Origin of the sequence: Aquimarina discodermiae (assembly GCF_040786235.1) — a bacterium.
Taxonomy (GTDB): Bacteria; Bacteroidota; Bacteroidia; order Flavobacteriales; family Flavobacteriaceae; genus Aquimarina.
The window spans coordinates 1-115343 of record NZ_JBFMKP010000002.1 but is presented as its reverse complement, the minus strand read 5'-3'; the positions used below and the strand labels follow the sequence as shown (position 1 = coordinate 115343).

General features: G+C 33.7%; 92 protein-coding genes, 1 tRNA gene and 2 riboswitches (1 of these 95 running past the window's edge). Of the genes, 77 read left to right on the top strand and 16 right to left on the bottom strand.

The window, feature by feature from the left end:
* Positions 1–6932, top strand: the 3' portion of a protein-coding gene (locus ABW636_RS01390) for a T9SS type B sorting domain-containing protein (RefSeq protein ID WP_367588159.1). The gene continues 3145 nt to the left of window position 1, outside the view; only the last 6932 of its 10077 coding nucleotides appear in the window; its start codon lies off the left edge, out of view; the stop codon is at positions 6930–6932.
* 2 nt (positions 6933–6934) lie between these two features.
* Positions 6935–7909 (top strand): PorP/SprF family type IX secretion system membrane protein, encoded by a 975-nt coding sequence (locus ABW636_RS01385; RefSeq protein WP_367588158.1) that lies wholly within the window; start codon positions 6935–6937, stop codon positions 7907–7909.
* A 76-nt stretch (positions 7910–7985) separates the two neighbouring features.
* Here ABW636_RS01385 and ABW636_RS01380 read toward each other — a convergent pair whose 3' ends face one another.
* A complete protein-coding gene (locus ABW636_RS01380) occupies positions 7986–8666 on the bottom strand; it encodes a response regulator transcription factor (protein ID WP_367588157.1) in 681 nt (226 codons plus the stop codon).
* On the bottom strand, positions 8659–10164 hold the full coding sequence (locus ABW636_RS01375) for a sensor histidine kinase (protein ID WP_367588156.1): 1506 nt from the start codon (positions 10162–10164) through the stop codon (positions 8659–8661). Before ABW636_RS01375 ends, ABW636_RS01380 begins: the two co-directional genes overlap by 8 nt.
* Positions 10165–10311: 147 nt before the next feature.
* Between ABW636_RS01375 and ABW636_RS01370 the strand changes: the two genes are divergently transcribed.
* The 5 genes from ABW636_RS01370 (at position 10312) to ABW636_RS01350 (ending at position 16329) form a co-directional block, all read left to right on the top strand.
* Positions 10312–11127, top strand: a complete 816-nt coding sequence (locus ABW636_RS01370; RefSeq protein ID WP_367588155.1) for a GLPGLI family protein — start codon at positions 10312–10314, stop codon at positions 11125–11127.
* Positions 11128–11147: 20 nt separating this feature from the next.
* The gene (locus ABW636_RS01365) at positions 11148–13892 is read left to right on the top strand and encodes a carboxypeptidase regulatory-like domain-containing protein (RefSeq protein ID WP_367588154.1); all 2745 of its coding nucleotides are present in this window, start codon (positions 11148–11150) and stop codon (positions 13890–13892) included.
* 104 nt (positions 13893–13996) lie between these two features.
* Positions 13997–14410, top strand: coding sequence for a DUF302 domain-containing protein (locus tag ABW636_RS01360; RefSeq protein ID WP_367588153.1), 414 nt, complete (start codon positions 13997–13999; stop codon positions 14408–14410).
* A 221-nt stretch (positions 14411–14631) separates the two neighbouring features.
* Positions 14632–15819: a heparan-alpha-glucosaminide N-acetyltransferase domain-containing protein gene (locus tag ABW636_RS01355; protein ID WP_367588152.1), complete on the top strand. Its 1188-nt coding sequence runs from the start codon at positions 14632–14634 to the stop codon at positions 15817–15819.
* Between the two features lie 87 nt (positions 15820–15906).
* The gene (locus ABW636_RS01350) at positions 15907–16329 is read left to right on the top strand and encodes a DoxX family protein (RefSeq protein ID WP_367588151.1); all 423 of its coding nucleotides are present in this window, start codon (positions 15907–15909) and stop codon (positions 16327–16329) included.
* 93 nt (positions 16330–16422) lie between these two features.
* On the opposite strand, the gene ABW636_RS01345 is transcribed toward ABW636_RS01350, so the two are convergent.
* The 3 genes from ABW636_RS01345 to metK form a co-directional block, all read right to left on the bottom strand.
* Positions 16423–16785: a hypothetical protein gene (locus ABW636_RS01345; protein ID WP_367588150.1), complete on the bottom strand. Its 363-nt coding sequence runs from the start codon at positions 16783–16785 to the stop codon at positions 16423–16425.
* 502 nt (positions 16786–17287) lie between these two features.
* Positions 17288–17644, bottom strand: coding sequence for a hypothetical protein (locus tag ABW636_RS01340; protein WP_367588149.1), 357 nt, complete (start codon positions 17642–17644; stop codon positions 17288–17290).
* 218 nt (positions 17645–17862) lie between these two features.
* Positions 17863–19119, bottom strand: coding sequence for a methionine adenosyltransferase (gene metK / locus ABW636_RS01335; protein WP_367588148.1), 1257 nt, complete (start codon positions 19117–19119; stop codon positions 17863–17865).
* 321 nt (positions 19120–19440) lie between these two features.
* Positions 19441–19549, top strand: a riboswitch (SAM riboswitch).
* Positions 19550–19721: 172 nt separating this feature from the next.
* Here metK and ABW636_RS01330 point away from each other — a divergent pair.
* From ABW636_RS01330 to ABW636_RS01270, 13 genes are all read left to right on the top strand, one after another.
* Positions 19722–20999: an O-acetylhomoserine aminocarboxypropyltransferase/cysteine synthase family protein gene (locus ABW636_RS01330; RefSeq protein WP_367588147.1), complete on the top strand. Its 1278-nt coding sequence runs from the start codon at positions 19722–19724 to the stop codon at positions 20997–20999.
* A gap of 18 nt (positions 21000–21017) precedes the next feature.
* Positions 21018–21980, top strand: a complete 963-nt coding sequence (locus ABW636_RS01325) for an alpha/beta fold hydrolase (RefSeq protein WP_367588146.1) — start codon at positions 21018–21020, stop codon at positions 21978–21980.
* 59 nt (positions 21981–22039) lie between these two features.
* Positions 22040–24454, top strand: a complete 2415-nt coding sequence (thrA, locus tag ABW636_RS01320; protein WP_367588145.1) for a bifunctional aspartate kinase/homoserine dehydrogenase I — start codon at positions 22040–22042, stop codon at positions 24452–24454.
* Between the two features lie 45 nt (positions 24455–24499).
* Positions 24500–24925, top strand: coding sequence for an OsmC family protein (locus ABW636_RS01315; protein ID WP_367588144.1), 426 nt, complete (start codon positions 24500–24502; stop codon positions 24923–24925).
* Entirely contained in the window at positions 24922–26103 is a 1182-nt protein-coding gene (locus ABW636_RS01310) for a trans-sulfuration enzyme family protein (protein ID WP_367588143.1), read from the top strand. Before ABW636_RS01315 ends, ABW636_RS01310 begins: the two co-directional genes overlap by 4 nt.
* Before the next feature lie 317 nt (positions 26104–26420).
* Positions 26421–26672 (top strand): DUF2061 domain-containing protein, encoded by a 252-nt coding sequence (locus ABW636_RS01305; RefSeq protein WP_367588142.1) that lies wholly within the window; start codon positions 26421–26423, stop codon positions 26670–26672.
* 48 nt (positions 26673–26720) lie between these two features.
* The gene (locus tag ABW636_RS01300) at positions 26721–27347 is read left to right on the top strand and encodes a phosphoadenosine phosphosulfate reductase domain-containing protein (RefSeq protein ID WP_367588141.1); all 627 of its coding nucleotides are present in this window, start codon (positions 26721–26723) and stop codon (positions 27345–27347) included.
* 23 nt (positions 27348–27370) lie between these two features.
* A complete protein-coding gene (cysD, locus tag ABW636_RS01295; protein ID WP_367588140.1) occupies positions 27371–28300 on the top strand; it encodes a sulfate adenylyltransferase subunit CysD in 930 nt (309 codons plus the stop codon).
* A 140-nt stretch (positions 28301–28440) separates the two neighbouring features.
* Positions 28441–29688, top strand: a complete 1248-nt coding sequence (locus ABW636_RS01290; protein WP_367588285.1) for a sulfate adenylyltransferase subunit 1 — start codon at positions 28441–28443, stop codon at positions 29686–29688.
* A 109-nt stretch (positions 29689–29797) separates the two neighbouring features.
* On the top strand, positions 29798–31888 hold the full coding sequence (locus ABW636_RS01285; protein ID WP_367588139.1) for a ferredoxin-like domain-containing protein: 2091 nt from the start codon (positions 29798–29800) through the stop codon (positions 31886–31888).
* Between the two features lie 208 nt (positions 31889–32096).
* Positions 32097–32699: a precorrin-2 dehydrogenase/sirohydrochlorin ferrochelatase family protein gene (locus ABW636_RS01280; protein ID WP_367588138.1), complete on the top strand. Its 603-nt coding sequence runs from the start codon at positions 32097–32099 to the stop codon at positions 32697–32699.
* Positions 32686–33741 carry an NAD(P)/FAD-dependent oxidoreductase gene (locus ABW636_RS01275; protein WP_367588137.1) on the top strand — a complete coding sequence of 352 codons (1056 nt, stop codon included), beginning with the start codon at positions 32686–32688 and terminating at the stop codon, positions 33739–33741. Before ABW636_RS01280 ends, ABW636_RS01275 begins: the two co-directional genes overlap by 14 nt.
* 95 nt (positions 33742–33836) lie before the next feature.
* Positions 33837–34157, top strand: a complete 321-nt coding sequence (locus ABW636_RS01270; RefSeq protein WP_367588136.1) for a 2Fe-2S iron-sulfur cluster-binding protein — start codon at positions 33837–33839, stop codon at positions 34155–34157.
* A 100-nt stretch (positions 34158–34257) separates the two neighbouring features.
* Here ABW636_RS01270 and ABW636_RS01265 read toward each other — a convergent pair whose 3' ends face one another.
* Entirely contained in the window at positions 34258–34821 is a 564-nt protein-coding gene (locus tag ABW636_RS01265; protein WP_367588135.1) for a hypothetical protein, read from the bottom strand.
* Positions 34822–35407: 586 nt separating this feature from the next.
* Entirely contained in the window at positions 35408–37330 is a 1923-nt protein-coding gene (locus ABW636_RS01260; protein ID WP_367588134.1) for a T9SS type A sorting domain-containing protein, read from the bottom strand.
* Between the two features lie 444 nt (positions 37331–37774).
* A riboswitch (SAM riboswitch) is annotated at positions 37775–37879 on the top strand.
* A gap of 133 nt (positions 37880–38012) precedes the next feature.
* Between ABW636_RS01260 and ABW636_RS01255 the strand changes: the two genes are divergently transcribed.
* The 12 genes from ABW636_RS01255 to ABW636_RS01200 all read left to right on the top strand — a co-directional run bounded on the left by ABW636_RS01255 (position 38013) and on the right by ABW636_RS01200 (position 51364).
* Entirely contained in the window at positions 38013–39014 is a 1002-nt protein-coding gene (locus ABW636_RS01255; RefSeq protein WP_367588133.1) for a homocysteine S-methyltransferase family protein, read from the top strand.
* A 20-nt stretch (positions 39015–39034) separates the two neighbouring features.
* The gene (locus tag ABW636_RS01250; protein WP_367588132.1) at positions 39035–39388 is read left to right on the top strand and encodes a four helix bundle protein; all 354 of its coding nucleotides are present in this window, start codon (positions 39035–39037) and stop codon (positions 39386–39388) included.
* 3 nt (positions 39389–39391) lie between these two features.
* Positions 39392–42118 carry a methionine synthase gene (metH, locus tag ABW636_RS01245; protein ID WP_367588131.1) on the top strand — a complete coding sequence of 909 codons (2727 nt, stop codon included), beginning with the start codon at positions 39392–39394 and terminating at the stop codon, positions 42116–42118.
* 280 nt (positions 42119–42398) lie between these two features.
* Positions 42399–42878 carry a DinB family protein gene (locus ABW636_RS01240; RefSeq protein ID WP_367588130.1) on the top strand — a complete coding sequence of 160 codons (480 nt, stop codon included), beginning with the start codon at positions 42399–42401 and terminating at the stop codon, positions 42876–42878.
* Between the two features lie 179 nt (positions 42879–43057).
* Positions 43058–44011, top strand: a complete 954-nt coding sequence (metF, locus tag ABW636_RS01235) for a methylenetetrahydrofolate reductase [NAD(P)H] (protein ID WP_367588129.1) — start codon at positions 43058–43060, stop codon at positions 44009–44011.
* Between the two features lie 54 nt (positions 44012–44065).
* Positions 44066–45163, top strand: coding sequence for an acyloxyacyl hydrolase (locus ABW636_RS01230; protein ID WP_367588128.1), 1098 nt, complete (start codon positions 44066–44068; stop codon positions 45161–45163).
* 15 nt (positions 45164–45178) lie between these two features.
* On the top strand, positions 45179–45952 hold the full coding sequence (locus tag ABW636_RS01225) for a head GIN domain-containing protein (RefSeq protein ID WP_367588127.1): 774 nt from the start codon (positions 45179–45181) through the stop codon (positions 45950–45952).
* 280 nt (positions 45953–46232) lie between these two features.
* The gene (locus ABW636_RS01220; RefSeq protein ID WP_367588126.1) at positions 46233–48167 is read left to right on the top strand and encodes a PAS domain-containing sensor histidine kinase; all 1935 of its coding nucleotides are present in this window, start codon (positions 46233–46235) and stop codon (positions 48165–48167) included.
* The gene (locus ABW636_RS01215; RefSeq protein ID WP_367588125.1) at positions 48154–48342 is read left to right on the top strand and encodes a hypothetical protein; all 189 of its coding nucleotides are present in this window, start codon (positions 48154–48156) and stop codon (positions 48340–48342) included. The genes ABW636_RS01220 and ABW636_RS01215 overlap by 14 nt, the downstream gene beginning before the upstream one ends.
* Position 48343: 1 nt before the next feature.
* Complete coding sequence (locus ABW636_RS01210) at positions 48344–48550, top strand: response regulator (protein ID WP_367588124.1); 207 nt, start codon at positions 48344–48346, stop codon at positions 48548–48550.
* A gap of 494 nt (positions 48551–49044) precedes the next feature.
* A complete protein-coding gene (locus ABW636_RS01205; protein ID WP_367588123.1) occupies positions 49045–50970 on the top strand; it encodes a PAS domain-containing protein in 1926 nt (641 codons plus the stop codon).
* Entirely contained in the window at positions 50957–51364 is a 408-nt protein-coding gene (locus ABW636_RS01200) for a response regulator (protein ID WP_367588122.1), read from the top strand. Before ABW636_RS01205 ends, ABW636_RS01200 begins: the two co-directional genes overlap by 14 nt.
* Positions 51365–51403: 39 nt before the next feature.
* Here ABW636_RS01200 and gldA read toward each other — a convergent pair whose 3' ends face one another.
* Positions 51404–52306 carry a gliding motility-associated ABC transporter ATP-binding subunit GldA gene (gldA, locus tag ABW636_RS01195; RefSeq protein ID WP_367588121.1) on the bottom strand — a complete coding sequence of 301 codons (903 nt, stop codon included), beginning with the start codon at positions 52304–52306 and terminating at the stop codon, positions 51404–51406.
* 304 nt (positions 52307–52610) lie between these two features.
* Between gldA and ABW636_RS01190 the strand changes: the two genes are divergently transcribed.
* Positions 52611–53930, top strand: coding sequence for a glycoside hydrolase family 1 protein (locus tag ABW636_RS01190; RefSeq protein WP_367588120.1), 1320 nt, complete (start codon positions 52611–52613; stop codon positions 53928–53930).
* A gap of 7 nt (positions 53931–53937) precedes the next feature.
* On the opposite strand, the gene ABW636_RS01185 is transcribed toward ABW636_RS01190, so the two are convergent.
* Positions 53938–54399 (bottom strand): Lrp/AsnC family transcriptional regulator, encoded by a 462-nt coding sequence (locus tag ABW636_RS01185; RefSeq protein ID WP_367588119.1) that lies wholly within the window; start codon positions 54397–54399, stop codon positions 53938–53940.
* A gap of 169 nt (positions 54400–54568) precedes the next feature.
* Here ABW636_RS01185 and ABW636_RS01180 point away from each other — a divergent pair, with 169 nt between their 5' ends.
* The 6 genes from ABW636_RS01180 (at position 54569) to ABW636_RS01155 (ending at position 61281) form a co-directional block, all read left to right on the top strand.
* Positions 54569–55549: an NAD-dependent epimerase/dehydratase family protein gene (locus ABW636_RS01180; protein ID WP_367588118.1), complete on the top strand. Its 981-nt coding sequence runs from the start codon at positions 54569–54571 to the stop codon at positions 55547–55549.
* Between the two features lie 46 nt (positions 55550–55595).
* Positions 55596–56783, top strand: coding sequence for a glycine C-acetyltransferase (gene kbl / locus ABW636_RS01175; protein WP_367588117.1), 1188 nt, complete (start codon positions 55596–55598; stop codon positions 56781–56783).
* A gap of 459 nt (positions 56784–57242) precedes the next feature.
* On the top strand, positions 57243–58091 hold the full coding sequence (locus ABW636_RS01170; RefSeq protein ID WP_367588116.1) for a prephenate dehydratase: 849 nt from the start codon (positions 57243–57245) through the stop codon (positions 58089–58091).
* A gap of 2 nt (positions 58092–58093) precedes the next feature.
* Positions 58094–59287: a pyridoxal phosphate-dependent aminotransferase gene (locus ABW636_RS01165; protein ID WP_367588115.1), complete on the top strand. Its 1194-nt coding sequence runs from the start codon at positions 58094–58096 to the stop codon at positions 59285–59287.
* Positions 59288–60136, top strand: a complete 849-nt coding sequence (locus ABW636_RS01160; RefSeq protein ID WP_367588114.1) for a prephenate dehydrogenase — start codon at positions 59288–59290, stop codon at positions 60134–60136.
* 62 nt (positions 60137–60198) lie between these two features.
* Positions 60199–61281 (top strand): chorismate mutase, encoded by a 1083-nt coding sequence (locus ABW636_RS01155; RefSeq protein ID WP_367588113.1) that lies wholly within the window; start codon positions 60199–60201, stop codon positions 61279–61281.
* Positions 61282–61342: 61 nt separating this feature from the next.
* Here the strand turns inward: ABW636_RS01155 and ABW636_RS01150 are convergent, their stop codons facing one another.
* Positions 61343–61804, bottom strand: coding sequence for a hypothetical protein (locus ABW636_RS01150; RefSeq protein ID WP_367588112.1), 462 nt, complete (start codon positions 61802–61804; stop codon positions 61343–61345).
* Between the two features lie 155 nt (positions 61805–61959).
* Between ABW636_RS01150 and rsgA the strand changes: the two genes are divergently transcribed.
* From rsgA to ABW636_RS01080, 14 genes are all read left to right on the top strand, one after another.
* The gene (gene rsgA / locus ABW636_RS01145; RefSeq protein WP_367588284.1) at positions 61960–62910 is read left to right on the top strand and encodes a ribosome small subunit-dependent GTPase A; all 951 of its coding nucleotides are present in this window, start codon (positions 61960–61962) and stop codon (positions 62908–62910) included.
* Positions 62911–63073: 163 nt separating this feature from the next.
* Positions 63074–63526 (top strand): D-aminoacyl-tRNA deacylase, encoded by a 453-nt coding sequence (gene dtd / locus ABW636_RS01140; RefSeq protein WP_367588111.1) that lies wholly within the window; start codon positions 63074–63076, stop codon positions 63524–63526.
* A 63-nt stretch (positions 63527–63589) separates the two neighbouring features.
* The gene (locus ABW636_RS01135) at positions 63590–65491 is read left to right on the top strand and encodes a DUF3858 domain-containing protein (protein WP_367588110.1); all 1902 of its coding nucleotides are present in this window, start codon (positions 63590–63592) and stop codon (positions 65489–65491) included.
* Positions 65492–65501: 10 nt separating this feature from the next.
* A complete protein-coding gene (locus tag ABW636_RS01130; protein ID WP_367588109.1) occupies positions 65502–67517 on the top strand; it encodes a DUF3858 domain-containing protein in 2016 nt (671 codons plus the stop codon).
* 2 nt (positions 67518–67519) lie between these two features.
* Positions 67520–67846, top strand: coding sequence for a nucleotide pyrophosphohydrolase (locus ABW636_RS01125; RefSeq protein ID WP_367588108.1), 327 nt, complete (start codon positions 67520–67522; stop codon positions 67844–67846).
* Complete coding sequence (locus ABW636_RS01120) at positions 67843–68100, top strand: hypothetical protein (protein WP_367588107.1); 258 nt, start codon at positions 67843–67845, stop codon at positions 68098–68100. The genes ABW636_RS01125 and ABW636_RS01120 overlap by 4 nt, the downstream gene beginning before the upstream one ends.
* 2 nt (positions 68101–68102) lie before the next feature.
* On the top strand, positions 68103–69335 hold the full coding sequence (aroA, locus tag ABW636_RS01115; protein ID WP_367588106.1) for a 3-phosphoshikimate 1-carboxyvinyltransferase: 1233 nt from the start codon (positions 68103–68105) through the stop codon (positions 69333–69335).
* Positions 69336–69509: 174 nt separating this feature from the next.
* Positions 69510–70559, top strand: coding sequence for a tRNA preQ1(34) S-adenosylmethionine ribosyltransferase-isomerase QueA (gene queA / locus ABW636_RS01110; protein WP_367588105.1), 1050 nt, complete (start codon positions 69510–69512; stop codon positions 70557–70559).
* A 425-nt stretch (positions 70560–70984) separates the two neighbouring features.
* Positions 70985–71914, top strand: coding sequence for a chalcone isomerase family protein (locus ABW636_RS01105; RefSeq protein WP_367588104.1), 930 nt, complete (start codon positions 70985–70987; stop codon positions 71912–71914).
* A gap of 166 nt (positions 71915–72080) precedes the next feature.
* Entirely contained in the window at positions 72081–73121 is a 1041-nt protein-coding gene (gene rlmN / locus ABW636_RS01100; RefSeq protein ID WP_367588103.1) for a dual-specificity RNA methyltransferase RlmN, read from the top strand.
* Positions 73122–73268: 147 nt separating this feature from the next.
* Entirely contained in the window at positions 73269–74246 is a 978-nt protein-coding gene (locus ABW636_RS01095) for a polyprenyl synthetase family protein (RefSeq protein ID WP_367588102.1), read from the top strand.
* A 146-nt stretch (positions 74247–74392) separates the two neighbouring features.
* The gene (locus ABW636_RS01090) at positions 74393–74962 is read left to right on the top strand and encodes an RNA polymerase sigma factor (RefSeq protein WP_367588101.1); all 570 of its coding nucleotides are present in this window, start codon (positions 74393–74395) and stop codon (positions 74960–74962) included.
* Positions 74943–75755: a hypothetical protein gene (locus ABW636_RS01085; RefSeq protein WP_367588100.1), complete on the top strand. Its 813-nt coding sequence runs from the start codon at positions 74943–74945 to the stop codon at positions 75753–75755. The genes ABW636_RS01090 and ABW636_RS01085 overlap by 20 nt, the downstream gene beginning before the upstream one ends.
* A 198-nt stretch (positions 75756–75953) precedes the next feature.
* Positions 75954–76991, top strand: a complete 1038-nt coding sequence (locus ABW636_RS01080; RefSeq protein WP_367588099.1) for a hypothetical protein — start codon at positions 75954–75956, stop codon at positions 76989–76991.
* A gap of 73 nt (positions 76992–77064) precedes the next feature.
* Here the strand turns inward: ABW636_RS01080 and ABW636_RS01075 are convergent, their stop codons facing one another.
* Entirely contained in the window at positions 77065–80538 is a 3474-nt protein-coding gene (locus ABW636_RS01075) for a carbohydrate-binding protein (protein ID WP_367588098.1), read from the bottom strand.
* A 388-nt stretch (positions 80539–80926) separates the two neighbouring features.
* Between ABW636_RS01075 and ABW636_RS01070 the strand changes: the two genes are divergently transcribed.
* Positions 80927–83914, top strand: a complete 2988-nt coding sequence (locus ABW636_RS01070) for a T9SS type A sorting domain-containing protein (protein WP_367588097.1) — start codon at positions 80927–80929, stop codon at positions 83912–83914.
* Between the two features lie 381 nt (positions 83915–84295).
* Positions 84296–86266: a DNA primase gene (dnaG, locus tag ABW636_RS01065; RefSeq protein WP_367588096.1), complete on the top strand. Its 1971-nt coding sequence runs from the start codon at positions 84296–84298 to the stop codon at positions 86264–86266.
* A 194-nt stretch (positions 86267–86460) separates the two neighbouring features.
* Here dnaG and ABW636_RS01060 read toward each other — a convergent pair whose 3' ends face one another.
* Together ABW636_RS01060 and nadE are read right to left on the bottom strand one after the other, a co-directional pair.
* Positions 86461–87093: a response regulator gene (locus tag ABW636_RS01060; RefSeq protein WP_367588095.1), complete on the bottom strand. Its 633-nt coding sequence runs from the start codon at positions 87091–87093 to the stop codon at positions 86461–86463.
* Positions 87094–87238: 145 nt separating this feature from the next.
* Complete coding sequence (gene nadE / locus ABW636_RS01055) at positions 87239–88027, bottom strand: NAD(+) synthase (protein ID WP_367588094.1); 789 nt, start codon at positions 88025–88027, stop codon at positions 87239–87241.
* Positions 88028–88250: 223 nt separating this feature from the next.
* Between nadE and gldB the strand changes: the two genes are divergently transcribed.
* From gldB to ABW636_RS01040, 3 genes are all read left to right on the top strand, one after another.
* A complete protein-coding gene (gene gldB / locus ABW636_RS01050; RefSeq protein WP_445012674.1) occupies positions 88251–89219 on the top strand; it encodes a gliding motility lipoprotein GldB in 969 nt (322 codons plus the stop codon).
* Entirely contained in the window at positions 89219–89557 is a 339-nt protein-coding gene (gene gldC, locus ABW636_RS01045; RefSeq protein WP_367588092.1) for a gliding motility protein GldC, read from the top strand. The genes gldB and gldC overlap by 1 nt, the downstream gene beginning before the upstream one ends.
* 262 nt (positions 89558–89819) lie before the next feature.
* Positions 89820–90185: a GTPase gene (locus ABW636_RS01040; protein ID WP_367588091.1), complete on the top strand. Its 366-nt coding sequence runs from the start codon at positions 89820–89822 to the stop codon at positions 90183–90185.
* Here the strand turns inward: ABW636_RS01040 and yihA are convergent.
* Together yihA and ABW636_RS01030 are read right to left on the bottom strand one after the other, a co-directional pair.
* A complete protein-coding gene (yihA, locus tag ABW636_RS01035; RefSeq protein ID WP_367588090.1) occupies positions 90178–90786 on the bottom strand; it encodes a ribosome biogenesis GTP-binding protein YihA/YsxC in 609 nt (202 codons plus the stop codon). The two genes, ABW636_RS01040 and yihA, sit on opposite strands and share 8 nt — an antisense overlap.
* A gap of 17 nt (positions 90787–90803) precedes the next feature.
* Positions 90804–91574 carry an alpha/beta fold hydrolase gene (locus ABW636_RS01030; RefSeq protein WP_367588089.1) on the bottom strand — a complete coding sequence of 257 codons (771 nt, stop codon included), beginning with the start codon at positions 91572–91574 and terminating at the stop codon, positions 90804–90806.
* A gap of 301 nt (positions 91575–91875) precedes the next feature.
* Here ABW636_RS01030 and mraZ point away from each other — a divergent pair, with 301 nt between their 5' ends.
* The 16 genes from mraZ to ABW636_RS00950 all read left to right on the top strand — a co-directional run bounded on the left by mraZ (position 91876) and on the right by ABW636_RS00950 (position 108729).
* Complete coding sequence (gene mraZ, locus ABW636_RS01025; protein ID WP_367588088.1) at positions 91876–92346, top strand: division/cell wall cluster transcriptional repressor MraZ; 471 nt, start codon at positions 91876–91878, stop codon at positions 92344–92346.
* Between the two features lie 54 nt (positions 92347–92400).
* A complete protein-coding gene (rsmH, locus tag ABW636_RS01020; protein WP_367588087.1) occupies positions 92401–93333 on the top strand; it encodes a 16S rRNA (cytosine(1402)-N(4))-methyltransferase RsmH in 933 nt (310 codons plus the stop codon).
* A gap of 5 nt (positions 93334–93338) precedes the next feature.
* The gene (locus ABW636_RS01015; RefSeq protein WP_367588086.1) at positions 93339–93650 is read left to right on the top strand and encodes an FtsL-like putative cell division protein; all 312 of its coding nucleotides are present in this window, start codon (positions 93339–93341) and stop codon (positions 93648–93650) included.
* Between the two features lie 6 nt (positions 93651–93656).
* Complete coding sequence (locus ABW636_RS01010; protein WP_367588085.1) at positions 93657–95648, top strand: PASTA domain-containing penicillin-binding protein; 1992 nt, start codon at positions 93657–93659, stop codon at positions 95646–95648.
* Entirely contained in the window at positions 95645–97108 is a 1464-nt protein-coding gene (locus ABW636_RS01005; RefSeq protein ID WP_367588084.1) for a UDP-N-acetylmuramoyl-L-alanyl-D-glutamate--2,6-diaminopimelate ligase, read from the top strand. The genes ABW636_RS01010 and ABW636_RS01005 overlap by 4 nt, the downstream gene beginning before the upstream one ends.
* A gap of 43 nt (positions 97109–97151) precedes the next feature.
* Entirely contained in the window at positions 97152–98381 is a 1230-nt protein-coding gene (mraY, locus tag ABW636_RS01000; RefSeq protein ID WP_367588083.1) for a phospho-N-acetylmuramoyl-pentapeptide-transferase, read from the top strand.
* A 26-nt stretch (positions 98382–98407) separates the two neighbouring features.
* Positions 98408–98761: a four helix bundle protein gene (locus ABW636_RS00995; RefSeq protein ID WP_367588082.1), complete on the top strand. Its 354-nt coding sequence runs from the start codon at positions 98408–98410 to the stop codon at positions 98759–98761.
* A gap of 14 nt (positions 98762–98775) precedes the next feature.
* Positions 98776–100116 (top strand): UDP-N-acetylmuramoyl-L-alanine--D-glutamate ligase, encoded by a 1341-nt coding sequence (murD, locus tag ABW636_RS00990; RefSeq protein WP_367588081.1) that lies wholly within the window; start codon positions 98776–98778, stop codon positions 100114–100116.
* A gap of 85 nt (positions 100117–100201) precedes the next feature.
* Entirely contained in the window at positions 100202–101425 is a 1224-nt protein-coding gene (locus tag ABW636_RS00985; RefSeq protein ID WP_367588080.1) for an FtsW/RodA/SpoVE family cell cycle protein, read from the top strand.
* Positions 101426–102538, top strand: a complete 1113-nt coding sequence (murG, locus tag ABW636_RS00980; RefSeq protein WP_367588079.1) for an undecaprenyldiphospho-muramoylpentapeptide beta-N-acetylglucosaminyltransferase — start codon at positions 101426–101428, stop codon at positions 102536–102538. It abuts the gene before it with no gap.
* Positions 102538–103881, top strand: a complete 1344-nt coding sequence (murC, locus tag ABW636_RS00975; RefSeq protein WP_367588078.1) for a UDP-N-acetylmuramate--L-alanine ligase — start codon at positions 102538–102540, stop codon at positions 103879–103881. The genes murG and murC overlap by 1 nt, the downstream gene beginning before the upstream one ends.
* Positions 103878–104597, top strand: coding sequence for a cell division protein FtsQ/DivIB (locus tag ABW636_RS00970; protein ID WP_367588077.1), 720 nt, complete (start codon positions 103878–103880; stop codon positions 104595–104597). The genes murC and ABW636_RS00970 overlap by 4 nt, the downstream gene beginning before the upstream one ends.
* A gap of 7 nt (positions 104598–104604) precedes the next feature.
* Positions 104605–105960 carry a cell division protein FtsA gene (gene ftsA / locus ABW636_RS00965; RefSeq protein WP_367588076.1) on the top strand — a complete coding sequence of 452 codons (1356 nt, stop codon included), beginning with the start codon at positions 104605–104607 and terminating at the stop codon, positions 105958–105960.
* A 122-nt stretch (positions 105961–106082) separates the two neighbouring features.
* The gene (gene ftsZ, locus ABW636_RS00960; protein WP_367588075.1) at positions 106083–108074 is read left to right on the top strand and encodes a cell division protein FtsZ; all 1992 of its coding nucleotides are present in this window, start codon (positions 106083–106085) and stop codon (positions 108072–108074) included.
* Positions 108075–108171: 97 nt separating this feature from the next.
* Positions 108172–108621: a GatB/YqeY domain-containing protein gene (locus ABW636_RS00955; RefSeq protein ID WP_367588074.1), complete on the top strand. Its 450-nt coding sequence runs from the start codon at positions 108172–108174 to the stop codon at positions 108619–108621.
* Positions 108622–108655: 34 nt separating this feature from the next.
* Positions 108656–108729 (top strand) — tRNA-Arg (locus tag ABW636_RS00950).
* A 214-nt stretch (positions 108730–108943) separates the two neighbouring features.
* On the opposite strand, the gene ABW636_RS00945 is transcribed toward ABW636_RS00950, so the two are convergent.
* Entirely contained in the window at positions 108944–110107 is a 1164-nt protein-coding gene (locus tag ABW636_RS00945) for an IS4 family transposase (protein WP_367588073.1), read from the bottom strand.
* A gap of 383 nt (positions 110108–110490) precedes the next feature.
* Between ABW636_RS00945 and ABW636_RS00940 the strand changes: the two genes are divergently transcribed.
* The 3 genes from ABW636_RS00940 to ABW636_RS00930 all read left to right on the top strand — a co-directional run bounded on the left by ABW636_RS00940 (position 110491) and on the right by ABW636_RS00930 (position 114923).
* Positions 110491–112365 (top strand): helix-turn-helix domain-containing protein, encoded by a 1875-nt coding sequence (locus tag ABW636_RS00940; RefSeq protein WP_367588072.1) that lies wholly within the window; start codon positions 110491–110493, stop codon positions 112363–112365.
* A gap of 106 nt (positions 112366–112471) precedes the next feature.
* Complete coding sequence (locus ABW636_RS00935; protein ID WP_367588071.1) at positions 112472–112633, top strand: class I lanthipeptide; 162 nt, start codon at positions 112472–112474, stop codon at positions 112631–112633.
* A gap of 202 nt (positions 112634–112835) precedes the next feature.
* Positions 112836–114923 (top strand): prolyl oligopeptidase family serine peptidase, encoded by a 2088-nt coding sequence (locus ABW636_RS00930; protein ID WP_367588070.1) that lies wholly within the window; start codon positions 112836–112838, stop codon positions 114921–114923.
* The last annotated feature ends 420 nt before the right edge of the window (positions 114924–115343 follow it).

Genomic DNA, 115343 nt, shown 5'->3' with positions numbered 1-115343 from the left:
TCACAGCCGATATTGATATTACACAAGAATATACGTGTGGAACTTTAGCTACCATAAGCGTTACTAATCCTCAGTTTGGTAATGGTTCTTATGAGTATAGTATAGATGGTAGTGATTTTACCAATACTACGGGAGTCTTTACAGGATTAACCGATGGAGTGTACACCGTCTATATTAGAGATACCGATACCGATATTTGTCCGGTAAATTTAGGACAGTTAACGGTAGTACCACTCAAAAAGGTAATAGACTTAGATTTTAGTCTGTCTCAACCTCAATGTCCATCATTAGAATCTGATGTGACCATTACTCCTACAATTAGTAATGCTCCAGCAACCATAGAATATCAGATTACAGCGCCTGCCGGAAAAGAGAGACCCTGGCAAGTATCGAATATATTTAATGGTTTGTCTGTTGGACATACATATACTATTGAAGCCAGAACCACAGAGGACGATTGTGTATATACCGAAAACCTAATTATAGATGATGCTGATCAAATTTCTATGGTGCCTTCGGCAATAGTGCAACCGACCTGTAAGTCTGATACAGATGGTTCTTTTACCATAAATATATCAGGTATTGATCTTACGTCAACAAACTATAGTTATGAAATCACAGGAGGAACCATTACCGGAACACAAACAGGAGGCCCCTTGACGACCAAATCCTTTACTATAAATGGACTTGGTGCAGGCACTTATACTATAGATGTAGAGGATAATACAACAAATTGCGAAGTAAGTGATACCGTGGTTATCAATGAATCAGATTTGCTTACCATTACAAATGTTGCTGTTACCCCGTTAACTTGTATTCAGAATGGCATTATTAATATTACTAGTATGGGAGGTAATGGAGGAACGATGTACGAATTGTTTAACAGCGCAAATGTTTCTGTTGCAGGACCTCAGTCTAGTAATGTATTTACAACGAGTAGTGCAGATACCTATACAGTTGTTGTAACCGATAAAAAAGGTTGTACTACAAATGATACTGCAACTATAGTCAATCCACCTACAGTGGCAGCAACAATAGATATAGCTGGATCTGATTTATGTTTTGATAGAGTAAATAGAGCTAGATTAGATATAAACATTACCAGCGGAACTGCTCCCTATACATACACCCTAAATAACGGTGCTATTACTAATATTACGGGAACATCGGTATCGATAGGTAGTTTGATTCCTGATACCTACGATATTGTAATTCGTGATGCTAATGGATGTGAAATAACATTAAACCAAGAGATTGCTGCTCAGATTACTGCCAGTGCAAGTCTTACCAAAGAGTTAGACTGTTCTGCCAGTCCAAATGCAATTATTACGATTGATAGTAACGGAGGTACAACACCTATAAACTATGAGGTGAGTACTGATGGAGGAGCTATCTATACTACGATTGCTACTTCTTCATATACTACGGGAACAGCAGGAACCTATATTTTTAAGGCTATCGATACAAATGGTTGTGAGACGATTACAAATAGTGTGGTTGTAGCACCATCATTACCGCCAACAGCAAATGCTACAGGAAAAAGCCCTTCTTGCATTGGAGCATCTGATGGAAGTATTACAATTACTGTAGATCCTACTATAGGAATACCACCGTATGAGATTAATTTTAATAGTTTAGGATATAGTAACCAAACAGTATATGGAGGGTTAACGGCAGGTACTTACACGTATACTGTTAGAGATGCTAATAGTTGTGAAATTGTAGTCCCATTATCCTATAGCCTTTCAGATCCAAACCCGATAACATTAGGAGGGTCTACGGTGACCAATATAACATGTGATATCGTTACCGGTACTACAAACGGATCTATTGAGGTAACAGGCGTAGCCGGAGGTACAGGTACATATACCTATACTTTGATAAGACCAGATAATTCGGTTGTGGCAATTCCAGGAAACCCTATTGTAAAAACAACAGCAGATACTGCATTATTCAATGATTTAGAATACGGAGATTATATCCTGAAGATACTTGATACTAATGGATGTCTATTTACCTTTGATTTTAATATCATAACTGCACCAATATTTACAGTTACAGAATCTGCTCCTACTACGACCTGTACAGGAGGTGTAACAGTCGAGATTCAGGTATTTGATGGTGTTGGACCTTTCGAAATCAGAGAATACCCTAATGGTGTCTATGGTGCCTTAAATGCACAGCCAGCATCTTCGGGAACTGCTGAAGAAAGAAATCATCAGTTTACCAATTTAGCTTTTGATACACCATTTACGTATCAAATAATTGATACTAATTCGGGATGTACAGATATTAGAACCATAACTCCACAACCTAGCCCTTCTTCTATTGCTATAGGAATAACCGAAACTCATGTAAGTTGTAATGGTTTAGGTGATGCAAGTATTTCTTATGAAATCACGGGGTACACCGGTAATGAGTTAACTTATGAATTATATAGTATTACAGACTTAAACAATAATATTGCAGGTGCCTATACTTTTAATAATGGAAATGCTCAAACCGGGCTTTCTGGTGCTGCTGCTACGGGTACTATAAGTAGTTTTTCTCCAGGAGAGTACCTGATCAGAGTTCGTGAAACAGATCTTGCTGTAGTTGCGCCTTGTAATGCTGCTGTGCAGTTTACAATCACAGAGCCAGAAATCCTGGAGCTTAAAGAAGATAGTCAAAAAACAGGTTTTTGTTCAAAACTACCAGAATTGGTTATGATTGCGACAGGAGGAGTTGCTCCTTATACCTTTACTGCAAATGACGGTAGTTCTGATGTAGCTTCGAACTCTGATGGGATTTTTAATACATTACCTGCCGGATCATATACGATAAGAGTATCTGATGCTAATGGATGTAACGGAAGTACTACAGTTCCTGTTGTTTTAACATCAACTCCTGATCCTGTGTTAAGTGCGATCACACCTTATACCAATTGTGATTTTGGGACGGGTTATACTTTTACAGTTAATGCTACAGGTACAGGACAGTTATCTTACAGTATAGATGGTAACAGTTTTGTGAATGACGGAGCAAGTCATAGTTTTTCGGTTACTGCCCCTGGTCTGTATACCGTTACAGTTCGTGACCCTAGAGGATGTACAGACACAGAAATGATAAATATTTATGAAGATTTACAGGTAACTGCAGATTTTGATACAGAACCAACCTGTACAAATACAGAAACTATTACCGTTACCGTGACTGGTGGATCTGACTATTCTGTAAATCCTGCTAATTTTACCTTTACGCTTTCGGGTACCGATATAGATAGTAATGCTGTAAATATTTCCCAAAATGGTAATCATATTTTTAATGGAGTGCCTGCTGGAGATTATACAGTTACAGTAACAGACATCGGTGTTAATGCAATTGGATGTAGCAGTAGTGCGACAGTAGCCAGAGTATATACAGACCCTGTGTTAGTATTTGTTGACAAAGGAAATGTATCCTGTAACTCTGGAAATGATGGTTTTATTTTGGTAGAGTTACAATCAAATTCTGATCTTGATGGACCTTTTATATATCAATTATGGAATATAGCAACTAATACTCAGGTAGGAGTTGATCAAATAGATAATCCTCTTTTCGAAAACTTAGGCAAAAACGATTATAGAGTAGTGGTAACTTCTATGCATGGATGTCAGGATGTTTTACAACCGGTTGTTATTTCTGAACCAGATGCTTTAACTGCGACTGCAATCTCTACTGCCTATAGTTGTAATGCAGGAAACGATGAGGTACTGCCTACAATAGAAGTAGATATACTCGACGGAACCCCACCATATACCATATCTTATACCGGAGCTGCATCTAATTCGAATCTGGCAGTTACAGGAAACAATTATATAATTACCGCTACCAATTCTGGGGATTATAATATTACCGTTTCAGATGCAAATAATTGTACGTTTGCAATACTTCCGAAAATTACAATACCCAATGTAGAGGAGTTAAAAAATCCAGTGGTTAATCCTGTTTCGTCTATTGATTGTAATACAAATACAGAAACGATTACCGTTACCATTACAGGAGGAGTAGGACCATTTGATATTAGCGAAATTAATAATGCTGTTCTAGCTCAAAATAATATTGCTTCTACAGGAGCAAATACAACAAGTGGAGCATTTTTATTACCAGGTATTGGAAATTATATTTTTACTATCTACGATCAGGGTACAGGTTGCTCTATCAACACAGATAGTTATGAAGTAGCGGTTTATGATACTATTGCTGTTTCTGTTGATACTGCTAGTGCTAAAAGCTGTTTTAATACCGTTCCGGCAGATGGATCTGTAACCATATCGGTAACAGGACATACAGGAGCTTATAATTATACTCTGAATAACCTTACCACAGGTACAATGACAAATGGTATAGGAGATACTTCCGTACAAAACCCATTAGTGATCTCTAATCAAGATTCAGGTAATATACAAATAACAGTAACAGATCCATTGTCTGGTTGTACTGCAGATTCAAACATATATACTGTTGTTCCGCCACCGGTTTTAGAGTTGTCTGTAAGTACCATAGTAGCTGGATATTGTTCTGGTAATAATGATGGAGTTATAGAAGCTACATCTATAGGAGGTACAGGAATAAAACTATATCGATTAGAAGATACCAGCGGGACGCCAATTGCACCATACGCTACTTTTAGTAGTACGTCAATTTTCGAAAATTTAACGCACTCTGCAGGAGGAACTACGTATCAGGTCCGTGTTCAGGATGAAAATGGTTGTGAAGTTACTGAAACCATAACAATAACATCTCCACAGCCAATTACTATTACATCAGCTCCAGATAGCGTTTTAGATTGTGTAAATAGTGCCGATGGTGAGATAGAAGTGGTAGCAGCAGGAGGACAAGGTTTAGGAACCTATTTCTTTACGCTTACCTATCCAGATGGATCTTTAAGTACGCCGTTTAGCAGTACTTCAGATAGATATACTTTTACTAATTTGTCTGAGGGAGAGTATACGGTTACGGTTTCAGACCATCTAAACTGTGAGGTTTCTCAAACTGTTCGAATTACTACATTGCCAGAGGTAACAGTTGTGACCAATGTAATAAGAACTCCTTCTTGTGCAAATCCAACCTCTGATATCGAAGTAACCGCTTCGGGAGGAACTCCTCCTTACGAATATAGTAAAGATGGAACTAATTTTGTTTCTGGAGCCAATCCACATTTATTTGCCAATCTTTCTGTAGGAGATTATTCATTTTATACAAAAGATAGTAATGGGTGTATTTCAAAAGTTTCAAATACAGTATCAGTAAATCCAATTGAAAACTTAGATGTTACATTAGATTTAAACAATACAGACCTTATTTGTTTTGGAGAGAATTTGGCTTCTGTGGATGCCTTCGTAACCGGTGGTTTAGGAGATTATATGTATTCTTTAACAGGAACCGATTACTTAGGAAGAAATGTGGTTATACCTGCCCAAAGTACTAGTTTCTTTGGTGATTTATATGCAGGAGATTATACATATACTGTTACCAGCCAGGATTGTGGACCAGAAAACATTTCGTTTACGATAAAGCAACCGATTGAATTTGTAGCAACCACAGCCCAAACAGATATTAGTTGTTTTGGAAATATTGATGGGACCATCACAATTAATGCTAGTGGAGGAACCCCAGATTATCAATACTCTTTATATGATAAAGATGGTAATGCTCTTTATCAATTTATAGAAGATGACAGTGATGGTACTTTGGGTACACATACTTTTAATGAGTTGGATGCAGGAGAGTATATTGTAGAAATTGTAGATGATAGAAGATGTTCGTTAGTCTTTACTAATATTGTGATTACCCCAGCTTCAGAAATTATACCTGTTGTGGTAGCTACTACTCCAGAGATGTGTGCCAATAGTGCTGATGGAACTGCTACTGTATCAATTACAGGTGGAGATGTGGGACCAGATCCTTTAAATCCAATCTACTATTGGAGTATTACCGGAGAGGAAACTAGCTTTCAATTAGTGACTGATCCAGCCAATCTGGTGATTCAAAGCCTTCCCGGTGGAGTAACAAGTTTGTTTATTAGAGATTCTAAAAACACCAGAAACTGTGAAGTGGCTGTTAATTTGAATATTACTCCTGGTGTTGCGATTGATGCGTCTTTAACTACACAATTAGATTGCCCTGTTTTTGATGTAGAGACCAATCAAATGATTAAAGATCCAGTATATCATATTGATTTTGTAATGAATGATGGTATTACTCCTAGTGATATTATGTACGAGCTAGAAGGGATTAATGGTACACCTACACCAGCGTCCAATTTTAATATGACCGGTTCTTTTGTAGTAACTCCTGGCGAATATCAAGGATCTATTACAAGTAGCAGCGGGTGTGAAACCATCATAGGTACAATCGTGGTAGAAGAGTATGCCTTACTTACTGCACCTATAGTTCGAATAACAGGAAATGCCAGTAATGTAAATGAACATGAAATTGTTTTCTCTGGAGTACCTGAAAATATAACAAGTACTTATAAATATTTCATTACCTATTTAGAAAATGGTGGTGACGAGAGAGAATTAGAATCTAATAAGTTCGTGATTAGCAGTACAGGCGATTATAAAATTAGAGTAGTAGATAATAACGGTTGTGAGATATCTTATACCCGTAGACTTACTTTTATAAATCTGATCATCCCTAATTATTATGATTCGAGCAGTGGATCTACATGGTATCCCGATCAAATATCAGAAAACATAAATGACCCATTCTATTTTCAGAATATCGAGGTAAAAGTATTTGATCGTTACGGAAGATTACTGGCTTCGTACAAAGGTGATCGTAGAAATGATGGATGGAAAGGTTTTCATAAAGGAAAAAGATTACCATCGGGAGATTATTGGTACTTCATTAGCCTAAATGATGAAGAAAACAAAACATATACTGGACACTTTACTTTACACAGATAGACATGAGAAATTATACTAGATTTATCGTATGGTTTACTATAGTTTTTTGTGCTGTAATTAGCAATATAGGCTATGGTCAAGAGTTTTTTGCACCGATCCAAAATCAATATTTGGCAGATAATCCTTATTTGTTATCTAATGCATATGCAGGGATTGGAAATTGTTGGCAAATCAGAGCTTCTGGTTTTGAGCAATGGGTAAATATTCCCGAATCTCCAGGCACACAATCCATCTCTATAGATGGTAGAATATCAGATCGCTCAGGAATAGGAGCTGTCCTTTTTAATGATAAAAATGGAGAGACTTCTCAAAAAGGTGCTCAAGTGTCTTTTGCACATCATTTAACGCTAAGCGGAGAAAAACAATACTTGTCCTTTGGGCTTAGTTATCGATATACCCAATTTACGATTAACTCATCGGGGTTTAATAATGGTAATATGGCAAACCCAATTAATCCAGGTCTGGAAAATATTAAAATTACCAATTCTAATTTTGATATTGGTGTACTATATAGGCTTAGAGGTTTTTTTCTGAATGTAAATGCAGTGAATTTGTTAGAAAAGAATCTTGATGAAGCCAATATTTCTGAACCAACCTCTATACAGAACTATTATGTGTATTCTGGCTATACATTTTACAGTAGAAATAGTTCTATAGAAATAGAACCTTCTACACTTTACCAGAATTTTGTAAGCGACGGGAGAAGTACTGCAGATTTTAATTTAAAAATTAGAAAAACAAAGAGAGAAGATTACTATTGGGCAGGGGTTAGTGTACGAACGTTGATTGATCAAGATTTTAAACCCTTATCAATTTCTCCTATGATAGGAGTTAAGAAACATAATTTTTATGTAGCTTATGGATATCAGGCAAACATTAATGAAATATATGAAGCAACTACCCTGGCAGGGTCACATCTAATTACATTAGGATTAGATTTTGGATGTAGAAAAAGTAAGTGTGGGTGTACCTATTAATAATAAAATGATACGAAGAATCTAAAAAAATAGGCTGAGGTTTGTTAGGCTATTGTAAGCAACTACTTATAATGGCTTAGCAAACCAATTTGTATCCATACCCTCTTACATTTATGATTTGTATAGAATCGTCTTGTTTTAATTTTTTTCTAAGCTTAGTAATAAAAACATCCATACTTCTACCACTAAAAAAATCATCGTCTCCCCACAGTTTTTTCAAAATCATAGAGCGATCAAGAACCTGGTTTTTGTTTTTTACCAGATGAAAAAGGAGGTGGGCTTCTCGATGTGTAAGTTGCTGTTGCTCTTCTTTGTAAATGAGAATTTGTTTAGGAAAATCAAAAGTATATTCACTAATGGTAATGATCTCTGCCTTTTTTTGAATTCGGGTATGATGTAACAAATTGTTAATACGTACAATTAACTCTTCCATGCTAAAAGGCTTCTTAAGGTAATCATTTCCTCCTAAGGTAAACCCTTCGACTACATCTTGTGTTTGTGATTTTGCAGTTAAAAAAATAATAGGGATAGTTTCATTTTCTTCTCTAATTTCTTTAGCTAGTGTAAATCCGTCTTTTTGGGGCATCATAACATCCAAAACTAGTAGTTGTGGTTCTTTTTTTTTGTAAAGTGTATAGGCTTCGCTACCATTAGTTGCAAGATGAACTATAAAGTTTCTTGTTTCTAAGCTTTCTTTAATAATTTGCCCTAATGAAGGTTCGTCTTCTGCAAGTAGTATTTCTATATTTTTAACCATTAGGTAGTACGATTTTGAAATTAGTAACCCCTTGATCTAGTAGTAACTGTATAGTTCCATTGTGTTTTTCGATAATAGTTTTGGCATAAAATAACCCAATGCCAAAACCTTTTATGTCATGTGTATTCCCTTTGGGGACACGATAAAACTTCTCGAATATTTTTTCTCTATGTATTTTGCTTAAAGAGGTTCCTGTGTCTTTAATCTCGATGGTTATATTGGAATCTGTATTGTTTATAGTAATACTTATTGTTTCTCCACCGTATTTAATGGCATTATCAACAATGTTATTAATGGCATTTTCCAGATGAAACACATCTGCTTTTTTCCAGATGTTTTCATGAGAACTGAGGTTTGTAATGTTCTTTTCAGGAGAATTTGCCATATGTTTTTTTGCAATCATATCTACCAATTCTACCAGATTTACTTCTTCAAAATTTAGCTGTAGTTTATCATTATCCAGAGTAGCTGTTTCTAATATTTTCTCTACCATAGTATTTAATTTTCCTAATTGATCAGAAGAGATAGCAGCATATTTTTTTGTTTTCTCCTGATTATTTTCCTGATTAAAGCTTTGTATACCTTCTATAGCAGCGCTAATAGTCGCTATAGGAGTTTTAAACTCATGAGTAATATTACTTATCAGGTCATTTTTTAACTCGGCTAATTGTTTTTGGTGATTAATTATTTTAAGAAGATATAACAAACACCCTATTACAGAGATTACTAATAAGAAAGATAGTAAGATTCCAAAGAGGTTTTTCTTTAAAATGGTAAGTGTAGTATTACTAAAGTAAAGCTCTATAAAACTATTCGGAGGTAAATAAATAGATTTTGATTTGGTAAACAGTCGCTTTTGGTGTTTTGCAAGTTTGGGCGATTCTTTTTTAATTGTATCCAATGGAGCACCTTCCTCTTTGTAAGACAATTCATAATCAACGGTGATGTTTTTTCTTGATAATTCGATCTTTAGTAAACTATCAATTTTACTTTCTTCTAATTTATCCTGACCAATTGAAATTACAATTTTGGAGGTTAAGGATTCTATAGGAGTTATATCTTCAATAATAATATCGCTACACTCCATTATATTGATAAAACTTTTCGCAGAATCATTAGAGTTTATGGTATTTAAAAATTGTTCAAGAGAATCAACAATTTTTCTTCTAATAAAAGTTGCTTGATGTGTTTTGTTTGAGTCGTTGTGTATTGCTTTTTCGAAGTAAGATTTTATCGAATCTAAGATATGATTAAAATTTTTGGAGCCTGATGTGTGTTTAAAATAACTTCCTTCTGATATAAAATTAACGGTTTCGTCCTTGGCTAATTCTTCATAGTATTGATTCACAGCATTATCAAGACTGATCTGTACCTCATTAATGAGTTGTTGTTTTGAAGATTGATAATTTTTAAAGTTCCAATATACCTGTATAGCAAGTGTAACCAGGATTACCATGGTTATAAAGTATAATAGTGTTCTATAGCTTTTCTGTTGCATGTATCAAAGGTACTATACTTAATTGATAACAAACGAGTCGGTTAACACTCGTTAACACTGGTTAACGCTTTGCTTAGCATTAGGTTTTCATATTTGCAACATCAATATATCAAAATTGTATAAGTATAACTTAAAAAAATAATGACCATGATACGAATTATGATACTAGTATTGCTATTTATGTATAATGCCATGATAGCTCAGGATTTTCAAGGAGTTGCAACCTATCAAACTAAGCGTATGGTTGATTTTAGTATGGAAGATTCTAAGGTGGATTCTGAAATGCAAAAACAAATCAAAGAGATGTTAGCAAAAAAATTTCAGAAAGAATATACACTTCAATTTAATTCGATTTCATCCATCTATAAAGAAGAAATAAACCTTGATGCTCCACAAACATCGATACCCGGAGTCGAATTGGTGATTGTAGGAGCATCATCCTCAGATATTCTTTACAAGAATACAAAAGAAAAAAGATATACTAATCAACGCGATATGTTTGGTAAAACTTTTTTGGTAAAGAGTTTATTGAAAGATCGAAAGTGGAAACTAGCACAGGAAACCAAAAAAATAGGGAATTATACATGCTATAAAGCTACTGCCACCCGTGCGGTAAACAAATACAATAATACCGTAAGCCATGATAATACAAATAGAGAGCCAAAAGAGGTAGTGCAAACGTTAACCGTTTGGTATACTCCAGAGATTCCGGTTTCGAATGGCCCAAGTAGGTATTGGGGGCTGCCTGGCTTGATATTAGAAGCTAATGATGGAGAAGAGACTATTCTATGTACAAAAATTGTTTTAAACCCAAAGAAAGCAATCGATATTAAGGAACCAAAAAAAGGAAAAATCGTTACCGAAGAAAAATTTAATGCCATTCTAGTGAAAAAACAAAAAGAAATGGAAGATACAATGCCACATGGTGATGGAAATAGTATAGAGTTTAAGATAGGTGGATAGGTAAGACATAAAAATTAAGCATGAAGAAGGAAATAGTTGTTTTGGTGCTACTTTTCGTAGTGTCCTGGGGGAGTATTGCCCAAAAAGTACAGATTATTGGTTTTGTAAAGGATTCTATAGGGAACCCATTAGGGATGGCCAATGTGATTGCATACAAAAAAAAAGATAACGCAATGGTATCTTACGGCATAACGAATGATTTAGGGAAATATAAGGTTTCAGTACCTGCTAATGAAACTTACCTTTTAAAAGTGAGTTTTATTGGCCTCGTAACAGAGGATAGGATAGTAGAAATTACTGATCAAGATGTAGAGGCCGATTTCGAGATGGTTGAGGATCAGAATAAGCTAGATGAAGTAGAGATAGTTTATGAGATGCCGGTAGTAGTAAAAGGTGATACATTAGTTTATAATACAGATTCGTTTACAGATGGGTCTGAAAAAAAACTAGGGGATGTTCTCAAAAAATTACCAGGCGTAGAAGTTAATGAAGCCGGAGAAATAGAAGTTGATGGAAAAGCAGTTTCTAAAGTTATGGTCGAAGGGAAAGACTTTTTTGATGGGAATTCTAAATTGGCGACAAAAAATATTCCTGCAGATGCTTTGGACAAGGTAGAGGTATTAAAAAATCATGAAGAAGTAAGTCAACTGAGAGGGCTTAGTAATTCTCAGGATCAGATAGCAATCAATGTTAAACTTAAAGAAGGTAAAAAGAATTTTTGGTTTGGTGATGTAACAGCAGGTGCTGGAGTAGCTACAACAGAACGTTATCTGATAAAACCAAAGTTGTTTTATTACAGTCCAAAGTACAGCTTAAATCTATTAACCGATTTTAATGATATTGGAGAACTACCGTTTACCTTTATGGATTATTTTAAGTTTACCGGAGGCTTTCGAAATTTAAAAGCAGGAGGAAATTCATTATCTCTATCTTCTGATGATTTAGGGTTCGCTTTATTGCCAAATAACAGAGCAAATGAAATTAATACCAAATTTGGAGCTACAAATTTTAATTATTCACCCAGTAAGAATTTGGATATAAGCGGATATGGGATTTTTAGCGGTACCAAAACCAATATGATGACGACAACTCGTAATGTTTATATCGATACTACAGATGATCCTAATGATAATACTGTAGAAGAAACTTCTGATATCAACGAACAACAGAATAATTTAGGGTTGCTAAAATTAAGTGCGATTTATAAACCTAATGGTAATTTTAGGTTAGATTATGATATTTTAGGTAAACTAGCCAAGCAAGAAGAAGAGAGCATTTTTTCATCTTCCAGAGGAGAGGTTTCCGAAAACATTTCTGAAATGCTTAATAATACACAAGGTTCTATTCAACAAAGTATAAATGGTTATTATACACTAGGTAGTAAAAATGTGTTCTCATTAAATGCACAACATTTTTTTCAAAATAGAGATCCATTTTATAATGCTATTCGGGATCAAATACCTTTTAGAGGCATTTTTACGCAAATTAATAACCCTCTGGATCCTAATGAAGATGATTTTGAACCATTACAGGAGTCAGGTACATACAATATAAATCAAGATAGGAGAATACGAACCAATTCGTTAGATGCAACACTAGATTATTACCGAATACTTAACAAAAAAAGTAATCTTAGGTTTACTTTTGGATCCAGCTATAGTAATAAGAATTTTGATTCAAGTATTTTTCAGATCTTGAATAGTGGAAATAAAAACAGTTTTGACCAGGATAAGTTTAAGAACAAGGTCAAGTATAAATTTGTGGACACTTATGGCGCGGTTCACTACAAATTCATCAAAGGTATTTTTACCATCAATCCTGGTGTTAGTTTACATAATTATAGGCTTAAAGATCAACAATTAGGAACTATGGTTCAACAAAATGAATGGAGAGTTCTACCAGACATCTTGGTGATTGCACAATTTAAAAAAAATGAAAGCTTACGATTTGATTATTTGATGACTGCCAATTATGCTGGTATAAGTAATTTGGCAAAAGGGTATGTGTTTAGTAATTATAATTTCTTATTTCAGGGAAATCGCAACTTAGAAAGCTCCTTATACGATAATTATTCATTGAACTATACAAGTTTCAACATGTTTAATTATACAAACGTTTATGCTGGTGTTAGGTACTCTATTAGTCGTAACCCCATAAAAAGTACGAGTAATATAACTGGTATTAATCAAGTAAGTACACCTGTTAATTCTGGATTAACCGATCGTGTTTTTAGAGCAGATGGTAGTTTCGAACGTAGTTTTGGAAAGATAAAAGGACGTGTTTCTTCAGATTTTAGCTGGTCTAAGTATCATAATATTGTTAATGAACTACCTAGTGAGAGTATAAGCTTAACTCAAAACTATGAAACGAGATGGTCAACAAACTTTAAAAAAGGACCTAATTTTGTTTTGGGTTATGGTCTTAGAATTAATGAGTATGATAATAACGAATCGCGAACTACTTTTTATACCAATAGTCCTTTTGCTAGGTTAAATTGGTCGTTTGCCAAGGGGTTTTTGTTAAAGTCTTCTTTTACTCATAATGATTATAGAAATGAAGGGCAGGTAATCAATACATATAGTTTTTGGAATGCATCGATATTTTATCAAAAACCTGATAGCAAATGGGCATATAAACTTTCTGGCACCAACCTTTTACAGACAAATAGTATAAACCGGGATAGTTTTAATGAGTTATTTACGAGTACTTCCAGTTATATGGTACAACCAAGGTATTGGGTGCTTAGCATTACTTATAATTTGTAATAAACCAGCAGAAAAGACTATGTGTCATAATTGTAATTTAATAATTGTAATCATTGATTATTGCTTTCGTCTAAGATTAGTATATAAACTGCAAAATACATAAAATGACAGCAATAAAAGAGCAAGATATTATTACGAAAACAAGCTCTAAAAACTTTGAGGAGTCTTATAATACACTGGTAGATATCATTACTAATAACCCAAATTTGAAAATAGTTGCTCAATTAGATCACCAGGCAAATGCATCCTCTGTAGGCTTGCAATTAAATCCAACACGTCTAATTCTTTTTGGTAACCCTCAATTAGGAACACCGTTAATGCAAAAAACTCAATTGATAGGTTTAGATCTGCCACAAAAAATATTGATTTGGGAAGATGATCACGGAGAAGTCAAAGTCTCATATAATAATCCCGAGTTTTTGAAGTCTCGTCATAATATTAGTAATCAAGAAGATATTTTTACAACTATCAATAACGCTTTGGGAGCTATTTCAAATAAGGTTATTGCAGGAAATTAAATTACTCTTTTTATAACTATTTTTCTCCTTTAGGAGTAAAAAAATGAAAGATTTGCATATGTAAGAGTTTTTGTACTAGAGATTTATTAATAAAGATTAAAAGTAGTATAAATATCTAAAAATCAGTATAAAACCAAAATGAATTGCTTAGTTTTGCGTTTACTGTCAATATGGAATACAATTTTATAATATTGATAGTTAGACTAACCAAAGCTAATTAAATGACTAAACCTAAAGATCGCTTGCATTTTCTCGATGCAATACGAGCATTTGCTATTATAATGATGTTACAAGGTCATTTTGTACATGCATTACTGGCTGATGTGTATCGAGATAATAGCAATGTGATATATGTGATATGGGAGTATTTTAGAGGAATTACGGCGCCTACTTTTTTTACTATCACAGGATTTGTTTTTAGTTACTTATTACTCAAAAGTAAAGAGGAGGGGGTAGAGAACCCAAGAGTTCTTAAAGGTATAAAAAGAGCTGTTAAAGTTATTTTATGGGGATACTTTTTACGTTTAAGTCTCTTTGCTATTTTTGAGGGCACTGTAAATCCTTCTTTTTTTTATGTAGATGTTTTACATTGTATTGGCACTTCTTTGTTACTGTTGATATCGATTTACCTAATTGTATATCAAATTAATAAAACTTATTTTCTAACAACGCTTTTGTGCTTGGGGCTGGTTATTTTTTTACTAGAACCGGTCTATAGTATCTGGAATTTAGAGTTTTTACCCAAAACAGTAGCAAATTATTTTACCTCTAAAAATGGTTCTGTTTTTACATTGTTTCCCTGGTTTGGCTACGTTTGTTTTGGTGGTTTTATGGCAGGTCTGTTTTTGAAACATAAAAATGATCCTAAATTTTATAAGCATGCGATACTCTCTCTAAGTATTGTTGGAGTATTGTTGATGTTTTGCTCTTCGCCAGTATTAATGCTATTACATAATGTTACAGGTGTGGTTGTTTTTAAGTCGGTGGCATATAATAACTTTCTATTTATAAGGCTTGGAAATGTTTTAATTCTTTTTTCTGTTTTTGTTTTATTGAAAGATTTTCTTACTAGCAAAATACTAACTAATATAGGAAAGCGAACATTGTCTATATATATACTTCACTTTTTTGTGTTGTATGGTAGTTGGTTCGGTCTCGGGCTCAATCGTTTTTTTTACCATCAACTTAATGTTGTCGAGATTTTTATAGGTGCATTGTTTTTTATTATAAGTATTAGTGGGATTGTACTTTATTATTATAAGCATGAAAAAGACCTAAAAAGCTATTCATATACTGTTGTAAAGGGTATTCGTTTAAAAATCAATGATTTGATTTCAGGGCTTGCTGCCTTGCTTAAGACAAATGTTATTATACGTAAGTATAAGGCGATTCGACAAACCAAAGAGTAAACTAGGCGGTTTTATAAGTACTTGTTTTTTTTTGTTATAATGTTAAAAATCAGTATATTATATAGATGTAATCAATATTCTTTAGTTATGCCAACAATAAAATCATTAAATAAATGGGCAAATGCTCATACGTATTACCCTTTGGATCTATTAAGAGTTTCATTGGGAGTTTTTCTATTCATAAAAGGGATTGATTTTATGAGTAATAGCCAAATTTTGGTGGATTTAATAAAACCCGTTCAGAATTTGGCTGGATCGATGATTATCATTCATTATGTAGCTCCTGCACACTTAATCGGTGGTATTCTAATTGCATTTGGGTTGTTAACGAGATGGTCGGTTATAGTACAGCTTCCTTTGATTATTGGAGCCGTTCTTATCAATTTTATTGGGACGATGAATGCAGCTAACCTTGTTATTGCAAGTGTAATTCTTTTATTATGCGTGTTTTTCGTATTTTATGGTTCGGGAAAACATTCTGTAGATTATTACTTGAAAATGCAACAGTAGTAAGAAAGTATAGATTAGATTATCAAACAGAAAAGAGAATAATTGAACAATTATTCTCTTTTCTGTTTATTTGTATTGATTAGTTTAGGGATACTAGAGATCGGATAAACGAGAATTATTACAGCGTAAAGGTACATCAAGATAAATAGTGTCTAATGTCTTAGAAACATAGATGTCATAGGATATTTTTTTTCTGTTTTTTTTCATTTGTTCTTTTAGCTTTGCCCATTCTTTATCATCATAAGTGTTGCTTTTTTTATAGTATTCAGCATCTCTCTGTTTTTTCGCAAGTATTGCCAAAGGAGCAATTAACCGGTATTGATGAACTTTTGGATTGTTTTGTTCTATTTGAGTGACAGATGATACTACTTTACTTAATTCGTCATTTGTAACATGGTTTTGTCCTATTGATAAAAGACATACCAACAGCATTACTGCAGTCATTGTTATTTTCATTTTTTTGGGATTTTGGGGCGTTAATATTCATAATGTAATGTCAACAAACGGGTATGTAGGTTTTGTGTATTTGATTATTAAACACAATAATTTTTATGAAATTTCATATAAGTGGTTAATATTCAATAGCTAAGATAGGTATAATGATTAAAAGTAGGTTACGGAAAAACCGCAAATTTATATGGGGATTTCTCCCCTAAAAGTGCTTCAAGGTATTGTCATTACTGGTGTTCAGGGAACTTTAAGACCAGTTTTTGAATTTTTGAAGAAAAATGTATAAAATCTGCCATCAGACTAGTGGTAGTAACGTCTGAGAGTATTTTTAAAAAATAGGATAAAACGTCATTTTTTTCTGTAAACAACACAAATCCTATCATTTTAAGTGTTTTTTTGAGGGAAATCAATTAAAAAAGTGTCATTTTTTTCCTTCAAAAAAACTAATTGATACCATACAGTCTTTTTTATTGTATGTTTAGGAATATTACAATGTTTGATTAATCATTTACCAGGATGATATACTGGTGTTTTTGTCAAGAGGAATATTTACATGTATTGTATCCAACGTTTTAGAGGTATGGATATTATTTTTGAAGCTAAAAGCTTTCTTTTTGTTTTTTCTCAATTCTCTTTTTATTCTTCGCCACTCTTTTTTACTGTAAAAATCTTTGTCTTTGGTAAGAATAGAAGATTCTACAATTAATCTGTTAACAACTACATCCTCCTGATTTGTACTGTATTGTTCTTCTTGAATTTGATCATCAATAGATCTTACAGAAGAATAGTCTGTCTGAAAGTCTTGTCCAAAGGACATGCTACAAACAAATAAAAATGTGAAGTAGATTACAAGATTTAATTTCATTTCCCAGAATTTTAATACGTTATTACGATCTTAATCATTTTAACATTAAAAAACATATCAAAATTATTCCCCTCAAAATAATAAATATGCTACACAAGTGTTACAACAAGTTAACGCTGTAAAAATAATAATATTACTTCGTTTTATGCTACGGTAAGACCGCATTTTTTATGGGGATTATTGTAAAATCGATATAAGGACTGTTTTTTACGATAAAGTTATAGGTTGAACGCTTTTTTAACAGCATCTACATAGTCTAATTTTTCCCAAGTAAAGAGTTCTACTTCTTTTGTGATCTTTCCAGAATAGGGACTTTCAAAAACTTTTGTAATGGTTTTAGGCTCTTTTCCCATATGTCCATAGGCAGCAGTTTCTAAATAAATGGGATTACGTAGTTTGAGTCGTTTTTCTATAGCAGCAGGACGCATGTCAAAAATAGTTGCTACCTTTTCTGCAATTTCTCCATCAGTAAGTCCTAAGGTACTGGTACCATAGGTATCAATGAAAATAGAAGTTGGCTCTACTACACCAATAGCATAAGACACTTGAACCAAAACTTCGTTGGCAATACCTGCAGCTACCAAATTTTTTGCGATATGACGAGAAGCATATGCAGCTGATCGGTCAACTTTACTAGGGTCTTTTCCAGAAAAAGCACCTCCTCCATGAGCTCCTTTTCCTCCATAAGTATCTACGATAATTTTTCTTCCAGTTAATCCTGTATCTCCATGAGGTCCCCCAATAACAAATTTTCCTGTTGGGTTTATATGATAGGTAATAGCATCATTAAATAAACCTTGAACATATTCTGGAAGCTGTGCAATAACTCTTGGGATTAAAATAGAAACAATGTCACTTTTTATTTTAGTAAGCATAGCATCATCATTACTATCAAAATCATCATGCTGCGTAGATACCACTATTGCAACAATACGTTGTGGGATGTTATCATCATTATATTCGATAGTTACTTGACTTTTAGAATCAGGGCGCAAATAGGGTATTTCTTTTCCTTCTCTTCTTAACTTTGCTAATTCTAATAGTATTTTATGAGAGATATCAAGTGCTAACGGCATATAGTTAGCCGTTTCTTTAGTTGCGTACCCAAACATCATTCCTTGGTCACCAGCTCCTTGTTCTTCTTTGGTTTCACGATCAACCCCTTGATTAATGTCTTGTGATTGTTCATGAATCAAAGAGATAACACCGCAAGAATCCCCATTAAATTGGTATTCTCCTTTAGTATAACCAATGTTATTAATAACATCTCTGGCAATGTGTTGTACATCAAGATAAGTTTTTGATTTTACCTCTCCTGCTAGAACCACTTGGCCAGTAGTAACCAATGTTTCACATGCAACTTTAGAATCTGCATCAAAAGCAAGAAAATTATCTAATAGAGCGTCACTAATTTGATCTGCTATTTTATCCGGGTGTCCTTCAGATACACTTTCTGAAGTAAATAAATATGCCATTTGTTATTGTTTTGTCAAGAGAACTTTGACTGGATTTACATGCGAAGCTTCGATATAACTTGTAAAATCGAACTGCTTTAGCATTTTAAATCTGTATAGCTAAAACTATACATGATATAGGGTTGCAATCAGTCAAATCTTTCCCTTAGTACTATTTTGCGGCCAAAGGTAAAAAAAAAGATATGAATTAAAGGTATTTAACACATCATTAATTATTACTCAATTAGGATAAAATTTATAGTGAAATTATTTTTAAATAATTGTGAGGTGATTTAAAAATAATTAGTAGCTTTGCCTCGAAGTTTCTTATACATGTTAATTAAGTTATTAAGAAAGGTGGAGGGAATAGACCCGATGAAACCTTAGCAACCCTTTATTTATAAAGAAGGTGCTAAATTCTATCCTAAGAATGCTTAGGAAAAGATAACCACGACACAATTGCTTTTCTGTAATTGTTGCTTCCTTTCTTTTTTAATTTAAAACATAAACATCTTTAGATGTTTTTTTGTATTGGTAATGAAACCATATTTTGAGAAGTAATCTCAGATGTTTTTAGTAACTGTTATTTTGGTGTATCCAAAACAACTAAAAAGAAAAGAATTATGAGTTCACAAAAATTTGCAACAGAAGCACTACACGCTGGTCATGATGTATCTGCCAATGCAGGCACTAGAGCGGTACCTATTTATCAAACAACATCTTATGTTTTTAATGATGCAGATCATGCAGCCAACCTATTTAATCTATCAGAGCCTGGATTTATTTATACAAGATTAAATAATCCAACAAATGATATTTTGGAGCAGCGTCTTGCTGCTTTGGAAGGAGGAATCGCTGCAGTGGTTACAGCCTCTGGCACGGCGGCTATAAGTACAACGTTACTTACGTTACTTAAAGCAGGGGATCATATAGTGGCTTCTAGTAGTTTGTATGGTGGTACCTATAACCTTTTGAGTGTTACCTTACCAAGATTAGGGATTACTACTACATTTGTAGACCCTTCAAATCCCCAGAATTTTGAGGAAGCTATACAAGAAAACACAAAAGTATTTTTTGCCGAATCTCTTGGGAACCCCAAATTGGATGTATTAGATCTAAAGGCGATTTCTTCTGTGGCAAAAGCTAGTAAGTTGCCGTTTATTGTAGATAATACCGTTGCAACGCCAGCATTGCTAAATCCGATTGAGTATGGGGCTAATATTGTTATTCACTCGCTTACCAAGTACATTAGTGGTAATGGAACTTCTTTAGGAGGAGTTATTATAGATGCCGGTACTTTTGATTGGTCTAGTGGTAAGTTTCCAGAATTTACAGAGCCATCTCCAGGTTATCATGGGCTAATTTATCATGATGTGTTGGGAGCAGCTGCGTTTATAGCTAAGATTCGAATAGAGGGATTAAGAGATTATGGTGCTGCCTTAAGTCCGTTTAATTCATTTCAGATTTTGCAAGGCTTAGAAACATTGGATATCAGAATTCAAAAACACAGTCAAAATGCATTACAACTTGCACAATGGCTAGAAAAACAAGATAAGGTGACTTGGGTAAAATATCCTGGACTAGAAAATGATTCCTATTATAACTTGGCTAAAGAGTACTTGCCAAAAGGACAAAGCGGGATTATTACATTTGGAGTTAAAGGTGGGTTTGATTCTGCTAAAACCGTGGCCAATGAAACAGCTATATTTTCTTTGTTAGCTAATATAGGAGACTCAAAATCATTGATTATACACCCAGCAAGTACAACTCATCAACAACTGAATGAGCAACAACAGGAATCTACAGGAGTAACTCAGGATCTAATAAGGTTATCAGTTGGTTTAGAGGATCTAGAGGATTTAAAAGAAGACCTAAGCACCGCATTTGCAAAAATAGGCTAATCTATATTATAATTATTTATGCTTCAAAAAATAGACATTTCAAACTTTACAACGGTAAAGGGTAAGTATATTGATCAGATATCTTTAACATTTGAAACCTTTGGAAAACCATTGCACACCGCGCCTATAGTTTTGGTGAATCATGCACTTACCGGTAACTCTACTGTTTGTGGAGAAAATGGATGGTGGAACGGTTTGATAGGAAAAAGAAAAAGTATCGATACTGATCAGTATACTATAGTGTCTTTTAATATCCCAGGTAATGGATATGATGGAGTAAAAGAAAACCTTTTTGAAGAATATAAGATTTTTACAGCAAGAGATATTGCAGCAATATTTGTAGAAGGATTGCAAAAACTGAATGTGCAAAAACTATACGCTGTTATAGGAGGTTCGGTAGGAGGAGGAATTGCTTGGGAATTAGCTGTGTTACAGCCAAAAATGATCAAACATTTGATTCCGATAGCAGCCGATTGGAAATCTACAGACTGGTTAAAAGCAAATTGCTTGGTACAAGAGCAGATTCTTTTAAATTCTAGTAACCCGGTATATGATGCGCGACTACATGCAATGATCATGTATAGATCACCGCAGTCGTTTAAACAGAAGTTTGACGGAAGTTATAATGACGAAAAAGATATGTTTAATGTCGAAAGTTGGCTGATTCATCATGGTAAAAGGCTAGAAAAAAGATTTTCATTACTGGCGTATAAATCATTAAATCATGTATTGGCTCATATAGATATAACTGCAGAAAGAGGGAGTTTTGAAGAAGTAGTCGAAAATATCGAATCAAATATTCATATTATAAGTGTAGATTCTGATATGTTTTTTACAGAAGCCGAAGATAAAGCTACCTTTGCAGCGTTAAAAAAAATAAAAAGTAATGTAACGCATGGAAGTATTTGTTCGGCACATGGTCATGATGCATTTCTGATAGAGTTCGAACAATTAAGTGAATTGTTAAAAGATGTTTTTTAAAAGGAATAAATTGATAAACAATAAGATTTATTTTTTAAACAATACTAAAATTTAAACGAGTGAAAGTTTTAAAATTTGGCGGAAAGTCATTAGCTAATGGTAAAGGAATAGAAACCGTTGTTAATATTATAGAGGATAAAGTTAAAAAAGGACAACAGATTACTGTAGTATTATCTGCCAGAGGAAACTCTACAGATGAGTTAGAGGCAGTTCTTGAAAAAGCTGCAAAGAATGAAGATTATTCAACTTTATTGAACGCTTTTAAAGAATATCAATTAGCAGGTTTTGAAGGAGTAGATGTTAAGGAAGAGTTTGAAACTTTGGATAAGCTTTTTGGCGGAGTTTCTTTATTGGGAGATTATAGTAAAAGGATAAAAGATCAAATACTCTCTCAGGGAGAGGTGATTTCTGCTAAGTTGCTTACGCATATACTAAAAAGTAAAGGGATTCAGGCTAATTTTACAGATAGTAGAACATTAATAGTTACCGATGATCAATTTGGAGACGCACAACCTCTGGATAAATTGTCTAAAGAAAATGTAATTAACCATTTTAAAAAGTACAATGGTCCTACAGTAAATGTGGTAACAGGTTTTATTGCTTCTAATACTAAAAATGAAACGACTACATTAGGTAGAAATGGAAGTAATTATACAGCATCTTTATTGGCCAATTATTTGGACGCAGAAGAGTTGCAGAATTTTACACACGTAAACGGAATTTATACAGCCAATCCGGATTTGGTGCCAGATGCTAGAAAAATTGAAAAACTTTCATTTACAGAAGCTAATGAATTGGCGTATTTTGGCGCAAATATTTTGCATGCAAAAACTATTATTCCTTTAATAGAAAAGAATATTCCACTTCGTATTTTAAATACATTTGATCACGAAAATGAAGGAACTCTTATTACTGCAGAAGCAAGTGAGAAAGGAATAAAATCACTTTCTGTGTTAGAAAATGTATCGCTGATAAATCTCGAAGGACGTGGTCTTTTAGGAAAAGTAGGAGTAGATGCAAGAATTTTTAAAGCTCTGGCCTATAAAAATATAAGTGTTAGTATTATATCGCAAGGATCCTCAGAAAGAGGAATAGGACTGGTGGTAGATGCAGAAAAGGCAAAAGAAGCAAAAATGGTTCTGGAAGAAGAGTTTGAATCTGATTTTTACAAGAGAGATGTAAGTAGAATTACAGTAGAGAAAGATGTTTCTGTAATCTCTATTATAGGTCAGGATTTAAGTACTTTTCATAAGCCGTACAATGCACTGATAAGAAACCAGGTAATACCGTTGTTGTTTAATAATACGGTAACTGGTAAGAATGTAAGTTTAGTTGTTAAAAAAGCTCAACTGCACAGAGCATTAAATGTTATTCATGGAGAGATTTTTGATATCGCTAAAAAGATCAATATTGTAATATTTGGTCATGGATTGGTAGGAGGTACTTTAATCGACCAGATTTTACAATCTGCAAAAGGAATAGAAAAGAGAAAAAATATTGACCTAACTGTTTTTGCAGTTGCCAATTCTAGAAAAGTGATACTTCGTAAAAAAGGAGTTGATAAAAACTGGAAAGAGCAATTAGAGAAAGAAGGGGGTTCTTACGAAGTAAAAGATATCATTAAATTCGCAGATGAAAACCATCTAGAAAACCTGATTGCAGTTGATAATACTGCTAGCGAATCTTTTACCAAACATTATATTACACTGGTAGAACATGGTTTTGATCTGGTTTCGTCTAATAAAGTAGCAAATACTTTGAGTTTTGATTTTTATAAAGAATTACGAGAGAAGCTCGAGAAAAATCAAAAACAATATTTGTATGAAACCAATGTTGGAGCCGGGCTTCCGTTGATTGATACTATTAAGTTGTTGCATTTGTCAGGAGAAAATATAACTAGAATTAAAGGAGTGTTTTCTGGATCACTAAGTTATTTGTTCAATACCTTCTCGTCAGAAGAAAGACCGTTTAGTGAAGTGCTTCAAGAAGCCATAGATAAAGGATTTACAGAGCCAGATCCAAGAGAGGATTTATGTGGTAATGATGTGGGTAGAAAATTGTTGATTCTTGCAAGAGAGTTAGACTTGAGTAATGAATTTAATGATGTTCAAATAGATAATCTTATACCAGAAAACCTTAGAGAAGGAGAGGCTTCAGAATTTTTAGGAAGACTAAAAGAACTCGATTCAGTATATCAAAAAATAAAAGAGGAGCAAAAACCAGGGCATGTTCTAAGGTATATCGGTGATCTTTCTGGTGACCTGTCACAAGAAAAAGGTGATTTGAAGGTGAAACTGGTATCTGTGTCAGAAGGTAGTTCATTGGGGCAGGTAAAAGGGTCTGATTCTATTTTTGAAATTTACACAGAGTCCTATGGGGATCAGCCTGTGGTGATACAAGGAGCAGGTGCAGGAGCTGCTGTAACAGCCAGAGGAGTTTTTGGTGATATTTTAAGATTAGCAGATAAAGGTTAGGTAATAAACTTCTTTTGATTGTAAGAGGTTAAAATATATAAAGCGATGAAAATACAACTTAAAAGAATTGATAGTGATTATCATTTTGAACTAAAAAATGAAAGAGGTCATACTACTTATATGGATAGCAAAGCAGCGGTAGGAGGTCATGATTTGGCACCAAGTCCTATGGAGTATGTGTTAATGGGAGTGGCTGGATGTAGTTCAATAGATATTATATCTATCTTAAAGAAACAAAAGCAAGAAATTACTTCTTATAGCGCAGAGGTAGACGGAACTCGCGAAAAAATTGATGGAGCAACCCCTTTTAAATTAATTGTTGTAACTGTCTTTTTGGAAGGAGAAATAGCACCAGAAAAAGCAAAAAGAGCAGCACAATTGTCTTTTGAAAAATATTGCTCAGTATCCAAAACATTAGAACCCACTGCAGAAATACAATATAAAGTAGTAGTAAATAATAAAGAAATATGAGTCAGGAGAGTAAAAAATTTGAAACACAAGCAATACGAACGCAGACAGAGAAGACTCAGTTTTTAGAGCATTCTGCTCCTTTGTATCTTACTTCTGGATTTGTTTTTGAAGATTCTGAAGAAATGAGAGCTTCTTTTGCAGAAGAAAAAGAACGTAATCTATATAGTCGTTTTAGCAACCCTAATACTACAGAGTTTGTAGATAAGATGTGTCAGTTAGAAGGAGCAGAGGATGGGTATGCATTTGCGACAGGTATGGCAGCAGTGTTTTCTACTTTTGCTGCATTGTTGGATAGTGGAGATCATATTGTATCTGCACGATCGGTCTTTGGATCAACACATACGCTGTTTACAAAGTATTTTCCTAAATGGAATATAGAAACCAGTTACTTTCAGATCAATGAGCCAGAAACTATAGAAGGTCTTATTAAACCAAATACAAAGATTCTTTATGCAGAGTCCCCGACAAATCCGGGAGTAGATGTTTTGGATTTAGAACTGTTAGGTAAGATTGCAAAAAAGCATAATTTACTACTGGTGATTGATAACTGTTTTGCAACACCATATTTACAGCAACCTATTAAATTTGGAGCAGATCTGGTAATTCATTCCGCGACAAAGATGATAGATGGTCAAGGTAGAGTATTAGGAGGAGCTACTGTAGGAAGAAAAGAACTTATTCGAGAGATATATTTGTTTTCACGCAATACAGGGCCTTCATTGTCTCCATTCAATGCATGGGTACTGTCAAAAAGTTTAGAAACCCTTGCGGTTAGAGCAGAAAAGCATTGTGATAATGCCTTAAAGCTTGCAGAATTTCTTGAGGCTCACCCAAAAGTTAATTGGGTAAAGTATCCTTTTCTTAAATCTCACCCTCAATACGAAGTAGCTAAGAAGCAAATGAAATTAGGAGGAAGTATGGTTGCTTTTGAAGTAAAAGGTGGAGTAGAAGGAGGGAAAACATTCTTTGATAGTATAAAAATGTGTTCGTTGTCTGCTAATTTGGGAGATACAAGAACCATAGTAACACACCCTGCATCAACTACGCATAGCAAATTGGCTGTAGAAGATAAGTTGTCTGTAGGGATCACAGATGGCTCTGTAAGATGCTCTGTTGGACTAGAGCATATAGATGATATTATAAAAGATATCGCGCAAGCGATCGATCAGATTTCGTAGCGGTTATTCGTAAAATTTTGTTTATAAATTGTATTTCTAGATATAAGAATGTATTAAACAAGCCTTTGAAAATCAGTAGTTTTTATAGGCTTGTTGTATGAATTGTAGTAGTGTTTTAATGAATAATTATTATGTAAAATGGTTATTTGTTCAATAATCTATAAGATTAGTAGGGTATTTATTGTAAATATCATAAAAATCGATGTTTGTTTGATATTTTGTGATTTAAAAAGGTTTGGAGTAATAAATTATATTCTATATTTGCAAAGTACTCTACTGGTTTAGTAGGGTAATAGATTTAAAAGATTGCAAAAGAGATGATATTAGATAAAGTCGCTACACAGAAAACCACATACCAAGACGATAGAACGTCTGAGAAGCCGGTACGTAGTATTGCAAAAGCAGTAAGTTGGAGAGTTGTGGGAACACTTGATACTTTAATAGTGTCTTATGTATTAACAGGAGAAATAGCATTAGCTACTTCGATAGCTTCTGTTGATTTTGTAACCAAAATGATTTTGTATTTCTTTCATGAAAGAATTTGGAATCGTATAAAATGGGGGAGATAATCCTTTTATAAGTAATAGTTAAGATTAGAAAGATTTTGTTAAGAAGTTATGAGCTTTACTGAAAAAGAAATAGAAAAATTGAATCAGGAGTTTAAAGAAAAGACTCCGTTAGAGATAGTGCAGTGGGCAATAGAAAATGCAGAAAGACCTGTGGTTACTACTAATTTTAGGCCTTATGAAGCATCTATTCTTAATGTATGTGCGGCAGCAAAAAAAGATATTCCGGTGATTTGGTGTGATTCTGGATATAATACACCAAACACATACAGACATGCAGAATCTGTAATAGAATTATTAGAATTAAATATAAAACTTTATGTGCCTAAACAAACCAGCTCGCATAGAGATGTAGTGATGGGGATACCAGGTATAGAGGACCCACAACATAAAGTTTTTACAGAACAAGTGAAATTAGAGCCTTTCAAAAGGGCGATGAAAGAGCATGCTCCAGATGTTTGGTTTACTAACCTTAGAAAAGGACAAACAGCATTAAGAGACTCTTTAGATATTTTAAGCCTTGGTAGTGATGGAGTGTTAAAAGTTAGCCCTTTTTACTACTATAGCGATGCAGAATTAGATGTCTATTTAGATGAAAATAATCTGCCAAATGAATTTAAATATTTTGATCCTACTAAAGTATTGGATAATAGAGAGTGTGGTATTCACACAAACTAATAAAAAATAAGAAAAAGCATAGCATGGAAATACTTGAAAAGAAAATGGAAAGAACAGCAATTCTTAATGTAAATCCTTTAGAAAGTGAAGCAATCTATATTTTTAGAGAAGTAGCAGCACAGTTTGAAAAGCCAGTTTTGCTTTTCTCTGGAGGAAAAGATTCTATAACTTTAGTAAGATTGGCTCAGAAAGCATTCTGGCCTGCAAAAATACCTTTTCCATTATTACATATAGATACAGGACATAATTTCCCTGAAACGATTGAGTTTAGAGATCGTTTAGCAGAAGAATTGGGAGTAGAATTAATCGTTCGTAACGTGCAGGATTCTATAGACCAAGGAAAAGTTGTCGAAGAAAAAGGAAGATATGCAAGTAGAAATAGCTTACAAACAACAACACTTCTTGATGCTTTAGAAGAATTTAAGTTTGATGCAGCAATTGGTGGAGCTCGTAGAGATGAAGAAAAGGCAAGAGCAAAAGAACGTATCTTTTCTGTAAGAGATGATTTTGGACAGTGGGATGAGAAAAATCAACGACCAGAATTATTTGATCACCTAAACGGTAAGATAGACTTAGGGCAAAATGTAAGAGTTTTTCCTATCAGCAACTGGACAGAATTAGATGTTTGGAGTTATATAGAAAAAGAAAATATTGAAATCCCTTCTATCTATTTTGCGCATAAACGTAAAACGTTTGTAAGAGACGGTATGATCTGGTCTGCAGAGGATGATGTGGTGTATCGAGATGAAAATGAAGAGGTAGAAGAAAGGCTAGTGAGATTTAGAACTGTAGGTGATATGTCTTGTACAGCAGCAGTACTTTCTGATGCAGTAACCATTGATAAAGTAGTTGCAGAAATCAGAGATTCACAGATTTCTGAACGTGGAGCCAGAATTGATGATAAGAGATCTGAAGCTGCAATGGAGAAAAGAAAACAACAAGGATATTTTTAAAGAAATCATGAATTGAAACTTATCATAGTTTCACATGATCATGAAGGAATAATAAACTAAGATAAAAATTTTTGGAAGATAGTATTGACATTTCTGGCAGCCTAGTCAATCAATACTTATCAACCATCAACCAAAATAGGATGGACGTATTAAAAATAGCAACAGCAGGAAGTGTAGATGATGGAAAAAGTACCTTGATTGGTCGTATTTTGTATGATACAAAATCATTAACTACAGATAAACTAGAGGCTATAGAAACTAGAAGTAAAGCAAATGGTTTTGATTACTTGGATTTTTCATTGGCTACAGATGGATTGGTGGCAGAAAGAGAGCAAGGAATTACCATAGATGTAGCTCATATATATTTTTCTACAAAGACCAAAAGTTATATTATAGCAGATACACCAGGGCATATAGAGTATACTCGTAACATGGTAACTGGTGCTTCTACTTCCCAAGCTTCAATTATTTTGGTTGACGCTAGAAAAGGAGTGATCGAGCAAACATATCGTCACTTTTTTATCAATAACTTGCTTAGGGTTAAAGATGTAATTGTTGCTGTAAATAAAATGGATTTGGTAGATTTTTCTCAGGAGAAATACGAAGCTATAAAAGCAGATTTTCAAAACCTGATTGCAAAAAGCGAATATAAAGATCAGAATATTACATTTATTCCGGTAAGTGCTTTACAAGGTGATAATGTAGTAGAGAAATCAGAAAAAACGCCATGGTATTCTGGGCAAACATTATTAGAACATTTAGAAGAATTAGATGCTCAAGATGTATATGAAAAAGCCCAAGCACGATTCCCTATTCAAACTGTTATTCGTCCTAAGAAAGATGAGTACCATGACTTCAGAGGATATGCAGGAAAATTATATGGAGGAGAATTTTCTGTAGGAGATGAAGTAACTGTTTTGCCTTCTTTAACCACTTCAAGAATCAAAGAAATTTACTTTTTTGATCAAAAATTTGAAACAGCAGGAAGAGGAAGTTCTTGTACCATCACATTAGAAGATGATGTAAATGTGAGCCGTGGTGATATGATTGTAAAAACATCAGAAAAACCACAAATAGAAAAGCAACTTACGGCTACCGTTTGTTGGATGGATAGTAAAAGTCTTAATCCAGGAACTAATTATTTTATTCAGAATGGAAGTACAAGAATTCTGGCAAAAGTAAAAAGTATCAATGGAACAATTACAACAGATTTTTCTGGAGAGGATACTTCAAAAAATGAGTTGAAATTAAACGAAATAGGAAAAGTTCAAATACAATTAAGTAAGCCTTTGGCTTTTGATTCATATAAGAATAATAAAGCTTCTGGATCATTTATATTAATTGATTCACAAACCAATAATACCTCAGGAGTAGGCTTTATAGAATAAATAAAACACACTTTTTTAAAAGAGAATAGATCAGATTTTTAAGACAGAAAAATAAGTATACAAAAGTCATAACTATACCCTTTTTTTAAGAGTAAGAAACACCAAAGAGATGCAAAGTTTTAGAACCGAAATAGAAAACCCGATTGTAGAAAACGATATTATAGAATTAGCTAATAAAATAGAGCAATTCCATAATGGTAAGATTGATGAAGAAAAGTTTCGTAGCCTTCGATTAGCAAGAGGAGTTTACGGACAGCGACAAGAAGGGGTGCAAATGATTCGTATTAAATTACCATACGGTAAAGTATTGAGTAATCAATTAAAACGAATTTGTGAAGTATCTGATGAATACTCAAGAGGAAGGTTGCATATTACTACACGTCAGGATATCCAGATACATTATGTAGATTTAAATAGAACACCAGAGCTTTGGGCAGAATTAGAAAGAGATGATGTAACGTTAAGAGAAGCTTGTGGTAACACGGTACGTAATGTGACAGCTTCAGAAACAGCGGGTATTGACCCTAGAGAGCCTTTTGATGTATCTCCTTATGCAGATGCACTGTTTCGTTTCTTTTTAAGAAATCCGATTTGTCAAGAAATGGGACGTAAATTTAAAGTTTCTTTTTCTGGAACAGACGAAGATACAGGATTGTCTTACATGCATGATTTAGGTTTTATTGCTAAAATAGAAAATGGTGTTCGAGGATTTAAAGTAATGCTTGGTGGAGGTTTAGGATCGCAGCCAAGACATGCAGACGAATTATATAGCTTCCTGCCGTCTGATAAAATTATCCCTTTGATGGAAGGAGTATTAAGAATATTCGATCGTCATGGTGAGCGTAAAAGTAGAGCCAAAGCAAGAATGAAATTCTTAATAAAAGACATTGGATTAGACGCTTTTAAAACGTTGGTAGAAGCAGAGCAAAATGCGATCGTAAATAAAACCGTTGCTATCGATGCAGATGCATATCAACCTTCTGTTCCGGTTTCTATAGAAGCTCCTCAGGTTGCTATTAAAGATCAAAAGACATATGATTTATGGAAAGCTACTAATGTAATTGCTCAAAAGCAAGAAGGATATGTGGCAATTGGAATAAAAGTACTTTTAGGTGATTTTTATACAGATAAAGCAAGATTATTAGCAGATTTGGTACAGAAATATGCGGCAGGAGAAATTCGTTTATCATTACGTCAGAATATCTTGATCCCATTTGTAAAAGAAGAGCTAGTACCATTTTTCTATCAGGAATTAGAAAAATTAGGTTTTGTAGATCCGGGATATAATAAAGCAGTAGATATTACAGCTTGTCCAGGAACAGATACTTGTAACTTAGGTATCGCAAGTAGTACAGGTATTGCAGAAGAATTAGAAAGAGTAATTAGAACAGAATATCCACAGTATTTAGAAAATGAAGATTTAGTTATAAAAATTAGTGGATGTATGAACGCTTGTGGGCAACACAATATGGCAAATATTGGTTTCCAGGGAATGTCAGTTCGTACCAAAGATAAATTAGTTGCTCCGGCACTTCAGGTATTACTAGGAGGAGGAAACTTAGGGGATGGAAAAGGTCGTTTTGCTGATAAAGTGGTAAAAATACCAAGTAGAAGAGGGCCAGAGGCATTAAGAAGAATCCTTGATGATTATGAAAAAAATGCAAACGGTAAGCTTTTTGTAGAGTATTATGCAGAAAAAGGAGAAAAGTATTTCTATGATTTCCTTACTGATTTATCAAATGTAGAAAACTTAACTCAAGAAGATTTTATCGATTGGGGGACAGAAGAAGAATACGTAAAAGCTATTGGAGTAGGTGAGTGTGCAGGTGTAGTAATAGATTTGATTGCTACGCTGTTTTTAGAAAGTGAAGAGAAAATAGAAAACGCAAAAAAATCGTTAGAAAACGAAGTATATTCTGATGCTGTATATCATGCATATAGCTCTTTGGTAAACTCGGCAAAAGCACTGTTATTGGCAGAAAAGAAAAAGACAAATACACATGCAGGTATCATCTCTCAATTTGATGAAGAGTTTGTTGCCAGCGGAAAAATAAGTCTAGAAGGAACATTTGCAGATTTGATTTATCAGTTGCAAAAAAATGCACCAACAAAGGATTTTGCAATTAACTATATAAATAGTGCAGAGCAGTTTTTGAAAAAAGTACAAGAATTTAGAGCTGCAGAAATTGCTAAGGTTTAATAGTTGTATCAGGTTGTAATCAAGTGTTGTAGTCTTGATTCTTTTGGGAGTGAGCGAGTTAAATGAAATAGTTAGTATCTTTGCTGCCCAGAATGAACAAGATGTTTTGATAACAATTTTAAAACAACCTGCGATGATAAATAAGATAGAACATTGCTATAGATGTTGTTAAAGAAACGTATCTTGATAGTTCAGGATAGCTATAAAGATGAAAGAAAGAAATAATTTATATCCAGTTTTTTTAAAGGTAAAAAACCTAGAAGTCCTAATTGTAGGAGGAGGTAATGTTGCTGAAGAAAAACTTACGTTCTTATTAAAATCGAGTCCCGATGCTAATGTAACATTAGTTTCTCCTATGTTTAGAGAAGGTACTGTTGCCTTGGCGAATAAGTTTGGGATAGAAATGATTAATAAAAAATATCACAAGCGTTTTTTAAAAAGAAAACATATTGTGATCGCTACTACAGACGTTCCAGATGTTAATGTACAGGTGTACAAAGACTGTAGGAAAAGAAGTAAATTGGTGAATGTAGCAGATAACCCTCCGTATTGTGATTTTTATATGGGAGGAATCGTAACCAAAGGTAATGTTAAGGTGGCAATTTCGACCAACGGAAAATCACCTACCACTGCCAAAAGATTACGTCAGTTTTTTGAAGAAGTAATTCCTGAAAACATTGACGATTTAGTGAAGAATTTGAATAAATATAGAAAAACAATTAAAGGTGATTTCGAAGAAAAAGTAGATACACTTAACGAATTTACCAAAGGATTAATAGGAAAAAAGAAGTTGAAAAATGATCAAGACTGATATTTTAATAATCGGAGCAGGCCCAACAGGATTATTTACTGTTTTTGAAGCAGGATTACTGAAGTTGAAAACACATCTTATCGATGCTTTACCGCAACCGGGAGGTCAATGTTCAGAAATTTATCCTAAAAAACCAATTTATGATATCCCTGGATTTCCAGAAATACTGGCAGGAGATTTGGTGGATAATTTAATGGAGCAAATCAAACCATTTGATCCTGGGTTTACGTTAGGAGAAAGAGCAGAGACTATAGAAAAATTAGAGGATGATACTTTCTTAGTAACTACTAATAAAGGAACACAACATAATGCACCTGTCGTAGCAATTGCAGGAGGATTAGGTTCTTTCGAACCTCGTAAACCACCTATCCCAAATATTGTTGATTTTGAAGATAAAGGGGTAGCATATATTATTCGTGATCCAGAAGTATATAGAGATAAAAGAGTAGTAATTGCAGGAGGAGGAGATTCTGCACTAGATTGGACTATTTTCTTAGCAGAGGTAGCAAGTGAGGTAACTCTTGTTCATAGAAGAAATGAATTTAGAGGAGCTCTGGATTCTGTAGAACGAGTAGCAGAACTTACCAAATTAGGAAAGGTAAACCTAATTACAGAAGCAGAAGTAAAAGAATTAAAAGGAGAAGATCATGTAACCGGTGTAGGTATCAAGCACAAGACAAAAGGAGATATCGAGGTAAACACAGATTACTTCATCCCATTATTTGGATTGTCTCCAAAACTTGGTCCAATTGGTGACTGGGGATTAGAGATTGAGAAAAATGCAATCAAAGTAGATAATTCATACGATTATCAAACCAATATACCAGGAATCTATGCTATTGGTGATGTAAATACATATAAAGGAAAACTAAAGTTAATCCTTTCTGGTTTCCATGAAGCGGCAATCATGTGTCAAAGTGCTTATCAAAGAATTTTCCCAGATAAAAAGTATGTAATGAAGTATACTACTGTTGGTGGAGTAGAAGGATTTGATGGAACCAAAAAAGAAGCTAAAAAAGAAGTAGTAAAAGCAATTAACTAAAAATTAGTAGCTTTACTTAAATATAGAGCCTCACAACTTCTTATTGATTTTGTGAGGTTTGTAGAATATAAAATTATCGACAGAAATTTAAAAACATGTCAGACGTTACCATAAAAATCAAAGATAGAGAAGGAGTTGTACACGAAGTACAGGCACCAACAGATATGGCTATGAACCTAATGGAGGTTTGTAAAGCCTATGAGCTACCGGTAGAAGGTACCTGTGGTGGTATGGCAATGTGTGCTTCTTGTCAATGTTATGTTACATCTGATCATGAGTTACCAGAAATGGGACAGGATGAAGATATGATGTTAGCAGAAGCTTTTTATGTAGAAGATAACAGTAGATTAGGGTGTCAAATTCCGATTACTCCAGAATTAGATGGGTTAGAAATAGAGTTGGCTCCAGAATCTTAAGGTACTAACAAATTAATAAGACTGTAAGCAAAATTAAAACCGAATACTTTTTTTTAAGTATTCGGTTTTTACTTTTTATAAGAGAAAATGAATCCGAAAGCTAGAAAGCAGCCATAGTTCTCGTTATGTAATTATCCCAATTTCTTAAGGGTAGATGTATGCCTACACTATAGGTGCCTTCAGCAACCTCTAAGGTTAGTGTAGCCGAATGATTTCCTATTTTTTTATAAGCTGCCCAAACGTTTGCGTCACCACCTTTAATTTTAATTTGATTCAGTTCTCCTTTTACATTACCATACTCCTGACTTCCATGTAAATGAGTCAAACCTGTATACTTTTCATCCCATTTAATTTCTCCTGTTCTTAGGTCTTCAATTTTTAGTGTAATACTTTTTATATGCGCTGGGGCAACCTCATACCAAAAATCATATCTAAAATCTTCTAGACCAAAGGTATACCAGTTTTTTCTTTCCAGTGCTATATTTGGGATATGCCGTATAGACGCCCCTGATCCTGTCGTAATTTTGGTGGGCACTACCGTAACCGTCTTTTGTGTAGTAGTATTCTGAGTATTTTCAAATGTTTCTTGGGTAGGTTCAAAAACCTCATCTTTCTCACAAGAGCAAAATAAAGCAATAACTACGATGATAAAATAATTTTTCATGTCTATAAATTTAAAGTAAAAACAAATTTATAAAGTATATGATACAAAAATAGAGTGAATGTATGTAGTGTGTGTTTGATTGTATTAAATGGTCGTTCTATTGTACAAATGGTTACCAGTAAAATTAATATTCTTGTTCAGAACTCGTAGTGACTCTTTGTTTTTAAACCAGTTTAATAATGAAAAATGAAAATTGTAGAAAATGCATTTTTAGAGTGAGTTAAAACAAGTTTACATCAGTTCGATGTGTTATTAAAAGGTATATTTCAAATTCTTTTACATTTGATGTTTTTTGACCTATATTCATAAGATTTCATAGAGAGAAGTCAGAATACTAATAGCATTGAGAAGCATAGTAAATTTTTAGTGAAAGTATTGTAGTTCAATGTTGAGCCAAACAATTTTAGGGCATTTTCGGTTATAGCAGGTAGTTTGGCTTTGTAATAGATAACTCATGAATAATATAGAGGTAAAGATCAAAAGGTACTTTCTGCAATAGGGACTCAAAAAAAACCGTTCAAGTAAAAGAAACTTGAACGGTTATAATTTTATAGCTTAACAAAAATATTGTTAAACCGGTTTTTTACTACTTCTTAATAAAAGTAGAAGACAAGATAGTGTTGTTTGCACTTACTCTTAAGATGTACATTCCTTTAGGTAATTCAGAAACATTCAAAGAAGGCTTATATGTTCCTTGAGCGACGATTCGACCGTTCAAATTTACAATACTATAAGTACTTTTGTTTTCTGATGGATTATCGAAAGAAGTGTTAAGTTCATTTGCAACAGGGTTCTGGAATAAAACAATGTTGTTTGCAGAAGGTGGTGCTGTTGCAGTACTTTTGCTACTTCCATTTTGTGAACAATCTCCTTTATTTTCCCATCTGCCGTTAGATAAAAGTTTCCATAACCTTCCTTGGTATATAACTTTGTCTCCTGTTCTATATCTTACTCCTCGTTGCCATAATTTAACTCCTTCACATAGATCAGATGTAGGTATTTCAGAACACTTATCTCCCGTAGGTACCCATCCAATAGTGCAACAATGTAATTTCCAAATTTCATTACCATTTCTAATAACTCTGTCGCCTACTCGATATCTTCCATTGATTGGATCCCAGAACGGAATTCCTTGGCAGTTTACGGTATCGTTACTTGTGTCTCGTAGTGTAGTTACAGAAATCTCTTCACTAAAATTAGATTGATTGCCAGCTCTGTCTTCTGCACGAACTCTAAATACAAATGTAGTATTAGCACTCATACCATTCATAGTAACTTGAGTAGCATTTTTACCAGGGCTATTAAAGTAAACTTTATTATTATTGGTAATACCAAAATAAGAAATAAAATCACCATTTGGGTCAGAAGAAGCATCCCATGATAATGTAAAAGATGAACTAGTTATATTAGAAGCCCTAAGATTAGTAGGAGTTGTAGGAGCAGAATTTGCAGAAGTTTCAGATGTCGAACTCACATAACAGCTACCTCTTGATATCGTTCCGAATACATTTGGTAATCTCTCAATCATTTCGCTATTTCTAATGAAAAAGGTGTCTCCAGAATTATTTCTGGAAAGATTTTGTTGAGGTAACCCTTCACAGCGATTAACTCCTGTAAAATTTGCATCATTACGAGTTGTAAATGATACCTCTCTACTAAAACCAGAGGCATTACCCGCTTTATCTCTGGCCTGTATTCTAAATCTATAGGTAGTATTAGGAGTTAATCCTGTAATAGTACGTGAACTAAAGAATTGCGCAAAGCCATTCGTAAAACTTGTTCTGTTATTAGCTTCTTTGCCAAAATATGTGTCTAAATCACCATCGCGATCACGAGAAAGATCCCATTGAAGATGAGCAGACGTACTGGTGACATCAGAAACTCTAAGATTGGTAGGGGCTGTAGGAGCAGATGCTACTTTTTTTTGTTGACTCTTAGCAGTACCTGCAGAACTTACATAACAGCTACCTCTTGATATCGTTCCGAATACATTTGGTAATCTCTCAATCATTTCGCTATTTCTAATGAAAAAGGTGTCTCCAGAATTATTTCTGGAAAGATTTTGTTGAGGTAACCCTTCGCAGCGATTAACTCCTGTAAAATTTGCATCATTACGAGTTGTAAATGATACCTCTCTACTAAAACCAGAGGCATTACCCGCTCTATCTCTGGCCTGTATTCTAAACCTATAGGTAGTATTAGGAGTTAACCCTGTAATAGTACGTGAACTAAAGAATTGCGCAAAGCCATTCGTAAAACTTGTTCTGTTATTAGCTTCTTTGCCAAAATATGTGTCTAAATCACCATCGCGATCACGAGAAAGACCCCATTGAAGATGAGCAGACGTACTGGTAACATTAGAAACCCTCAAGTTGTTGGGTGTCGTAGGAGCAGTTCCTGATAATTTAGAAGTTGAAGTGGGCAGACCAGAAGTATGCGCGTTTGCCGATAAAATCCCTAAAGTCATTAAGAATAATAGCATTTTGAAAAATGTTAAATTGTTTTTCATTTTTGTGTGTTATATAAAGTTAATAAATAGGTTACTAAAATACAATGGGGTAAAAAACAGTTTGATTTTTGGGTTAAAGATCTATAAGGGAAGTGTGTTAGATCTTTTGTTCCTTTGTTATTAGAAGTAAGTAGTTAATGCTTACAAAAAATAAAGAAAAAACACTGAATTTTATGAGTCTATATAAATTAGCTTTTCAAATATATAAGGTAAAAGTTTAGGATTTATTGGTAATTGTATGAACGGTAGATATGATTACATAAAAGGTAGTTTACATTGTATAAAGTGCTTTTTTGTCTTGTAAATATGATACTTGGGTAGAAAAGAAAAACATATGATATGTTTTTAATGAAATTTTTAACTTTTCCTTGCAAAACAAAAGGTTATACCGTTAATTTGCAGTTCAATTTACAGTAAGTGCTGTTTAGTTCATAAACATTGTAAATGTTATCAAGAAAGGTGGAGGGAATAGACCCTGTGAAACCTTAGCAACCCTTTATCTGTTAAAGAAGGTGCTACATTCTATTCGCATAGCGAAATAGATAACGAAGAGCATAGCCTTGCTATATTTTCTTTTCACTTTTCTAGATACACTTTTTACATGTTTTTAAAGAAAGATATGGTGCTGCCTTTTATTGTTTTGGAATAAGTGTAATAAAAAGTAACACGGCGAAATTTTATTATGAAGGATATATACAAAATACTTGAAGAAAGGATTCTTATACTTGATGGAGCAATGGGAACCATGCTGCAACGTCATAAGTTTACCGAAGAAGATTTTAGAGGAGAACGATTTAAGGATTGGCCTGTTCCTGTTCAAGGAAATAATGATTTGCTAAGCATTACCCAACCAGAAGCAATAAAAGAAGTGCATCGATTGTATTTTGAAGCAGGAGCAGATATTGTAGAGACCAATACGTTTTCGGGAACTACTATTGCTATGGCAGATTATGAAATGGAAGAGTTGGTTTATGAACTTAATTATCAATCTGCCAAAATTGCTAAAGAAGTAGCGCAAGAGTTTGCAGAAAAAGAACCTCACAAACCTCGTTTTGTAGCTGGGTCAATTGGTCCAACAAACAGAACAGCGAGCATGTCTCCAGATGTAAACGATCCTGGTTATCGCGCAGTAACTTTTGATGAATTAAAGATAGCATATAAACAGCAGGTAGAAGCCTTGGTAGATGGAGGAGCAGATATTCTTTTGGTAGAGACTGTTTTTGATACATTAAATGCAAAAGCGGCATTGTTTGCAATCGAAGAGGTAAAAGATGAAAGAAATATCGATATACCTGTAATGGTTAGTGGTACCATAACAGATGCCAGTGGTAGAACACTATCTGGTCAAACTGCAGAGGCGTTTTTGATTTCTATATCACATATCCCAATGTTATCTGTTGGGTTTAATTGTGCATTAGGAGCAAATCAACTTACACCACATTTAGAAGTACTTTCGCAAAAAGCAACATTTGGGATATCAGCACATCCTAACGCAGGTTTACCAAATGCATTTGGAGAGTATGATGAGACACCAGAGCAAATGGCATCTCAAATAAAAGAATATTTAGACAAAAGCCTAATCAATATTATTGGAGGATGTTGTGGTACCACACCAGAACATATTAAGGCAATTGCTGATATGGTAAAAGAATATAAACCAAGACGAGTTACCGTCTTAAGTTGATAGTTATCAGTTAATAGTTTATGGAGTATATAGAATTAGAGGTATGGAAGGAATCAAGAATATTGGTCAAACATTTATATGAAATGACAAGAGAGTTCCCAAAAGATGAATTATATGGACTGACAACTCAAATGAGAAGAAGTGCGGTTTCAATACCATCAAATATTGCAGAAGGTTGTGGTAGAAGAACTAAAGCAGATACGATTCAGTTTTTACATGTTTCAAGAGGCTCATTATATGAGTTGGAAACTCAATTGTATTTAGCTTTGGATCAAAATTATTGTAAAGAGAAAGATTATGAAATTCTTTTCGATCAAATTAGAAAGTGTAAAAAACTACTCAATGGATTTATTAACTATTATAAAAATTTATAAGTTATGATAGGTGATAGTATAAAACCATCAACAGATAACAGTCAACTTTCAACTAGGAGATATCTAAAATTATCGGGATTAGAACCATTAATTGTTACTCCAGAAACTAACTTTATAAATGTTGGGGAGCGAACAAATGTAGCGGGATCTCGAAAGTTTTTAAGACTGGTAAAAGAAGAGAAATTTGATGAAGCGTTAGATATTGCACGTCATCAGGTAGAAGGAGGAGCCCAGGTCATCGATATAAATATGGATGATGGTCTTATCGATGGAAAAGAGGCAATGGTAAGATTTTTAAATCTTATTATGGCAGAACCAGATATCGCCAGAGTCCCTATCATGATCGATAGTTCTAAGTGGGATATTATCGAGGCAGGTTTGCAGGTCGTACAAGGAAAATGTGTCGTAAACTCGATCAGTCTTAAAGAAGGTGAAGAAGAGTTTATTGCCCACGCAAAGGCGATTAAACGATATGGTGCGGCGGTAATTGTCATGGCATTTGACGAAGTAGGGCAGGCAGATAATTATGAGCGTCGTATAGAAATATCTAAAAGGTCCTATGATGTTTTGGTGAATAAAGTTAATTTTCCTCCAGAAGATATCATTTTTGATCTTAATATATTTCCTGTTGCTACAGGGATGGAGGAGCATCGTAAAAATGCAGTTGATTTTATAGAAGCAACCAGATGGGTGCGAGAAAACTTACCACATTGTAGTGTGAGTGGTGGAGTGAGTAATGTATCGTTTTCATTTAGAGGAAATAATGTTGTTAGAGAAGCTATGCACTCTGTGTTTTTGTTTCATGCTATAAAAGCAGGAATGAATATGGGAATTGTAAACCCGGCAATGCTCGAGGTATATGATGACATTCCTAAAGATTTGCTCGAACATGTAGAAGATGTAATCTTGAATAGACGTGATGATGCTACAGAGAGATTACTTGATTTTGCAGAAACGGTAAAAGGAACGAGTAAGGAGAAAACGGTAGACTTATCCTGGCGAGAAGAATCTTTACAGGATAGGATTACAAGAGCATTGGTAAAAGGGATCGATCAATACATTGTAGAAGATGTTGAAGAAGCCAGACAAAGTGTAGAGAAGCCGATAGAAGTGATAGAAGGGCATCTAATGACAGGGATGAATGTCGTTGGTGATCTTTTTGGATCTGGAAAAATGTTCTTACCTCAAGTAGTAAAATCTGCTAGGGTAATGAAAAAAGCAGTAGCCTATTTACTTCCTTATATAGAGGAAGAGAAAAGGAAAAATCCAAAAGCCGCCGAAGGAAATGGGTCAAACGGCCGTATTTTAATGGCAACCGTGAAAGGGGATGTACATGATATCGGTAAAAATATTGTTTCTGTAGTTTTGGGATGTAATAATTACGAGATCGTAGATCTTGGAGTAATGGTGCCACCAGAAAAAATTATTCAGACCGCTATAGATGAAAAAGTAGATATTATTGGGTTAAGTGGGTTGATCACTCCATCTTTAGATGAAATGGTGTATCTGGCCAAAGAAATGGAACGCAAAGATTTTAGTGTTCCGTTACTGATAGGAGGAGCTACGACTTCCAAAGCACATACGGCAGTAAAAATTGATCCACAGTACAAGAATGCGGTGGTACATGTAAATGATGCTTCTAGAGCAGTAACTGTAGTAGGGGACTTGCTTAACAAAAGAAGTAATCAAAAATATGTAGGGGATCTTAAAGAAGATTATGAAAAATTTAGAGAAGGATTTCTTAAACGTACCAAAAAGAAAGAATTTCTAAGCATAGCAGAGGCCCGAAAGAATAAATACAAAATAGATTGGTCTGAGAGTGAAATTACAAAACCCAATGAATTAGGAATCCAGGTAATTTCGGATTTTGATATCAAGAAATTAGAACCTTATATCGATTGGAGTCCGTTTTTTAGATCATGGGATTTACATGGTAAATATCCAGCTATTCTTGCAGATGAAGTAGTTGGAGAACAAGCAACTTCATTGTTTAAAGATGCAAAAGAATTATTGACTAAGGTTTTTGATGAAAAATTGCTTGGCGCAAAAGCTATATATGGTCTTTTTGAAGCGAATACGGTAAATGATGATGATATCGAAGTGACCTCAGAAAATGGTAGTTTTGAATTTAGAACTTTGAGACAACAACTAAAAAAACATGCAGGTAAACCTAATTTTGCATTATCAGATTTTGTAGCGCCAAAAGAGAGTGGTAAGCAGGATTATATTGGATGCTTTTGTGTAAGTACTGGTTTTGGTACCAAAGAGCTGGCAGAAGCTTATGAAGCAGATCATGATGATTACAATTCTATTATGATTAAAGCTTTGGCAGATAGATTGGCAGAAGCTTTGGCAGAGTATTTACACGAAAAAGTGCGTAAAGAAGATTGGGGGTATGCCAATGACGAGGCATTGTCAAATGTAGAGTTGATTAAAGAAGAATATAAAGGAATTAGGCCTGCACCGGGATATCCTGCTTGTCCAGATCATTTAGAAAAACTAACCATTTGGGAACTGTTAGAAGTAAAAGAGAAAATAGGAGTAGAACTAACAGAAAGTTTAGCTATGTGGCCTGCGGCATCGGTATCAGGGTATTACTTTGCAAATCCAGAGGCTAGATATTTTGGATTAGGAAAGATAAAAGAAGATCAATTAAAGGATTTCGCACAACGCAAAGAGATTGATCTCGAATATGCAAGAAAATGGCTGAACCCTAATCTTTCTGAATAAAAAGAATGATAGTTTAGATACACTTCGAAGTTGTCCAAATGATGATCGAAGTTATCCAAATGCACTTCGAAGTTGTCCAAATGATGATCGAAGTTATCCAAATGCACTTCGGAGTTGTCTAAATGAAGATCAAAGTTGTCTAAATACAATTCAAAGTCGTCCAAATGTACTTGAGAATTGTTTGAATGGGGGGCAAAGTTGTTTGAATGCATTTGAAAATGAATGGAATAGTGGTCAAAGTTAAATGTATTGTATTTGAGATTTAGTAAAAAAAGAAATAATGAATATAGAAGAATTTATTTCCAGATATAATGAAGTGTTTGAAGGAGACCCATGGTACGGGATATCTTTATGTGATGCTTTACATCAGATTCCTTTAGAGTTTTGGGATCGAAAACCAGAAGGAGCAGCACATTCGGTTACAGAATATGTATGGCATCTTATTGATTGGAAAAAATTTGTCATAGAAAAAGTAAAAGAAAATAAAGAGTATACGATTATCATGAACTCTTCGCAAGATTGGCGAGAACATGTATCTGTTAATACTAAAGATGATTTTAATGAAATTCTTGGTGAGTTAAGACGCGTACAACAATCGTTATGTGAGTTGATCGTATCTAAAGAAGAAAGCTGGTTTGAGAAGCGTACTGTAGGTAGAGATTATATCAATCAATATATGTTAGAAGGTATTTTGCAACATGATATATACCATTTGGGGCAATTAAATTTGATATATAGCCAGTTAAAGTTGATAAAATAGTGTTTTTTTGCGTGAGGGATAGAGGTGATATCCTTTTTAGTATACAATGTTTATAATGAAGTATAGATGTGTATTTAAAAGATAAAGCCGATAGCCCGACCTTGCATAGCAAAGGGAACGCCCAAATTAAGAGAGAAAGTCATAAGTTTTGTAGAGCTTATTATAGAAATATATAGTAGATGAAAGTAACAGATCACATAAAAAATGCGAAAGGAAAAACATTGTTTTCTTTTGAGTTAATACCGCCACAAAAAGGAAGAAGTATACAGGAATTGTATAATAATATAGATCCCTTGATGGAGTTTAATCCTCCTTTTATTGATGTTACAACCTCTAGAGAAGAATATATATATATCGATAGAGAAGGGTTACTTGATAAAAAACTAACCCGCATGAGACCTGGTACTGTTGGGATATGTGCGTCGATAAAACATAAATATAACGTAGATACCATCCCCCATGTACTTTGTGGAGGGTTTACCAAAGAAGAAACAGAGTATTTATTAGTAGATTGTCATTACCTGGGACTTGATAACGTAATGGCATTAAGAGGAGATGCAAGAAAGGAAGAAAAATATTTTGTGCCAACCAAAGGAGGTCATAATTACTCTAATGAACTTGTCGAGCAGATTACCAACATGAATAATGGTAAATTTTTGCACGAGGTGATCGAGAAAGGTAGTGAATCTGACTTTTGTATTGGCGTTGCTGGTTATCCAGAAAAACATCTCGAAGCTCCATCGATGGATACCGATATTAGAAGATTAAAAGATAAAGTAGATGCCGGTGCCGACTATGTGGTTACACAAATGTTTTTTGATAATAAAAAGTATTTTGCATTTGTAGATAAAGCAAGAGAAGCAGGAATCGAAGTGCCAATCATACCAGGGATTAAGCCAATCGCTGTAAAAAGACATCTGCAACTGTTACCGCAGGTATTTAGATTGGATATTCCTGATGAGTTGGTAAGAGCAGTAGAGAATTGTAAAAGCAATGCAGAAGTTCGCGAGGTAGGTGTAGAGTTTGCTATACAGCAATCTAAAGAATTGATGGAGTATGGTGTGCCAGTATTACATTATTATTCGATGGGTAAATCTGATAATATTAGAAAAATAGCTCAGGGAGTGTTTTAAAACTTTAAAAAGGGGATCAAACTGCTATTTGAAAAGTATTACTATTTTTGCCCGATGATAAAAAAGAATTGTTTCATTGTTATACTTATTATTTGTTTTGGAATACATGCTCAGGAAAACGGAGCAAAGTATACTATCGATGTCAATAATTATTACGGTACCATTCTTAAGCATAATCCGGATATTTCTCATCTAATAACGGGGCATCCGTCTGGGGTGATCTTTTCATTTCAACGTAAAACATGTGGTAATGAAACCTGGGAAAGGTTATATAATGCACCTGATTATGGGGTTTCGTTTTTATATCAGGACTTGGATAACGAATACCTTGGAGAAAGTTATGCGCTGTTTGCTCATTATAATTTTTACTTTTTTAAACGTCTTTTTATGTTTAGGGTAGGACAGGGAGTTGCCTATAACACTAAAATTTATGATCAAGATGAAAACTTTAGAAATGTTGCCTATGGTACACATTTAAATAGTGCCACCTATTTATTGCTCAATTTTAAAAAAGAACAAATTATTGGAGGATTAGGAGTACAAGCAGGATTGGGAGTAGTGCATTACTCTAATGGCAATTCAAGAGCCCCAAACAAGAGTACTAATACGTTGTTTCTAAATGCAGGAATAATCTATAATCTTGATCAGGAAACTCCAGAATATATAGAAAAGGTAAAAGGAGAAGTTAGAGGAGGGGCGCCGATTGGATATGGTGTTATACTTAGAGGAGGTATAAATGAGAGTGATTTGGTAGGATCTGGTAGATTTCCGTTTTATACGCTGGTTGCATTTGTAGATAAAAGATTTAACAAAAAAAACGTTTTGCAATTCGGAACCGAAGTGTTTTTTTCTAAAGCTTTGAAACGTTATATTGAGTTTAGAAGTGTAGGAGGGTTTAATGATGGGACTACAGGAGATGAAGATGCCAAACGAGTAGGGATTTTTGTAGGTCATGAATTATTGGTAAACAGGATTTCGATACCGGCGCAGATAGGATATTATGTTTATTATCCTTATGAATTTGAAGGACAAGTTTATTTAAGAACGGGAGTGCAATACTATGCAACCAAAAATATATTTGGGTCGTTAACGGTAAAATCTCATGCTGCCAAGGCAGAAGCAATGGAGTTTTCGATAGGGTATAGATTTTAAAAATAAAAATATAAAGTGATTATTAAGCCTTTTGATATAGCTGTGATGCGTTTTATACTACTTTTAGGAATATGCCTATTGTGTGGATGTAATTCTGAAGATGCACCAGATTGTTTTCAGAGGACAGGTAATACGATACAAAGAAAAGTTGAGGTTGCTAGTTTTACTAGAATCTTGGTAAATCCCAATATAGAACTTGTACTAAAACAAGGGAGTATAACTCAAGTAGTAATAGAAACAGGCGATAATCTCATTAATGAAGTAACAGCAGAAGTAAAAGAAGATCGTTTAATACTAAGTAATACAAATGATTGTGCTTTCTTTCGAGGCTTTAATCAAACAAAAATTTATGTTACTGCTCCTAATATAACAGAAATAAGAAGTGCTACCCAGTTTGATATTTCTTCTGATGGGGTTTTAAAATTTCCAAAACTAAATGTTATTTCAGAAGATTTTATTGAAGAATCTGGAAATACAACAGGCACTTTTCATTTAAATGTTGATCTGGAAAATTTAGAGGTTTTAGGAAATAATATTGCTACTTTCTTTATCAAAGGTAAAGTTACTTCTTTAACGGTAAATTTTGCTTCGGGTACCGGAAGGTTTGAAGGAGAGGGGCTTGAAGCAGAACGTGTTACAGTGAATCACAGAGGTGCTAACAAGATAATTGTAAATCCACTACAATCTATCGAAGGTGAAATAAGAAGTACTGGTGATTTAATTTTGGTAAATGAACCTTCAATAATAAATGTAAAAGAGTTTTTTACAGGTCGTTTGGTGGTTTTATAAACTTTTCTCCTTTCTCTTAAGTTATATAAACAGATGCAATATATAATTTGCGTAATTATATTGTGGTTTTAAGAGAGTTTTATGTCTATAATTATTCATAAATTTATAAATGCATTATCCAGACTTAAATAGTTGATATAAAAGCTTGTTTATACTTTTGTCATACATGCAGATTTTACCCAAATCTTAAGATAAAATGTTTGATTTTAGCTTGGTACATAATGTGTCCTTACGATAAACACATGTCCTTATGTACTCTTACTCTTAAGGATATTATGCTATGATCAATAAAGAAAAAAAAGTAGCTAACACTACTTTAGGTAAAAAAGAAAACTATCTAAAAAAGGAACTGTATAACCTCATTAAAAATGATAGTGCCGTATTCGATTTTCTCCAGGATGTTACAATCGATGGCCTTTGGTTTTGGGATTTAGATAAACCAGAAAACGAATGGATGAATTCTAAGTTCTGGACTACTCTGGGGTATGAGCCAGAAGAAATGCCTCATAAATCTTCGGCATGGCAGGATATCATTTTTCAAGAAGACCTCAAAAACGTATATAAAAACTTTGCAGAGCATTCTAAAAACCCAGAACATCCTTTCGATCAGATTGTGCGATATAAGCATAAATTAGGGCATACAATATGGATACAGTGTAAAGGGTTAATATGGAGGGATTCTAAAGGTAAGCCCAGAAGAATGTTAGGGGCACATACCGATTTAACCAAATTGAAAAATGCAGAAGAGAGTTTGCGAAAACGGATCGATTCGTTTCAACATATAATTGATGTTACCGATATGGGGACTTGGCAATGGAATATTCAGACTGGTGAAGTTGTTTTTAATGAAAGATGGGCTAATATCATAGGATATACATTAGATGAGTTAAAACCCATTTCCATCGATACTTGGTTAAAATATGCACATCCAGAGGATTTAAAAAAATCGAACGAATTGTTACAAGATCATTTTTCAGGAAAGACCAGTGTTTATGAGATCGAAGCGCGAATGAAACATAAGAATGGAGACTATATCTGGGTATTGGATAAAGGAAAGGTAGTAAGTAGGGATGCACAAGGAGATCCAGAATGGATGATAGGTTCTCATCAGGAAATCAACGAAAAGAAAAAGGATTATGAAAGAAATAGATTGTTTATAGAACAGGCTCCTAGTGCTATTGCTATGTTCGATGTAGAAATGAATTATTTGGCCGCTTCTCAAAAATGGTATGAAGTGTATGAAATTAATGAAGAAAATGTAATAGGAAAGTTATATTATGATATACGTACAAGAACAAAAAAACTGACCAATCAGATTAAAGAAATTCATCAAAAATGCCTTAATGGTGAAGTGATCAGAGATCATGAGAAAGAAATTAAAAGTGTTAATAAAGCAACAAAATGGCTTTTATGCGAGTATAGGCCATGGTATTCTAATGAAAATAAAATAGGAGGAATAATAATTCATACTTCTGATATCACCAAAATAAAAAAGGAGAAAGAATTACAAGCTATACTCGAAGTCACCAAAGATCAAAATAGAAGACTAAAAAACTTCGCACATATTGTTTCTCATAACCTTAAATCACACTCTGGCAATTTTGAAATGTTGCTGGATTTGTATATTCAAGAAAATCCAGAGGTAGAATACAATGAAATTATTCAGCTCTTTAAAAAAGCTTCTCAAAATCTTTCAGAAACGGTATTACATCTTAATGATGTTGTACTAATTAATACAACACTTAGCGAAAACCTTTCTTCGATAAGCTTAAAACGAATTATTGATAAAGTAATTCGAACAGTGTCTGCTTTTGCAATAGAATCGAAAGTGGTAATTAATAATAATGTTGATGAAAATATTTTGGTATTAGCAATACAGGCATATTTGGATAGTATCATTCTTAATTTTATTACAAACAGTATAAAGTATAGATCTCCTGATAGAAAAAGTCATGTAACTCTTACTACCGAAAAGAATAAGGATTATGTTGTGCTAAAAATAGAAGATAATGGATTGGGGATTGATTTGAAAAAGCATAGGTCTAAACTGTTTGGGATGTACAAAACATTTCATCCTAATGTTAGCAACTCTAGAGGTATTGGCTTGTTTATTGCTAAAAATCAAATTGAAGCAATAGGAGGAGATATTGAAGTAGAAAGCGAAGTTAATTATGGAACAACTTTTAAAATTTATTTTAGATATGAAAAAAGTTAGTCTCACATGCATCATAGATGATGATCCTATTTTTGTTTTTGGGATTAAAAAAGTGATGGAATTAATCAATTTTTCTGATGGGATAATGGTATTTAGGAATGGGCAGGAAGCATTAGATAATTTAAAACCAATTATTTTGTCAAAAGAAGAACTTCCTGATATTATTAGACCTTAATATGCCTATTCTAGATGGTTGGCAGTTTTTAGATGAGTTTGTTAAGATACCTTGCGCAAAAAAAATAATAATCTATGTTGTTTCTTCGTCAATAGACCCCGAAGATGTTCTAAGAGCTAAATCTTATCAGGGTGTAAGTGATTATATTGTAAAGCCAATTACCATAGAAAGATTAAAAGAGGTATTATATAACTTTGAAAAAGTATAACCTTAAAAAAAAACTAAGAGGAATACTTAATTGCCTCTGTTAAAAATTTTGTATCCACCTATTGGTAAACTCAGAATGATGCATTTCTGTGCTAAAAATTGAATTGTTGGCTTTATGCTATACTAAGGATATTAACAGAACTAAGGCAGGTAGTTTTAACTTCAATAAAAATATACTCTTAGACCCTGAAATCAATGCCATTTTTCCTTTGTATTATAATTTAACAAAAGAAACGTATCTTTAACTAGAATTATGTGGTTGGTTTTTTAGAAACAGTTTCGGTTTTGAAAATATCCATAAGGAAATAAGTACTCTTATACTTAGATTAAAAGAAGAATGAATAAAATCTTTTTAAATATCGTTTCCACTGATGAAATGATCTCTTAAAAATATGTTTATAAACTATTCAAACGTAGCTTAAAGATAAAGTTCCAGTTTAACATGATTTCTAATAAAGTATTTACCTTAAGAGGTGAGTTCTTAAGAAATAAATTATGCGAAGTGAACAAAATGAAATAGAGGATCCATTTTCTAAAAAAGAAGAGAATTACTTAAGAAAAGAACTTTATGATCTCATCCAGGATAATCATGTGATTTTTGATTTTCTTCAGGATGATATTACAGATGGTCTGTGGTTTTGGGATTTAGAGAATCCTGAAAATGAATGGACAAATAACAAATTTTGGGATGTTTTGGGATATGACCAAGATGATATACCCAAGAAACACGATAGTTGGAAAAACACTATTTTTAAGGAAGATCTTAAAAAGTTCTACAAAAATTTTACAGAACATTTTAAAAAACCTTTAAAACCTTTTGACCAAATTATTAGAGCTAAACATAAACTAGGGCATACGATTTGGATTCAATGTAGAGGGATTATTTTACGAGATCAAAAAGGAAAGCCTAAAAGAATGCTTGGGGTTCACAATGATATTACTTTACTAAAAAAAGCAGAAGAAGGACTGAAAGAACAAATAAAGTCTTTTCAGCATATTGTTGATGGAACCGATTTAGGAACCTGGCAATTAAATGTCAAAACGGGTGTGTCGGTTTTTAATGAAAGGTGGGCAAATATCATTGGGTATACTCTAGAAGATATGCCACCTATTACATTGGCTAATTGGCCAGATTATCTGCACCCAGATGATCTAGAACAATCTAATCAATCGTTAAAAGACCACTTAGAAGGAAAGACAGAAATATATGAGAGTGAGTTTAGAATGAAACATAAGGATGGAAGCTATGTTTGGATTTTGGACAAAGGTAAACTGGTTAATAGAGATGTAGACGGAAATCCAGAGTTAATGATAGGATCGCATCAGGAAATTACAGAGAAGAAAAGAGACTATGAGAGAAATCGATTGTTTATAGAACAGGCACCTAGCGCAATTGCAATGTTTGATATAAATATGTGCTATTTGGCAATTTCACAAAAATGGTATGAAGTATATGAGATCGATAGTGTCGATATTATAGGTAAATCGTATTATGAAGTTTTTGATAAAGAAGAAAAAGAAATTAAGAATATTCACCAAAGAAGCCTTGCAGGAAAGGTAATAAAAAATCATGAGCGAAAAATAGAAAAGCCTAATGGAGAGGTACAATGGCTTTTGTGTGAATATAGGCCATGGTATTCTGATAAAAACAAGACTGAAGGAATTATAATACATACTTCTGATATCACCAAAGTGAAAAAAGAAGAAGAATTACAAGCTTTGTTAGAAGTCACCAAAGATCAAAATAAACGCTTAAAGAATTTTGCACACATTGTATCACATAACCTTAAATCACATTCTGGTAATTTTGAAATGTTATTGGATATATACCTGCAAGAAAACCCAAAAGCAAAGAATAATGAAATTATTCAGCTTTTTAAAAAGGCTTCTCAAAACCTTTCAGATACCATTTTACATTTAAACGAGGTTGTACAAATTAATACTTCGATTAAAGATAGTTTAAAATCAATTAATCTGGGACAAGTTATTGATAAGGTAATAAGAACAGTTGCTGCCTTGGCAATCGAATCAAAGGTGATTATCGAGAATAAAGTTGAGTACAATCATAAGGTTTTAGCTATTCCTGCTTATCTAGATAGTATTATACTAAATTTTATTACCAATGGAATAAAATATAGGTCCAATGATAGAGATAGCTATGTTACTCTTTCGGCAGCTAGAAATAATGAACATATAGTTTTATCAATAAAAGATAATGGTTTAGGGATTGATCTTAAGAAACATAGATTCAAGTTATTTGGAATGTACAAAACGTTTCACTCTAATGTTAGTAACTCTAGAGGAATAGGCTTATTTATTGCTAAAAATCAAATTGAAGCTATAGGAGGGGATGTTGAGGTAGAGAGTGAAGTTAATTACGGGACAACTTTTAAAATTTATTTTAGATATGAAAAAAGTTAATCTTACATGTATTATAGATGATGATCCCATTTTTGTTTTTGGGATTAAAAAAGTAATGGAATTAATCAATTTTTCTGATAGCATAATGGTGTTTAAGAATGGACAGGAAGCATTAGATAATTTAAAACCAATTATTTTGTCAAAAGAAGAACTTCCTGATATTATATTGCTAGACCTTAACATGCCAGTGTTAGATGGTTGGCAGTTTTTGGATGAGTTTATTAAGATACCTTGCGAAAAAATAATAATAATTTATGTTGTTTCTTCATCTATAGATCCTGAAGATATATTAAGAGCTAAATCTTATCAGGGTGTAAGTGATTATATTGTAAAGCCAATTACCATAGAAAGATTAAAAGAGGTATTATATAACTTTGAAAAAGTACAACCCTAAAAAAGTTAAGAGAAATATAGAATTGTCAGGATATAATACTTAACCTGTTGTTGATGTTAACTCTATAAACAAACTTTCTAAGTTTTTGTTTTTTCTAGAAAGTTGTAGAATTTTTAATTGATTGTCATGAGCAAAATCAAATACAATTGGGCGCATATCTTTGTTGGTGTCAAAAGTTATCTGATATGAAAAGTCATGAATGTTTTTAACATGGCTTACATTAGGGAGTTTTGATAAAAAAGCTTCTTCAATTCTATAGTCAAATTCTACCTCGATAATTTGTTCTGTTTGATCATCAATTTCTGTAAGATATTTGTCTGCAACAATTTTTCCTTTATGAATGATAATAACACGATCACACATGGCTTCAACCTCTTGCATGATGTGCGTTGATAAAAAAACGGTTTTTTCTTTTCCTATGGATTTTATTAATTCTCTTATTTCTATTAGCTGGTTGGGGTCTAATCCCGTAGTAGGCTCATCAAGAATCAAAACACTTGGGTTGTGAAGTAATGCACAGGCCAATCCAACACGTTGTCGATACCCTTTTGATAACTGTCCGATTTTTTTGTTTGCCTCAGGTGTTAACCCCGTTAGATTAATCACTTCTTCGATTCTCGAATTGGCTACTTTGTATATAGAGGCATTAAACTTCAAATATTCTCGTATGTACATTTCAGTATACAAAGGATTATGTTCGGGCAAATAACCTATACTTTTTTTGACGTCTGTGGGGTGTGATTGCGTATCAAACCCATTGACCAATGCAGTGCCTTCAGACGGATTTAGATAAGTAGTTAAAACCTTCATCATTGTTGATTTTCCTGCACCATTGGGACCGAGAAAACCAACAATTTCTCCTTGATTTACCTCAAAAGAAACGCTTTGTAAAGCTTTTTGATCTGAATAAGACTTAGAAATATTAGATACTTTAATAGACATATTGTATTAAATAATATATGTGATATGACAGTAATCAAAAGTACACATTTCAATATTTATTGTATGCGAATACATAAAAAATAAAGGTAACACTACCATAACATTATAGTAAAGTATTTTGTAAGGTGATATTGTATCTTTATAAGAAGAAACTATTTGTATGTTACAGTATTTAAAACGAGTTAGTTACAAGGTATTTTATCGGTTACTGTGTTTGTGCCAACAGTTTTCCTTTTTAATTGCTTCTTCTTTTTTTAAAAAAGGACTTTTTAAACACTAACCGCGGGTGTCTTTTTTATAAATAATGAATCATTTTAAGAACCTGAAATGGGGGGTGACAATTGCAGCGGCCCAAACAGAGGGAGCATATGATCAAGATGGTAAAGGTATTTCTATTTGGGATGTTTTTACTCAAAAAAAAACAAAAATAAAAGATCGTTCTGATGCCAAAATTGCAACAGACTTTTATAATAGATTTCAAGAAGACATCGATCTTGCAGTTAGTCTTGGGTTAACGATATTTCGGTTTTCTATTTCCTGGCCAAGAATCTTACCTAATGGAACAGGTACCATTAATCAAAAAGGAATCGATTTTTACAATAAAGTGATCAATTATTGTATTCATGTAGGTATAGAACCCTGGATTACTACATATCACTGGGATTTACCTCAAAAATTAGAAGATAGAGGAGGTTGGACTAATAGAGAGGTGATTGATTGGTACGCCTATTATGTAAAGATACTAAGAGATAATTTTTCTGATCGGGTTACCAATTGGATTTTGATTAATGAGGGTATTGTTTGTATAGGAGGAGGTTATTTTTTAGGAGTCCATGCTCCAGGTAAACGGGGAGTTACAAATTTTGTATCGAGTACGCATCATATGTTATTAGCACAAGCCAAGGGGTTTAAAATCCTTAAAGAGCATAAAGAACTTCGAGTAGGTACTGCTATAAGTTGTACCAAAATAGAGCCCTATAGAAATATAAAAGCGGATCATAAGGCTGCAAAAAGAATTGATGCACTTATGAATAGGTTATTTATAGAGCCACATATTGGATTAGGGTATCCAGATATTGATTTACCTATCTTAAAACGAACATCCAAATTTTATAAAGAAGGAGACATTGATGCAATGAAAACTGATTTTGATTTTTGGGGAATTCAGACCTATACCAGAGAAGTTGTTAAATCGGCATGGTATATTCCTTATTTGGGCGCAATCCAAATCAAGCCTAAAAGAAGAAATATAAAACCATCTATTATGGGATGGGAAACATATCCAGATGGCACACAGTATTTTTTAGAAAGATTATCAAAATACGATCCAGAAAAACCTTTGTGGTTATCAGAGTGCGGAATGGCATTGTCTGCTCATGACGATGATCAGGAAAGGATAGAATATTATGAAAAAATAATAAAAATCATGAAAGAGGTTACTACCAAGGGAGTCAATCTAAAAGGGATTTTGATTTGGACATTGGTAGATAATTTTGAATGGGCAGAAGGTTATATTCCTAAATTTGGATTCATACGTCTGGATAGAAAAACACTAAACCGCAGTCTTAAAAAATCTGCGATATGGCTAAAAGAATATTTGGGTAATAAAACTAATACCCCATAGCATTTACTTATATAAAATACTCTGAAGATTGTTTAATTTCCTTTAAGACAAAGGTGCTGTTAAGGACACCTGTATTTTCTATTTTTGATAATTTCGTTTTTACAAATTCATGATAAGCTTCTAAGCTTTTGGTATGAATCTTTAAAATAAAATCAACTTGACCTGCCATGTGATAACATTCCTGAACTTCTTTTAGATCTAAAATTTGTTTCTCAAACTTCTCAATAAAACCTTCATCATGATAGCGTAATGAAACTTGACAAATACTGGTAATGGATTGATCAATAAGGTTTTTATCCAGAATAGCTACGTACTTTTTGATAAATCCTTGCTTTTCTAACCTTCGTATTCTTTCGTATATTGGTGATGCGGTGAGATTGAGGGTCTTAGCGATTTCTTTTGTCGTTTTCTTTGCATCTTTTTGCAAAATCCTCAGTATCATAATGTCCGTTTGATCAAGTTGTTCCATGGTAACAATATAAATTACTAAAAAAAGGCTTATAAAATACGAATAAAGTAAAATTATCTTTAATTAAAAATTAAATCAGTAAATATTACTTAATTTTTAATTAAATAATAATATAAAATCTATAATTATTAATTTTGTTAGTAAATATTACTTTGTTAAATTAAGGGTTATGGAAAAAACTACAACCATTTTGGTAATCGGAGCAAATGGTCAGTTGGGATCAGTTTTGACAGAAGCCTTAAAAGGTAAATATGGTGTTCGACAGGTGATTGCGTCAGATTTAAGAGCCCAAGATGGGTATGAAGGTATTTTTGAAATAATAGATGCAACCGATATAGATCGAGTTCAGGAAGTGGTAGCTAAATATAATATTTCTCAGATATATCATCTGGCAGCAATTCTTTCTGCTAAAGGAGAAAAAGATCCATTAGTTACGTGGGATGTTAATATGAAAACGTTGTTTAACGTGTTAGAGGTTTCCAGAAAAAATAATTTGGATAAAGTTTTTTTTCCTAGTTCTATTGCTGTTTTTGGAGAAGGAGCTTCGTTGATTAATACTCCAAATAACGCTTATTTAAACCCTGCTACGGTGTACGGAATAAGTAAAGCCGCAGGAGAAAATTGGGCTCAGTATTACTTTTTGAAATACGGATTAGATGTTAGGTCCATTAGGTATCCGGGAGTAATAGGATATCAATCAATACCTAGCGGTGGTACTACAGATTATGCAGTAGATATTTTTCATAAAGCAGTACAAAATCAGGAATTCGAGTGTTTTTTACAAGAGGATACTACCTTACCTATGATTTTTATTGATGATGTTATCAGGGCAACAATAGAGTTAATGGAAGCCTCCGCTACAGATATTTCCATACGTACTTCTTATAATTTATCAGGAACAAGTTTTTCTCCTGCCGAAGTAGTCGAAGAAATTCGTAAATTATATCCAGATTTTAAAGTGCTATATAACCCAGATTTTAGGCAGGATATTGCCTCAAAGTGGCCTAAAACTATTGATGATTCTAATGCATGTAAAGATTGGGGATGGAAACCCAAATTTGATTTGCAATCGATCACCAAAATAATGATTCAAAAACTTAAAGAAAAATATAAGAAAGAGATAAAGAATCCAAATGCATTTATGCTTTAGGGGTTGTGCTCTTTTATTAAAAAAAGAATAATAAATTCACCATATCATGTTTGGAAATATTAAAAACGATCTACAGAAAGAATTAGACGAAATCGTTTCATTGGGTCTGTATAAATCAGAAAGAATAATTACAACTCCTCAGGGAGCTAATATAGATACAACAGAAACAACAGATGTTTTAAATTTTTGTGCCAATAATTATTTGGGATTATCCTCGCATCCAGAAGTGATTGAGGCTGGTAAAAAAGCAATCGATTCTCATGGATACGGATTGTCGTCTGTAAGGTTTATTTGCGGGACCCAGGATATCCATAAAGAACTGGAGAAAAAAACAGCAGCGTTTTTAGGGATGGAAGATTGTATTTTATATGCAGCAGCATTCGATGCAAACGGTGGGGTATTTGAACCCATTTTAGGACCAGAAGATGCTATTATCTCAGATGCACTAAATCATGCTTCTATTATTGATGGAGTGAGATTGTGTAAAGCAAAGCGTTTTAGATATGAGCATAATAATATGATCGATCTGGAAAAACAATTGATAGCTGCAGAAGGAACACGAAGAAAACTAATCGTAACCGATGGTTCTTTTTCTATGGATGGAACCATTGCACAATTGGATAAAATTTGCGATTTGGCAGATAAATATCAAGCAATGGTCATGATTGATGAATGTCATTCTACAGGGTTTTTAGGAAAAACAGGTCGAGGTACACATGAGTATAGAAATGTGATGGGGCGAATTGATATTATTACAGGTACTTATGGTAAAGCATTAGGAGGTGCTTCTGGAGGTTTTACAGCGGCAAGAAAAGAAATAGTAGAAATGTTACGACAAAAATCGAGACCTTATTTGTTTTCGAATACGGTTGCTCCATCGATAGTAGGGGCATCTATTAAAGTATTAGACTTGTTAAGCGCTTCTACCTCATTGAGGGATACCCTAGAAGAAAATACTAAATATTTTAGGTCCGAAATGACTGCTGCTGGATTTGATATCGTAAAAGGAGAACACCCTATTGTGCCAGTGATGCTGTATGAAGCAAAACTAGCACAAGAATTTGCGGCAAAACTGTTAGAAGAAGGTATCTATGTTATTGGATTCTTTTATCCAGTGGTACCAAAAGGAAAAGCAAGAATAAGAGTTCAGTTATCGGCAGCTCATAAACGACATCATTTAGAAAAGGCCGTAAAAGCATTCGTAAAAGTGGGTAAAGAATTGAATGTGATATAAATATATTGATCTATAAAAACCGAAAAGCATAAATAATTCTTAAAAAAAAGTTTGTTTTATTTGAAATATTTATAAAAAAAGGCATTATCATTAAGAAATTGATGATAATGCCTTTTTTACAATGAAAAAAAACAAAAAATATTTTGTATAGTAATACTTTTAATTACTTTAGCTTCATAAATAAGTAAAAAACAGGAATGAACAATTTATTTACTTGGAACCGATTTTATTTTTTCTTCTTTTATTTTAAAAGCAAGATCGGGATCACTATGTAAATAAATAAGTAAATTTATAAAGTAGAATCTCGATGAAAATCGAGATTTTTTTTTGGAATAATGTGAAAAAAAAAACACTTATGAAAAGTAAATTAAATTTGAAATCCAAATAATTACAAAAGATAAAGTAAACTCTTTTTTATAAAGTAATATGGGCATAAATAATTACATCTTAGATTCTAAAATGAGTACTAAAGAGCAAGTTAAATTAAAAGTAGCTATTCAAGGAGTAAAAGGATCGTATCACCACGGCGTTGCATTAGCATATTTTGGAGAAGATATAGATATAGACGAATGTATGTCTTTTCAGGACTTGGTTAAAAGCCTCGAGAATGAAGAAAGTACAGATGCGGTAATGGCAATAGAAAATTCTATTGCAGGTTCTATTATACCTAATTATGCGTATATCGATGAGCATGATCTTACGATTACAGGTGAATATTTTCAACCAATACACCATTGTTTAATGGCGCTCGAAGGACAAGATATTTCAGATATTAAAGAGGTGTATTCTCATCCAATGGCACTATTACAATGTAAAGAGTTTTTTAGAGAAAACCCACATATCAAATTGGTAGAAGATGCAGATACTGCAGAGGTGGCGAGACGAATATCAGAACAACAATTAAAAGGAATTGCAGCTGTTGGTAGTGAGACCGCAGCAGCTATTTATAGCTTAAATATTTTAGCAAAAAGAATACAGACCATCAAATCAAACAGTACTCGCTTTTTTGTTCTAAATACTAAAAAGGATTCAGGAATTAAAAAGGAAGAAGTTAATAAAGCATCCTTAAAGTTTCTGACCGATCATAAGAGAGGAAGCTTAGCAACGGTGCTTAATGTAATGAGTGATTGTAATTTAAACTTAACCAAAATACAATCGTTGCCGGTCATAGAAAAACCTTGGAAATATTCATTTTTTGTGGATGTTACATTTGCTGACTATGCTGATTACGAAAAGGCAATGTCAATACTACGAATCATGGCACTCGAATTAAAGGTTCTAGGCGAGTATAAAAATCAAAACGGATAAGCATGCAGACCGCAAAAAGATTAGAGACAGTAGAAGAATATTATTTTTCTAAAAAACTTAGAGAGGTTAGAGAACTTATAGCCTCTGGTAAGCCAGTAATTAATATGGCGATTGGGAGTCCTGATTTAGATCCTCCAAAAGAAGTAATTAATGCTATTCAGGAAGCAGTACTTGTTGATGGTGCCCATAAATATCAGAGTTATCAGGGATTACCAGAATTGCGAGAAGCAATTTCGAATTTTTACCATAAAAATTATCAGGTTTCCCTAAATGCTAAAAATGAAATTTTACCACTTATGGGATCCAAAGAAGGTATTATGCACATTTCTTTGGCGTATTTAAATGAAGGAGATGAGGTTTTGATTCCTAATCCAGGGTATCCAACATATACGTCGGTTACCAAACTGGTGGGAGCGACCCCGGTATTTTATGATTTAGATCCAAATAACCATTGGGAGCCTGATTTTCATGATCTTTCAAAAAGAGATTTGAGTAAAGTGAAAATTATGTGGGTTAATTACCCAAACATGCCAACAGGTGCTTCAGGAAGTATTGAACTTTATAGAAAATTAGTCGATTTTGCAAGAAAATATGATATTCTATTGGTGCAAGATAACCCATATAGTTTTATTTTAAATGAAAATCCATCTAGTATCTTATCGGTCGAAGGTGCTAAAGAAGTGGCGTTAGAGCTTAATTCGTTAAGTAAGACTTTTAATATGGCAGGGTGGCGTGTTGGTATGGTATGTGGTAAAGCAGCAACGATAGATGCAATCCTTAAAGTAAAGAGTAATATGGATAGTGGTATGTTTCAGGGGATTCAGAAAGGTGCTATCACGGCATTGCAAATCTCTAATGATTGGTACCAAAAGATGAATGCAATTTATAAAGAAAGGAGAACGTTAATTTGGGAGTTAGCATCACTTTTAGGCTGTAGTTATGAAACCACTGCAAAAGGAATGTTTGTTTGGGCAAAACTTCCAGAAGGGGTTGATGAAGTAGCATTTATTGATTCGATACTATATCAAAATGACATATTTATAGCGCCAGGTACTGTTTTTGGCTCAAATGGTAAAGGTTATATAAGGTTTTCGTTATGTGTGACAATAGATAATATAAAAGAAGCCATAAAAAGATTAAAGAATCGAGAAATGCAATTAGATAATACGGTTGCAGCTAGTAAAAATAATAATTAAATGAACGTATTTGTTATAGGCTTAGGACTTATAGGAGGCTCTTTTGCGATAGATATCAAAGCTGCTTTTAACGAAGCTGTACTATATGGAGTAGATGCCAGTCAAGAAAACCTGGATACTGCCCTTGCTCTGGAATTAATTGATTTTAAGTCAGAAATAAATGAACTTGAAAAAGCAGATGTTGTAATCGTAGCAATTCCCGTAGATGCTACCGTAAAAGTGTTGCCTGATGTATTAGATAAAATAAATGATAATTGCCTGGTTTTTGATGTAGGCTCTACCAAAGAGAAGTTGTGTAAAAGTATTTCTGATCACAAAAGACGAAGAAACTATTTGGCAGCACATCCTATAGCAGGCACCGAATTTTCTGGCCCCAAAGCTGCAATAGCAAATTTGTATAGAAAAAAAACCAATATTATCTGCGAAGTAGAAAAAACAGCCTTTAAACTACAGGAAAAAGGAATGGAAATTTTTTCTAGACTCGGCATGCGAATTCGATATATGGACCCGGCATCACATGATAAGCACATAGCTTATGTTTCACATCTATCGCATATCAGTTCTTTTATGTTGGGAAAAACGGTGATAGAAAAAGAGAAAAATGAAAGAGATATTTTTGATATGGCAGGCAGTGGTTTTGCTTCAACCGTTCGATTAGCAAAAAGTTCTCCTGCAATGTGGACACCTATTTTTAAACAAAATAAAGAAAATGTAATCGAAACATTGGATGAGTATATTACAAACCTTAAACAATTTAGAGAACTTATAGAAAAAGATGATTTTTCATCGGTTTACAAAGAGATGGAAGATACCAATCATATCAGATCCATTCTTAACGGAATCGTCTAAAATTTGAATCATACTAATTAGTAAAAAAGAAGAATAAATCAACATAAAGAATAGCAGCAAAAATGGAAAATAAAAAAGAACTTAGAAACTGGCTTAATGATTACAACTTAGATCATCCATTAGTAATTGGAGGGCCGTGTAGTGCAGAAACCGAAGATCAAGTGGTTAGAATAGCACACGAACTAAAAGATTCTGACGCAACAGTGTTACGTGCAGGAATATGGAAACCAAGAACGAGACCTGGAAACTTTGAAGGAGTAGGAGCTTTAGGTTTAAAATGGTTACAAAGAGCCAAAGAAGAAACCGGAATGAAAATAGCTACCGAAGTAGCTAGCCCACATCATGTAGAATTGGCTTTAGAACATGGAGTAGATATCTTATGGATCGGGGCAAGAAGTACGGTGTCTCCTTTTATTGTACAAGATATTGCCGATGCCTGTAAAGGAATAGACAACCCGGTATTAATAAAAAATCCAATCAATCCGGATTTATCATTATGGTTAGGAGCTGTAGAGCGTTTTTATACTGCAGATGTCAAAAATCTGGGAGTTATTCATAGAGGGTTTTCTACTTATGAGAAAACTAAATATCGTAACATCCCAGAATGGCAAATTCCTATCGATTTGCAAAATCGTTTTCCAGATTTACCATTGATTTTGGATCCTTCGCATATTGCAGGAAGAAGAGATTTGATTTTTGACCTGTCACAAACAGCATTAGATCTTAATTTTGACGGGTTAATTGTAGAGGCACATTACGATCCAGATAATGCTTGGAGTGATGCAAAACAGCAAATAACACCAGAAACATTAATTCAATATATGAAAGATTTAAGGATTCGTAAAGAAATTGGAGAAGATGAAGCGTACCAAAAAGCACTAAGTGAATTGCGTGCAAAAATAGATATAGCAGATAATCAATTGTTAGAAATATTGTCAAAGAGAATGAAGATTTCTGATGAGATAGGAAAAGTAAAAGCAAAACAGAATGTTGCTATTCTACAGTCAAAAAGATGGAACGAAATATTAGGAAGAATGATTCTGGAAGGGCAAGATAATGGATTAAGCGAAGAGTTTATCCTTCGTATCTATAAAGCAATACACCAAGAATCAATTAATCACCAAAAAAAGGTGGCTAGAGGATAAAAAAATAGCCACCAGTTGTGATTATACAACTGGTGGCTATACTATAAATGTCTTATAAGAATTATTTTTTTCTTCTAAGAGTGTAACGTGTTACATAGATACCATTACCATCACCTTTACCGCCAAAACTTTCAACACCACTGTTTATAAAAACAAGCTCCCAGCCTTGAGCAGACATGTCATTAAGCTTAGAAGTTACAATAGCATCGTTTGCTACGATATTCTGAAAACGAATACCACCAAGGTTATAGAAGTTTAATAATTTAGTTTCATCAAAACCTTTTACACGAATTTCGCCACGGTCTGATTTATTTCTTTTATCTTTTTCACCAGTACGTGTAGAGGTGAATTCTTTGTAATCCCTAGTTTCATTGGTGGTTAACATTCTGGATCTACCAAGACCATTAGGTACGATAGATTCGATCACAGTAACAATTTGAAATTCGTATACTGGATTGTCTTGAGCAAATGAAGAATTGAAACCTAACACGCATAGAGTTAAAAATAATAAAACTTTTTTCATGATGATTTTTGATTTAATAATTGATTTATAATTAATTTATATGATGTGGTATTAAACAATTGTTATGCCATAAAATGTTTAATCAATGTTACGTTTTTTTTAATTATGAAAAAAATTTGACTGCCAAAAATATTAATAGTTGCATCTTTGCACATATGACAGGTATTGTTTATAAATCTACAGGAAGTTGGTATACCGTTAAGATCGATAACGGAAAAACGTATGAGTGCCGGATAAAAGGTAAATTCAGGATTAAAGGTATCAAAAGTACCAATCCCGTTGCCGTAGGGGATCTTGTGGATATAAAGTTAGAAACTAAAAATGATCAGGAAACCGGAGTCATAGAATATATTCATGAGCGACAAAATTATATCATTAGGAAATCAGTGAATTTGTCAAAACAAACTCATATTATAGCTTCTAATATCGATATGGTTTTTTTGTTAATTACTTTAAACAACCCGCCGACTTTTACCACTTTTATAGATCGTTTTTTGGTAACAGCAAAAGCGTACGGGATCAAGGCAGTATTGCTATTTAATAAGATAGATACCTATAATGAAGAAGAGCTCTTAGAAATTAAATACCTGGCAGCATTGTATAGAAAAATTGGGTATGAATGTATAGGGATATCTGCAAAATCAGGTAAAAATGTAGATAAGGTACAAGCTATGATGAAAGATAAAACGAGTATGTTCTCTGGTCATAGTGGTGTTGGTAAATCAACCTTAATTAATACAATTTCTCCTGGTTTATCTCTTAAAACTGCAGAAATAAGTGGCCAGCATCAACAAGGGCAACATACTACCACATTTGCAGAAATGTTTGATTTGGGATTTGGAGCCAAAATAATCGACACACCAGGGATCAAAGGATTTGGTGTAGTGGATATGGATAAAGAAGAATTAGGAGATTATTTTCCTGAGTTTTTTGAATTGAAACCTGAATGTAAATTTAACAATTGTTTGCATATTAATGAACCGAAATGTGCTGTAAAAGATGCATTGGATACCGGGCAAGTAGCCTGGTCTCGCTACAAAAGCTACCTTCAAATTCTGGAAGGTGAAGAAGAACACTACCGAAAAAATAACTACGAAGAAGATTAAATTTCTGTTTTTTTTTTTTTTTGAATTTAATGAAATTTATTCGAGGACAATCCTAATACAAAAGACATAAAAAGAAAAAAATAATTGTCAATATCAAAAAATGATACTGTGACGTCATATACTTGTACCATATTTTGTTGTAAAAAATGTTATATAAAAACACATGAAAACAGTTATTCAAAGAGTTTCAGAAGCTTCTGTAAAAGTAGATGGAGAGATTATTTCTAAAATAGGAACGGGTATTCTTGTTTTGGTAGGGATAGAAGATGAGGATACCGATGAGGATATAAAGTGGTTGTCAGGAAAAATTGCCCGACTTAGAATTTTTGGAGACGAAAATGGTGTAATGAATAGAAGTCTATTGGATATAGAGGGAGATGCTATTGTGGTAAGTCAGTTCACATTGCATGCAAGCACCAAAAAAGGAAACAGGCCTAGCTATATCAAAGCATCCAAACCAGAGGTTGCTATTCCTATGTACGAAGGTTTTGTAAAGCAATTAGAGATAGACCTGGATAAAAAGGTGGGTACAGGAATCTTTGGAGCCGATATGAAAATAACACTGCTTAATGATGGACCTGTAACCATTGTTATTGATACAAAAAACAAACAATAAATACCCATAAATAAATAATAACTACCCTTAGAAACTTTATAGATGAACTCAAAAAAGTTGTTAATGTTATTCATTGTAACGTTGTTTTGTATTGTAATGCATAGCAACGCCCAGGATACTTCAAAATTGCAAGCCATTGTTTTGGATTCTAGCCTGACCAAAAATGCTAATGCTATTGTACGCTCAGAAGAAGTAGAGATCAAAATAAATTCGATTCGATCAGTAACTGTAAAAACCAAAAGAATCGTAACGGTGCTTAATAAGTTGGGGAGAAAGCATGCGGATTCTTATGAGCCTTATGATCCAACTACCAAAATTAAATATATTAAAGCTATCGTTTATGATGCTTCAGGAAAAGAAATTAAGAAATATACTAGAAAGGATTTTAATGATAGAAGTATGTATGATGGTTTTTCCTTAATAGGAGATAATAGATACATTTATTTTGACTATACTCCAACTCAATACCCATATACTTTGTTTTTTGAAAGTGAAGTCGAATCCAAAAGCACAGCTTTTATAGAGTCTTGGTTTCCAGTTAAGAATTATCATCTTAGTGTAGAGGAAGCTTCTTATCGATTACTAAATCCTAAAAAGGTTTTGATTAGAAAAAAAGAGGAATTTATTGATGAACAAGTTATTTCTGATGCGAGTAATGATTATGAGCTTTCTTATCGTTTATCAGGATTTCAAGCTATAGAAAAAGAGTATAAAAGCCCTCCTTTGACAAAATTGGTTCCTATGGTAAAAATTACTCTTGGAAATTTTTCATTGGTTAATGTTGAAGGTAGTGCAGAAGATTGGAAGTCTATGGGTAAATGGCAGTACAATAATTTAGTTTCGGGAAGAAGTAATTTGTCAGAAGAAACAGTTCAAAAAGTGTCGGCATTGGTTGCAAATGCTACCACCAAAAAAGAAAAAGCAAAACTAATATATCAATATGTACAAGACAAAACACGATACATCAGCGTGCAGTTGGGTATTGGTGGGTGGATGCCAATGCTGGCAGAAGATGTAGATCGGTTGGGGTATGGAGATTGTAAAGCACTTACAAATTATACAAAAGCTTTATTGGATAGTCAAAAAATTCAATCGTATTATACAGTAGTTTATGCAGGTAAAAATAAAAGAAATATAGATTCTGATTTTGCTTCGATGCAGGGAAACCATGTGATACTTAATGTGCCTGACGAAGAAGAAGATATTTGGTTAGAATGTACTAGTCAAACGCTACCATTCAATTTTATAGGAGATTTTACTGACGATAGAAATGTATTAGTGATTAAGCCAGAAGGAGGAGAGATTAAAAGAACCAAAAAATACCTTCCCGAAGAAAATACCTTAGATACCAAAGCAGAAATATTTGTAAAAGCAGACAAATCGATAATTGCAAAGATTCAGTCAACTTCAAAAGGGTTGCAATACGATTGGCGATATAATACTAAATTAAAACCGGTAAAAGACCAGAAAATACATTATAAAAAGTACTGGGATTATATCACAGATGTACAAATTAACGCTTTAGAGTTGATTGATAATAAAGATATTCCTACCTATCAGGAAAAGGTAAATCTAACGGCTGCCAACTATTGTAAAAAGGCTGGGAATAGACTGTTAATTGCACCCAATGCCTTTAATAGAGAGACAAGCACAGTGCCAAAATACGATGATAGAAAAACTCCATTAGTCATTTCGAGAGGGTATATAGATACCGATGAATACCTAATCAATATCCCGGCAGGATATGAGATATCTACGTTACCTGAAAAAAAGATGCTGGAAACGATATTTGGGAAATACTCCTGGGAATTAGAAAAAGTAAACAAGTCTCAGCTAAAATTTAAAAGGTACTTAAAAATTAATGATGGCGAATACCCCAAAGAAAAGTATGAGGAGTACAGACAGTTTAAATCGAAAATCAAAAAAATAGATAAATCAAAAATTGTAGTAAAGGAAAAAGTATAGTTTATAAAGGATGAAAAGGTTACATAAAATAATTGTGGGGATCGTACTGTTTTGTTCTGTGGTAAGTACAGCACAACAATATAAGTATGGAAAAGTATCTAAAGAAGAATTGTTAGAAACTTCTTACCAATTAGATAAAACGGCAAATGCTGCTGTTTTATATGAAAGCAAAAGAGTATTCTTTGAATACATTGAAAATAGTGGTTTTGTTTTGATTACAGAGGTGTTTAAAAGAGTAAAACTATATAACAAAGAAGGGTATGAATATGCAACAGATAAGATTTCTTTGTATAAAAGCGGAAGTAATGATGAAGAAGTAAGTGGTCTAAAAGGAGTAACTTATAGTTTGATAGAGGGTAAGATTGTAGAAACCAAACTGAAAAAAGATGGAGTGTTTAGAGAAGAAATATCAGAATATAGGGATCAGGTTAAGTTTACTATGCCGACTTTAACCGAAGGAAGTGTTATCGAATACAAATATAAAATCAGATCTCCTTTTGTTTCTAATATAGATCCAGTACAACTTCAATACGAAATACCAATAAAGAAAATCGATGTTCAGGTCGAGATGCCAGAGTATTTTAACTTTAAGAAGAGGACCGTAGGGTATTTACCGATAAACTTAAGTCAGACACAAAAAAATGGAAAAATCAATTTTGTTTCTAAGGCAAGAAGTGGAGGTTATAATCAATCAACTTCGTATTCTAATAGTAGTATAGATTATACTACCTCTGTGAATACTATTAAAAATTCTAATGTACCTGCATTCAAAATAGAACCCTATTCTGGTAATATAGATAACTATATATCTTCTGTTGTTTACGAATTACAGTATACAAAGTTTCCTAACAGAGCTGTGAAGAATTATTCAACTACCTGGGAAGATGTTACTAATACCATATATAATAGTTCTAAATTTGGTGGAGAGTTAAAAAAGACCAATTATTTTAAAGAAGAGATTGATCCTTTAATTGCAGGAATAAATGATCCAAAGAAAAGGGTAGCGTTGATTTATGATTTTGTAAAGAAAAAAATGTCTTGGAATAAAAGGAGGGGAGTTCGAACTCAGAAAGGAGTAAAGACAGCTTATAAAGAGCAGGTAGGAAATGTTGCAGATATTAACCTAATGTTGTTATCAATGCTTACCTATGCTAAATTAGATGCTAACCCGGTATTGGTAAGTACAAGCGATAGAATAATTCCTTTATTTCCTACAAGAGAAGGGTTTAACTACATAATTGTGAGGGTGAAGTTTGCTAATGGAGATATTTTTTATTTAGATGCTACCGATAAATATGGTTCACCAAATATTCTTCCTAATAGGGTGATACAAGGTGCGGCACGTGTAATTGCTGCCAATGGGACATCTCAATATCTTGATTTAAGACCTAAGGCTCCTTCTATAAACCAATATATGATAAATTATGCTATTGATAACGAAGGATTGATAAATGGAAAAGTAAATGTTCGACACAAAGATTATCTGGCACATAGTTTTAGAGTACGTCATGGTGCAAAGGATAATGAATCAAATATCAAACGTTTACAAAAAAAGTATGAAATCCCAGAGCTTTTAGAATATGAATTGAAAGGAGTTAATGAGATAGGAAAAGGTGTAAATGAGCGTTTTGGTTTTGAATTAGAAGATCAGGTAGAAATGATAGAAAATGAGTTGTTTTTTTCGCCTTTACTATTTCTTAAGGATAGTGAGAATGTTTTTAAGTCTGATGAGCGCAAGTATCCCGTGGATTTTGGTTTTGGATATTCTAATTCTTATATGGTAACGATTAAGATTCCAGAAGGGTACGAAGTAGCAGAATTACCAAAATCAGAAAAAATCAAAATGCCAGATGGGTTAGGAACATTTTCTTTTATATCTTCGTCGAGTAATGGAGCGATTCAGTTAAGAGTAATAGAAACAGTTAGCGATCCATTAGTTACAGCAGAAGATTATCCTATTTTAAAAGAATTTTTTAATAAGCTGGTAACCAAAGAAAATGAACAAATAGTGCTCAAAAAAATATAGCTATGAATATTCAAAATGCACAAAAAGAGGTTGATGATTGGATTAAAAACCATGGAGTGCGTTATTTTAATGAATTGACCAATATGGCTCAACTTACAGAAGAGGTGGGTGAGGTAGCCAGAATCATTGCACGTCGATATGGGGAGCAAAGTGAAAAAGAAAGTGATAAAAATAAAGACTTGGGAGAAGAATTGGCCGATGTATTATTTGTAGTACTATGTTTGGCCAATCAAACAGGAGTAGATCTTCAGGAATCTTTTGATAAAAAACTGGATATCAAAACCAAGAGAGATCATGATCGCCACCATAACAATGAAAAATTAAAATGATGTTTACTGCAGTGCTTTCTTCTAAAAAATATTGGATTTCGGTCTGTTTTATAGGCTTGGGATTTATAATTATTTTTAGTGGTATTGAATACTTTATGCAATATGGTCTAACAAAATGGGATAACTTTATAGCAGAGAGAATTGATAATGGATTATGGGCACGGTATCTTCTTTCCAGAATTGTAGGAGGTATTTTATATGGGATGATTATGGGGTATTACTTTGAAGCAAGAAAAAGAAAATCAAATCGATAACTATGAATTTGAAATTAGCGCACATTTCCAATATAGAAAATAATACATTACAAATCACGGGGTCAAAAAGTGAAACCAATAGACTTTTAATTTTACAAGCATTATATCCTAACATTAGTATTGAAAATATATCTAATAGCGATGATTCAACTTTGATGCAAAAAGCATTGAAAAGTGATGAGGTTCTAGTGGATATACATCATGCTGGTACTGCAATGCGATTTCTTACTGCCTATTTTGCAGTTAAAGAAAATAGAGAAACTATTTTAACAGGTAGTAAGAGAATGAAAGAAAGGCCGATTAAAATATTGGTAGAAGCGTTACAACAAATAGGAGGTGAGATATCGTATGAAAATGAACAGGGATACCCACCTATACAAATAGTAGGAAAACAACCGCAATCGAATAAAGTTTCGTTACAGGCAAATGTAAGCAGTCAATATATATCGGCATTAATGCTTATTGCGCCATCCTTGCCAAATGGGTTAGAAATTTCTTTATTAGGAAAAGTGACTTCAGTTCCTTATATCAATATGACACTAAGCTTACTTAGTGATGCCGGAATCGAAGGCAAGTATCAGAATAATGTGATTACCATACCCCCTCAAAAAGAAGTAGCAAGTAAAAGCCTGGTAGTAGAATCTGATTGGAGTTCGGCATCTTATTTTTATAGTATTGTTGCTTTATCCAAAAATGCAGAAGTGACTATCGGTAGTTATAAAAAAGAAAGTTATCAGGGTGATGCTCAACTTTCTGAAATATATAAAAGTTTAGGAGTAACAACTGTTTTTAATCGCGAGAAAAATACGGTTACTTTAAAAAATAAGCCAGATTTTACCCCGATTGATATTGAAGAGTTGGACTTGTCAAACTCTCCTGATATTGCACAAACCATTGCAGTTACCTGTTTTGGATTAGGGGTTGGATGCTTTTTAACAGGGTTACATACCTTAAAAATTAAGGAAACAGATAGACTCGAAGCATTAAAAGCAGAGATTGAAAAATTAGGAGGACAAGTTCATATTACAAATGATACATTGCAATTAAAACCTGCAACTTCTATAAATAATGACGTGGTAATTGGTACTTATAACGATCATAGAATGGCAATGGCATTTGCTCCATTGGCACTTAGAACCTCCTTACTTATTGAAGATGCAAATGTAGTATCAAAATCATACCCTGATTTTTGGACAGATTTAAAAAAGGTAGGTTTTAATATTTCAGAAAATTAAATGATATAATACGATAAAAGAGTTTTATGTAAAAACTCAGTTTTTTTAAAGCCTTTGGATAGAAAATTTAAAGGCTTTTTAACGTAAATTTTCCCTATAAATAAATATATCTTAATTTACTTGACATCCGGTATCTCAAGATTGTATATTTGCATCTTTAAAAAACAGCAAAGAATGAAGTTATCACATTTCAATTTTAATCTTCCACAAGAATTATTAGCCGAATATCCAGCAGAAAACAGAGATGAATCTCGATTAATGGTTTTGAATAGGAAAGAGCAAACTATTGAACATAGAGAGTTTAAGGACCTTATAGATTATTTTGAGCCTAATGACGTAATGGTTGTTAATAACACCAAAGTTTTTCCCGCTCGTCTGTATGGGAATAAGGAAAAAACTGGAGCTAGGATTGAAGTGTTTTTATTACGAGAATTAAATTCTGAAACTCGTTTATGGGATGTATTGGTAGATCCTGCAAGAAAAATAAGAATCGGGAATAAGTTATATTTTGGAGATGACGAAAGCTTAGTAGCCGAAGTTATTGATAATACGACTTCTCGTGGACGTACATTACGTTTTTTATATGATGGTTCATATGATGAGTTTAGACAAAAACTAAATGATTTGGGAGAAACTCCTTTGCCAAAATATATAAAAAGAGAAGCAGAGCCAGAAGATGAAGAAAGATATCAAACAATTTATGCAAAGAATGAAGGAGCAGTAGCAGCACCAACAGCAGGACTTCATTTTTCTAAACATTTAATGAAGCGTTTAGAAATAAAAGGAGTGGACTTTGCAGAAATCACGTTGCATGTAGGGTTAGGAACTTTTAATCCGGTAGAAGTAGAAGATTTGTCTAAACACAAGATGGATAGTGAAGAGGCCCATATTGCGGCACAAGCTGTAAATACAATTAATAACGGAATTGAAAATAAAAATAAGGTATGTGCAGTAGGTACTACTGTAATGAGAGCCTTAGAAAGCTCGGTTTCTTCAGAGAAAACCTTAAATGAGTTTCGAGGATGGACCAACAAATTTATTTTTCCTCCTTATGATTTTAGTATTGCTAATTGTATGATTACTAATTTTCATACACCAAAATCAACATTACTAATGATGGTATCTGCTTTTGCAGGGCATGATTTTATTAAAGAAGCTTATGAGCAAGCAGTAAAAGAAAAATATAAGTTTTATTCTTATGGTGATGCAATGCTAATCATCTAAAAAAAGATAGTGATATTATAAAAAAATCTGCTAGATGTACATCTAGCAGATTTTTTTATATCTACAATTGCCGAAATATTCATTTTTATAGTGTAAAAAAAGCGGTACGGATTTTGTCTATGATGTATTAGTAAAAATTTAACAGTATCGGTTGTGTTTTTCTGAAAAAAATGGAATCGACATATATTTTTTGTGTAATTGTATAATAATAAAGGTGTTAAGTTATTTTTTTGAAAAAATGTATTACTTTCGCCCCCTCAAAATATATTAGTTAAACTTTACAAATAACGAATATAGAGAAATAATGTAGGTTGATATTTGTTCAAAATCAAGCAATAGATGGGATATAAATATGCTTTTTATAGATTTGCATTGTTTTTTTAGTGTTCTTATAAACAAAAAAGAACTTAATATTTAAATTTAGAATGAAAAACTTAATTTGTAATTTACTACTTTTTGTTACGTTGTATTCCTTTGCACAAACACGTGTAGGAGAAATGCGTTTTAATGATGTAGATGTTTTTGATAATGTAGAATTGATCCTTAACGGTGCGGGTACGGTAGAGAAATTGTATGCAATGGCACTATATTTGGATTTTGAAGTAGATGGTGTTGAAGATGGTGTAAGAGTTGCAGAAAAAGACGTTACAATGGCTATTACTATTAAGATAACTTCTTCGATGGGAGATAGTGAACTTAAAGAGATTATTAGAAATGGCTTAGAAAGAGCTACAGACGGTAATAGTTATTTATTAGAAAATCAGATTCGGGATTTTCTTCAATTATTACCAAATCAAATACGAAGGTTTGATATTTTCAATGTTTTGTATTTAAAGGGAGGTGTGCTAAAACTCTATAAGAATAAAGAATTATTAGGCACCATAAACAGCAAAGAGTTTAAAAAAGCATTGTTTAAAATCTGGTTAGGTGAAAACCCTGTCGATGACAAATTAAAAGAGGATTTACTAGCGTCTTATGAACCGAACCCTATATTGGGACGATGGAAAACTTACGATAAAAAAACAGGAGTGGCGATTAATATTGTACAATTGTATATTATTAAGGATAAAGTATACGGATCTATACAAAGGATGTTGAGAATATCAGAAAGAGATGCAGTTTGCTATGAATGTAAGGGAGATGATAAGAATCAAAATGTTGAAGGTTTGGTTATTATAAAAGGTTTAAGAGAAAAAGGAGATAAATATATTGATGGAAAATATACCAATATAAAGGATGGTAAAGTTTTAGAATGTCAAATCTGGATTAATGAAGAGGAAGATAAAGATATTTTGAACGTTAAAATTAAAGGAGGCGGTGGTGTACATCAGTGGAAACGAATAAAGAGTAAATAAATATATATACTTTGATACTAAAAGACCTGATACATATCAGGTTTTTTTATACCAAATATTTGAGTATGCTGTAGGATAGTTGTCATAAAGAAGAGAATGACTACCAGAGTACCATTTTATCTTTATATTTTTGCATCATTGCGTTGCAAAATGGAATAAATAAAGAATGAGCGAAAAAAAGAAAGACATAAGAGCATTAACAAAAGATCAGTTACGGCTTTTTTTTGAAGAAAATGGAGATAAACCTTTTAGAGGGAATCAGGTCTATGAATGGTTATGGAGTAAAGGAGCTCATAGTTTTGATGATATGACCAATGTTTCTAAGGTTACAAGGCAAATGCTGGAAGAGCATTTTGTGATTAATCATATACAGGTTGATCAAATGCAGCGAAGTACAGATGGAACCATCAAAAATGCAGTACGATTGCATGATGGATTGGTGGTAGAGTCCGTGTTGATTCCGACCCCAACTAGAACAACAGCTTGTGTGTCTTCTCAGGTAGGGTGTAGTTTGGATTGTAAATTTTGTGCTACAGCACGCCTAAAGAGAATGCGAAACCTAAATCCAGACGAGATTTATGATCAGGTAATGGCCATAGATAAAGAGAGCAGGTTGTATCACAATCGGCCATTATCTAATATTGTATTTATGGGAATGGGTGAGCCGTTGATGAATTATAATAATGTGCTAAAGGCGATTGAAAAAATTACCTCGCAAGATGGTTTAGCAATGTCTCCTAAAAGAATAACAGTATCTACATCGGGGGTGCCCAAAATGATAAAAAAAATGGCAGATGATAATGTGAGATTTAAATTGGCGGTCTCTTTACACTCTGCAATAGATAAGGTTCGAACGGCCATCATGCCATTTAATGAAACCTTTCCTCTAAAAGATCTTAAAGAAGCTTTAGAGTATTGGTATGAAAAAACCAAAAGTAGAATTACATATGAGTATGTTGTCTGGAAAGGAATAAATGATAGAAAAGAAGATATTGATGCCTTAGTGAATTTTTGTTTTCACGTTCCTTGTAAAGTAAATTTGATTGAGTATAATCCAATAGATGATGGAGAGTTTCAACAAGCATCAAATAAGGCAATCGAAGCTTATATCTTAGCATTAGAGTCCAAGGGTATTGTGGTAAACGTTCGTAGAAGCAGAGGAAAAGATATTGATGCAGCTTGTGGTCAATTGGCAAATAAAACATAATCGTTATTTATTCAAAAAAAATTGGTTTTAATACTATTTGAGACTAAAAACAAGATTATGATTATATATACAGAGAACTACTTCAGAGAAAAAAGTATTTATCATATATTCGCATTGCATTATAAAAACAGAATCAAGTAAGGCGTATTGAAAGTTGTAGAGCAAATAAAACTTCCTATAATTGATGAGATGGAACTTTTTGAAAAAAAGTTTTCACAATCAATGACATCTAAAGTAGCCCTGCTTAATAGGATTACCCATTATATTGTAAATAGAAAAGGAAAACAAATGAGACCTATGTTTGTTTTCTTAGTTGCAAAAATGGTCTCTCAAGGAAAAGTTAATGAACGTACCTATCGTGGTGCTTCTGTAATAGAATTAATTCATACAGCAACATTGGTTCATGATGATGTAGTTGATGATTCAAACCAAAGACGAGGTTTTTTTTCGATAAATGCACTTTGGAAAAACAAAATAGCTGTATTAGTAGGAGATTATCTGCTGTCCAAAGGATTATTGTTATCAATAGATAATGGTGATTTTGATTTACTAAAAATCATTTCAGTTGCGGTTCGCGAAATGAGCGAAGGAGAATTGCTTCAGATCGAAAAAGCAAGAAATCTGGATATAACAGAAGAGATATATTACGAAATCATTAGACAAAAGACAGCAACGTTAATAGCTGCTTGTTGTGGGTTAGGAGCGTGTTCTGTAGTGCCTGAATCTGATGATGTGCAAAAAATGGTTAAGTTTGGAGAACTTATAGGAATGGCATTTCAGATAAAAGATGATTTGTTTGATTATGGAAATACTGCAATAGGAAAACCAACAGGTATAGATATTAAAGAGCAAAAAATGACACTTCCGCTTATTTATACCATCAATCATTGCTCGAAAGAAAAAAAGAAGTGGCTTATTAACTCTGTGAAAAATCATAACAAAGATAAGAAACGAGTAAAGGAAGTCATCGATTTTGTAAAAGTAAGCGGAGGATTAGAATATGCCATTACCGTGATGAATCAATTTAAAGAAGAAGCACTTTCAATATTGTCAGAATATCCAGCCTCTGATTACAAATCTTCTTTAGAATTGATGGTAGATTATGTGATTGATCGAAAAAAATAATTATTTTTTTATTTATTTAATTGTTGTATTTCAGTGTTTTGTGCTACTTATGTACGTGTAACATACAAAATATGATAACCAAGACAACCATTTTGTTGTTATCCTCGTCTATGTAAATAGAAAACCCAATTATAATTTATTTTATATTGAAAGTTATTCAGTTTTATAAAAATGAAACCCAGCTTATAAAAAGGGCAATAAAGCAGCATCGAGATGCGCAGCAACAATTGTATAATAAATATTCACCAAAAATGCTGAGTGTATGTAGGAGATACATTAAGGATGTACATTTTGCAGAAGAAGTAATGCTTACTGGGTTTTTAAAAGTTTTTATGAATTTAGAAAAATTTAAGTTCGAAGGTAGTTTTGAAGGGTGGGTTAGACGAATAATGGTTAACGAATCGATCTCATTTTTAAGAAAAGAAAAACAAATTTTCTTTACCGAAGAAGTTTTAGGTTATCATGAAGAATCATGGAATAATATAAATTCTGATTTAGAGGTTGAGCAAATACAAGCCCTATTAGATAGTTTACCAGAAGGATATAGAACCGTATTTGTGTTATATGCTGTAGAGGGCTATAAACATAGTGAAATAGCCAAAATGTTACAGGTTTCAGAAAATACCTCAAAATCCCAACTCTTTAAAGCTAGAAAAATGCTGCAGAAAAAGTTAAATGAACAAAATCTTATAAGTGATGGCACCAATGAAATTTGAAGAAAAGATAAAAGAAAAATTAGATGAGAGAGTTATTAAGCCTTCGAATAACTCATGGGAACGATTATCTCAACAGTTAGATGATAAACAGCCCTCTGTTAAAAATAAAAGAATAAAAGACTGGTATCGTATTGCTGCTGTATTTATTGGAGTACTTTTTATAACCTCTATAATAGTGTATCAAAACAGCTCTATTAATAAAGATGAACCTAAAATTGTAGATCATACGATACCAAAAAGTAAAGTAATAGAGGAAATACCAGAAAGTAAAGAGAGTCCTCTAGAAAAATATGAGATATCACCAGGTACGGACATAGTAAGCAATGAAGAAGAGAATAAATCACCGTTACATAAAAAGGAAGAAGCTACTCAAAAGACAGAGAGTATTAGAGAAGATCTGAAACCAAAGTATAAGAGTACCGATGATATAGCCGTAGCAGATAAAGAGACCCCTATTATTGCTAAACATTCAGAAGTGATAGCTCTAGAAGAGCATGATTCATTAATAAATGCCAGTATTATACAAGAAAAAATAGAAGGTGTGCTGGCAAAAGTTAAAGAGTTTGAAAAGAATAATATAGAGATAACAGAAGGCGAAATTGATCAATTATTGATGCAGGCACAACGAGAGATTACCGCAGAAAGAATGCTTGAATCAGGAACAATAAGTGCTTCTACACTTTTACAAGAAGTAGAGCAAGAGTTAGACGATACCTTTAAACAAAGAGTTTTTGATGCCCTCAAGTCAGGTTTTCAAAAGGTAAAGACTACTGTTGCACAAAGAAAAAATTAAAAGCATATATCTATGATTTGTCCATTAGTAAGACAAGTGTTTAGAAATATAGACAGAACATAGAAAATAGAGCCAATTCAAGAATTCTTAATGGTACCCGTTTTGGCAAGAAGTATCAAATCATTCATCAATCAAACAGTTATGCAATCTCCTTTCGAATATTGGAAAGGAGGTTGCTATCAAGAAAAATCAAAAAAAATGAAGACATTAGTTACAATAGCTACCTCTGTAGCCATGATATTATTTGTGCAAATTTTAAATGCTCAAGATGACGATATGAGCGTTAAAATAGAACAGCTTAAACAGCAGAAAGAGCGAATTGTTGTTTCAGAAAAAAGCGCACTTAAAAAAGAGGTCGAAACCATTAATAATCAATTAGCAAATGCAGAAATAACAAAAGAAGAGGCACAACAATTAAAAGAAGCAGCTGCCAAAAAACATGCATTGAATATAGAAAACGGAATCGCCATAATAGAGAATAGAATTGCTTTGCTGCAACGCAACGGAACCGAAATAATAGGTACAGAAGATAGAGAAATAGATGTGCTAGGAGACGATTTTAAAATTTACAAAGAAGTAGAGGAGCAAATCAAATATGATATTCGAACGACGACTGATTTTGTTCTTGCATTTGGACTTAATAATGTAATAGTGGATGGGCAATCCTTAAGTGATTCTGATTATGAAATTTGGGGAAGTAAGTTTTTTGAAATAGGAGTTTCCTGGAGAACCAGAGTCTTTAAAAATACTAACTGTTTAAGAGTAAAGTATGGAGTCTCATATATGTCTAATGGTCTTAAACCTACAGATAACAGGTATTTTGTTAGAAATGGAGATCAAACCGAGTTAGAAGAATTTAGGTTAGAACTGGATAAATCAAAATTTCGAACAGATAATCTAGTGGTTCCTGTTTATTTAGAATTTGGCCCTTCGAATGTAGAAAAAACAGAAAAAAGTATTCGATTTTATAGAGGAAATAACTTTAGAATTGGATTAGGAGGATATGCAGGAGTGAATTTAAGTGCTCGTCAAAAATTAAAGTACGAGGAAAATGGAGGAGATGTAAAAGATAAGATTAAAGGAAAATATAGAACGAATGATCTTGTATATGGTCTAAGTGGTTATATTGGTTTTGGAGATCTTACAATATATACTAAGTATGATATGTCTCCTATTTTTAAAGATGCTATTGTTGATCAAAATAATGTATCTCTGGGATTACGTTTCGATTGGTAATACAATAATTTGAAATAGTAAAAAAGCTCCTGAAAGTTGTTCCTTCAGGAGCTTTTTGTAAAAAAGAATTTTGTTAACGAGCAATTATAAATTTTTTGCTCACAGTAATGTCGTTTTCTATAGCTTTTAAGAAATAAATCCCCTCTGGTAATTGACTAATTGGTAATTGTAAATTATCAGAATTATTATTTTTAATTGAAATAGGAATCCCTATAGATCTTCCTGTTATATCTATTATTTTAACCAAAATACTTGACTTTTCTTTGATTTTGTAATCTATGTTTATTGTGTGATTTGCAGGTATCGGATATACTCTCAAATTTAGAAGAGGGTTTTTTAATGTAGTCGACTCTTTGGTTGCTGGAGCAACGGATCTATTGGTTCCTATACAAAAGTTTTTGCTTTCAGAAGAAGCAAAGGACGCACCAGAAGCTAGTACCCCAGATGCATCTGTGAGTGTATATGCTCCTTTTCCGTAAAGACAACACATACCATCTCCATAAGAGTCGTAAACGGTTAACTCATAGCAGCCTGGGTCGAGACAAAAATCGATTTTTTTGGTACTCTTACGGGACTGGTCATAAGGCCCTCCTGATTCGATAATTTCACCATTGGAGTTTTTGATATCCCAAGAGGTTTCCTTGGGGTAGTTGTCAAATAATAAAGTTAGTTGTGCATCTATACAAGGATTAGCAGTTTCTTCAAATTTAACCCAATTGATGTTAAAGTTTCCTCCTTTGAAATCCAGTCTGAAAATTTGATTTTGAGATGTATCGGTTATATCAACATCATTTAAGACAACATTTTTCCAGATTTGAGAACCATTTGTTTTAGGAACCGAGACGGTTCCTATATTTTTTGATCCTAATTTTGCAGTAATAGATTTGGGTTTTTCACTAGTACTGGCGATTCTAAATGTCACAGTATATTTTCCTTTTTTGATATTAGCGATGGTATATTCTAACCATTCTTGATCTGCGATCCAACCAACATTAAGTCCTCCACCAATATCCTTAGTAGTTACCAGATCTACTCCTTCATTGATTCTTCCTTTTCCTCCATTATTCTTTGCATTACTATCATTATACGCTATGTTCTGTCCTCCATTATCATAATCCTCTGTTTGGATAGTGCCTGGGATTGTATGTGTTCTATAGGCAGTTTGTTCTGTATTTATTTTATCGATTTTGAAATCCAGAATGCCCGATCCCCAAGAACCAAATCTAACAGTATTTATAGAAGCAATATAGTTAACATCCATTGCATTAAAAAAGCCAATACCTTGAGCAATAGAAAACCATTTTTCTGATGCTACATCAAATACATAAGGACCAATATCGGTTCCTGCAAAAACAAACTTCCCATCTGGGGTAACTATCATTCCTCCGGTTTGCGCATCATTTCCAGAAGGAAAATCTCCCGTAACGTCTATCCAGGTTTGACCACCATCTTTAGACAAAATTGCTCCAACATTGTTCGAACTGGGTCCACAGAAAAGAACCCAATTATCATTGTTAGGTAGTATAACACCAGAACCAATGTCACCTCTAGTTCTTCCTCCAGGGGTTTTGGTAAAAGGAGTATTTATTTGGGAACCAAAAGAAGTACCTCTATTGGTAGAAATAAATACATTTCCATCTTGTAGCATTATAATTTTATTAGGGTTTTGTCGACCTTGAGCGATTGCAGCTATCTGGTTTGTTCCTTTTTTTACTGTATGTGCAGTAATAGAAGAACCATTCATCGTTGCGCGATTTAAACTCTTGGTCAGTATCCATATTCTTTTATCTGGCTGATCATGATCTATTACCGTTTGTGCCCAGCCCATTTCAGTGTTTCTGGTAAAACTTGTGGTAGGACGAGAATTAAATTTGCGATTAATCTGGCCTATGGATTGAAATGCCCCATTTGATCCGTACATTTTTACAGGAGCCCATACTTTATCTCCTTGTCGACTCCATTTCCAAACATTTATTCCATCATAACTATCTAGCGGAGGACCATCACCACCAATACTTTGATAAAAATCAAGAGTTTCTCCTGTGGTTCCTGGGATAATACTACCACTACCTTGATCTTGTGTGCTATAACTAATATGATTAGGATTGTTAGCTCCTGTAAGTACATTTTTTCTGTAGATTAACGGGCATATGGTATTGAGAACATTAATGTTAACATAATGGGCATTTGTATATCCAGAGTTGTTAAAGGAGGTTCCGATCGAAGGGAAATCATTCCATTCTTTATAAGATACAAAAATACCTCCATCAGAGCACCTTACAGAAAGAAGATCTCCACTACCATTATAAAAGAAATGAGAAGATTGAAAATCTGGGTGATAGTTAAATCGAATTCTATTGTAGTAATTAGAAGCGGATAAATTGGTTCCGTTTTGATAGTTACCCCATCCTGTATGATTAGATCTTGTGTTGTCTAATCCTGTTGTAGATAATACAGGATTTGTATATCCGCCAATCACTATATTTGCGTTTTCTGGGCTTACTGCCAAAAACTTACCGGTATCCATTTTTCTTGAGGTATCCCCATAATAGTTTCCTTTCGGAAATTTCTCTGTCCAGTTTTTTCCTTGATCAGAAGAAACCCAATATCTTTTGTTTTCCGTTACATATAGTTTTCTTGAATCCCCACCTATGCTAAAATGTTTTTTTCCATGACGTGATATATAAGTGCCGTTTTTAATAAAGGAGGTTTTTAAAGCGTTTAGCGTATAAAAAGAACCATTTCTGGCGAGATAAACAGAATTAGCGTTAGGTTGATTTTGATATCTGGGTGAATATAAAAATGAGTTTTGAGAATTCCCAAAATTCTGTACTACAGAAAAACTGCTTCCAAAATCTCTAGAAACGTATACGACTCTATTATTAGTAACATAAATAGCATGATTATCTTGTCTGTTTATAGCAGAACTTGTGTTGCTGGCGGGAAGCCCATTGGATTTTATCCAGGAGTTTCCTTCATCATCAGAATAATAAATTGGACCATTTTCTATATGGGCTACTAATCTGGTATTACCGTTAACCTTAAAAGCAAATAGGTTTTGATATCGGTTAGGCCAATTTGCTGTCAATAATTCAAAATCATCACCTTTGGTTCCGGTTTTTGGATTATAAATAGTGCCCTTAAAAATATAAGATTTAGAGTTAAACTCTCCTACATAATGATTATGAGTTACCCCATAGATGATATCTGTGCCATCCAGCATTTCTGCAAATTTGAATGCTCCAGGCATATTTTTAGGGCCTTTTGTTTTCCAAGTTCCCTTTAAAGCTCCATTTGCATAGGTGTTATTAAATTTACCTTTATTAAAGCTAGAAGATGTAGAAGTAAGCTTTTTTAAAATTTTTTGATGTCTGGCAGCCTGTTCTGGAGTCCAAATTGCATCTTTATCCGGGTTGTATTCTTCTTTCTCTTTCCTTTCGTTATCCTGAACAATAGGGCGGTTATTATCTTTTTGAATTTTAGAAGTACATGACCATTGCATACATAGTGCAAGAACCATAGTTATACTAAGGAGTGTTTTTTTCATGGTAAGTTGATATATAGTTAGTTAAAAGTAAAACGAGAGGCTTAAGTTATTATTGTTTGCTGATTATAAATACTTTGTAAATATTGTCTTACGTATTTGTTTGATGAAAAACAAAGATTTCTTAATGTAAATCGGCTCATATAACTCAAAAGTAAGTGAAACACATATTTTGATTGATGTAATGAAGTAACTTGTTGTTTTTCAGTGTTTTTTTTGAGAGGTGGTTTTTTGTTTTTAACAAAAATTTAGTATCTTAATAAAGTCATATCAGTTGAAATAATTCTTTCCAAATTGAGGTAATAACTTTTGTTCTTATTGTCAAAAAATCAAGTTATTACTGTACCTCGTCAATTTCATCAGTTTTACTAATCATCCAAATTTCGACAGTATGGCGAGATCAATTGTGTTTTGGCTATCACTATTTGTGATAGGGGGCTTTGGTTTGTATTCACAAACTACCAAAATGATGAAAGCAAACTCTGTTAGTATAGCAACTTATAAACGAGATATCCCACCACTTTCAAAAATGAAAAATATTATTTCGGCGAAAGGAATGGGACATGTGGCCCCTTCTAAGAGAAGAGGTGCAAATACAGTAATTTTGGGAAAAGGGTTCCCTAAAGGTAGAGATCCTCTTATGGTTAGAAAAAAAAGTATCTTTAGTAAAGCAACAGGTGTTACGGTTGCATCCTTTGATGCTCATGCAGGATCAGTACTTAATGATGCTACAGGTGCTATAGGCCCTAATCATTATATGTATGCCTTTAATACAGGTTTTGGTATTTTGGATAGAGAAGGGACGGTATTGTTACAAGAAGCATCCTTAGGGACATTGTTTCCGGGAGAAACCCTGGGAGACCCCATAGTTATTTATGATAATTTTGCGGATAGATTTGTGGTAATGGAGTTTAGTAATTCTCCAAATGGTTTTTTAATTGCAGTATGTAAAGGACCTGACCCTGTAAATGATGGTTGGTCTACTTATAGATTTAATACCGGGGATTTTCCTGATTATGAAAAATTATCTATATGGAACAATGGATATTATATAACCACCAATAAAAACCGAGACGCACCCACAACCAATGATGTTGTTTTTGTGGTAGAACGTGATAAAATGATTGCAGGAGAATCATCTGTCCAAATGATTGGTTTTCCTTTACCAGGAGCACAGACTAATGGTTTTTATAGCCCAGGAGGGTTTAATGCGACGGGCAGTGAGTTGCCACCTATTGGAGTACAACATGCCATTGTGTTTATGCAAGATGATGAATGGTCTGGCGTTACAAAAGACCATCTAAAAATTTGGAATACTAATGTAGATTGGAATTCTCCTGAAAACTCTACCATTTCACAACCCCAAGAACTTCTGGTTACTCCTTTTGATGGGGTGTTTGATAACGGGTCGTTTCAAAACCTCGAGGAGCCTGGTAATGGTGCTGATATTGATGCATTACAGGCTACCATGATGTATATGACCAATTATAGGCGTTTTGCGACCCATAATTCAGTGGTTTTAAATTTTGTGGTAGATCTTGATGGTACAGATAGTTTAGCAGGAATTAGATGGTACGAATTAAGACAAGAGGTAGATGGTGATCCCTGGACAGTATTTCAGGAAGGAACCTATGTTCAACCAGATGGACTAAGTGCATTTTGTGGAAGTATAGGAATGGATGTAGATGGTAATATTGGATTGGCCTATACCGTCGTAGGGCCCAATGTATATACATCATTGCGATATACGGGTAGATTGGCAGGTGATCCTTTGGGATATATGACAGTAGAAGAACAAGTATCAGCCAATGGAGATAGAAAAAATAATAGGAGTGATGGTAGGTATGGTGATTATGGACAATTAACCGTAGATCCGTTAGATGATAAAACATTTTGGCATATTAGTGAATATATGAAAGGTCCTTCTAGTATAAGAAAAAGCCACGTAGTAGCTTTTAGAATAGATTCTAAAATTGATGATATCGACCCTCCTTCTTCACCACATAATTTAGTAGTTTCAGAAAGAATAGCAAAGTCTATCACATTGGATTGGGAGGCTTCTGTAGATAATGTGGTAGTTAAGGAATACTATGTTTTTCAGGATGATCAATTCATAGGTACTACTTCAAAAACCAGGTATACTATTAAAGGTTTGACACCACAGACTTCATATTCATTTTATGTGTTGGCAAAAGATTTATCTGGTAATCAATCAACCCCAAGTAATACATTGGTAGTAAGTACACCCGCAATTACAATAAAAGGATGTATAGAGGGAGTGAGCGTCCCATATTATGAAAGCTTTGAAAAAGACTTAGGGTCATGGACTCAAGTGTTAGAAGATGATCTTGATTGGGTTAGGAGTTCCAGTGGTACACAATTTGTAAATATTGAGTCTTTTAAAGCGTATGAAGGGGAGAGTTATGTTTTTATAGAATCTTCTAACAATTTTAATAAAAAAGCGACTCTTGATTCCCCGTGTTTTGATCTTATGCATGCCCCTTCTGCCATACTCTCATTTAATTATTATATGAATGGAGATGATGCTATGGGATTACTAGAGGTCGAAATAAGCAATGATAAAGGTGTTACCTGGAATAGTGTTTGGAAAAAGATAGGAAATCAGGATAGTGAATGGAAAACTGCTTCTATAGATTTATCACTTTATAGAGGGAGTGGTATACAATTACGTTTTAGTGGTAGGACAGGAAACACAGAGAAAACCAAAATAGCAATAGATGCAATTTCTATTGAGTCAAACGTTGTTGGGGCCGTTTGTGTAGAGAATGATCTGCAATTAAGTGTAACTTTTGATAAACACCCAGAAGAAATTTCATGGTTACTTATGGATGAAGAAGATAAGGTTGTTGCTTCAGAAAGATATTCTAGCGGAAATACAGCTCAATCCACAGTAGTGAGTACTATTAATGATTTAAAACCAGGGAGGTATACTTTTGTTCTTTCGGATTCTTTTGGAGATGGTATTTGTTGTGAGTATGGTATGGGATCCTATTATCTGTCAAGCAATACAGGTACCATTATTTCGGGAGGAAATTTTACAGATGCAGATACTGTAGAATTTTGTGTGCAAGTAGATGAGGCAGGAATAAGTACTTATGAATTAGCAGATACGGACAAGGATGATCAACGATTTATACTATCACCTAACCCAGTAAGAAATGATATTCTAAACATTGCTATAGAAGAAAGTTTAATCCAAAATCTTGAAATTTTTTCTATGTACGGTACTTTGGTAAAGAAAATCCCTAATCATGGAGCAAAAAAATATATTGATGTAAGCGGTATTGCATCAGGAAGATATTTTATGAGAATAACTTCTAAAAATGATGTGGTAACAAGAAGTTTTATAAAAAATTAAAAAAGGATGGTAAGTCGGTGATTAAAATTCGAATATGAATACCATTTTAAATCTGAATTCCTTTCTCCCCTCCCCAAGGTAGAATTGACCATTTGGCATTGGTATTGCTAAATGAAGAGGTTGTTTGTTTGAGCGGCCTCTTTTTTTTTATAATTTTTTTGGTATATATGTAAAGTGCTTTACATGAGTATATTGATGGTGTTTTCTTTTGCCTAACTTGTTTTCTGAAGCTTAAAAAATGTTTTCTGTTAGATGTTCTTGAAGTTTATTTATTTTATTGAAGATAACTCAAGTTTTAGAATTGTGTATTTTTGTGATCATTTAAAAGATATAAAACTTTTATACTAGGGTTTTATAGTTGGATACTAGGCAATATAGATAATGATTCATAAGACAACCATAGATGCTGTATTTGAGACTGCTCGTTTAGAAGAAGTAATAGGCGATTTTGTTCAGTTAAAAAAGGCAGGGAGTAATTTTAAAGGATTGAGTCCGTTTAGCGATGAGAAAACCCCATCTTTTATGGTGTCTCCTGTAAAACAAATCTGGAAAGATTTTTCTAGTGGTAAAGGAGGGAATGTAGTTGCTTTCTTAATGGAACATGAGCATTTTTCTTATCCCGAAGCCATAAAGTATCTGGCAAAAAAGTATAATATTGAGGTAGAAGAAACCGAGCAATCAGATGAGCAAAAGGAACAAGCCAATGAAAGAGAAAGTATGTATTTGGTTAGTGAGTTTGCATCAACTTTTTTTCAGAATACATTACATAAAACCGAACGAGGGAAAGCCATAGGATTGACCTATTTTAAGGAACGAGGATTTACAGAAGAAACCATCAAAAAGTTTGGATTGGGATATTCTCCAGATGTATGGGATGCTTTTACTACAGAAGCCATAAAAAAAGGCTATCAATTAAGTTTTCTTGAAAAGACAGGTCTTACCATAGTAAAAGAAGAAAAGCAGTTTGATCGTTTTAAAGGTAGGGTCATGTTTCCTATACAGTCAATGTCTGGACGTGTATTAGGTTTTGGAGGTAGGATACTTACCAATGAAAAAAAAGCGGCAAAATACCTTAACTCTCCAGAGAGCGATATTTATCATAAGAGTAAGGTCTTATATGGGCTTTATCATGCAAAACAAACTATTGCCAAAGAGGATAATTGTTTTTTGGTAGAAGGATATACAGATGTTATTCAATTTCATCAAACAGGAGTAAAAAATGTAGTCTCATCTTCGGGTACAGCACTTACTCCAGATCAAATTCGTTTGATTAACAGGTTAACAAAAAATATTACAGTATTATTTGATAGCGATCCTGCAGGAATGAGAGCCTCTCTAAGAGGGATAGATTTGATTCTGGAGCAGGGAATGAATGTGAAGGTGTGTAGTTTTCCTGAAGGAGAGGATCCAGATAGTTTTGCTAAACAAAATACACTAGAAGAACTTTCTGTCTATCTTAAAGATCATGCTCAGGACTTTATTGGTTATAAGGCTTCTTTGCTAAAAAAAGACTCAGAAAATGATCCTATAAAAAAAGCAGAACTGGTTCGTGATATGGTGACCAGTATTTCTAAGATTCCTGATGTTATTAAACGAGAAATCTATGTGAAAGAATGTTCTAGAATCATGGATGTTTCTGAAGATGTTTTGTTTGATACGTTAGCACAAATACGCAATGTTGAGATAAAAGATCAGCGTAAACAACAGAAACAGGAAAAGAAATCATTTGAAGTGGTCAAAGATGAGGTGAAGAAATCTCCTAAGATTGATCAAAAAAATGTTTTGGAACGTAAAATAATTGAAATATTACTGTTGTATGGGGATAGAGAAGAAGAGTTTGAAGATCTTATTTTAAAAGAAAATGAAGACGGCGAATTAATACTGGAACCAGAAGCATATACCACAAAAGTATTTGAAAAAGTTTACTTAGATCTTCAGGATGATGAAGTAGAATTTGCTAACGAAAGTTTTAAAGCAATATATACCTTGTTAATCGAAGGGCTAAATCAGGAAGAAGATTTTAAAATAGAGAGTTTTATTAATCTTATACCTCCAGAAATAGCTTCAGAAATCACTGCAATATTGATGAATGAAGAACGATATGCATTACACAGATGGGTTGATATGGAAATTCATGTAAAGAAGAAAGAAGTTACAGTGGCTCAGTATGTAAGTGATGTTATTTTAAACTTACGCAGATTTTTAATAGCCGAAAAGGTAAAAGAACTTTCGGAAGAAGTTAAAAAGCATAGTAGTGATAAAGAAGTAAATAATCAAGAAACCATTCAAGATATAATGGATTACTTATCTCTTAAAAGAATACTTTCAGAAAAGCTAAATAGAGTTATGTGAGAGTATATCAATTTTACTATCATTAAATGATGTTATGATAAAATGTATATGATCAAAAAGCTACTTACAGAAAACCCAAATAGGTTAACATTTATTTTCTGTAAGAATCGTATTTTTTTCTTACAGAAAATAAATGTTAAAAGTACTCTTGAGCTATATTTTTATAATATTATGAATGAATAAAATAAAAATAACTAGCTAATATGTAGCAACCTTGACTGGTGAATCAAATCTGCAAGGTTATCAACTTTAAGTTTTTTAAGCAGTCGTGTTTTGTAGGTACTAACTGTTTTCTCATTGATAGATAAAGTAGAAGCTATATCCTTATTACGTTTTCCAGAAGATAACAGGTTAAGGACCTCGATCTCTCTAGAAGATAATTTCTTATACTTTACGACCATGTTACTTTCGTTAGTGTTACCATTAGCCAATTGTTGTGTAAGATTGTCATTTAGGTAAATTCCACCTCTAGAAACTCGTTCGATAGCTTTTTTTAGTGTTTTCGTCGAAACGGTTTTTGATAAATAAGCTGATGCTCCAGCTTTAATAGCACTTAAAGCGTACATCTCTTCTGGATGAGAACTAAAGATAATCACCTTTATTTTGGCGAATTCTTTTTTAATGGTTCTTAATGCCATAATCCCATTGATCTGTGGTAGATCGAGTTCCATGATAAGTACATCGGGGATATTTACTTTCAAAACATCATACATATCATTTCCGTTACTTACTTTTCCTATTACTTCATATTCATCAGAATTACGAAATAAGGAAACAATCCCTTTTCTTGTAATTGGATGATGATCAGCGATTAATACGGTTGTCATTCTTGTTTACGATTGTTATGTTAATTTAAGATTAAGAGCTTGACAATTCTTAATTCTCAGGGGTAGCATTAAAAATGTTGATACAAAATTACTAAGAACATGGACTTGTAAACTTTTTTTTATCCGTTTATCGACAAAAAGCATTCTAAAGCAGTTCAAAGGGTATTTTACATGCCGGAATAGGGTTCATTTTATGCTGGTTTACGGTATTTAGACGTATAAATATCTTAAAAACCTCTTGTTCTCGACCCTCAAAATCATCAATTTGCCTTCCTTCATCCTTCATTTTCATCGCCCATTCTAGTTCATCATAACTCGCTCCTATTTGATCTTCATCGCTACGACTATCTCCAAATAGCCCATCTGTAGGAGCGGCAATTTGGATAGAATTTGGTACTTCTAACGCTTTTCCTAATGCATATACCTGGCTTTTGGTTAAATCTGCTATCGGACTTAAATCTACACCACCATCTCCATATTTTGTAAAAAAACCAACGCCAAAGTCTTCTACTTTGTTTCCTGTACCTGCTACCAGATACTTGTGTAAGCCAGCAAAATAATATAACGTTGTCATTCGTAATCTAGCTCTGGTATTGGCAAGGGAAAGGTCAAGTTGTGGACTAGGTGAGGTTTTTGGAGCAACCGATTTAAACTCTTCAAAAACAGAGGTAAGGTTTACTCTAGTGTCTGTAACATTGGTATATCGTTCCTTTAGCAAAGCAATGTGCTCTTGTGCCCGGTTAACTTGACTCTGTGCCTGGTGGATTGGCATTTCTACACATAATGTTTGTAAACCGGTTTTTGCACATAGAGTAGATGTTATGGCACTATCTATACCTCCGCTAACACCAACTACAAATCCTTTTATGTTTGCGTTATTTGCGTATTCTTTAAGCCAGTTTGTGATGTGGTTAATTACTTTTTCTGTTTGCATAAGTTGTTTTTAATACAATTAATTTGTTTAATAAAGGTATATAGTGTCTAAAGGTTTTTAGTAATAAAGATAAAAACATCAAGTCGAAACAAATATTATTTTCTATGTTCTAATAGTTCGCAATTCGATTTTTGATATACTACCTTTGCAGAGATAAAATTAATAAAAAAAGATGGCGTTGTATAGTTATAAAAGGTATTTAAACGACGGTTGGAATATGTATATGAAGTTTACAAAGTTTATTAAAATAAGTGTATTGCTATTTTTGTTGATTGGATGTTCTAAGCAAAATAAAATAGAGAAGGAAATTGCTGCTATTCCTGTAGAAATTAAAATAGAACGTTTTGAGCGATTGTTTGCAGGTGTAACATCAGATAATTTAGGTAATCTCAAAAAAGAGTTCCCCTTTTTGTTTTCAGAAAGATATGCAGATAGTTTGTGGCTTAAAAGAGTAAAGGATACTATTCAGATAGAACTTAACGAAGAGGTCGAAAAAAGATTCCCAGACCTTTCTAGTGAGAAAGATGAATTACATTCTTTGTTTCAGCATATCAAATATTATTTTCCAGAAATAAAGACTCCAAGAATTGTAACGATTACTTCAGATGTAGATTATCGTAATAAGATAGTGCTTTCAAAAGGACTGCTCATCATTTCTTTAGATACATATTTAGGCAAGGATCACCACTTTTATGAAGGAATACAAAAATATTTGAGACAAGGTTTTGAAAAGAAATATATAATTCCTGATATCGCGTCTATGTATGCTAAAAATATTGTTGGTCCAATACGAGATAGAACCTTTTTAGGGAATCTGATTGCAATTGGTAAAGAATTGTATCTAGAAAATCTTTTTTTGCCAAAATATAGCAATGCTTTAAAAATGGGATATGAGGATGAACAGTATGAGTGGGCTATGGCAAACGAAGCGCAGATTTGGAGATATTTTGTAGATAGACAATTGTTGTTTAGTACCGATAACGAACTAATGCCAAGATTTTTATACCCAGCGCCTTTTTCTAAATTTTATTTAGAAGAAATTGATAAAGAAGCTCCCGATAGAATAGGACAATTTATAGGCTGGAGAATAGTTTCTTCCTATATGGAAAATAACAATGTATCTTTGCAGCAAATGTTATTGGCAGATGCAGAGACAATTTTTAATACTTCAAAATATAAACCAAAAAAGTAATGGCAAATAAATATAAATCTGAAATTAAGATTGATGTCGAGTTAGATGAAAACCGTATTCCTGAACAATTAAAATGGACAGCAAAAGATGGAGGAGTAGAAAATGAAGAAACTAAGGCGTTACTTCTTTCTGTATGGGATAGTAAAAATAAAGAGAGTTTACGTATTGATTTGTGGACAAAGGATATGCCAGTAGATGAAATGAAAATATTTTTTCACCAAACATTGGTGGCAATGAGTGATACTTTTCTGAGAGCTACTCAAGATGAAAAAATGTCGGCAACAATGAAAGATTTTTGTGAATATTTTGCCGAGAAACTAGAGTTGAAACAAGAGTAATACCATTTACACTTTGAATTTACCGTAATAAAATACTCTTTTTCGTTTCTGCTTCAGAATAAAAAAGAACCGTAACTACTGCTATGCTTATTTTTTCTTCTTTTCATAAACAAAAAATAGCTCATTTTCTTTAACAGTAAATTCAAAGTATAACTGGTATAAATCGTTTAAAAACGGTGTTGTGCAATCAAGAATAAAGAAAATTAGGTGTCTGATGAAATGATAGTACCTTTTTTTTGACTAATTCTTATAAAAGAAGGTCTTGAAAACAACATTGATTTTTGTATATAATGCCTCAACGGGTGTTTTGGATAAATATCTGGATGCAATTCATAAAATTATTAGTCCCAAAACTTATTCGTGTGATTTGTGTAGTTTAACACACAATGTGTTTTCTGAAAAAACTGCATGGAAAAACTTTAGACAATATGCGAGTTTTGATTCGATATTTATGTATAAAGATCAATTTATTAATACATATTCAGATTATTCGGATATTGATTTTCCTGTTGTTTTTACTGTAAAAGAAAAGACGATGCAATTGTTGTTTACTGCGGATCAATTGGGAGAATTACAAAATACAGAAGATTTAATTGCATCGATTTTAGATAAAATCGATGCTAATTAGAGCTTTTTAATTGATTATTAAGATCTTCTATGTAATTAAGAATTTCATCTTTCCCCATACCCGATGATGATGATGTGATAAAATAGTTAGGCATTTCTTCCCAGTACTTTAACATTTCTGAGATGTAGCTTTCAATTTGGATTGGTAGTTTGTTTTTTGATAATTTATCAGCTTTGGTAAAAACTATAGAAAACGGTATTTGGTTTTCACCTAACCATTGCATAAACTCCAGATCAACTTTTTGTGGTTCATGACGACAATCTACCAGAACAAAAGCACAAACCATTTGAGTTCGTTTTGCAAAATAGGCCGTGATAAATTTCTGAAATACTTTTTTGATTGATTTAGAAACACGAGCATAACCATATCCAGGAAGATCTACCAAAAACCATGTTTTATTAATGATAAAATGGTTTATTAATTGTGTTTTTCCAGGCTTTCCTGATGTTTTTGCTAGATTCTTTCGATCCGTAAGCATGTTAATCAATGAAGATTTGCCAACATTAGACCTTCCTATAAATGCATATTCTGGGAGTTTGTCTTTTGGGCATTTGGCAACATCGCTATTACTTATTACAAATTCAGCGCTACTAATCTTCATAGTATCAAAGTTTCAAATTATATGTCTCGCTCTAGTAGCCAGCTATGAAATAACTGGTTAAATTCTTCGGGGTGTTCCATCATGGCGGCATGACCACATTTGTCAATCCAATATAAATCAGAATCTGGTAGTAATCTGTTAAAGTCGTCAGCAACCTCTGGAGGTGTTACATTATCATTTTTGCCCCATATTATGCAAGTTGGTGTTTGCATATTGGGTAAATCTTTGGCCATATTATGTCGAATTGCACTTTTTGCAATGGCCAAGGTTCTAATTAATTTGTGACGATCATTTACAGTAGCATATACTTCATCTACAATCTCTTTTGTAGCAATTTCTGGATCATAAAATACGTTTTCTGCTTTAGCTTTAATATACTCGTAGTCTCCACGTTTAGGGTAGCTTTCACCCATAGCACTTTCGTACAATCCAGAGCTACCTGTGATTACCAAAGCTTTTACTTTTTCAGGAAACATTTTGGTGCATAACAAGCCAATATGGCCTCCTAACGAATTGCCTAGAAGTATTACTTCTTTGTCTCCATACCCAAGATGATCTATGAAGCTTTTAAGAAACCTAGCATAGGTGCTCACCTTAGTTTTTATTAAGGGTAACGTGTAGATTGGAAGTTCTGGAATTAAAACTTTATATCCTTGTTTAGGGAAATAGGAGGCAACACCTTCGAAATTGCTCAAGCCGCCCATCAATCCATGTAAAATGATGATCGGTGTGCCCTCTCCTAAATCTAGATAACTAAACTTTCCGTCTTTTTTTAATTCGTGCTTCATTAATACTTCTTACAAGAATTAAAGGCAAATATAGCATTTTCATATTTAGTTTTTAGATTTTTTATCAATAGTACAAAATGAATTTTATGTTTTTTTTTAGAATGGATTATTTCTGCTCAAAAATGAGTGAAATCCAAGTGTTTACGGGCTTTTTGTAGTGTTCTGATAAACAAAAGATTAAGGTTTTCAAGGAGGCTTCTTTTTCTTTTTGTGGGATAACTTATTAACAATGTGGTAAAAAGTGGTAAAAAGTGGTAATATTTTCAATATATTTGAATAATTAAACGTTTAGGGAAACAAAGTGGTACATCTTATTGGTACATATGAGTGTAAGGCAGACGCTAAGGGGCGTTTGATGATGCCTGTTGCTTTTAAGAAGCAGCTCTCATCTGTGTTACAAGATGGTTTTGTGTTAAAAAGAGGTGTTTTTCAGCCATGTTTAGAATTGTATCCAATGGCAGAATGGAATCTTTTAATGCAAAAAATGAATAAACTCAATAGGTTTAAAAAGAAAAATAATGACTTTATCCGAAAGTTTACGGCAGGTGTAAAAGTAGTTGAAATTGATACAGCAGGTCGTCTTTTGATACCAAAAGATTTAATTGGTTTTGCTGGGATTACAAAAGACTTGGTATTGTCATCAGCTGTTAATATTCTAGAAATTTGGGATAAAGAACAGTATGAGAAGGCAATCGAAGATACCGCAGATGATTTTGCAGATTTGGCAGAAGAGGTAATGGGGTTTGATGATGAAATAAATCTGGGAGAATAACTCGGTAGATAATCATATTCTTTTTAAGTGTTGATAGAATAAATGAAAAAATAGATGGAGTATCATAATCCGGTATTACTTAAAGAAACAGTAGATGGGTTGGCCATCAATCCAGAAGGGACATATGTTGATGTTACGTTTGGAGGTGGTGGCCATTCTAAAGAAATTTTATCGCGATTAGGGCCTAAAGGAAAATTGATTGCTTTTGATCAAGATAAAGATGCACTAAGAAATAAAATTGAAGACGAAAGATTTACGTTGATCAACGAGAATTTTAGATTTATTAAACGATTTCTTAGGTTTTATGGAGTGAAGAAGGTTGATGGGATTTTAGGAGATTTTGGAGTTTCGTCTCATCAGTTTGATGTAGCAGATAGAGGTTTTTCTACAAGATTTGAAGCAGATCTTGATATGAGAATGAATCAGGATAAAGAAGTGTCTGCATATCACATCATAAATGAGTATGATGAATTAGACTTAAGAGCATTGTTGTTGCAATATGGAGAATTAAGAAATGCACCCAAATTGGCAAGAGCTATTGTAGCCGCAAGAGGTACTAATGAAATTAAAACGAGTGAAACACTAAAAGAAGTGTTGCTTCCCTTTTTGCCAAAACATAGAGAACACAAGGTGCTGGCACAAATATATCAGGCAATACGTATAGAGGTGAATCAGGAAATAGAAGTTCTTAAAGAATTTTTAATTCAAACCGTAGAACTTTTGGATGTAGGAGGTAGAATTAGTTTGATCTCATATCATTCTCTAGAAGATAGGTTGGTAAAGAGGTTTATACGTAGTGGAATGTTCGAAGGGGAACCAGAAAAAGATTTATATGGCAATGTATCGGTGCCATATAAAAAGATAGGAGGCTTGGTAATACCTACAGAAGAAGAAATTAAAACAAATAATAGAGCACGAAGCGCCAAACTTAGAGTGGCAGAAAGAATATCATTAGAGGCCGCTACTAATAAAAAAAAGTTTAAATAAGAATTATGAAGCAAACGGTTTACGATATAGTAAAAGGTAAATTTTTGATAGCAGATGATGCTATGAAAAATTGGCGCATGTTACTATTTCTTTCCTTTTTAGCAATCATTATGATTGCGAGCTCTCATAATGCTGAAAGTAAAGTTCATGAAATAGCAAAATTAAATAATGAAGTAAGAGAATTGCGAACACAATTTGTAGATGGTAAAACAGAATTAATGAGATTGAAAATGGAGTCATCTATTATAAAAAAAATGACCCGAAAGGGACTTAAGCGCCCTGCAAATCCACCAAGAAAAATAATCGTTAAAAAGTAAATTATTTTGGCAGTAAACGAAAAGAACATAATAAATCGCTTGTACTTTATTGCGGCATGCATGTTTGTTTTTGCAGTTGTTGTATTGGTGAAATTAGTGAATATCCAGTTTGTAGAAGGTGATATGTATCGTAAAAAAGCTCAGGATCGAGTTTTTAAAACATTTGATATTCCTGCAAATCGAGGCAACCTTTATGATAGTAAAGGAAATCTTCTGGCAACATCTGTTCCTAAATATGATATACGATTTGATGCTATTACTGTAACCGATAAAGATTTTAGAGAACAAGTAAAACCTCTTTGTCTTGCCTTGTCAAAAGAATTTAATAGACCTGCATCTTATTATAATAAAATACTTAGAACTGCAAGAGCAAATAAGAATAGGTACTTGTTGGTTTGTAGAAATCTTGGGTATTCACAGTATATGAGAGTTAAGAAATTCCCACTTTTTGAGTTTGGAGCTAATAGAGGGGGGCTTATCGTAGAGCAAAGAACAGTAAGAGAGCATCCGATAGGTAAGATAGCAGAGCGCACCGTTGGGTATGAAAGAAGAGATGAGCAGGGGTATTATACGCGAGTGGGGTTAGAAGGAGCATATGGTCCGTTTTTAAGAGGAAAAGATGGAAAGCGTAAAAAACAAAAAATAGCAAAGAATCAATGGAAACCATTAGGAGATGCTAATGAGGTTGAGCCACAAGATGGATATGATGTGGTATCTACTATAGATGTTAATATTCAAGATATTACGCATCATGCATTGCTGAAACAATTAGAAGAATTTGAAGCAGAACACGGCACAGCAGTTGTGATGGAAACCGAAACAGGAGAGATTAAAGCAATTTCTAATTTGGGACGCACCAAAGCAGGTAAGTATTATGAGCGATTAAATTATGCCGTAGGAGAATCACACGAGCCGGGATCTACATTTAAGTTAATGACTATGGTCGCCGCCTTAGAAGATAAAGTAATTGATTCTAGCTATGTAATTGATACAGAGAATGGTCGAGTAAAATTTTACGATAGAGTGGTAAAAGATTCTAAATGGGGAGGGTATGGTAAGATTTCTGCCGCCAAGGCATTTGAGCTTTCATCAAATACAGCCTTTGCAAAAATGATTGATGAGAATTATAGAGATAACCCTAGAAAATTTATTGATCGTCTCATAAATATGGGATTAGGTGAAACATTAGGAGTGTCTATTAAAGGAGAAGGGAAGCCTAAGATACCTTATCCAGGAGATAAAGACTGGTATGGTACTACTTTACCGTGGATGGCACATGGGTATGGAGTAGCACTTACACCACTACAAACATTGGCTTTTTATAATGCAATAGCTAATGATGGTGAGATGGTAAAACCGAGATTTATTAAGGAAGTAAAAGCTTGGGATAGGACCCGTGAAAAATTTGATAAAGAAATATTAAACCCAACCATTTGTTCGACAGAGACTGCCAAAATTGTTCAGGAAATGATGAAGAATGTAGTTAAAAGAGGAACAGCAGATAACATACAAACTAATAATTTCGGAATAGCAGGTAAAACAGGCACCTGTTGGGGTAATTATGGTAAAGATAGTAGAGAATATATCTCATCTTTTGCGGGATATTTTCCAACAGATAAACCAATTTATTCATGTATTGTAGTTGTGCATAAACCAAATAAAGAGAAAGGGTATTATGGTAATGAAGTTGCTGCTCCTGTTTTTAAAACAATAGCAACAAAAATATATAATGATATACCGGTTATTGATGAAATAACTTATGATATGATAGAGAGAGAAGTGAAAGTGAAAAGTTATGATTCATACTATCAAAATGCACAGAAATATAAAACGATTATGCCTAATGTAAAAGGAATGCCAGCTATGGATGTAATTTCTTTATTAGAAAATATGGGGCTTAAAGTAGAAATAAAAGGAGCTGGTAAAGTTGATAAGCAATCAATAGAGCCGGGAACAAAAGTAAAAATAAACCAAACAGTAAGACTAGAATTATCGTGACACCTTTAAAAGATATTTTATATAAAGTAGCTATTGATACTGTTGTTGGTGCAACCACTATTGATGTCAATAAGATAGAGTTTGATTCTAGGAATATTGAGCAAAACGATGTGTTTGTTGCAATTCGTGGTTCTGTGTCAGATGGTCATGCTTTTATCCAAAAAGCAATAGATCAAGGTGCGGTAGTTGTTATTTGTGAAAAGATACCAGATGCTAAAATAAAAGGAGTGACGTATGTTGAGGTAAATGATACGCAATCAGCATTGGCTATTATGGCTTCTAATTATTATGATGCTCCATCTGCTAATTTGAAACTGGTTGGTGTAACAGGAACTAACGGAAAAACAACCATAGCAACACTTTTGTATCAATTGTTTAAGAAAGCAGGGTTTAAAGTGGGTTTATTGTCTACAGTAAAAATATTGGTCGACACTCAGGAGTATAAGGCAACACACACGACTCCCGATTCTTTAACGATCAACTTTTACCTTAATGAAATGAATAAGGCAGGGGTAGAATACTGTTTTATGGAGGTGAGCTCTCACGGGATTCATCAAAAAAGAACAGAAGGATTAGTATTTGAAGGTGGGGTTTTTACCAATTTATCACATGATCATTTAGATTACCATAATACGTTCAAAGAGTATAGAGATGTAAAAAAGGAGTTTTTTGATGGTTTATCACCCAAAGCATTTGCATTAATAAATAAAGATGATAAGAATGGGATGTTTATGCTTCAAAACACTAAAGCAAAACAATACACCTATGCGTTGAAATCATATGCAAATTATCGAGGTCAAATTTTAGAAAGCAGTTTAGAAGGCTTGCTTTTAAAGCTAAATGATCACGAGGTATGGACAAAGCTTATAGGAAGTTTTAATGCGTATAATCTGCTGGCAATTTTTGGTACTGCAGAACTTCTTGGATTAGAAAACCTTGAAACGCTTCAATTGTTAAGTGATTTACAAAGTGTCAGTGGTAGGTTTCAATACTTGATATCTGATCAAAAAATAACAGCAATTGTAGACTATGCACATACTCCCGATGCATTGAAAAATGTATTAGAGACTATCAATGATATAAGAACAAATAATGAAACTCTAATCACGATTGTTGGTTGCGGTGGTGATAGAGATAAAATGAAACGCCCTGTAATGGGTAATATAGCAGCAAAGCTTAGTAATAAAGTGATTTTTACCAGTGATAATCCACGAACAGAAGATCCTGATAAGATTATTGAAGATATAGAAAAAGGGGTAGAACCTCAAAACTATAAAAAAGTGCTGTCGATTACTGATAGAAAACATGCGATTAAAGTGGCATGTCAATTTGCAAGTAAAGATGATATTATTCTTGTTGCAGGAAAGGGTCATGAAACATATCAGGAAATTAATGGAGAAAGAACAGAATTTAATGATTTTGAAATTATAAAACAAGAACTTAAAAAACTTAACAAATAAACCCTTTAGTGCTTTAGCAGGCTATAAAAAGGTAGAGATATATATGTTATACTATTTATTTGAATATTTAGAAAGTGAGTATCAGTTTCCAGGAGCTACGTTGTTTCAGTTTATAACGTTCAGAGCTGCTATGGCAATTATACTTTCGCTATTAATCTCTACGATTTATGGTAAGCGAATAATTAATTTCCTTAGAACAAAACAAATGGGAGAAAGTATTCGTGAACTTGGATTAGAAGGTCAGGCTCAAAAAGCAGGGACGCCAACTATGGGAGGAATCATTATTATTCTGGCAACCTTAGTTCCTGTGTTATTGTTTGCAAAACTTGATAATATATATGTAATTCTATTAATAGTTACTACACTATGGATGGGAGTAATTGGTTTTGCTGATGACTACTTAAAAATTAAAAGAAAGGATAAGGCGGGATTAGCTGGTAAGTTCAAAGTGATAGGACAGGTGGTGTTAGGGCTCATTGTGGGGTGTACAATGTATTTTCATGAAGATATTACTATTAAAGAAGAAAAGGCAAATACGGATACAGAACAGGTTGTAACAGTTGAAGGTGAATCTGAGTTTAAAGCTGCGATAAAATCTACCAAAACAACGATTCCTTTTTTTAAGAATAATGAATTTGATTATGCAAGTTTGATATCATGGATTAACCCGGATCTGGCAAAGTATGCCTGGATTATATTTATTCCTATTGTGATTTTTATTGTAACTGCAGTTTCTAATGGAGCAAACCTTACCGATGGGATAGATGGTCTTGCAGCAGGGTCATCTGCTATAATAGTGCTTACGTTGGCATTATTTGCATGGGTGTCGGGTAATATAATTTTTTCAGATTATCTCAATGTAATGTATATCCCCAACTCTGGTGAAATTACCATTTTTGTCGCTGCTTTTGCAGGAGCGTTGGTAGGATTTTTATGGTACAATACTTTTCCTGCACAGGTTTTTATGGGAGATACGGGTAGCTTGACAATAGGAGGGATTATTGCAGTAATTGCTATTGCAATTCGTAAAGAGTTTTTAATTCCAATTTTATGTGGAATCTTTTTTATTGAGACACTATCCGTAATGATGCAGGTGAGTTATTTTAAATATACCAGGAAAAAATATGGTGAAGGAAGACGAATATTTTTGATGTCCCCTTTACATCATCATTATCAGAAAAAAGGAATACATGAAAGTAAAATTGTAGCTAGATTTTGGATCGTAGGAATTTTTCTGGCAATTATTGCAGTGATCACGCTTAAGGTCAGATAATATATACGGTTTTAGATTTTGGATTTATGAAGGAGGTATTGAAAAATAGAACAAAACGGTTTGCGATTGATTGTTGGGAATTGTGTAGAAAGTTTCCGGTAACGAGAGAATATGATGCTTACTGTAGGCAATTGATTAGATGTTCGAGTTCGGTTGGAGCAAATTATCGAGCGGCTTGTAGAGCAAAATCGAATGCAGATTTTGTAAATAAATTAAAGATAGTTGAGGAAGAGGCTGATGAGAGTATGTACTTCTTAGATATTTTTTTAGAAGTTTCAGATAAAGAACATCAAGAAATAAAAAGATTATTAAAAGAAGCAAATGAATTATTAGCAATTATAGTTGCGTCGATTAAAACAATGAGAAATCGTACATCGTGAATAGTAAATCAAAAATGAAAAGACGACTTGTTGTATTGGGCGCAGGAGAAAGTGGAGTAGGAACCGCAATATTGGGTAAAAGAAAAGGGTATAATGTTTTTGTTTCTGATAAAGGAGTAATAACAGATTATTATAAAGAAGTTCTTAAAAGTTTTGAAGTCGAATGGGAAGAAAAGCAACATACGATTGCTCAAATTCTAAATGCTGATGTGGTTATGAAAAGCCCAGGAATCCCTGATAATATATCGTTGATAAGCGATATAAAAGAAAAAGGAATTCCTGTGATATCAGAAATCGAATTTGGAGCACAATATACCTCTGCTACTATTGTAGGTATTACCGGTAGTAATGGTAAAACCACAACAACAATGTTGACGCATCACTTATTAAAGGAAGGTGAGTTGGATGTAGGTATGGCGGGTAATATTGGGGATAGTTTTGCAAAGCAAGTAGCAGAGAAAAATTCTCGTTATTATGTTTTGGAGCTAAGTAGCTTTCAGTTAGATGGTATTGTAGATTTTACTCCTCATATAGCAATTTTGACAAATATAACTCCTGATCATTTGGATCGATATGACTATCAATTAGAGAAGTATATAGCGTCAAAATTTAGGATAGCCATGAATCAAAGTGAGTTTGATTACTTTATTTATGACGCAGATGATAAGAACATAACAAATTATTTAGATAGACACCCAATAAAATCAAAGCTTTTGCCTTTTTCATTGACCAAAAAGATAGATAATAACGGGGCGTATTTAGAAAAAGAAAATATAACAATAATAATAGATAACAATAAAATTACCATGCCAACAACAGATTTAGCACTCAAAGGAAATCACAACGTTAAGAACGCTATGGCTGCTGCCACAGTGTCTCATTTGTTGAAAATTAGAAAAAATACGATCAGAGAATGTTTAGAGAACTTTCATGGGGTAGAACACAGGTTAGAAAGTGTATTGAAAATAAATAATGTACAATACATAAATGATTCTAAAGCTACCAATGTAAATGCTACTTATTATGCTTTAGACGCAATGAAGTCAGCAACCGTGTGGATTGTAGGAGGAGTAGATAAAGGAAATGATTACACAGAGCTTTATTCACTGGTAAATGAAAAGGTAAAAGCTATTATTTGCTTGGGAGTAGATAATACTAAGATTATTAATTCATTTGGCAACTGCGTAGATCATATTTTAGAAACACAATCTATGAAAGAAGCAGTAAACATGGCGTATGAGATAGCAGAGAGAAATGAAAATGTTTTGTTATCTCCGGCATGTGCGAGTTTTGATTTGTTTAAAAACTACGAAGAAAGAGGAAGACAGTTTAAAGAAGCAGTACGAGAGCTATAAAAGTAGTGTCCGAAGTCAAAAATGGATAGACGCAGCTTAAAATAGTATTGAGGTATAGTACATGCAAAAAGTAATATAGGATTAGATGACAAAAGTATTAACAAATATTAAAGGAGATAAGATGGTTTGGGCTATTGCAGCCTTGCTAGCCTTGTTCTCTTTTCTTCCTGTGTATAGTGCAAGCAGTAATTTGGCTTATTTATACGGAGATGGAGATACTTTTACTTTTTTGATTAAGCATTTTGCACATCTGGTTTTAGGTTTTTTGATTATGTACGGAGTGCATAAAATACCATATCATTATTTTAAGGGACTTTCTATTATTATGATACCTGTGATCATTGTATTGTTGTTGGTTACAATGGCACAGAATACCACCATAGGAGGAGCAAATGCAAGTCGATGGATTAGAGTGCCGTTTGTAGGAGTTACATTTCAAACCTCTACGTTGGCTGCTGTAGTGCTAATGGCGTATGTTGCACGATACCTGTCAAAGATTAAGGATAAAGTTGTATCGTTTAAAGAAACCTTACTGCCGCTATGGATGCCTGTATTTTTGATTTTAATGTTAATTTTACCGGCTAATTTTTCTACAACTGCGATTATCTTCTCGATGGTAATTGTTCTTGTTTTTATAGGAGGGTATCCAGTAAAGTATATTTCTGTGATATTGGGATCGGGGCTCTTGATACTTACTTTTTTCATTTTGTTTGCAAAAGCATTTCCGGGTGTTTTTCCAAATAGGGTAGATACTTGGGTGAGTAGGATAGAGAACTTTAGTGATGATAAAGATACACAAGAAGATTATCAAATAGAAAGAGCAAAAATAGCAATTGCAAGAGGAGGAGTAATGGGTGCAGGACCTGGGAAAAGTGTGCAAAGAAACTTCTTGCCACAGTCTTCTTCAGATTTTATTTATGCAATTATTATTGAAGAATGGGGTTTTGTAGGAGGAATTTTTTTAATGCTGTTGTATACAATGTTATTGCTGCGTTTGGTTATTGTTGCTCATAAATGTGGTGATATTTTTGGTAAACTATTAGTTATAGGAGTTGGATTGCCTATTGTTTTTCAGGCATTGATAAATATGGCGGTTGCAGTAGAGTTATTTCCTGTTACTGGGCAAACGTTACCACTTATAAGTAGTGGTGGGACATCTATTTGGATGACATGTTTGGCGATAGGAATTGTTTTAAGTGTGAGTAGTCAAAGAGAAGCACAGCGCCAACAAGAAAAAGAACAAACAAAAGAAACAGAAAAAAGAATACAAGAAGAAAATCCATTAGAGGTTTTAAGTGAAGTTTTGTAAATGAATAAAAAACCTAGAATCATATTATCTGGAGGAGGAACCGGGGGACATATTTACCCGGCTATTGCTATTGCCAAAGAAATTGAGAACAGATATCCCGATGCTTCTATTTTGTTTGTTGGAGCTAGTGATAGAATGGAAATGCAAAAAGTGCCAAAAGCAGGGTATGAAATTATAGGGCTTTGGATTAGCGGTATTCAAAGAAAACTTACGTTTAGTAATTTAATGTTTCCGCTTAAACTTATAAGTAGCCTCTGGAAATCAAGAGCAATACTTAAAAGATTTAACCCAGATGTAGTTGTAGGAACTGGTGGATTTGCCAGTGGTCCTTTGTTAAGGATGGCAAATTCTAAAAATATTCCGACGCTACTTCAGGAGCAAAATTCGTTTCCGGGTATTACCAATAAGTGGTTGGCAAAAGATGCGAATAGAATATGTGTTGCTTATGATGGGATGCAACGATTTTTTCCGAAAGATAAAATTAATAAAACAGGTAATCCGGTTCGCCAGGATATTGTAAATACCAATGAGAAACGTAGTCTGGCAATTCAAAAATATAAGCTAGACCCCAATAAAACAACGTTGTTGATTATAGGAGGAAGTTTGGGGGCTAGACGAATCAATCAATTAATCCAAAATGAGTTGGATTTTTTTAAAGAAAAAGGAATGCAGCTTATTTGGCAATGTGGGCAGCTGTATTATGAGGATTATAAACAATATGATCAAAATGAGGTGCAGGTACATCAATTTCTGGACACTATGGATTTGGCATATGCTGCTGCCGATATCATAATCTCAAGAGCGGGAGCAAGTTCGGTTTCAGAATTATGTATTGTTGCAAAACCAACATTATTTATTCCGTCCCCTAACGTGGCAGAAGATCATCAGACTAAAAATGCCAAAGCTGTAGTGGATAAAGGGGGGGCATTGATGCTTAAGGAAGGAGTGTTAGAAGAACGTTTTCAACAAGTTTTTTCAGAGTTATTAGAGTCAGAAGAAATGCAAAAAAACCTTTCTGTAAGTATCAAAAAACTAGGATTACCAAACGCAACCTCGGCCATAGTAGACGAGATAGAAGATTTATTAGAAAAAAACAAGAAGGAATTAAATTAATGGATAAGAGTTTAAAAGACATACAGAATATATATTTTATCGGTATCGGTGGTATTGGTATGAGTGCTCTGGCCAGATATTTTAAATTTCTTGGTAAGAATGTGGCGGGGTATGATAAGACTCCTAGCCAAATTACTACAGATTTATCTGCAATAGATGTTGCGGTGCATTTTGAGGATAATGTGACTCTGATTCCGCAAGAATTTTTGAATCCAGAAGAAACGATGGTGGTATATACACCTGCGATACCTAAAAATCATAAAGAGCTCACATTTGTCAAAGAAAAGGGATTTGTTCTAAAAAAGAGAGCTCAGGTGTTAGGAGCTATTAGTCAAGATGTGTATACGCTTGCAGTGGCAGGAACTCACGGTAAAACCACCACAACAGCTATTCTTGCACACTTACTTAAAGAATCTGGTGCAAAATTAACAGCATTTTTAGGAGGTATTAGCGAGAATTACAACTCTAATTTAATTTTAGAGGGAAATGAGGTTATGGTTGCAGAGGCAGATGAATTTGATAGATCTTTTTTACAATTGCATCCGGATATTGCGGCAATCACATCTATGGATGCAGATCATTTGGATATTTATGAAAAAGCAAATGCTTTGGAAGCATCTTTTATAGAATTTTCGAAAAAGACAAAAGACCATTTATTGGTGTGCAATGGGCTTCCTATAAACGGAATGACTTTCGGCATCGAAGATGACGCTGATTATTGTGCGCAAAATATAAGAATAGAGAATGGTACTTACATTTTTGATTTAAAAACACCACATGAATATATTAAGGGCTTGCATTTAAACCTACCGGGTAGACACAACTTGTTAAATGCTATTACGGCCTTTGCTATAGCGATGCTTTATGGTTCCCCAACCGACTCTCTAGCAAAGGCCCTATTTTCATTCAAAGGTGTTCAAAGAAGATTTAGTTACCAAATTAAGAGACAGGATAAAGTATATATTGATGATTATGCACATCATCCTACAGAAATTAATGCACTACATCAGGCAGTAAGAGAAATGCATCCTGATAAAGAAGTATTAGCTGTTTTTCAGCCTCATTTATTTAGTCGAACAAGAGATTTTGGGTCTGAATTTGCACAAAGTCTTAGTCAATTTGATCAGGTACTATTGTTAGATATTTATCCGGCCAGAGAACTACCTATAAAAGGAATAGATTCGAATTGGTTGTTAGGGATGATGGATCATGAAAATAAAAAATTGATCGATAAAAGTAATTTGGTAGAAGAGATTACAAAAAGCGAGGCAATGATAGTAGTGACTATTGGAGCTGGAGATATTGGAGAAGAAGTGCAGGAAATTAAAAAAGCGTTGTTGTGAAAAAAAGAATGCTAACATATTTGAAATTCGTTGGTTTATTTGCTTTACTAGCTGCTCTATTTGCTTTTGCGGGGAAACGTAATGAAAGACGAAAGATAAAAGAAGTATATGTTGAATTTGTAGAAGAACAAGATCCATACATTAATGAATCGATGGTTAATAAATTGTTAATACAAAATCATGAAAGAGCTACGAACGTGGGAAAAGAAATTTTAGTTTTGAATACTGTAGAGAAAGAACTCGATTCACACAAAATGATTGAGCATTCTGATGTGTACCTCACTGTAAATGGAGAACTTAGGGCAAGAATTAAGCAACGCACCCCAATTGCTAGGGTTAATGCGGTTACTCCTTTTTATATTGATGTTACCGGTAAACGAATGCCTCTCTCAAAAAGTTATTCGGCCCATGTCCCAATAGTACACAATGTGTCAGAGAGAGAAATTTCTAATGTGTTTCCGTTGTTAAAAAAAATTAGAGACGATAAGTTTTTAAAAATGCACGTAGTAGCCATTTATCGTAATGCTGAAAAAAACTACGAATTAGAGTTACGTACCAATGCATTTAAATTGGTGATAGGAAAAATAGAAGATGTAAATCGTAAGGTTAAAAATTTTAAAGCTTTTTATCAAAAGGCTACAAAAGACAAAACTTTGGATAAGTATAAAAAGGTCAGTTTGCAATATAGTAATCAGGTAGTGTGCACACTTAAATAATACCCGTATGGAAAGAGAAACTAATGAAATAGCGGTAGGATTAGACATAGGGACAACTAAGATTGTTGCTATGGTCGGAAAATTCAACGAATATGGGAAAATGGAAGTTTTGGGGATTGGTAAATCAAAAAGCTTAGGTGTACATCGAGGTGTTGTTAATAACATTACCCAAACGATACAATCTATACAACAAGCAGTGCAAGAAGCAGAAAGTGTAGGAGGCGTTAAAATAGAAAATGTTACAGTAGGAATTGCAGGTCAGCATATTCGAAGTTTACAACATAGTGATTATATCACTAGACCCAATGCTGATGCAGTAATAGATGAGGATGATATAGAAAAGTTATGTAACCAGGTGCATAAATTGGTAATGCTGCCAGGAGAAGAAATACTACATGTATTACCACAAGAATATAAAGTAGACGGTCAGGCAGAGATAAAGGAACCAGTAGGGATGTACGGAGGAAGATTAGAAGCTAATTTTCATGTAGTTGTTGGGCAGGTAACTTCAATTCGCAATATAGGAAGATGTGTAAAAAGCTCTGGACTGGAACTATCTGATGTAACTCTAGAGCCATTAGCTTCTGCAAATGCGGTTTTAAGCCAAGAAGAAAAAGAGGCAGGAGTTGCTTTGATAGATATAGGGGGAGGAACCACAGATTTAGCCATTTTTAAAGATGGGATTATTCGTCATACGGCTGTAATTCCGTTTGGAGGTAATGTGATTACCGAAGATATTAAAGAAGGGTGTTCGATAATCGAAAAACAGGCAGAATTGCTTAAGATAAAATTTGGATCTGCTTGGCCGGGAGAAAATAAGGATAATGAGATTGTTTCTATTCCTGGTTTAAGAGGACGTGAGCCTAAAGAGATTACCTTAAAAAACTTATCTAAAATCATCCATGCAAGAGTGGTAGAGATTATAGAACAGGTTTTCTTAGAGGTAAAGAATTATGGCCATGAATCGCCAAAGAAAAAATTGATAGCTGGTATTGTTTTAACAGGTGGAGGCTCACAGCTTAAACATTTAAAGCAACTGGTAGAATATATTACCGGAATGGACACAAGAATAGGGTATCCTAATGAACATTTGGCAGGTAACAGTAATACCGAAACAACAAGTCCTATGTATGCAACCGCAGTAGGATTGGTGATGGGAGGACTAGAACATGTCAAAAAACAGAAAAGAATCATTAAAGAAGAAACTATTACGAGTGCCCAGGTAACAAGCGAAGACGAGATAACTTTAGAAGAAGATTTGCCAACTCAAAAAGAAAGCCCAAAGGCAGAAACAAAGCCAAGGAAAAATATTTTAGAGAAATGGACAGAAAAATTCAAAGAATTCTTAGATAACGCAGAATGACATTTGTACATAATAGATAGCCCCAAAGCAATTGAAAAGTACACATCAAAAAGAAAAAAACTTCTTTTTGAATAGAAAGCATATAAAAAAAATAAAGTAGGAAAACCAGAAAATTAGCAATTATGAGTGATAACCAGGATTTTGAAAATATCTCTTTTGATTTACCCAAGAACCAATCCAATGTGATTAAGGTGATTGGAGTTGGAGGAGGAGGAAGTAATGCCATTAATCACATGTTTTTACAAGGGATTAAAGGAGTTGATTTTGTTATTTGTAATACAGATGCTCAGGCATTAGAAAATAGCTCGATCCCTAACAAAATTCAATTAGGAGTGTCTCTAACAGAAGGATTAGGTGCTGGTGCCAATCCAGAAGTAGGAGAGCAGTCTGCGGTAGAGAGTTATGAAGAGATAAAAACCATGTTAGATACCAATACCAAAATGGTTTTTATTACTGCAGGTATGGGAGGTGGTACAGGTACTGGTGCAGCTCCTGTAATTGCCAAAATGGCAAAAGAACTAGATATTCTAACGGTAGGGATTGTAACTATCCCATTTCAATTCGAAGGGCGTATGCGTAATGAGCAAGCCCAATTAGGAGTAGAGCGACTAAGGTCACATGTAGATTCTTTGATTGTAATCAATAATAATAAACTACGAGAAGTTTATGGTAACTTAGGGTTTAAAGCTGGTTTCTCTAAGGCAGATGAGGTTCTTGCTACTGCGTCGAGAGGGATTGCAGAGGTTATTACACATCACTATACACAAAATATCGATTTACGTGATGCTAAAACTGTGCTTAGTAACAGTGGTACGGCAATTATGGGGTCTGCTAATGCCTCAGGAAATAAACGTGCTCATGATGCGATCGTAAAAGCTTTGGATTCACCATTGCTTAATGATAATAAAATTACTGGTGCCAAAAATGTATTATTACTTATTGTTTCTGGAAAAGAAGAAATAACGATTGACGAGATAGGAGAAATCAATGATCATATCCAACAGGAAGCAGGTCATGGAGCAAATATCATAATGGGAGTTGGTGAAGATGAATCGTTAGAAGAAGCTATTTCTGTTACCGTAATTGCAACTGGGTTTGATGTAGAACAACAGGATGAAATTGTAAATACAGAAACCAAAAAGATAATTCATACCCTCGAAGATGAGCAACGTGCTGCTGTGCAGGATTTGTTACCAAAATCTACAGGGACTCCTTTGGCCGCTATTCCCAAAAACGAAGAGCCAAAAGAAGAAATAATCAAACATGAACTGGTCGAAGAAGAAGCAGATAAGGATAATGAATTGATCCCTACTACAGATTTCTTAAAAAATATAGATGTATCATGTGAAGTTGTAAGTCCATTTGCTAATGATAATGATTTTGTAATTATTAATGCACAAGATATTATTAAGCAAATTGAAGTTAACGAAGAGCAGGAGTTAAATGCAGAACAAGAAACGACAACAGAAAAAGTATTAGAAAAAGAGGATCAGTTTGCCTTTGCTTTTGATATGCCTTCTGCAGGAAATGAAAAAGAGGAGGTAAATGAAGAAGTGATGATGAACAATGAAAATATATCTCCTGTTACCGATGTAAAAGATGATGAAGGTCCTATTATTTTTGATCTTAGTGATGATATAATGGATATGGAAGTGAATGATCCTATCGAAGTTGTGCCAGCTTCAGAAAATATTTCTGATGATGTGCGTAGATATAGCCTCGAAGAATATATGGAAGAAGAAGAGCGTTTAACAAATGCTAAGCCTTCAGAAGTGGTTGAAGAGGAAATCCTTATAGAAAAGAAAACAGTAACTGCAGCGCCAGAAGAAGAAATCGTAGAAGGAGAAGTGGATCCTGTTGATCAGCCAATATCAGAGACACTAAAAGCGAGAGCTGCTGAGCGTCGTGCAAAAATGAAAGAATTTAATTATAAATTTAGAAATAACAATACCATAGACGATATAGAAAAGGAGCCTGCTTATAAAAGAGCAGGAATCGATGTAGATTCGAGACCTACAGAGTCTGGACTATCTAGAACATCTTTGGGTACAGATAATAACGATGACATACAGTTGCGAAAAAACAATTCTTTTTTACATGATAATGTAGATTAGAAGGGGAAGTGTAATTGTAAAATAAACCGATACTCTGACTGTAGAATATCGGTTTATTTTTTATCTTCGCAATCCAAAAGATCAAAACTAAATTATCATGAGTTTACAACAAAAAGTAATGGCTTCAATGAAGGAAGCTATGAAGGCAAAAGATTCGAATGCGTTAACCTCATTGCGAGCTATAAAATCTGCTATTTTGTTGGCTCAGACAGAAAGTGGAGCAAAAGAAGAGCTTACAGAAGATCAGGAATTGAAACTATTGCAAAAACTTGTAAAACAGCGTAAAGATAGTGCTACTATTTTTACAGAACAAGGGCGAGATGATTTGGCACAGCCAGAAATAGATCAAGCCAAAGTAATAGAACAATTTTTACCAGAGCAATTAAGCGAAGAAGAGATAGAAAAAGTGGTGGTGGATATTATTTCAAAAACTGGCGCAGAAGGAATGAAAGATATGGGTAAAGTGATGGGGATGGCCAATGCGGCATTAACAGGAAAAGCAGATGGTAAAACAATTTCTACTATTGTAAAAAGTAAATTGTCATAATTATAGCGAATTATACGATTTAAGAATAAGTAATGGCCGCGTGGCGCAACTGAATAGCGCATCAGATTTCGGCTCTGAGGGTTGGGGGTTTGAATCCCTTCGCGGTCACTTTTTGGACAAAATTGTCCAAAGCCAGGCAATTTTGTCTGGCTTTTTTGTTGGTTATTACTATTTTTATAATTAAGAAATAAAAGGCCTGTATCCTTGGATAGCATTGTTAGCAAACATAAATACCCAACATTGGGTATTGTTTATAACTAAAAACATTTCAATCTTCGAAATCTAAATTATTTGATAATGAAAAAACTCCATTACTGTCCACTTAAAACAAATTGATAGACAGTTGTTTATATTCTAGTTCATTGACATTATTGTAATCTATATTTTTAAATAGTTCATTTACAGGAGTTTTATTTAGCAACGATATTCCTAGAATCTGTAATATTTCGTAGGTTGATCGATTAATTTTCAGCTCCTGTGCTACTATTGCTACTAGGCAATAAGTGGTGATTGCTGTATAAATTTGTATTCGAACTGCATTTTCTGAGGTTCCCCAAAAGGATTTAATTTTTAGATGTTGTTTGATCCATTTGAAAAACAGTTCTATTTGCCAACGCTTTTTATAAAGCAAAGCAATTTGTTCTGCAGTAGTCTCCATATTATTGGTTAAGAAGACAAATGTTCTTTTATTTTCGTCGTCGTAATACTCGATTCGTCGAAGTTTATCGGGATAATTTTGGGAGGTATAAAATCCAGTTAGCTTTCCTATCTGATCACATAGTACTCCTTTAGTTTTGTCAACTTTTGCTGAATACATTCGCTTAAATTTCATGTTTGCCTTAGCTCTAATAACAAAGTAAGCTTCACAAGTAGTAATTTTATAAAGTCTCTCAAAATCGAGATATCCCCTATCAAAAACATAGTAAGCTCCAACTTCATAAATAAGTTGATCCATAGCCTTTACATCATGAATATTAGCAGGAGAAATATGAACAAAGCTCGGTATCTGAGTCTGAATATCAAAAAGCGTATGTAATTTGATTCCGCCTTTCGATTTTCGAAATTTAGCCCACCAAAAGACATTTAAGCATAGATCAATTGTGGAGGAATCAAAAGCATAAATCTTTTGTTCGGTATCAGAATTATGATCAGAAAGTTTAGCGTTTGCTATGGCTATTAATTGATATGCAAAAGCTTCAAAGATTCTATAGTCTCGCTTTTGATTTGCCTTAGCCAAATTACTTCTTGTAACTCTTTTACCAATCCCTAAGTGATAAGATTTCTTGTTGTGTGCTTCTAAAGTAATCACAAGATCTCGCAAACTATCACGGTTTGTGAGTTGTCCAAAGATCATACAAAGTAATTGGTTCCAACAAGTAAAATGACGAACATATTTATTTCCATCATACCTATTGACAATACTGTCAAAAGAGCGTTTTGGTAAAAAAGCTAATAACTGAGCGAATACATATTTGCCCTGATTCATAAACATCTGATTAAATCGACCAAACCTAGTCAATTCAAATCGACACACAATAAAAAGCTATTTAACTTATAGATTATCAGTAATTTCAAAGAACATTTAATTATTTATAGTGGACACTAGTGATACATTATAATTAATGATAATGTTTCATTTAATTTAGTGAAGTGAACGAAATTTTTAGATTAATTTTCTTAAGACTAGCATTTTTTGTTTCTTTTTTTGGCAATGAAAAAAAGAAAAAACTAAATAACCAACACGCAACCCCTAGTTAGGACCAGTCAATAACCAAAAAGGGTAAAGACAATGCCTAACGAAGTGTTTAAAAATAAACCGTAATGCACATTACTTTTAAAAACCTGATATTCCCAAAAAAAGGCCTATGTATGGGAGCATGCCTTTTATTTCTTTTGGTTTGGGGGATACAAGCCCAGGATACTACCTCGATCGTAGTACATGATTCGATACAGCAAATGGAGTATCAAAAATTGTATAAACTTATTTATGATATAAAAAGAGATCAACCTGAGCTGGCAGAAAAATATGCAGAAGTATATCTTAATCGTGCTAAAAAAGAAAAGAATATCCTGGAACAAGCAAAAGGATATCGCCTTTTTGTATTCATAAACCCTAAGAGTTATGAACAAGGTATAAGCTATATTGATAGTGCCATTACTATAGGAAAAAATTTAAAAGGTAAAAAATATCCGGCATTATTATATATACATAAAGGCTTATTCTTGGAAGAACAAGCAAATTTTAAAAAGGCATTGGATAATCATTTGATAGCTTTGAATATTGCTAAAAAAAGAGAGAATGGAGTATTGGAAAATGTATGCAATCATAATATCGCCTTAATTAAAAGAAAATTTGGGCATTATGAAGAATCCAAAGCACTTTTTAAAAATGTAGTACAATATGATTTAAAAAGATATCAAAAAAAAGAAATTCCAATATATCCTTATCATTTATCTTTGAAAGAATTAATCAATACTTATCGATTGAATCAACAAATTGATTCGGCTTATATCCTCAATGAACGTGGAATTAAAGAATCTAAAGGAGAATTTCATGCCCCTTATTTTATTTTAAACCGAGGAATATTGTCCTATCATAAAGATGAGTACATTGCGGCCGTCAAAGATATACAAAGTATTTTACCAATTATTACTAATCCCAAAAATGGATTGTATTTTAATACATTTACAATGCTGGATGCTTATTTGTATTTGGGTAAATCTTATGATGCTCTTCCTCGAAAAGAATTGGCGATACATTATTATAAAAAAATTGATTCGATTGCGGAAACCACCAATTATGTATTGCCCGAAACCATTACGGCTTATTTGGCTTTGAAAAAGCATTATAGTAGTATAGATGATAAAAATAATCAATTGGTCTATATCAATAAATTGTTACGGGCAGATAGTATTTTAAATGATAATTATACGTATCTACGAAAAACATTAAAGAATGAGTATGATACCCCCCGTTTGGTCGCTCAAAAAGAAGCGTTGATCCAGGAGTTAGAGGCTTCTAACAAAACATCGTCCTGGTGGGTATGGAGCTTGGCAACATTTGTACTAATCGTAAGTGGAATGACCCTTTTTTATTATCGAAAACAACATTTGTATAAAGTACGGTTTCAAAAATTGATTGCGGGTGAAGCCCCCCTTCGACAGCCCTTCGACAAGCTCAGGGTGACATCTCAGGATGACATGCTTCGAGAACCCTTCGACAATGCCCGTTCTGAGCCCTTCGATAAACTCAGGACAAGCACTGCCGAAGGGCTCAGGGTGACACCTGAGGATACAGATGAGATATCCCATTCCGTAAAGTCAGAACCGGCTAAGTTGAATTCGCAGAAGGGAGAAAAAGATTTGGGGATTAGCTCCGATATTGTGACCAAGGTACTACAGGAGTTGGATACCTTCGAAAAAAAGCAGGAGTTTTTAAAAACCAATCTTACCACCGCTTCGGTAGCCCAAAAACTAAAAACCAATGCCAAATACCTGTCAAAAATTATCAACTACCATAAACAAAAAAGTTTTACCCAATATATTAACGAATTGCGTATCGATTTTATCGTAGAAGCCTTAAAAGCCAATACCCGATATCGACAATATACCATCAAAGCCCTGGCTAGTGAAGCCGGGTTTAACTCTACCGAGGTATTTTCGAAATCCTTTTATAAAAAAACGGGGATCTATCCTTCGTATTTTATAAAACAGCTTGAAAAACAAGGGTATGAAGAAGGTTGATTCCTTGTTTTTACGGTCTTGATTCTTAGAATTAAGAGTAGCACCTCCTTTTTTTCTTGATTTATAGTGGTAAGTTTGGCTTGCAATCACACAAAAATTTAAACTCATGAAAAAAACATTAACACTTTCGAAAATCAAGATTACCAAATTAAGTATAGAACAAATGTCAGCCCTAAAAGCAGGAGGTAATTGGGGAGATGGTGGAGATAGAAGTTTTGGGCATCCGGAGTGCAACGGTGAAGATGATAATGTACGAATGATGCGTTAGGCGAGATACATCTTTTAGTTGCAATCTTTATGATTATGATTAAGCATTTTATATCCCGCTGTTAGGTGGGATATTGTTGTATATTGACACAATACCAACATAATTAATATATACCACCCTTGTTTAGATTATGAAAAAACTGTTGCTCTTTTTTTTAGTAGTAGTATCTTGTGCAAAACCTCAATCATACTATAACTATCCAATGATACCATCACAAGCTATATTCGATACTTATCATGGGCAAACGATAGAAGATCCCTATCGTCATTTGGAGGATTTAGAAGATTCGACTGTGATTTCCTGGTTACAGGCTCAGGAAACTTTGGCCAAAGAAACTCTAAACCATCTATCGGGAAGAGATAAACTTATTGAAGAGCAACAAACTTTGGATGCTAGCAATAAAGGGAATATTCGATCAATAAGAAAAACATCGAAAGGACAATATTTTTACCTAAAAAAGAAACCGACTGATCTCGATAGGAAGCTTTATATGCGAGAAAACCTAAATGGCCCAGAAAAGTTTTTATATGAACTGGCACCGATATATAGTAAAGAGGGATATCGTATACGTACGATAGCACCCGATGGTTTTGGGAGTAAAGTAGCGATCAGTATATCGAAATCGGGAGAAGAAATTTCTAAAATTATTACCCTAGATATAGTGACTAAAAAATTATTACCTGGGGTGATAACCCAAGTAAACCCTAGTTATGGTGGCATCCATTGGCATCCCGACGATTCGGGCTTTATCACCATGTATTTTCCGTTTACAGATCCCAAAGACCCAAAATATAGTCTACAGTCTAAGGCGATGTATTATAATCCGCACCAAGAAACTCCTACACCAATCGATGTTTTTTCGATGACCAGTGCCCCAGAAACAACTATGAATCCAGAGGATTTTCCATATATCAGGATAGCAAATAAAGGCTATGTATTGGGCGAAGTAGGAGGAACAGGAGCGTATTCTGATATGTATATCAAACCGATCAAAGATTTATTAGCCGCTACTCCCTGGCAAAAATTATATACTAAATCAGATCAGATCAAAAAAGTGGTGATTGCTCAGGATCAATTTATTTTTTTATCGGCAAAAAATGCTTCGAATTTTAGAATCTGTAGTACTCCTATTGCCCATCCTAATTTTAAGAACCCAACCATATTGGTAGCTGAAGATAAGCATAGTGTGATTACCGATATCGAGGTCACCCGGGACGGTATCTTTTTTGTACGGGTGCAAAATGGAGTTGTTGCCAAATTATACCGGTATACAAATGGACAAGAAAAAGAAATTGCTTTACCCAATCCTTCGGGTACTGCATTAATCAAATCGTTAGGAATCGAGACCTCATATCTGTCGGTAGTAACGCGGGGGTGGACCACCAAAAATACACGTTATCGTTATGATACTAACACTAATAAATTTGAAGAGGAAAAATTGATTGAATCTTATGAGTATCCAGAATTTAAGGATTTTATCATCGAAGAAATTGAAATCCCTTCGCATGATGGAGTTTTACTCCCAGTATCTCTTGTCTATAAGAAAGGACTGAAAAAAGATAGGAATAATCGAACGTTGTTATATACCTATGGTTCGTATGGTACATCGGTAAAACCATTTTTTTTCACTCATTTCTTAAATTGGGTGGCCCAAGGGGGGATAATGGTGGTTCCTCATGTACGAGGTGGGAGCGAAAAAGGTGATGCCTGGCATAAAGCAGGATATAAAACCACCAAACCCAATACCTGGAAAGATATGATCGCCTGTACCCAATATATGATTGATCACAACTATACCTCGCCCCAAAAAACTGTTTTATGGGGCACCAGTGCCGGGGGCATTATGGCAGGACGTGCCATGACTGATCGCCCCGATTTATATGCTGCGGTGATTATGCTTTCACCTTCATTAAATTTAGTGCGTTCAGAAATTCAACCCAATGGTTTAAACAGTGTTAAAGAATTTGGTACTGTACAAAAAGAAGCCGAGTTTAAAGCTTTGCTGGAGATGGATTCTTACCATCAGCTTCAAAAAAATACAGCCTATCCTGCGGTATTAATCAAAGCTGGGATAAAAGATGGGAGAGTCGTTGCCTGGGATCCTGCCAAATTTATGGCCAAACTACAGGCCTATAACACTTCTGATAAACCTATTTTATTCGATATTGATTTTGGAGGAGGGCATGGAGCTACGAGCGCTTCGACAACCAAAAAATACAATCGTTATGCCGATATTTTCGCCTTTGCGTATTGGCAAACCGGGCATCCTGATTATCAACCTAGGGAGTAGGGTATCTGGTATCGGGAGTCAAGTATCAGGTTTTGGGTATCTGGTGTTTGAAGATCGAAGTCGGAAGTCCGAAGACCGAGGTCGGATGATAGTAGTTTTTCGAACCCTGAGGTTCTCGAAGGAGCTTGCCCTGAGCCTGTCGAAGGGTAAGGCTATTAGTACATATGTACTTCGAGAGTACTTCGGCATGACCTGTCCTGAGGTTCTCGAAGGGCTCAGCATAACACCTCAGTCCACGGTGTGGATTTAAGTCATAATTCCGAATTTACTTCCCCTCACCCCAGCCCTCTCCCGGAGGGCTACCGTGTGTACACAAATATTTATTATTTTTCAATTGTATAAAAAAGACTTTATGGAAAAAGCAATATTAAGAGATAAAATAGATTTTTCGGGATATTTACCAGATAGTCGTTTGGTAAA

Excerpts from the sequence above, each read along its gene's own strand:
- ABW636_RS01385 (WP_367588158.1), top strand. The coding sequence starts at position 6,935 with ATGAGAAATTATACTAGATTTATCGTATGGTTTACTATAGTTTTTTGT.
- ABW636_RS01380 (WP_367588157.1), bottom strand. The coding sequence starts at position 8,666 with ATGGTTAAAAATATAGAAATACTACTTGCAGAAGACGAACCTTCATTA.
- ABW636_RS01375 (WP_367588156.1), bottom strand. The coding sequence starts at position 10,164 with ATGCAACAGAAAAGCTATAGAACACTATTATACTTTATAACCATGGTA.
- ABW636_RS01370 (WP_367588155.1), top strand. The coding sequence starts at position 10,312 with ATGATACGAATTATGATACTAGTATTGCTATTTATGTATAATGCCATG.
- ABW636_RS01365 (WP_367588154.1), top strand. The coding sequence starts at position 11,148 with ATGAAGAAGGAAATAGTTGTTTTGGTGCTACTTTTCGTAGTGTCCTGG.
- ABW636_RS01360 (WP_367588153.1), top strand. The coding sequence starts at position 13,997 with ATGACAGCAATAAAAGAGCAAGATATTATTACGAAAACAAGCTCTAAA.
- ABW636_RS01355 (WP_367588152.1), top strand. The coding sequence starts at position 14,632 with ATGACTAAACCTAAAGATCGCTTGCATTTTCTCGATGCAATACGAGCA.
- ABW636_RS01350 (WP_367588151.1), top strand. The coding sequence starts at position 15,907 with ATGCCAACAATAAAATCATTAAATAAATGGGCAAATGCTCATACGTAT.
- ABW636_RS01345 (WP_367588150.1), bottom strand. The coding sequence starts at position 16,785 with ATGAAAATAACAATGACTGCAGTAATGCTGTTGGTATGTCTTTTATCA.
- ABW636_RS01340 (WP_367588149.1), bottom strand. The coding sequence starts at position 17,644 with ATGAAATTAAATCTTGTAATCTACTTCACATTTTTATTTGTTTGTAGC.
- metK (WP_367588148.1), bottom strand. The coding sequence starts at position 19,119 with ATGGCATATTTATTTACTTCAGAAAGTGTATCTGAAGGACACCCGGAT.
- ABW636_RS01330 (WP_367588147.1), top strand. The coding sequence starts at position 19,722 with ATGAGTTCACAAAAATTTGCAACAGAAGCACTACACGCTGGTCATGAT.
- ABW636_RS01325 (WP_367588146.1), top strand. The coding sequence starts at position 21,018 with ATGCTTCAAAAAATAGACATTTCAAACTTTACAACGGTAAAGGGTAAG.
- ABW636_RS01315 (WP_367588144.1), top strand. The coding sequence starts at position 24,500 with ATGAAAATACAACTTAAAAGAATTGATAGTGATTATCATTTTGAACTA.
- ABW636_RS01310 (WP_367588143.1), top strand. The coding sequence starts at position 24,922 with ATGAGTCAGGAGAGTAAAAAATTTGAAACACAAGCAATACGAACGCAG.
- ABW636_RS01305 (WP_367588142.1), top strand. The coding sequence starts at position 26,421 with ATGATATTAGATAAAGTCGCTACACAGAAAACCACATACCAAGACGAT.
- ABW636_RS01300 (WP_367588141.1), top strand. The coding sequence starts at position 26,721 with ATGAGCTTTACTGAAAAAGAAATAGAAAAATTGAATCAGGAGTTTAAA.
- cysD (WP_367588140.1), top strand. The coding sequence starts at position 27,371 with ATGGAAATACTTGAAAAGAAAATGGAAAGAACAGCAATTCTTAATGTA.
- ABW636_RS01290 (WP_367588285.1), top strand. The coding sequence starts at position 28,441 with ATGGACGTATTAAAAATAGCAACAGCAGGAAGTGTAGATGATGGAAAA.
- ABW636_RS01285 (WP_367588139.1), top strand. The coding sequence starts at position 29,798 with ATGCAAAGTTTTAGAACCGAAATAGAAAACCCGATTGTAGAAAACGAT.
- ABW636_RS01280 (WP_367588138.1), top strand. The coding sequence starts at position 32,097 with ATGAAAGAAAGAAATAATTTATATCCAGTTTTTTTAAAGGTAAAAAAC.
- ABW636_RS01275 (WP_367588137.1), top strand. The coding sequence starts at position 32,686 with ATGATCAAGACTGATATTTTAATAATCGGAGCAGGCCCAACAGGATTA.
- ABW636_RS01270 (WP_367588136.1), top strand. The coding sequence starts at position 33,837 with ATGTCAGACGTTACCATAAAAATCAAAGATAGAGAAGGAGTTGTACAC.
- ABW636_RS01265 (WP_367588135.1), bottom strand. The coding sequence starts at position 34,821 with ATGAAAAATTATTTTATCATCGTAGTTATTGCTTTATTTTGCTCTTGT.
- ABW636_RS01260 (WP_367588134.1), bottom strand. The coding sequence starts at position 37,330 with ATGAAAAACAATTTAACATTTTTCAAAATGCTATTATTCTTAATGACT.
- ABW636_RS01255 (WP_367588133.1), top strand. The coding sequence starts at position 38,013 with ATGAAGGATATATACAAAATACTTGAAGAAAGGATTCTTATACTTGAT.
- ABW636_RS01250 (WP_367588132.1), top strand. The coding sequence starts at position 39,035 with ATGGAGTATATAGAATTAGAGGTATGGAAGGAATCAAGAATATTGGTC.
- metH (WP_367588131.1), top strand. The coding sequence starts at position 39,392 with ATGATAGGTGATAGTATAAAACCATCAACAGATAACAGTCAACTTTCA.
- ABW636_RS01240 (WP_367588130.1), top strand. The coding sequence starts at position 42,399 with ATGAATATAGAAGAATTTATTTCCAGATATAATGAAGTGTTTGAAGGA.
- metF (WP_367588129.1), top strand. The coding sequence starts at position 43,058 with ATGAAAGTAACAGATCACATAAAAAATGCGAAAGGAAAAACATTGTTT.
- ABW636_RS01230 (WP_367588128.1), top strand. The coding sequence starts at position 44,066 with ATGATAAAAAAGAATTGTTTCATTGTTATACTTATTATTTGTTTTGGA.
- ABW636_RS01220 (WP_367588126.1), top strand. The coding sequence starts at position 46,233 with ATGATCAATAAAGAAAAAAAAGTAGCTAACACTACTTTAGGTAAAAAA.
- ABW636_RS01215 (WP_367588125.1), top strand. The coding sequence starts at position 48,154 with ATGAAAAAAGTTAGTCTCACATGCATCATAGATGATGATCCTATTTTT.
- ABW636_RS01210 (WP_367588124.1), top strand. The coding sequence starts at position 48,344 with ATGCCTATTCTAGATGGTTGGCAGTTTTTAGATGAGTTTGTTAAGATA.
- ABW636_RS01205 (WP_367588123.1), top strand. The coding sequence starts at position 49,045 with ATGCGAAGTGAACAAAATGAAATAGAGGATCCATTTTCTAAAAAAGAA.
- ABW636_RS01200 (WP_367588122.1), top strand. The coding sequence starts at position 50,957 with ATGAAAAAAGTTAATCTTACATGTATTATAGATGATGATCCCATTTTT.
- gldA (WP_367588121.1), bottom strand. The coding sequence starts at position 52,306 with ATGTCTATTAAAGTATCTAATATTTCTAAGTCTTATTCAGATCAAAAA.
- ABW636_RS01190 (WP_367588120.1), top strand. The coding sequence starts at position 52,611 with ATGAATCATTTTAAGAACCTGAAATGGGGGGTGACAATTGCAGCGGCC.
- ABW636_RS01185 (WP_367588119.1), bottom strand. The coding sequence starts at position 54,399 with ATGGAACAACTTGATCAAACGGACATTATGATACTGAGGATTTTGCAA.
- ABW636_RS01180 (WP_367588118.1), top strand. The coding sequence starts at position 54,569 with ATGGAAAAAACTACAACCATTTTGGTAATCGGAGCAAATGGTCAGTTG.
- kbl (WP_367588117.1), top strand. The coding sequence starts at position 55,596 with ATGTTTGGAAATATTAAAAACGATCTACAGAAAGAATTAGACGAAATC.
- ABW636_RS01170 (WP_367588116.1), top strand. The coding sequence starts at position 57,243 with ATGAGTACTAAAGAGCAAGTTAAATTAAAAGTAGCTATTCAAGGAGTA.
- ABW636_RS01165 (WP_367588115.1), top strand. The coding sequence starts at position 58,094 with ATGCAGACCGCAAAAAGATTAGAGACAGTAGAAGAATATTATTTTTCT.
- ABW636_RS01160 (WP_367588114.1), top strand. The coding sequence starts at position 59,288 with ATGAACGTATTTGTTATAGGCTTAGGACTTATAGGAGGCTCTTTTGCG.
- ABW636_RS01155 (WP_367588113.1), top strand. The coding sequence starts at position 60,199 with ATGGAAAATAAAAAAGAACTTAGAAACTGGCTTAATGATTACAACTTA.
- ABW636_RS01150 (WP_367588112.1), bottom strand. The coding sequence starts at position 61,804 with ATGAAAAAAGTTTTATTATTTTTAACTCTATGCGTGTTAGGTTTCAAT.
- rsgA (WP_367588284.1), top strand. The coding sequence starts at position 61,960 with ATGACAGGTATTGTTTATAAATCTACAGGAAGTTGGTATACCGTTAAG.
- dtd (WP_367588111.1), top strand. The coding sequence starts at position 63,074 with ATGAAAACAGTTATTCAAAGAGTTTCAGAAGCTTCTGTAAAAGTAGAT.
- ABW636_RS01135 (WP_367588110.1), top strand. The coding sequence starts at position 63,590 with ATGTTATTCATTGTAACGTTGTTTTGTATTGTAATGCATAGCAACGCC.
- ABW636_RS01130 (WP_367588109.1), top strand. The coding sequence starts at position 65,502 with ATGAAAAGGTTACATAAAATAATTGTGGGGATCGTACTGTTTTGTTCT.
- ABW636_RS01125 (WP_367588108.1), top strand. The coding sequence starts at position 67,520 with ATGAATATTCAAAATGCACAAAAAGAGGTTGATGATTGGATTAAAAAC.
- ABW636_RS01120 (WP_367588107.1), top strand. The coding sequence starts at position 67,843 with ATGATGTTTACTGCAGTGCTTTCTTCTAAAAAATATTGGATTTCGGTC.
- aroA (WP_367588106.1), top strand. The coding sequence starts at position 68,103 with ATGAATTTGAAATTAGCGCACATTTCCAATATAGAAAATAATACATTA.
- queA (WP_367588105.1), top strand. The coding sequence starts at position 69,510 with ATGAAGTTATCACATTTCAATTTTAATCTTCCACAAGAATTATTAGCC.
- ABW636_RS01105 (WP_367588104.1), top strand. The coding sequence starts at position 70,985 with ATGAAAAACTTAATTTGTAATTTACTACTTTTTGTTACGTTGTATTCC.
- rlmN (WP_367588103.1), top strand. The coding sequence starts at position 72,081 with ATGAGCGAAAAAAAGAAAGACATAAGAGCATTAACAAAAGATCAGTTA.
- ABW636_RS01085 (WP_367588100.1), top strand. The coding sequence starts at position 74,943 with ATGGCACCAATGAAATTTGAAGAAAAGATAAAAGAAAAATTAGATGAG.
- ABW636_RS01080 (WP_367588099.1), top strand. The coding sequence starts at position 75,954 with ATGAAGACATTAGTTACAATAGCTACCTCTGTAGCCATGATATTATTT.
- ABW636_RS01075 (WP_367588098.1), bottom strand. The coding sequence starts at position 80,538 with ATGAAAAAAACACTCCTTAGTATAACTATGGTTCTTGCACTATGTATG.
- ABW636_RS01070 (WP_367588097.1), top strand. The coding sequence starts at position 80,927 with ATGGCGAGATCAATTGTGTTTTGGCTATCACTATTTGTGATAGGGGGC.
- dnaG (WP_367588096.1), top strand. The coding sequence starts at position 84,296 with ATGATTCATAAGACAACCATAGATGCTGTATTTGAGACTGCTCGTTTA.
- ABW636_RS01060 (WP_367588095.1), bottom strand. The coding sequence starts at position 87,093 with ATGACAACCGTATTAATCGCTGATCATCATCCAATTACAAGAAAAGGG.
- nadE (WP_367588094.1), bottom strand. The coding sequence starts at position 88,027 with ATGCAAACAGAAAAAGTAATTAACCACATCACAAACTGGCTTAAAGAA.
- gldB (WP_445012674.1), top strand. The coding sequence starts at position 88,251 with ATGAAGTTTACAAAGTTTATTAAAATAAGTGTATTGCTATTTTTGTTG.
- gldC (WP_367588092.1), top strand. The coding sequence starts at position 89,219 with ATGGCAAATAAATATAAATCTGAAATTAAGATTGATGTCGAGTTAGAT.
- yihA (WP_367588090.1), bottom strand. The coding sequence starts at position 90,786 with ATGAAGATTAGTAGCGCTGAATTTGTAATAAGTAATAGCGATGTTGCC.
- ABW636_RS01030 (WP_367588089.1), bottom strand. The coding sequence starts at position 91,574 with ATGAAGCACGAATTAAAAAAAGACGGAAAGTTTAGTTATCTAGATTTA.
- rsmH (WP_367588087.1), top strand. The coding sequence starts at position 92,401 with ATGGAGTATCATAATCCGGTATTACTTAAAGAAACAGTAGATGGGTTG.
- ABW636_RS01015 (WP_367588086.1), top strand. The coding sequence starts at position 93,339 with ATGAAGCAAACGGTTTACGATATAGTAAAAGGTAAATTTTTGATAGCA.
- mraY (WP_367588083.1), top strand. The coding sequence starts at position 97,152 with ATGTTATACTATTTATTTGAATATTTAGAAAGTGAGTATCAGTTTCCA.
- ABW636_RS00995 (WP_367588082.1), top strand. The coding sequence starts at position 98,408 with ATGAAGGAGGTATTGAAAAATAGAACAAAACGGTTTGCGATTGATTGT.
- murD (WP_367588081.1), top strand. The coding sequence starts at position 98,776 with ATGAAAAGACGACTTGTTGTATTGGGCGCAGGAGAAAGTGGAGTAGGA.
- ABW636_RS00985 (WP_367588080.1), top strand. The coding sequence starts at position 100,202 with ATGACAAAAGTATTAACAAATATTAAAGGAGATAAGATGGTTTGGGCT.
- murG (WP_367588079.1), top strand. The coding sequence starts at position 101,426 with ATGAATAAAAAACCTAGAATCATATTATCTGGAGGAGGAACCGGGGGA.
- murC (WP_367588078.1), top strand. The coding sequence starts at position 102,538 with ATGGATAAGAGTTTAAAAGACATACAGAATATATATTTTATCGGTATC.
- ftsA (WP_367588076.1), top strand. The coding sequence starts at position 104,605 with ATGGAAAGAGAAACTAATGAAATAGCGGTAGGATTAGACATAGGGACA.
- ftsZ (WP_367588075.1), top strand. The coding sequence starts at position 106,083 with ATGAGTGATAACCAGGATTTTGAAAATATCTCTTTTGATTTACCCAAG.
- ABW636_RS00955 (WP_367588074.1), top strand. The coding sequence starts at position 108,172 with ATGAGTTTACAACAAAAAGTAATGGCTTCAATGAAGGAAGCTATGAAG.
- ABW636_RS00945 (WP_367588073.1), bottom strand. The coding sequence starts at position 110,107 with ATGAATCAGGGCAAATATGTATTCGCTCAGTTATTAGCTTTTTTACCA.
- ABW636_RS00940 (WP_367588072.1), top strand. The coding sequence starts at position 110,491 with ATGGGAGCATGCCTTTTATTTCTTTTGGTTTGGGGGATACAAGCCCAG.
- ABW636_RS00935 (WP_367588071.1), top strand. The coding sequence starts at position 112,472 with ATGAAAAAAACATTAACACTTTCGAAAATCAAGATTACCAAATTAAGT.
- ABW636_RS00930 (WP_367588070.1), top strand. The coding sequence starts at position 112,836 with ATGATACCATCACAAGCTATATTCGATACTTATCATGGGCAAACGATA.